The 112,292-nt window shown below is 72.5% G+C and carries 105 protein-coding genes and 4 tRNA genes (1 of these 109 cut by a window edge); 66 read left to right on the forward strand and 43 right to left on the reverse strand.

Translation table 11 applies throughout. The annotated features are described in order from the left end of the window. The first annotated feature begins 207 nt into the window (after positions 1-207). A complete protein-coding gene (locus CXR44_RS21640) occupies positions 208-1,305 on the forward strand; it encodes a branched-chain amino acid aminotransferase (RefSeq protein ID WP_101787907.1) in 1,098 nt (365 codons plus the stop codon). Between the two features lie 22 nt (positions 1,306-1,327). Here the strand turns inward: CXR44_RS21640 and CXR44_RS21645 are convergent, their stop codons facing one another. Together CXR44_RS21645 and CXR44_RS21650 are read right to left on the reverse strand one after the other, a co-directional pair. Continuing rightward, positions 1,328-1,918, reverse strand: a complete 591-nt coding sequence (locus CXR44_RS21645) for a Uma2 family endonuclease (protein ID WP_101787908.1) — start codon at positions 1,916-1,918, stop codon at positions 1,328-1,330. Between the two features lie 103 nt (positions 1,919-2,021). Then, positions 2,022-2,666: an O-methyltransferase gene (locus CXR44_RS21650; protein WP_101787909.1), complete on the reverse strand. Its 645-nt coding sequence runs from the start codon at positions 2,664-2,666 to the stop codon at positions 2,022-2,024. Positions 2,667-2,778: 112 nt separating this feature from the next. Between CXR44_RS21650 and CXR44_RS21655 the strand changes: the two genes are divergently transcribed. Beyond that, a complete protein-coding gene (locus CXR44_RS21655; RefSeq protein ID WP_101787910.1) occupies positions 2,779-3,426 on the forward strand; it encodes a DsbA family protein in 648 nt (215 codons plus the stop codon). A gap of 209 nt (positions 3,427-3,635) precedes the next feature. Then, entirely contained in the window at positions 3,636-5,213 is a 1,578-nt protein-coding gene (gene cimA, locus CXR44_RS21660) for a citramalate synthase (protein ID WP_101787911.1), read from the forward strand. A 4-nt stretch (positions 5,214-5,217) separates the two neighbouring features. Here the strand turns inward: cimA and CXR44_RS21665 are convergent, their stop codons facing one another. Further along, a complete protein-coding gene (locus CXR44_RS21665) occupies positions 5,218-6,900 on the reverse strand; it encodes a heparinase II/III family protein (RefSeq protein ID WP_245899307.1) in 1,683 nt (560 codons plus the stop codon). 180 nt (positions 6,901-7,080) lie between these two features. On the opposite strand from CXR44_RS21665, the gene CXR44_RS21670 reads away from it, so the two are divergent. After that, positions 7,081-8,469 carry a hypothetical protein gene (locus CXR44_RS21670; RefSeq protein WP_144070042.1) on the forward strand — a complete coding sequence of 463 codons (1,389 nt, stop codon included), beginning with the start codon at positions 7,081-7,083 and terminating at the stop codon, positions 8,467-8,469. A gap of 73 nt (positions 8,470-8,542) precedes the next feature. Beyond that, positions 8,543-9,142 carry an HD domain-containing protein gene (locus tag CXR44_RS21675; RefSeq protein WP_101787913.1) on the forward strand — a complete coding sequence of 200 codons (600 nt, stop codon included), beginning with the start codon at positions 8,543-8,545 and terminating at the stop codon, positions 9,140-9,142. A 22-nt stretch (positions 9,143-9,164) separates the two neighbouring features. Here the strand turns inward: CXR44_RS21675 and CXR44_RS21680 are convergent, their stop codons facing one another. After that, positions 9,165-9,533, reverse strand: coding sequence for an antibiotic biosynthesis monooxygenase family protein (locus CXR44_RS21680; protein WP_101787914.1), 369 nt, complete (start codon positions 9,531-9,533; stop codon positions 9,165-9,167). Positions 9,534-9,651: 118 nt separating this feature from the next. Between CXR44_RS21680 and CXR44_RS21685 the strand changes: the two genes are divergently transcribed. Beyond that, positions 9,652-10,428, forward strand: a complete 777-nt coding sequence (locus CXR44_RS21685; protein ID WP_101787915.1) for a fumarylacetoacetate hydrolase family protein — start codon at positions 9,652-9,654, stop codon at positions 10,426-10,428. Then, positions 10,421-11,794, forward strand: a complete 1,374-nt coding sequence (gene gltX, locus CXR44_RS21690; RefSeq protein WP_101787916.1) for a glutamate--tRNA ligase — start codon at positions 10,421-10,423, stop codon at positions 11,792-11,794. The genes CXR44_RS21685 and gltX overlap by 8 nt, the downstream gene beginning before the upstream one ends. Here the strand turns inward: gltX and CXR44_RS21695 are convergent. Next, complete coding sequence (locus tag CXR44_RS21695) at positions 11,688-12,953, reverse strand: MATE family efflux transporter (protein WP_101787917.1); 1,266 nt, start codon at positions 12,951-12,953, stop codon at positions 11,688-11,690. The genes gltX and CXR44_RS21695 overlap by 107 nt on opposite strands. Before the next feature lie 54 nt (positions 12,954-13,007). Here CXR44_RS21695 and CXR44_RS21700 point away from each other — a divergent pair, with 54 nt between their 5' ends. Beyond that, complete coding sequence (locus CXR44_RS21700; protein ID WP_101787918.1) at positions 13,008-13,580, forward strand: PadR family transcriptional regulator; 573 nt, start codon at positions 13,008-13,010, stop codon at positions 13,578-13,580. A gap of 27 nt (positions 13,581-13,607) precedes the next feature. On the opposite strand, the gene CXR44_RS21705 is transcribed toward CXR44_RS21700, so the two are convergent. Continuing rightward, entirely contained in the window at positions 13,608-15,575 is a 1,968-nt protein-coding gene (locus tag CXR44_RS21705; RefSeq protein ID WP_101787919.1) for a M3 family metallopeptidase, read from the reverse strand. 151 nt (positions 15,576-15,726) lie between these two features. Between CXR44_RS21705 and CXR44_RS21710 the strand changes: the two genes are divergently transcribed. The 4 genes from CXR44_RS21710 to CXR44_RS39575 all read left to right on the forward strand — a co-directional run bounded on the left by CXR44_RS21710 (position 15,727) and on the right by CXR44_RS39575 (position 16,738). Continuing rightward, a tRNA-Gln gene (locus tag CXR44_RS21710) sits at positions 15,727-15,798 on the forward strand. A 311-nt stretch (positions 15,799-16,109) separates the two neighbouring features. Beyond that, a tRNA-Glu gene (locus tag CXR44_RS21715) sits at positions 16,110-16,185 on the forward strand. Positions 16,186-16,208: 23 nt separating this feature from the next. After that, a tRNA-Glu gene (locus CXR44_RS21720) sits at positions 16,209-16,281 on the forward strand. Positions 16,282-16,420: 139 nt separating this feature from the next. Then, positions 16,421-16,738, forward strand: a complete 318-nt coding sequence (locus tag CXR44_RS39575) for an RpnC/YadD family protein (protein WP_219601942.1) — start codon at positions 16,421-16,423, stop codon at positions 16,736-16,738. Between the two features lie 101 nt (positions 16,739-16,839). On the opposite strand, the gene CXR44_RS21725 is transcribed toward CXR44_RS39575, so the two are convergent. After that, positions 16,840-18,582 carry a hypothetical protein gene (locus tag CXR44_RS21725; protein WP_101787920.1) on the reverse strand — a complete coding sequence of 581 codons (1,743 nt, stop codon included), beginning with the start codon at positions 18,580-18,582 and terminating at the stop codon, positions 16,840-16,842. Between the two features lie 58 nt (positions 18,583-18,640). Beyond that, a complete protein-coding gene (locus CXR44_RS21730) occupies positions 18,641-19,357 on the reverse strand; it encodes an IclR family transcriptional regulator (protein WP_101787921.1) in 717 nt (238 codons plus the stop codon). 86 nt (positions 19,358-19,443) lie between these two features. Here CXR44_RS21730 and leuC point away from each other — a divergent pair, with 86 nt between their 5' ends. The 4 genes from leuC to CXR44_RS21750 all read left to right on the forward strand — a co-directional run bounded on the left by leuC (position 19,444) and on the right by CXR44_RS21750 (position 22,124). Continuing rightward, entirely contained in the window at positions 19,444-20,829 is a 1,386-nt protein-coding gene (gene leuC / locus CXR44_RS21735) for a 3-isopropylmalate dehydratase large subunit (protein WP_101787922.1), read from the forward strand. A gap of 76 nt (positions 20,830-20,905) precedes the next feature. After that, the gene (leuD, locus tag CXR44_RS21740; protein ID WP_101787923.1) at positions 20,906-21,493 is read left to right on the forward strand and encodes a 3-isopropylmalate dehydratase small subunit; all 588 of its coding nucleotides are present in this window, start codon (positions 20,906-20,908) and stop codon (positions 21,491-21,493) included. Continuing rightward, positions 21,472-21,723 (forward strand): SCO5555 family protein, encoded by a 252-nt coding sequence (locus CXR44_RS21745; protein ID WP_101787924.1) that lies wholly within the window; start codon positions 21,472-21,474, stop codon positions 21,721-21,723. Before leuD ends, CXR44_RS21745 begins: the two co-directional genes overlap by 22 nt. A 101-nt stretch (positions 21,724-21,824) precedes the next feature. Then, a complete protein-coding gene (locus CXR44_RS21750) occupies positions 21,825-22,124 on the forward strand; it encodes an HU family DNA-binding protein (protein WP_101787925.1) in 300 nt (99 codons plus the stop codon). 126 nt (positions 22,125-22,250) lie between these two features. Here CXR44_RS21750 and CXR44_RS40220 read toward each other — a convergent pair whose 3' ends face one another. Then, positions 22,251-22,481 carry a hypothetical protein gene (locus tag CXR44_RS40220; protein WP_245899308.1) on the reverse strand — a complete coding sequence of 77 codons (231 nt, stop codon included), beginning with the start codon at positions 22,479-22,481 and terminating at the stop codon, positions 22,251-22,253. Continuing rightward, positions 22,478-23,113 carry a 2-phospho-L-lactate guanylyltransferase gene (gene cofC / locus CXR44_RS21760; RefSeq protein WP_101787926.1) on the reverse strand — a complete coding sequence of 212 codons (636 nt, stop codon included), beginning with the start codon at positions 23,111-23,113 and terminating at the stop codon, positions 22,478-22,480. Before cofC ends, CXR44_RS40220 begins: the two co-directional genes overlap by 4 nt. A gap of 80 nt (positions 23,114-23,193) precedes the next feature. Between cofC and CXR44_RS21765 the strand changes: the two genes are divergently transcribed. The 3 genes from CXR44_RS21765 to CXR44_RS21775 all read left to right on the forward strand — a co-directional run bounded on the left by CXR44_RS21765 (position 23,194) and on the right by CXR44_RS21775 (position 26,109). After that, positions 23,194-23,904, forward strand: a complete 711-nt coding sequence (locus CXR44_RS21765) for a lysophospholipid acyltransferase family protein (RefSeq protein WP_101787927.1) — start codon at positions 23,194-23,196, stop codon at positions 23,902-23,904. Positions 23,905-23,908: 4 nt separating this feature from the next. Then, a complete protein-coding gene (locus CXR44_RS21770) occupies positions 23,909-24,919 on the forward strand; it encodes an NAD(P)H-dependent glycerol-3-phosphate dehydrogenase (protein ID WP_101787928.1) in 1,011 nt (336 codons plus the stop codon). A gap of 95 nt (positions 24,920-25,014) precedes the next feature. Further along, positions 25,015-26,109 carry a D-alanine--D-alanine ligase family protein gene (locus tag CXR44_RS21775; protein ID WP_101787929.1) on the forward strand — a complete coding sequence of 365 codons (1,095 nt, stop codon included), beginning with the start codon at positions 25,015-25,017 and terminating at the stop codon, positions 26,107-26,109. Here CXR44_RS21775 and CXR44_RS21780 read toward each other — a convergent pair. Beyond that, positions 26,092-26,520, reverse strand: coding sequence for a DUF3515 family protein (locus CXR44_RS21780; protein ID WP_101787930.1), 429 nt, complete (start codon positions 26,518-26,520; stop codon positions 26,092-26,094). The two genes, CXR44_RS21775 and CXR44_RS21780, sit on opposite strands and share 18 nt — an antisense overlap. Positions 26,521-26,534: 14 nt before the next feature. Next, a complete protein-coding gene (locus CXR44_RS21785; protein ID WP_101787931.1) occupies positions 26,535-26,768 on the reverse strand; it encodes an Lrp/AsnC family transcriptional regulator in 234 nt (77 codons plus the stop codon). 68 nt (positions 26,769-26,836) lie between these two features. On the opposite strand from CXR44_RS21785, the gene CXR44_RS21790 reads away from it, so the two are divergent. The 3 genes from CXR44_RS21790 to thiD all read left to right on the forward strand — a co-directional run bounded on the left by CXR44_RS21790 (position 26,837) and on the right by thiD (position 30,619). Next, positions 26,837-27,799 carry a thiamine-phosphate kinase gene (locus CXR44_RS21790; RefSeq protein WP_101788060.1) on the forward strand — a complete coding sequence of 321 codons (963 nt, stop codon included), beginning with the start codon at positions 26,837-26,839 and terminating at the stop codon, positions 27,797-27,799. A gap of 126 nt (positions 27,800-27,925) precedes the next feature. Next, positions 27,926-29,794, forward strand: a complete 1,869-nt coding sequence (locus CXR44_RS21795; RefSeq protein ID WP_101787932.1) for a hypothetical protein — start codon at positions 27,926-27,928, stop codon at positions 29,792-29,794. Between the two features lie 30 nt (positions 29,795-29,824). Further along, the gene (gene thiD / locus CXR44_RS21800; RefSeq protein WP_101787933.1) at positions 29,825-30,619 is read left to right on the forward strand and encodes a bifunctional hydroxymethylpyrimidine kinase/phosphomethylpyrimidine kinase; all 795 of its coding nucleotides are present in this window, start codon (positions 29,825-29,827) and stop codon (positions 30,617-30,619) included. 379 nt (positions 30,620-30,998) lie between these two features. Here the strand turns inward: thiD and rpmB are convergent, their stop codons facing one another. Then, positions 30,999-31,184 carry a 50S ribosomal protein L28 gene (rpmB, locus tag CXR44_RS21805; RefSeq protein ID WP_101787934.1) on the reverse strand — a complete coding sequence of 62 codons (186 nt, stop codon included), beginning with the start codon at positions 31,182-31,184 and terminating at the stop codon, positions 30,999-31,001. 197 nt (positions 31,185-31,381) lie between these two features. Here rpmB and CXR44_RS21810 point away from each other — a divergent pair, with 197 nt between their 5' ends. The 8 genes from CXR44_RS21810 (at position 31,382) to mutM (ending at position 39,314) form a co-directional block, all read left to right on the forward strand. Then, positions 31,382-32,926 carry a DAK2 domain-containing protein gene (locus tag CXR44_RS21810; RefSeq protein ID WP_101787935.1) on the forward strand — a complete coding sequence of 515 codons (1,545 nt, stop codon included), beginning with the start codon at positions 31,382-31,384 and terminating at the stop codon, positions 32,924-32,926. Between the two features lie 174 nt (positions 32,927-33,100). Further along, positions 33,101-35,290, forward strand: coding sequence for an ATP-dependent DNA helicase RecG (recG, locus tag CXR44_RS21815; RefSeq protein ID WP_101787936.1), 2,190 nt, complete (start codon positions 33,101-33,103; stop codon positions 35,288-35,290). Between the two features lie 304 nt (positions 35,291-35,594). Beyond that, on the forward strand, positions 35,595-36,230 hold the full coding sequence (locus CXR44_RS21820; protein WP_101788061.1) for an RsmD family RNA methyltransferase: 636 nt from the start codon (positions 35,595-35,597) through the stop codon (positions 36,228-36,230). Positions 36,231-36,256: 26 nt separating this feature from the next. Next, the gene (coaD, locus tag CXR44_RS21825) at positions 36,257-36,733 is read left to right on the forward strand and encodes a pantetheine-phosphate adenylyltransferase (protein ID WP_101787937.1); all 477 of its coding nucleotides are present in this window, start codon (positions 36,257-36,259) and stop codon (positions 36,731-36,733) included. 53 nt (positions 36,734-36,786) lie between these two features. Beyond that, complete coding sequence (locus tag CXR44_RS21830; protein ID WP_101788062.1) at positions 36,787-37,356, forward strand: YceD family protein; 570 nt, start codon at positions 36,787-36,789, stop codon at positions 37,354-37,356. 1 nt (position 37,357) lies between these two features. Next, complete coding sequence (gene rpmF, locus CXR44_RS21835; RefSeq protein ID WP_082535183.1) at positions 37,358-37,537, forward strand: 50S ribosomal protein L32; 180 nt, start codon at positions 37,358-37,360, stop codon at positions 37,535-37,537. Between the two features lie 210 nt (positions 37,538-37,747). Next, a complete protein-coding gene (rnc, locus tag CXR44_RS21840; protein WP_101788063.1) occupies positions 37,748-38,467 on the forward strand; it encodes a ribonuclease III in 720 nt (239 codons plus the stop codon). Between the two features lies 1 nt (position 38,468). After that, complete coding sequence (gene mutM / locus CXR44_RS21845) at positions 38,469-39,314, forward strand: bifunctional DNA-formamidopyrimidine glycosylase/DNA-(apurinic or apyrimidinic site) lyase (protein WP_101787938.1); 846 nt, start codon at positions 38,469-38,471, stop codon at positions 39,312-39,314. Here mutM and CXR44_RS21850 read toward each other — a convergent pair. Further along, a complete protein-coding gene (locus CXR44_RS21850; protein WP_101787939.1) occupies positions 39,262-40,455 on the reverse strand; it encodes an MFS transporter in 1,194 nt (397 codons plus the stop codon). The two genes, mutM and CXR44_RS21850, sit on opposite strands and share 53 nt — an antisense overlap. A 79-nt stretch (positions 40,456-40,534) precedes the next feature. On the opposite strand from CXR44_RS21850, the gene CXR44_RS21855 reads away from it, so the two are divergent. The 6 genes from CXR44_RS21855 (at position 40,535) to CXR44_RS21880 (ending at position 49,323) form a co-directional block, all read left to right on the forward strand. After that, positions 40,535-41,434, forward strand: coding sequence for a LysR family transcriptional regulator (locus CXR44_RS21855; protein ID WP_101787940.1), 900 nt, complete (start codon positions 40,535-40,537; stop codon positions 41,432-41,434). A 77-nt stretch (positions 41,435-41,511) separates the two neighbouring features. Beyond that, entirely contained in the window at positions 41,512-41,787 is a 276-nt protein-coding gene (locus CXR44_RS21860; protein ID WP_101787941.1) for an acylphosphatase, read from the forward strand. Positions 41,788-41,978: 191 nt separating this feature from the next. After that, on the forward strand, positions 41,979-42,173 hold the full coding sequence (locus tag CXR44_RS21865; protein WP_101787942.1) for a hypothetical protein: 195 nt from the start codon (positions 41,979-41,981) through the stop codon (positions 42,171-42,173). 212 nt (positions 42,174-42,385) lie between these two features. Beyond that, positions 42,386-46,072 (forward strand): chromosome segregation protein SMC, encoded by a 3,687-nt coding sequence (smc, locus tag CXR44_RS21870; RefSeq protein WP_101787943.1) that lies wholly within the window; start codon positions 42,386-42,388, stop codon positions 46,070-46,072. A gap of 73 nt (positions 46,073-46,145) precedes the next feature. Then, complete coding sequence (ftsY, locus tag CXR44_RS21875; protein WP_101787944.1) at positions 46,146-47,327, forward strand: signal recognition particle-docking protein FtsY; 1,182 nt, start codon at positions 46,146-46,148, stop codon at positions 47,325-47,327. A 325-nt stretch (positions 47,328-47,652) separates the two neighbouring features. After that, positions 47,653-49,323 (forward strand): tetratricopeptide repeat protein, encoded by a 1,671-nt coding sequence (locus CXR44_RS21880; protein WP_101787945.1) that lies wholly within the window; start codon positions 47,653-47,655, stop codon positions 49,321-49,323. Between the two features lie 45 nt (positions 49,324-49,368). Here CXR44_RS21880 and CXR44_RS21885 read toward each other — a convergent pair whose 3' ends face one another. The 3 genes from CXR44_RS21885 to CXR44_RS21895 are packed head-to-tail and all read right to left on the reverse strand — an operon-like array spanning position 49,369 to position 52,231. Continuing rightward, positions 49,369-50,157 carry an ABC transporter ATP-binding protein gene (locus CXR44_RS21885; RefSeq protein WP_101787946.1) on the reverse strand — a complete coding sequence of 263 codons (789 nt, stop codon included), beginning with the start codon at positions 50,155-50,157 and terminating at the stop codon, positions 49,369-49,371. Continuing rightward, complete coding sequence (locus tag CXR44_RS21890; RefSeq protein WP_101787947.1) at positions 50,154-51,197, reverse strand: FecCD family ABC transporter permease; 1,044 nt, start codon at positions 51,195-51,197, stop codon at positions 50,154-50,156. Before CXR44_RS21890 ends, CXR44_RS21885 begins: the two co-directional genes overlap by 4 nt. After that, positions 51,197-52,231, reverse strand: a complete 1,035-nt coding sequence (locus CXR44_RS21895; protein ID WP_101787948.1) for a FecCD family ABC transporter permease — start codon at positions 52,229-52,231, stop codon at positions 51,197-51,199. The genes CXR44_RS21890 and CXR44_RS21895 overlap by 1 nt, the downstream gene beginning before the upstream one ends. Positions 52,232-52,336: 105 nt before the next feature. Here CXR44_RS21895 and CXR44_RS21900 point away from each other — a divergent pair, with 105 nt between their 5' ends. After that, a complete protein-coding gene (locus CXR44_RS21900; protein WP_101787949.1) occupies positions 52,337-53,329 on the forward strand; it encodes an ABC transporter substrate-binding protein in 993 nt (330 codons plus the stop codon). Positions 53,330-53,369: 40 nt separating this feature from the next. Here CXR44_RS21900 and CXR44_RS21905 read toward each other — a convergent pair whose 3' ends face one another. Further along, positions 53,370-54,443 (reverse strand): PLP-dependent cysteine synthase family protein, encoded by a 1,074-nt coding sequence (locus CXR44_RS21905; RefSeq protein WP_101788064.1) that lies wholly within the window; start codon positions 54,441-54,443, stop codon positions 53,370-53,372. 247 nt (positions 54,444-54,690) lie between these two features. Between CXR44_RS21905 and CXR44_RS21910 the strand changes: the two genes are divergently transcribed. Beyond that, entirely contained in the window at positions 54,691-55,275 is a 585-nt protein-coding gene (locus tag CXR44_RS21910; RefSeq protein WP_101787950.1) for a sigma-70 family RNA polymerase sigma factor, read from the forward strand. A 10-nt stretch (positions 55,276-55,285) separates the two neighbouring features. Here the strand turns inward: CXR44_RS21910 and CXR44_RS21915 are convergent, their stop codons facing one another. Then, the gene (locus CXR44_RS21915) at positions 55,286-56,233 is read right to left on the reverse strand and encodes a sensor histidine kinase (RefSeq protein WP_101787951.1); all 948 of its coding nucleotides are present in this window, start codon (positions 56,231-56,233) and stop codon (positions 55,286-55,288) included. Between the two features lie 27 nt (positions 56,234-56,260). Further along, complete coding sequence (locus tag CXR44_RS21920; protein WP_101787952.1) at positions 56,261-57,094, reverse strand: DMT family transporter; 834 nt, start codon at positions 57,092-57,094, stop codon at positions 56,261-56,263. Positions 57,095-57,185: 91 nt separating this feature from the next. Here CXR44_RS21920 and CXR44_RS21925 point away from each other — a divergent pair, with 91 nt between their 5' ends. Genes CXR44_RS21925 through CXR44_RS21935 form a run of 3 tightly spaced genes read left to right on the forward strand, consistent with a single transcriptional unit; the run spans position 57,186 to position 60,056 of the window. Beyond that, positions 57,186-57,761: a helix-turn-helix domain-containing protein gene (locus CXR44_RS21925; protein ID WP_101787953.1), complete on the forward strand. Its 576-nt coding sequence runs from the start codon at positions 57,186-57,188 to the stop codon at positions 57,759-57,761. 55 nt (positions 57,762-57,816) lie between these two features. Then, positions 57,817-58,467, forward strand: coding sequence for a DUF2461 domain-containing protein (locus CXR44_RS21930; protein ID WP_101787954.1), 651 nt, complete (start codon positions 57,817-57,819; stop codon positions 58,465-58,467). 44 nt (positions 58,468-58,511) lie between these two features. Then, positions 58,512-60,056 (forward strand): DUF2079 domain-containing protein, encoded by a 1,545-nt coding sequence (locus tag CXR44_RS21935; RefSeq protein ID WP_245899310.1) that lies wholly within the window; start codon positions 58,512-58,514, stop codon positions 60,054-60,056. Here CXR44_RS21935 and CXR44_RS21940 read toward each other — a convergent pair. Next, positions 60,019-62,553, reverse strand: a complete 2,535-nt coding sequence (locus CXR44_RS21940; protein ID WP_101787955.1) for a hypothetical protein — start codon at positions 62,551-62,553, stop codon at positions 60,019-60,021. The genes CXR44_RS21935 and CXR44_RS21940 overlap by 38 nt on opposite strands. 69 nt (positions 62,554-62,622) lie before the next feature. Then, on the reverse strand, positions 62,623-63,633 hold the full coding sequence (locus CXR44_RS21945; protein WP_101788066.1) for a hypothetical protein: 1,011 nt from the start codon (positions 63,631-63,633) through the stop codon (positions 62,623-62,625). A 126-nt stretch (positions 63,634-63,759) separates the two neighbouring features. On the opposite strand from CXR44_RS21945, the gene CXR44_RS21950 reads away from it, so the two are divergent. Then, complete coding sequence (locus CXR44_RS21950; RefSeq protein ID WP_245899326.1) at positions 63,760-64,887, forward strand: sensor histidine kinase; 1,128 nt, start codon at positions 63,760-63,762, stop codon at positions 64,885-64,887. Beyond that, complete coding sequence (locus CXR44_RS21955; RefSeq protein ID WP_101787957.1) at positions 64,803-65,432, forward strand: response regulator; 630 nt, start codon at positions 64,803-64,805, stop codon at positions 65,430-65,432. Before CXR44_RS21950 ends, CXR44_RS21955 begins: the two co-directional genes overlap by 85 nt. A 92-nt stretch (positions 65,433-65,524) precedes the next feature. Here the strand turns inward: CXR44_RS21955 and typA are convergent, their stop codons facing one another. Further along, the gene (gene typA / locus CXR44_RS21960) at positions 65,525-67,375 is read right to left on the reverse strand and encodes a translational GTPase TypA (protein ID WP_101787958.1); all 1,851 of its coding nucleotides are present in this window, start codon (positions 67,373-67,375) and stop codon (positions 65,525-65,527) included. A gap of 232 nt (positions 67,376-67,607) precedes the next feature. Here typA and CXR44_RS21965 point away from each other — a divergent pair, with 232 nt between their 5' ends. From CXR44_RS21965 to CXR44_RS21980, 4 genes are all read left to right on the forward strand, one after another. Further along, on the forward strand, positions 67,608-68,348 hold the full coding sequence (locus tag CXR44_RS21965; protein ID WP_180903631.1) for an AMP-binding protein: 741 nt from the start codon (positions 67,608-67,610) through the stop codon (positions 68,346-68,348). A gap of 52 nt (positions 68,349-68,400) precedes the next feature. After that, on the forward strand, positions 68,401-70,989 hold the full coding sequence (locus CXR44_RS21970; protein WP_101787960.1) for a helix-turn-helix transcriptional regulator: 2,589 nt from the start codon (positions 68,401-68,403) through the stop codon (positions 70,987-70,989). 55 nt (positions 70,990-71,044) lie between these two features. Next, positions 71,045-71,416: an AMP-binding protein gene (locus tag CXR44_RS21975; protein WP_180903632.1), complete on the forward strand. Its 372-nt coding sequence runs from the start codon at positions 71,045-71,047 to the stop codon at positions 71,414-71,416. Between the two features lie 65 nt (positions 71,417-71,481). Further along, positions 71,482-72,261, forward strand: coding sequence for an alpha/beta hydrolase (locus tag CXR44_RS21980; RefSeq protein WP_245899311.1), 780 nt, complete (start codon positions 71,482-71,484; stop codon positions 72,259-72,261). Positions 72,262-72,518: 257 nt separating this feature from the next. Here CXR44_RS21980 and CXR44_RS21985 read toward each other — a convergent pair whose 3' ends face one another. Both CXR44_RS21985 and CXR44_RS21990 read right to left on the reverse strand, forming a co-directional pair. After that, entirely contained in the window at positions 72,519-73,952 is a 1,434-nt protein-coding gene (locus CXR44_RS21985; RefSeq protein ID WP_101787963.1) for an aldehyde dehydrogenase, read from the reverse strand. 147 nt (positions 73,953-74,099) lie between these two features. Next, positions 74,100-77,126, reverse strand: coding sequence for a M14 family metallopeptidase (locus CXR44_RS21990; RefSeq protein ID WP_101787964.1), 3,027 nt, complete (start codon positions 77,124-77,126; stop codon positions 74,100-74,102). A gap of 198 nt (positions 77,127-77,324) precedes the next feature. Between CXR44_RS21990 and CXR44_RS21995 the strand changes: the two genes are divergently transcribed. After that, positions 77,325-78,221, forward strand: a complete 897-nt coding sequence (locus CXR44_RS21995; protein WP_101787965.1) for a coiled-coil domain-containing protein — start codon at positions 77,325-77,327, stop codon at positions 78,219-78,221. 62 nt (positions 78,222-78,283) lie between these two features. Here CXR44_RS21995 and CXR44_RS22000 read toward each other — a convergent pair whose 3' ends face one another. Beyond that, positions 78,284-79,597: a GH1 family beta-glucosidase gene (locus tag CXR44_RS22000; protein WP_101787966.1), complete on the reverse strand. Its 1,314-nt coding sequence runs from the start codon at positions 79,595-79,597 to the stop codon at positions 78,284-78,286. Between the two features lie 90 nt (positions 79,598-79,687). Here CXR44_RS22000 and CXR44_RS22005 point away from each other — a divergent pair, with 90 nt between their 5' ends. Continuing rightward, a complete protein-coding gene (locus CXR44_RS22005) occupies positions 79,688-80,326 on the forward strand; it encodes a TetR/AcrR family transcriptional regulator (protein ID WP_101787967.1) in 639 nt (212 codons plus the stop codon). Between the two features lie 9 nt (positions 80,327-80,335). Here the strand turns inward: CXR44_RS22005 and CXR44_RS22010 are convergent, their stop codons facing one another. Beyond that, positions 80,336-81,259, reverse strand: a complete 924-nt coding sequence (locus CXR44_RS22010; RefSeq protein WP_101787968.1) for an aldo/keto reductase — start codon at positions 81,257-81,259, stop codon at positions 80,336-80,338. A gap of 70 nt (positions 81,260-81,329) precedes the next feature. On the opposite strand from CXR44_RS22010, the gene CXR44_RS22015 reads away from it, so the two are divergent. Together CXR44_RS22015 and CXR44_RS22020 are read left to right on the forward strand one after the other, a co-directional pair. Next, entirely contained in the window at positions 81,330-81,701 is a 372-nt protein-coding gene (locus CXR44_RS22015) for a MerR family transcriptional regulator (protein WP_101787969.1), read from the forward strand. 59 nt (positions 81,702-81,760) lie between these two features. After that, positions 81,761-83,146: a penicillin-binding transpeptidase domain-containing protein gene (locus CXR44_RS22020; protein WP_245899312.1), complete on the forward strand. Its 1,386-nt coding sequence runs from the start codon at positions 81,761-81,763 to the stop codon at positions 83,144-83,146. A gap of 210 nt (positions 83,147-83,356) precedes the next feature. On the opposite strand, the gene CXR44_RS22025 is transcribed toward CXR44_RS22020, so the two are convergent. After that, positions 83,357-85,219, reverse strand: a complete 1,863-nt coding sequence (locus CXR44_RS22025; RefSeq protein ID WP_101787971.1) for an ABC transporter ATP-binding protein — start codon at positions 85,217-85,219, stop codon at positions 83,357-83,359. Positions 85,220-85,407: 188 nt separating this feature from the next. Here CXR44_RS22025 and CXR44_RS22030 point away from each other — a divergent pair, with 188 nt between their 5' ends. The 3 genes from CXR44_RS22030 to CXR44_RS22040 are packed head-to-tail and all read left to right on the forward strand — an operon-like array spanning position 85,408 to position 88,489. Beyond that, positions 85,408-86,700, forward strand: a complete 1,293-nt coding sequence (locus tag CXR44_RS22030) for an ABC transporter substrate-binding protein (protein ID WP_101788067.1) — start codon at positions 85,408-85,410, stop codon at positions 86,698-86,700. Positions 86,701-86,756: 56 nt separating this feature from the next. After that, the gene (locus CXR44_RS22035; protein WP_425437447.1) at positions 86,757-87,638 is read left to right on the forward strand and encodes a carbohydrate ABC transporter permease; all 882 of its coding nucleotides are present in this window, start codon (positions 86,757-86,759) and stop codon (positions 87,636-87,638) included. After that, positions 87,635-88,489 (forward strand): carbohydrate ABC transporter permease, encoded by an 855-nt coding sequence (locus tag CXR44_RS22040; RefSeq protein ID WP_101787973.1) that lies wholly within the window; start codon positions 87,635-87,637, stop codon positions 88,487-88,489. Before CXR44_RS22035 ends, CXR44_RS22040 begins: the two co-directional genes overlap by 4 nt. A 17-nt stretch (positions 88,490-88,506) precedes the next feature. On the opposite strand, the gene CXR44_RS22045 is transcribed toward CXR44_RS22040, so the two are convergent. The 9 genes from CXR44_RS22045 to CXR44_RS22085 all read right to left on the reverse strand — a co-directional run bounded on the left by CXR44_RS22045 (position 88,507) and on the right by CXR44_RS22085 (position 98,597). After that, positions 88,507-89,526 (reverse strand): 2-hydroxyacid dehydrogenase, encoded by a 1,020-nt coding sequence (locus tag CXR44_RS22045; RefSeq protein ID WP_180903633.1) that lies wholly within the window; start codon positions 89,524-89,526, stop codon positions 88,507-88,509. After that, entirely contained in the window at positions 89,523-90,137 is a 615-nt protein-coding gene (locus tag CXR44_RS22050; RefSeq protein WP_101787975.1) for a histidine phosphatase family protein, read from the reverse strand. The genes CXR44_RS22045 and CXR44_RS22050 overlap by 4 nt, the downstream gene beginning before the upstream one ends. Then, positions 90,134-91,666 carry an FGGY-family carbohydrate kinase gene (locus CXR44_RS22055; protein ID WP_101787976.1) on the reverse strand — a complete coding sequence of 511 codons (1,533 nt, stop codon included), beginning with the start codon at positions 91,664-91,666 and terminating at the stop codon, positions 90,134-90,136. Before CXR44_RS22055 ends, CXR44_RS22050 begins: the two co-directional genes overlap by 4 nt. Beyond that, complete coding sequence (locus CXR44_RS22060) at positions 91,663-93,147, reverse strand: FGGY-family carbohydrate kinase (RefSeq protein ID WP_101787977.1); 1,485 nt, start codon at positions 93,145-93,147, stop codon at positions 91,663-91,665. Before CXR44_RS22060 ends, CXR44_RS22055 begins: the two co-directional genes overlap by 4 nt. Next, positions 93,147-94,373, reverse strand: coding sequence for a sugar ABC transporter permease (locus tag CXR44_RS22065; protein WP_101788068.1), 1,227 nt, complete (start codon positions 94,371-94,373; stop codon positions 93,147-93,149). The genes CXR44_RS22060 and CXR44_RS22065 overlap by 1 nt, the downstream gene beginning before the upstream one ends. Before the next feature lie 5 nt (positions 94,374-94,378). Beyond that, the gene (locus CXR44_RS22070) at positions 94,379-95,209 is read right to left on the reverse strand and encodes an ATP-binding cassette domain-containing protein (protein ID WP_101787978.1); all 831 of its coding nucleotides are present in this window, start codon (positions 95,207-95,209) and stop codon (positions 94,379-94,381) included. Between the two features lie 15 nt (positions 95,210-95,224). Further along, on the reverse strand, positions 95,225-96,319 hold the full coding sequence (locus CXR44_RS22075) for an ABC transporter substrate-binding protein (RefSeq protein WP_101787979.1): 1,095 nt from the start codon (positions 96,317-96,319) through the stop codon (positions 95,225-95,227). A 203-nt stretch (positions 96,320-96,522) separates the two neighbouring features. Beyond that, positions 96,523-97,485 (reverse strand): sugar-binding transcriptional regulator, encoded by a 963-nt coding sequence (locus CXR44_RS22080; protein WP_101788069.1) that lies wholly within the window; start codon positions 97,483-97,485, stop codon positions 96,523-96,525. 107 nt (positions 97,486-97,592) lie between these two features. After that, entirely contained in the window at positions 97,593-98,597 is a 1,005-nt protein-coding gene (locus CXR44_RS22085; protein ID WP_101787980.1) for an ArsR/SmtB family transcription factor, read from the reverse strand. Positions 98,598-98,686: 89 nt separating this feature from the next. Here CXR44_RS22085 and CXR44_RS22090 point away from each other — a divergent pair, with 89 nt between their 5' ends. Further along, complete coding sequence (locus CXR44_RS22090; protein ID WP_245899313.1) at positions 98,687-99,937, forward strand: MFS transporter; 1,251 nt, start codon at positions 98,687-98,689, stop codon at positions 99,935-99,937. Here CXR44_RS22090 and CXR44_RS22095 read toward each other — a convergent pair. Then, entirely contained in the window at positions 99,903-100,883 is a 981-nt protein-coding gene (locus CXR44_RS22095) for a LacI family DNA-binding transcriptional regulator (protein ID WP_245899314.1), read from the reverse strand. The genes CXR44_RS22090 and CXR44_RS22095 overlap by 35 nt on opposite strands. A gap of 183 nt (positions 100,884-101,066) precedes the next feature. Here CXR44_RS22095 and CXR44_RS22100 point away from each other — a divergent pair, with 183 nt between their 5' ends. The 3 genes from CXR44_RS22100 (at position 101,067) to CXR44_RS22110 (ending at position 103,452) form a co-directional block, all read left to right on the forward strand. Beyond that, on the forward strand, positions 101,067-102,170 hold the full coding sequence (locus CXR44_RS22100; protein WP_101787982.1) for an FAD-dependent monooxygenase: 1,104 nt from the start codon (positions 101,067-101,069) through the stop codon (positions 102,168-102,170). Positions 102,171-102,237: 67 nt separating this feature from the next. Further along, positions 102,238-102,714, forward strand: coding sequence for a DUF6640 family protein (locus CXR44_RS22105; RefSeq protein ID WP_219601943.1), 477 nt, complete (start codon positions 102,238-102,240; stop codon positions 102,712-102,714). A gap of 78 nt (positions 102,715-102,792) precedes the next feature. Next, a complete protein-coding gene (locus CXR44_RS22110) occupies positions 102,793-103,452 on the forward strand; it encodes a (2Fe-2S)-binding protein (protein ID WP_101787983.1) in 660 nt (219 codons plus the stop codon). Here CXR44_RS22110 and CXR44_RS22115 read toward each other — a convergent pair. Both CXR44_RS22115 and CXR44_RS22120 read right to left on the reverse strand, forming a co-directional pair. After that, positions 103,430-104,029 (reverse strand): cysteine dioxygenase, encoded by a 600-nt coding sequence (locus CXR44_RS22115; protein WP_245899315.1) that lies wholly within the window; start codon positions 104,027-104,029, stop codon positions 103,430-103,432. The genes CXR44_RS22110 and CXR44_RS22115 overlap by 23 nt on opposite strands. Next, entirely contained in the window at positions 104,026-104,892 is an 867-nt protein-coding gene (locus tag CXR44_RS22120; protein ID WP_101788072.1) for an amidohydrolase family protein, read from the reverse strand. Before CXR44_RS22120 ends, CXR44_RS22115 begins: the two co-directional genes overlap by 4 nt. Before the next feature lie 217 nt (positions 104,893-105,109). Between CXR44_RS22120 and CXR44_RS22125 the strand changes: the two genes are divergently transcribed. Then, positions 105,110-106,075, forward strand: a complete 966-nt coding sequence (locus tag CXR44_RS22125) for a LacI family DNA-binding transcriptional regulator (RefSeq protein ID WP_245899316.1) — start codon at positions 105,110-105,112, stop codon at positions 106,073-106,075. A gap of 13 nt (positions 106,076-106,088) precedes the next feature. On the opposite strand, the gene CXR44_RS22130 is transcribed toward CXR44_RS22125, so the two are convergent. Beyond that, complete coding sequence (locus tag CXR44_RS22130) at positions 106,089-106,469, reverse strand: phage holin family protein (RefSeq protein WP_101787985.1); 381 nt, start codon at positions 106,467-106,469, stop codon at positions 106,089-106,091. Positions 106,470-106,610: 141 nt separating this feature from the next. On the opposite strand from CXR44_RS22130, the gene CXR44_RS22135 reads away from it, so the two are divergent. Continuing rightward, positions 106,611-106,886 (forward strand): hypothetical protein, encoded by a 276-nt coding sequence (locus tag CXR44_RS22135; protein ID WP_101787986.1) that lies wholly within the window; start codon positions 106,611-106,613, stop codon positions 106,884-106,886. 14 nt (positions 106,887-106,900) lie between these two features. Here CXR44_RS22135 and CXR44_RS22140 read toward each other — a convergent pair whose 3' ends face one another. Then, on the reverse strand, positions 106,901-107,674 hold the full coding sequence (locus CXR44_RS22140) for an FAD:protein FMN transferase (RefSeq protein ID WP_101787987.1): 774 nt from the start codon (positions 107,672-107,674) through the stop codon (positions 106,901-106,903). 122 nt (positions 107,675-107,796) lie between these two features. On the opposite strand from CXR44_RS22140, the gene CXR44_RS22145 reads away from it, so the two are divergent. The 4 genes from CXR44_RS22145 (at position 107,797) to CXR44_RS22160 (ending at position 110,377) form a co-directional block, all read left to right on the forward strand. Then, positions 107,797-108,189: an OsmC family protein gene (locus tag CXR44_RS22145; RefSeq protein ID WP_101787988.1), complete on the forward strand. Its 393-nt coding sequence runs from the start codon at positions 107,797-107,799 to the stop codon at positions 108,187-108,189. A 260-nt stretch (positions 108,190-108,449) separates the two neighbouring features. Then, positions 108,450-109,376, forward strand: a complete 927-nt coding sequence (locus CXR44_RS22150) for a nucleoside hydrolase (protein ID WP_101788073.1) — start codon at positions 108,450-108,452, stop codon at positions 109,374-109,376. 46 nt (positions 109,377-109,422) lie between these two features. Continuing rightward, positions 109,423-109,496: transfer RNA gene (locus CXR44_RS22155), tRNA-Lys, on the forward strand. Positions 109,497-109,657: 161 nt separating this feature from the next. Next, a complete protein-coding gene (locus tag CXR44_RS22160; RefSeq protein WP_101787989.1) occupies positions 109,658-110,377 on the forward strand; it encodes a Crp/Fnr family transcriptional regulator in 720 nt (239 codons plus the stop codon). Here CXR44_RS22160 and CXR44_RS22165 read toward each other — a convergent pair. After that, on the reverse strand, positions 110,367-110,828 hold the full coding sequence (locus CXR44_RS22165; RefSeq protein ID WP_101787990.1) for a Pycsar system effector family protein: 462 nt from the start codon (positions 110,826-110,828) through the stop codon (positions 110,367-110,369). The two genes, CXR44_RS22160 and CXR44_RS22165, sit on opposite strands and share 11 nt — an antisense overlap. 269 nt (positions 110,829-111,097) lie before the next feature. On the opposite strand from CXR44_RS22165, the gene CXR44_RS22170 reads away from it, so the two are divergent. Continuing rightward, positions 111,098-111,859: a hypothetical protein gene (locus CXR44_RS22170; protein ID WP_101787991.1), complete on the forward strand. Its 762-nt coding sequence runs from the start codon at positions 111,098-111,100 to the stop codon at positions 111,857-111,859. Further along, positions 111,856-112,292, forward strand: partial view of a hypothetical protein gene (locus CXR44_RS22175; protein WP_101787992.1) — the start only. Its footprint extends 1,627 nt past the window's final position; the window shows 437 of its 2,064 coding nt (coding positions 1-437); the start codon lies at positions 111,856-111,858; its stop codon lies beyond the right edge, outside the window. Before CXR44_RS22170 ends, CXR44_RS22175 begins: the two co-directional genes overlap by 4 nt.

A 112,292-nucleotide genomic window follows, 5' to 3' on the forward strand; every position in this document is an offset into this window, starting at 1 on the left:
CCGCGCGAGTATCGAGCTAGGGCCGCCTCAGCTCGACCAAGCGCCTGGCGGTCCGCACCGGACCTGCCAGGCGCTTTTCGCATGCCAGGGGCACAAAACGCACCCGTCACCCCTTGCCATCCCAAATGGCGAGACAATAGGAAGTACTGACCGCCGCCGAGCAGTCCAGGCCGGCACCGCGCCACAGCAGAGAGAAGGACGTCCGTCATGACCATCGCTCAGAAGCTCAGCTTCGACGTGCAGCTATCCGACCACGCTCGCACCGCGGCCGAGCGGGAGCAGGTGCTGGCGAGCCCCGGCTTCGGACAGACCTTCACCGACCACATGGTCGTCATCGACTACACCGACGGCCGCGGCTGGCACGACGCCAGGCTCGTGCCGTACGGACCGCTCAGCCTGGACCCGGCGACGTCGGTCCTGCACTACGCGCAGGAGCTGTTCGAGGGTCTCAAGGCCTACCGGCAGGTCAACGGCTCCATCGTGGCCTTCCGCCCGTACGCCAACGCGGCCCGGCTCAACCGCTCGGCCGCCCGCATGGCGATGCCCGAACTGCCGGAGGAGACGTTCGTCGAGTCGCTCGAACTGCTCGTCCAGACCGACCGGGAGTGGGTGCCGACCACCGAGGGGCACAGCCTCTACCTGCGGCCCTTCATCATCGCCACGCAGGTGGGCCTCGGCGTGAACTACCCCTCGCGCACCTACTCCTACCTCGTCATCGCCTCTCCTGCCGCCTCCTACTTCAGCGGCGGCGTCAAGCCGGTCTCGGTCTGGCTGTCGACCGAGTACACCCGCGCGGCCCCCGGCGGCACCGGCTTCGCCAAGTGCGGCGGCAACTACGCCGCCGCCTTCGTCGCCCAGCGCCAGGCCGTCGAGAACGGCTGCGACCAGGTCGTGTGGCTGGACGCCCAGGCGCACGAGTACGTCGAGGAGATGGGCGGGATGAACCTGTTCTTCGTCATCGGCGACAAGCTCGTCACCCCCTCGCTCACCGGGACGCTGCTGCCCGGCATCACCCGCGACTCGATCCTCACCCTCGCCGCCGACCTGGGCCTGGAGACGGAGGAGCGCCTCGTCTCGGTGGAGGAGTGGCAGGCCGGCTGTGAGTCGGGCGAGCTGAGCGAGGTCTTCGCCTGCGGCACGGCCGCGGTGGTCACGCCGGTGGGCTCCGTCAAGGGCGCGAACCGCGCCTGGACGATCGGCGACGGCACGCCCGGCCCGGTGACCATGCGCGTGCGCGAGGAACTGGTCGGCATCCAGTACGGCTCGCGCCCCGACCCGCACGGCTGGGTGCACAAGATCTGCTAGTCGCCGGCCTCGGCCGTGGGGCTCACTCGTCGACGAGCTTGCCGGTGTCGAGAGTGAGCTTCCACGGCTCCGGGAGATCCAGCGGCTCGCCTACGGCCACCTCGGTGTGGTGGAGGTAGGTTCCCCTGTCGTCGCAGGGGTGACTCATCAGACTCACCAGGTTCTTCAGCGGGTCCACCCGAAGGAAGAGCGGCACGCCCGCCAATGCGTAGGCGCCTGGCTTGAAGGTGTAGTCGTCGTGGACGCTGCTGGGAGAGACGACCTCCACGACGAGCAGGGTGTTGTCGCCGTGCACGGCGTCGTTGCCCCACATGCGGCGTTTGCGGGGGACGATGACGAGGTCGGGGACCAGCAGACCCTGCTGGGCCCCCAGGAAGAGCTTGATGTTGGTCCATGGGCGCCAGTCGTTGTCCATGAGGACCCGGGTGATCTGGAAGAGCAGGAGTGCGATGACGTCGTTGTGGGCTCCGGTGGGCACTTCTCTCACCACGATCCGCTCGTCGATGAGCTCCACACGGCGATCAGGCAGAACTTCGCAGACGGCCCGATACTGCTCCTCCGGTGTCGGAGCGCAGGTGGATTCGACGGTGGGACGTTCCAGAACCTTGGCCATGCTTTCATCATCCCCTCCTGGGCGATAAGCGCAACGTGCTTCGTGAGATACTCACGGTAACGATGCGCGTCAACGTTCGCCCAAGCTTTCGCAAACCCGTTCGCTAATTCTTGCGGATCATGGTCAACCCGTCGGCCAGCGGCAGCAGCACTGTCGTGACCCGGGGGTCGGCCGTCACCAGGTCGTTGAACTCGCGGATCGTCACCGTCGTCGCCGCCTCGTCCGCCGGGTCGGCGACGCGGCCCGACCACAGCGTGTTGTCGACCATGAGCAGCCCGCCCGGCCGCAGCCGCTCGACGAGCAGCTCGTAGTAGGCCGGGTAGCCCGGCTTGTCGGCGTCGAGGAAGGCGAGGTCGACGGGCTGGTCGAAGGCGGCGAGCGTGTCGGCGGCCGGCCCGAGGGTGAGCGTGATCCGGTCGGTGAGCCCGGCGCGCTCCCAGTAGCTCCGGGCGATCGCCGTCCACTCCTCGCTCACGTCGAAGCAGTGCAGCCGCCCGCCGGACAGCCCGCGGGCGATGCATACGGACGAGTAGCCGGTGAACGTCCCCACCTCCACCGCCACCTCGGGCGCCACCAACTGGGTGATCATGGTGAGGAAGCGGCCCTGGTCGGGGGAGATCTGCATCCCCGCGCTGTCACCGGTCGCGGCGAGCGTCTCGGCGGTGAGCTCCTCCAGCAGCGGGTCGGGCCGGGTGCAGTGGTCGAGGAGGTAGCGGGCGACGTCGGGGTGGAGTACGGAGGCCTTCATGGGGCCATTGTGCCGGGCGGCCACGACATTCGCGGTGACCGAGCCGCCCAGCCGACCCTTTGCACCCGGTTTCGGGTAGTGTCTCGGCCGATCAACGAGGTGAGGTCGGGGAATGAAGACGAGGTTGGCGGTGGCCGTGGTGGCCGCCTGCGCGGCGCTGGCCGTGATCGCCGCACTGGGGCTCACCGAGCCCGCGGGGTCGTCCCAGGGCGTCCGGCTGGTACGGCAGAGCGACGGCAGCATGGTGCTGGCCGACACCGGCGGCACGGCCCCCGTGCTCGACCTCTACGAGGACTACGACTGCCCGGTCTGCAAGGAGCTGCACGCACAGGTGGACGCGACGATCCAGCGCCTGGCCAGGGAGGGCAAGGTCAAGGTCGTCTTCCACCCGGTCACGATCTTCCGCGACGAGCCGATGCGCTCCAACTCCGTCCGGGCGGCCGCCGCCGCCCGCTGCGTGCCGGAGGCCAACTGGCTGGCCTTCCGCGACGAGCTGTACGGCATGCAGCCCGCCCCGCACGGCGTGGCCTCGGGCTTCACGGTGGAGGAGCTGGTCGCCGCCGCGAGGAAGGCGGGCGCGGCGGTCGACGACTGCGTGGCCTCGCAGACGTACGCCGAGGCCCACCTGCAGGAGAGCTCCAGGGTCCGCATCGACGGCACCCCCACGCTGGTGCTCGACGGGCGGGTGCTGGGCGGCGAGGCGTTCGATCCGAAGGCCCTGGAAGCGGCCATCGTCGGGGAGCCGGGCGTCACGGTGTGAGCCGGCCCGCGTCGATCCTTCGTCCCAGAGGATGAGACCGATGTGCCAGATCGTGGGTGGGTGTGGCAGACTGCCAGGCACCATGTTCTACGGTCTGCTCATTATCGGCAGGCGCGCTGGCTGACACAGGGACACCGCCAGCGCGCAGACCTCTCACGTCCGTGAGGGGTCTTTTTGTTTTCCAGGGCCTTGCAGGGAGAGACGACACCATGGCCGACGACCGCTTCCACGTCTACGACACGACGCTGCGTGACGGCGCACAGCAGGAGGGGCTCAACCTCACCGTCGCCGACAAGCTCGCCGTCGCGCGCCACCTGGACGGGCTGGGCGTCGGCTTCATCGAAGGGGGCTGGCCCGGCGCCAACCCCAAGGACACAGAGTTCTTCAGGCGCGCCCGAACAGAGCTCGACCTGAAGAATGCGCAGCTTGCCGCGTTCGGCGCAACCCGCCGGGCGGGCGTGAAGGCCGCCGACGACCCCTTGGTGGCCGCACTGCGCGAATCCGGCGCGCCGGTCGTGACTCTTGTCGCCAAGAGCCACGACCGGCACGTGGAGCTGGCCCTCCGCACGAGTCTCCAGGAAAACCTGGCGATGATCCGCGACACGGTTTCCCACCTTCGTGCGGAGGGACAGCGAGTCTTCCTCGACGCCGAGCACTTCTTCGACGGCTACCGGTCCAACCCAGCGTACGCGCTGGAGGTGCTCCGGACGGCGGCCGAGGCGGGCGCCGACGTCGTCGCCCTGTGCGACACCAACGGCGGCATGCTGCCGGACGAGCTGGCCGAGGTGGTGCACGCCGCCGCGCAGACCGGCACCCGGCTGGGCATCCACTGCCACGACGACACCGGCTGCGCCGTCGCCAACACGCTGGCCGCGGTCAAGGCGGGCGCCACGCACGTGCAGGGCTGCGCCAACGGCTACGGCGAGCGCTCCGGCAACGCCAACCTCTTCACCGTGGTCGCCAATCTGCAGCTCAAGCGCGGCTTCGACCTGGTCCCCCCGCAGGCCCTCGCCGACATGACCCGCATCGCCCATGCGATCACCGAGGTCACCAACGTCACCCCCAACTCCCACGCCCCCTACGTGGGCACCTCCGCCTTCGCGCACAAGGCCGGCCTGCACGCCAGCGCCATCAAGGTGGACCCCAACCTCTACCAGCACATCGACCCGGCCCAGGTCGGCAACGACATGCGCATGCTGGTCTCCGACATGGCCGGCCGGGCCTCGGTCGAGCTGAAGGGCCGCGAGCTGGGCTACGAGCTCACCCCGGAGAGCACGAAGACGCTGGTCGAGCGGGTCAAGGACCTGGAGTCCCGCGGCTTCACGTTCGAGGCCGCCGACGCCTCGTTCGAGCTGCTGCTGCGCGACACCGTGCACGGCGAGCGGCGCCGCCACTTCGAGGTCGAGTCGTGGCGCGTGATCGTCGAGCGGACGAAGGGCGGCGAGCTGGTCAGCGAGGCCACGGTCAAGCTGCACGCCAAGGGCGAGCGGATCGTCGCCACCGGCGAGGGCAACGGCCCGGTCAACGCCCTGGACCGCGCGGTGCGGCTGGCGCTGGAGAAGCTCTACCCCGAGCTGGCCCGGCTGGAGCTCGTCGACTACAAGGTGCGCATCCTGGAGGGCACCCACGGCACGGGCGCCATCACCCGCGTCCTCATCACCTCCAGCGACGACACGGCCGAGTGGGCCACGGTGGGCGTCGCCGAGAACATCATCGACGCCTCCTGGCAGGCGCTGGAGCAGGCGGTCACGTACGGCCTGCTGCGCGCGGGCCGCGAGACGTCCTGAGGCGCTAGAGCAGCCGGGCCGGGAAGGTGACGCCCTGGACCGTGACCTTCCCGCCCGAGCACGACACCTTCGGCTCGTCGGTGTCCGGCACGATCACCGTCAGCAGCGACTCGGCCGCCGGCGACACGACGACGCCGGTGGGCTCCTTCGACAGGTAGGTCGGCGACACCCAGCCGAGCCTGCCGCCGCGCTCCACCTGCTGCCCGCCCACCGGCTTGCAGTCGGGGGAGAGCTGGAGCAGCGTCACCTTGAGCTTGCCGTCGCTCAGCACGACCCGGCCGCCGCCGTTCGAGACGACCTTGTACGACGGCGCGAACCGCCACACGCTGCGCACCTTCCTGCCGCCCGAGGCGGTGTCGTGCACGGCCATCAGGTCCTCGCCGTGGTTGACCAGCACCGACCGGGTGCGGCTGACCCCGTAGGCCTTGTCGGTGAGGCGGAAGGCCTGCCGGCCGTCGCCGTGGGCGGTCTTGGTGAGCCTGCTGGAGGTGCGCGGCCGGAACCGCTGCCCGACGACGGTGGGCACGTTGTGCGCCTCGGGCGACATCGTCCAGTAGCGGTAGGCGCTCTTCTCGTAGGAGTGGAAGCCGGTGTCGACGAGGATGTCGCGGCCGTGCGCGTAGTAGGTGACGCCGAGGTGGTCCTCGTGGCCGTGGAACTTGGTCCCGGGGCCGAACCTGATCGAGTAGTACGCCGACTCGGGCTTGCCCCAGGCGGTGCGGCCGTAGACGTACCCGGCCCGGTAGACCTTGACCTCCTGCTTCGGCGTGCCGGTGTCCATCTTCGGCTCGGTCTCGGCGCTGCCGTCGCCGATGGGCACCATGTAGCCGTTGGGCTGTGTGGAGTGGGCGACGAACTCCTTGAGCGCCTCGGCGCGCCGGGAGATGTCGCCGGGCACCTTCCGCCCGCAGTCCTTCATGTTGGTCATCGCGACCTGGAGCCGGCCGTGGACGTAGACGGCGTAGCGCGGCGCCTGCTCCATGAGCGCGCCCTGCGCGTCGACGTCGAGCTTGACCGTGCCGGTGAGCCGTTTGACGGCCAGGCCCGTCCAGTCGCCGCGGCCGTAGCGGCAGCCGATGCTCATCAGCGCGATGTCCTGGTCGATGCCGTGGTTGTGGCCCTTCTTGTAGAGCCTCGGGTCGGCGAGCAGCCGCGCGTGCTCGGCCAGGCTGGCCTTCAGCCAGCCGTCCTTGACGTGCATGCTCAGGCAGACGAGCGCCTGCGAGCGCAGGGAGACGGGGTGGTCCTTCCACACGTACGCCGGGGTGCCGGGGGCGCCGCGCCGGTTGGCGGTCACCCAGTCCTCGGTGATCTCCTTGGCGCGGTCGAGGTAACGCTCCTCGCCGGTGTTCTCGTAGGCGACGACGAGCGTGCCCATCCAGCGCAGCGAGTGGAAGACGAACTCCCACGACCGGTTCCTGTACGGGCTCGCGTGCCAGTCGATCTTCTTGCCCAGCTTGAACGGCGGCAGCCCGACGAGGGAGATCTCCCCCTTCATGACGTCGTCCACGGTCGGTGTGCCGGGGATCCAGTCGCCCTGGCACTGGCTGGTCCGCTTGGGCGCCGCGGTGGTCAGCCGGGTGGACTGCGCCGTGGCCTGCGAGGCGGCCTGCGAGGCGGCCTGTACGGGGGTCCCCGGCATGCCGGTGGCGAGCATGAGGGCAAGGGGGATCGCGAGGCGGCGCACGCCGGTTCCTTCCGGATCAAGAAGCCAGATCAAAAAGATGGGGGCGGAACATGCTGTCCGAATCTGGATCAACCGGTCAAGTTGGCTGCCGGATCGTTAGCCGCCTGATGTGACACGTGGACATTTGTATCCTGGTTTGCCCGTATCGGGGCTGAGTCTGAGGGGTCGGGGAGGCCGACGGTGTCCACAGTGCGCGCACACGGGGTCTTCCTGCTGGCCCTGCTGGCCGGGGTGGCCCTTCGCGCCCTCGCCGTGCTCGGCTACCGCCCGGCGATCTGGTTCTGGGCCGACTCCTTCGCCTATCTCAACGCGGGTCTGGACCCGCGCCCGCTGGAGACGCGCACGTCGGGCTACTCGCTGTTCCTGTGGGCGCTGCGGCCGCTGTCCGGCATCGAGCCGGTCGTGATCGTGCAGCACCTGCTCGGCCTGGCCGTCGGCGTGCTGGTGTACGCCCTGCTGCGCCGCCGCCTGCCCGGCTGGGCGGCCACGCTGTTCGCGCTGCCGGTGCTGCTGGACGCCTTCCAGATCCAGCTCGAACACCTGATCATGGCGGACCTGCTGTTCGTCTTCCTCGTCATGGCGGCGGTCGCGCTGCTCATGTGGCGGCCGCCCACCCCCTGGACGGCCGCGGCGGCGGGCCTGCTGCTGGCCGCGGCCACCGTCACGAGGAGCATCGGCCTGCCGCTCATCGCCGTGGTGCTGGTCGCGCTGCTGCTGCGCCGCGCCCCGTGGCGGTCCCTCGTCGCGCTGGCCGTGGCGGGCGCGATCCCGCTCGCCGGCTACGCGGCGTGGTTCCACTCCGAGCACGGCACGTACGGGCTGAGCCGCGGCGGCACGTTCCTCTGGGCGCGGACGATGACGTTCGCCGACTGCCCGAGGATCGACCCCGACACGCCCGCGCTGTGCCCGGCCGAGCCGCTCGGGCGGCGCAAGGCCCCGCCGGAGTACATCTGGTCGGCCGACTCGCCGATCACCTCCGTCGAGGGCGGCTCGGCCCGGCGCGACGAGGTGGCCGGCGCCTTCGCCCGGCAGGCCATCCTGGCCCAGCCGCTCGACTTCCTGGCCGCCGGGCTGACCGACCTCGCGCACGTCTTCTCCTGGGAGCGCCGGGTCTACCCGGTCAAGGGGCCGCAGAGCGCCTACGTCTTCCCGGAGCGGCCGGCCCCGTTCAAGGACTCGATCGCCTCCGGCGGCCGCACCGCCGAGGAGATCACCACCGCCTACCAGGGCCGCTCCGGCGAGACGGTCATGGTGGAGCCGTACGCGGGCCTGATCCGCGGCTACCAGGAGTTCGGCTTCCTGCGCGGCCCGTTCCTCGCGGCGCTGCTGCTGCTCGGGCTGGCCGGGGTGGCGCTGCGGTGGCGCGAGCTGGGCGGCGAGGCGCTGCTGCCTTGGGCGGGCTCGATGACGCTGCTCGTGCTGCCGGTGCTCATCGCCGCCTTCGACCACCGCTACGTGCTGCCGGCCGTGCCGCTCGCGTGCCTGGCCGCCGGGCTGGCCGTCGCCCGCCGTACGGCCGGCACGCCCACGCGGCCGGCGCCCGAGCAGGTGGCCCAGCCCGTCCGCTAGGTTGGCCGGATCTTTTCGATAGGTGACCGCACGGCCGCTCCCGTGCGTAGGCGGTTGCCGACATGATGACGGTATGAAGCTGAACGACCTCGTGCTCCCCGACACCGCCGCCTGCCGCGCCGCCTACGAGGTGGCGGCCCGCTACCACTCGCCGTCCCTGCTCAACCACTCCATCAGGGCCTACGTGTGGGCCGCGGCCCACGCCCGGCTGCACGACATCGGCTTCGACGCGGAACTGCTGTACGTCTCGGCCATGCTGCACGACATCGGGCTGACCGCCGAGTTCGACAGCCACACCGCGCCCTTCGAGGAGGCCGGCGGGCACGTGGCCTGGGCCTTCTGCGCCGGCGCGGGCTGGTCGCCCGAGCGCAGGCAGCGCGCGTACGAGGTGATCGTCCGTCACATGTGGGCGGAGGTGCCGGTCGAGGAGGACCCCGAGGGGCACCTGCTGGAGCTGTCGACCGGCATGGACATCTCCGGCCGGCGCACCGACGAGATCCCCGCCGACCTGCGCGCGGAGGTGCTGGACCGGCACCCCCGGCTGGACATCGCCAAGGAGTTCGCCGCGTGCGTCGCCGAGCAGGGGGAGCGCAAGCCGTCGAGCCTGGCCGGCGACTTCGTCCGGTCGGGCATCGCCGAGCGGATCGCCGCCAACCCGCTCGACCGCCCCTAGCCCGCCGAGGCCCGCGCGCTTCTCACTGCTGCTTGGGGCCCGCGCTCTGGACGACCTCGAACGACCAGATCTCCGAGCCGGTGGCGGCCGGGCCGCGCCCGTGGCCGTGCCCCTGGCCCTCGCCCTGCGCCCCGCCGCGCCCGGCGTCGCCGGCGGCCTGGGCGTGGCCGCGTGCGAACGACTGCCCCTGCTGCCAGGCCTGGAAGTCCTCCTCGCTGCGCCAGCGCGTGTAGACGAGATAGCGGTCGGTGCCCTCGACCGGCTTGAGCAGCTCGAACCACTCGAACCCGTCGGACGACTCCACCATCCCGGCCCGGCCGGCGAACCGGCGCTCCAGCTCCTCCCGCATCTCGGCGGGCACCGTCAGCACATTGATCTTCACGACGGACAACGCGACCCCTCTCGCCACGGCCTCACCGCACCCCCTTGCGCGAACCGGTGCGAGCTCCAGGCTATCGCCGGGTACGCCGCCGGACCTCGCGGCCCGGCGGCGGCGATAGCCTTGTCAGGTGCGTATAGCGAGGTTCTCCACAGGCGAAGGCGTGTCGTTCGGCGTGGTCGAGGGCGGCCCGGGCGAGGAGTTCGTCTCCGCGATCTCCGGCCACCCGTTCGGGCAGGTGCAGTTCACCGGTGAACGCCACCCGCTGAGCCAGGTGAAGCTGCTCGCCCCGATGCTGCCCAGCAAGGTCGTGGCCATCGGGCGCAACTACGCCGAGCACGCCCGCGAGCTGGGCAACGACGTCCCCGACGAGCCGCTCATCTTCATGAAGCCGTCCACCAGCGTCATCGGCCACGGCGAGTCCATCGCCTACCCCACCACGCTGTCCCACCGGGTCGACTTCGAGGGCGAGCTGGCCGTGGTGATCGGCCGGCTGTGCCGCGAGGTGCCGGTCGAGCGGGTCAAGGACGTCGTCTTCGGCTACACGTGCGCCAACGACGTGACGGCGCGCGACCTGCAGAAGCGCGACGTGCAGTTCACCCGGGCCAAGGGCTTCGACACCTTCTGCCCGCTCGGCCCGTGGATCCGGACCGACCTCGACCCGGGCGACCTGGCCCTCACCACGACCGTCAACGGCGAGGTGCGCCAGAGCGGCCGCACCAGCCAGCTCGTCCACGACATCCCGGCCCTCGTGGCCTACGTCAGCGCGGTCATGACGCTGATCCCCGGTGACGTTATCCTGACCGGCACCCCGGCCGGCGTCGGCCCGATCGAGATCGGCGACGAGGTCAGCGTCGGCATCGAAGGCATCGGCACTCTCACGAACAAGGTGGTCGCTCGTGACTGAACTACGGGTGCGTTTCGCCCCGTCCCCCACCGGCATGTTCCACGTCGGCGGCGCCCGCACGGCGCTGTTCAACTGGGCGCTGGCCGAGCAGGCGGGCGGCAGGTTCGTGCTGCGCATCGAGGACACCGACGCCACCCGCAACCGGCCGGAGTGGACCGAGGGCATCATCTCGGCGCTCGACTGGATCGGCGTCAACGGGTCCAACCCGGCGTTCGAGGGCCCCTACTTCCAGTCGGCGTACGAGCCGCAGCACCGCGAGGCGGTCGCCAAGCTGCTCGCCGACGGCAAGGCCTACTACTGCGACTGCACCCGCGAGGCCCTGCAGGCCCGCACCGGTTCCGAGCACAAGGGCTACGACGGCCACTGCCGCGGCCGGGGCCTGACCGAGGGCGCGGTGCGCTTCCGCACCCCCGACGAGGGCGCGACCGTGGTCGACGACGTGATCCGGGGCCGGGTCGAGTTCCCCAACGACGCCCAGGAGGACTTCGTCATCGCCCGCACCGACGGCTCGCCGCTCTACGTGCTGGCCAACGCGGTCGACGACATCACCCAGGGCATCACCCACGTGGTGCGCGGCGAGGAGCACCTGGGCAACGCCGCCAAGCAGCAGCTGCTGTGGCCGGCGCTCGGCGCGACCCCGCCGGTCTGGGCCCATCTGCCGGTCATCGTCAACGAGCAGCGCAAGAAGCTGTCCAAGCGGCGTGACAAGGTGGCCCTGGAGGACTACCGCGCCGAGGGCTACCTCGCCGAGGCCATGGTCAACTACCTGATGCTGCTCGGCTGGGGGCCCGGCGACGACCGCGAGATCATGCCGTGGGCGGAGATGATGCCGCTTTTCCGGCTGGAGGACGTCAACAGCTCCAGCGCGTACTTCGACGAGAAGAAGCTGCGCGCGTTCAACGGCGAGTACATCCGGGCCCTGCCCGTCGACACCTTCGAGGAGCGCTGCGCGCCCTACCTGGAGGCCGACTGGGACCGCGAGACGTTCAGCAAGGTCGCCGGGCTGGCGCAGACGCGCATCGCGCTGCTGTCGGAGATCCGGCAGAACGTCGACTTCCTGTTCCTCGACGAGCCGGTGTTCGACCAGGCGTCCTGGGACAAGGCGATGAAGAACTCCCCGGTGGAGATCCTCACCGGCTTCCTTGAGCGGCTCGACACCGTGAGCTGGGACCCCGAGTCGCTGAAGGAGGCGCTGGAGGAGGTGGGCGCCGCCCACGGGCTCAAGCTGGGTAAGGCGCAGGCCCCGGTGCGGGTCGCGGTCACCGGCCGGACGGTGGGCCTGCCGCTGTTCGAGTCGATCGAGGTGCTCGGCCGCGAGCGGTCCCAGGACCGGATCCGCGCGGCGCTAGCGCGCCTGCGAGGCTGACGCACGCGCCGGCCGCCATCGACAGCCACACCCCGGTCACGCCGAGCGGGCCGCTCAGCACGTACGCCAGGGGAAGCTGCACGGCGAAGCCGGCCAGCGTGGCGGCGAGCAGGCGGCCGCCACGCCCGCTCGCCTGCAGCACCCCGCCCACGGCGATCAGCCCGCCGAACGGCACCAGATAGAGCGTCATCCAGCGCAGGAAGCCGACGGCCGGCGCCGGGTCGGCCGCGAAGAGCGCCGTGACGGGCCACGCCACGGCGTTCAGCGCGGCCGCCACCACCGCTCCGGCGCCCAGGCCCAGCCACAGCGGCGACCCGGTGGCCTCGCCCCGCGCGGTGCTGATCAGCGCCGCCTGCCGCAGGGCGTAGAAGACCATGACCCCGGCCAGCATGACCTTCTGCCCGATGCCGTAGCCGGCCAGCTCCGCCGTCCCGAACCCGGCCACGACGTCCACCATCGCCAGGCCCACGGCCGAGCGGGCCAGGAAGTCCCCCGACATGGGCAGCCCGGTCCGCACCATCTCCCCGGCCACACCGGCGCCCCCCGGTGCCCGCGGCTCGTCCCGCCGCAGGGCACGGGCCAGCGCGGCCACCGAGATCGCCAGCGTGACCGCGCGCGCCGCCACGGTGGCCAGCGCCGCTCCCTGGACGCCCAGGCCGAGCCCGTAGATGAACAGCGGGTCAAGCGCCACCACGAGCGCGTTGCAGACGAGCGCGTGCCGCATGGGCCGACGTGTGTCGCCCAGGCCCTTCAGCACGCCGTCCACCACGGTCTGCGCGAAGAAGACCGGCAGGCCGCCCAGCGAGATCAGGAAGAACTCGGCCGTGAGCCGCCACTCCTCGGTGAGCAGCGCGGCCAGCGGCTCGCGCAGCAGCACCGCCGGCACGGTGATCGCCACCGACAGGACGGCCCAGAGCAGCAGGCCGGCCCGCACCACGGGACGCAGCGGCTCGCGGCCGTCGCGGCGGCCCACCAGCACCGTGATCCCGGTCGGCACGGCCAGGAACAGTCCGTAGGCCAGGTATTCGGCGGTGGTGGCCACGGTCACCGCCGCGATGGCGGCCTCGCCGAGGCCGGACACCCACAGCAGGTCGATCAGGCCGACCGCGACCACCGCCGTGACCAGCTCCACGTAGACGGGCAGGGCCAGCCGGATCATGGCATACCTCGATTCGTAGTATCTCGATTAGAGGTATAACGGTACGATGCGCCCATGGCAAGCGGCGGTGACCTCGCCCTCACGATCCTGGGGTTCCTCAACGAGCGGCCGATGCACGGCTACGAGCTCAAGGCCCGCCTGGCGGGGCTGTCCGGCCACCTGCGCCCCGTCAGCGACGGCGCCCTCTACCCCGCCATCTCCCGGCTCGAGGCCGCCGGGCTGGTCCGGCGGCACGAGGAGACCGGCGCCGCCGCGGCCCGCAGACAGGTGCTGACCCTCACCTCCGAGGGCCGCGAGGAGCTGTTGCGGCGGCTGCGCGAGCCCGCCGACCTGCAGATCAGCGACCAGAGCAGGTTCTTCGTGCTCCTCGCGTTCCTGTCGGCGCTGTCCGACCCGGCCGACCGGGCACGGGTGCTGCGCCGCCGGCTCGCCTTCCTGGAGGCTCCGGCCGGCTTCTTCTACGAGGGCGGCAGGCCGGTCAGGGCGCGCGACGAGCCCGACCCGTACCGGCGCGGCATGCTGGTGATCGCCCGGGCGGCCAGCCAGGCCGAGCGCGCCTGGCTGGCCGAACGGATCGCCGAGCTGGAGCGTCCGCCACCGCCCCAGCCGCCGGATGACCGGAGATGACGGCCTTCCGGGCCCGGACGGGCCGGGCTAGACCAGGCCGCGCCGCTCCAGCAGCGGCTGGATCGACGGCTCGCGCCCGCGGAAGTCGCGGAAGGCCGCCAGCGGGTCGAGGCTGCCGCCCCGTGACAGCAGGGTCCGCCGGAAGTGGTCGCCGTTCTCGCGCTTCAGCCCGCCGTTCTCCTTGAACCACTCGACGCTCTCGGCGTCGAGCACCTCGCTCCAGATGTAGGAGTAGTAGCCGGCGCTGTAGCCGCCCGAGAAGATGTGGGCGAAGTAGTTGGTCCGGTAACGCGGCCGGACGACCGGGAAGGCGATCTGAGCGGCTTCCAGGGCCTTCTGCTCGAACGCCTCGGCGTCGTCCACCTCCTCGCCCGGGGCGAGCTTGTGCCAGGCCCAGTCGAGCAGCGTCGCGGCCAGATACTCGACGGTCATGAAGCCCTGGTTGAACTTCTCCGCCGCCTGCATCTTCTCGACCAGCTCGGCCGGCATCGGCTCGCCCGTCTCGTGGTGCCTGGCGTAGTTGGCCAGCACCTCGGGCCAGGTCGCCCACATCTCGTTGACCTGCGACGGGTACTCGACGAAGTCACGCGGCACGCTGGTGCCCGACACGCGAGGGAAGCGCACCTCGGAGAACAGGCCGTGCAGCGCGTGCCCGAACTCGTGGAAGGCCGTGGTCACCTCGTCGTAGGTGAGCAGCGTCGGGCCCGCGGCCGGCTTGGTGATGTTGAGGTTGTTCAGCACCACCGGCTTCTCGCCGAACAGCAACGACTGGTCCACCAGGTTGTTCATCCACGCGCCGCCGCGCTTGCCCGGCCGGGCGTACGGGTCGAGCGCGAACAGGCCGAGCGCGCTCCCGTCCTCGTTGAACACCTCGAAGACCCGCACGTCCTCGTGGTAGCCGCGCAGGTCCGGCCGCTCGGTGAACGTGATGCCGTACAGCCTGGTCGCGGCGTGGAAGATGCCGTCGCGGAAGACGCGGTCGAGCTCGAAGTACGGGCGCATCGCCGAGGCGTCGAAGTCGTAGCGCGCCTGACGCACCTTCTCGGCGTAGAACGACCAGTCCCACGGCTCGATCTCGAACCCGGCCTGCTCCGCCAGGGCCTCGGCCTCCTTGCGGGCGTTGCGCACCGCCGGGCCGACGAGCTGGCCCAGCATCTCCTCGACCGCCTCGACGGTCTTGGCCGTCTGGTCGGCGACCCGGTAGGCGGCGTGGTTGGGGAAGCCGAGCAGGCTCGCCCGCTCGGCCCGCAGCCCGGCCATCCGCACGGCCAGCCCGAAGTTCTGCGGCGCGCGCTCCACGCTCAGCGTGTAGAGCCTGCGGCGCACGTCACGGTCGGTGAGCTGGGCCAGACCGGGCTGGTTGGTGAAGTTCAGCAACGGCAGGACGTAGCGGCCGTCACGCTCCAGCGAGGCGATCCGGGCCTCGTCGAACCCGTCGAGCGCCTTGGCGTCCTCCACCACCAGGGCCGAGTCGTTCGCGGCCTTGAGCAGGTTCTGGGCGAACTCGGTGGACAGCCGCGACAGCTCCTCGTTCAGCTCCCGCAGCCGCGCCTGCTCCTCCTCCGACAGGTCGGCGCCCGCCCGGACGAAGTCGTCGCGGTACTTCTCCAGCAGCCACGCCTCTTCGGGGTCCTCGGTGGTCACCCGCCTGATGCGCTCCCACAGTGCCCGGTTCAGCCGGATGGCGTCGCTGTGGCGGGTCAGCTCGGGGGAGATCCGCTTCTCGATCTCCATGACGCCGTCCGTCGAGTCGGACGCCACGACGCTGAAGAACGCCGTGGCCGTGCGCTGCAGGAGGCGCCCGGACCGCTCCAGGGCGGCGATCGTGTTGTCGAAGGTGGGCGGCTCGGCATTCCCCGTGATCGCATCCACCTCGGCCAGCTGCTCGGCCATGCCCCGCTCGAAGGCGGGCAGGTAGTGCTCCTCGCGGATGTCCGCGAAGGGCGGCAGTTGGTAGGGCAGGCTGCTGGGGGCGAACAACGGGTTCTCGGCCAACGCTCGGGCTCCTCCACGTGGTGTTTTGTCCCCCACAGCTTGGCACGACCGGACCCGTGCCGGACGCTCCCGGCAATCGTTTTGGCCTTGGAGCCCAAGCTGGGCTATTCTTTCGGACGTCGCCGAACGCGCCCCCCGGGGCTCGGACCGGTGGGGTATGGTGTAATTGGCAGCACGACTGATTCTGGTTCAGTTAGTCTAGGTTCGAGTCCTGGTACCCCAGCAAGTAGCGGATGTCTCACAGAGGCGTCCGCTTTTCTGTTTCTCCACGAATTCCGGACCCGGCGGCCCTCCCCGCCCGCCGTGGAGACTCCCGCCGCGTACGGCAGCCGGCCCGCGCACCCGTACGGCTGTCAGCCCGCCCCGCCCGTACGGAGCCCGCGCGACCGTCATGGGGGCCGCGGCGTCCGCGCGCCCGTGGGATCGCCACCGGCGGGATCCGCTCGGCCGGCGACGGTTTGGTTGTGCTCCTCAGGGTGCGGTAGAGTTACACGCGTCGCCGGGGAGGCCCGGCGACGATCGCTTGTGGGACATGGTCCCGTCGTCTAGTGGCCCAGGACGCCGCCCTCTCAAGGCGGTAGCGCCGGTTCGAATCCGGTCGGGACTACCACAGTCACCACAAGCCATCGCGAAGGTCCCGTCGTCTAGTGGCCCAGGACGCCGCCCTCTCAAGGCGGTAGCGCCGGTTCGAATCCGGTCGGGACTACACAGCCTTCCTCCAACGCCCCGAGCGCCCAGCGCCGGGGCGTTTTCCGTATGCGGGATCCCCTGGGAAGTTCTGCGGAACGCCCACCACTATCTGTACACGAGTGCTAACGTCATGTGAGCGACCCGGCCCTGGCGCGATGCGATGGCGCGCGATCGCCGAACGGTTCCTGGAGGAGATCATGTCGTCCACTGCGTGGCCGGTCTACAGCCCCTTCGCTCGCGAGCACTTCGGCAAAGGGAAAGCCGAAGGGAAGGCCGAAGGGAAGGCCGAAGGGAAGGCCGAAGGGAAGGCCGAAGGTGAGGTCGAGGCGCTGCTCACCGTGCTGGACGTGCGGGGGCTGGCCGTGAGCGAGGAGGCCAGGGCTCGTATCACGGCCTGCACCGATCTGGCGCAGGTCCAGGAGTGGATCCGCCGGGCGGTCACCGCCGCGTCCCTTGACGACCTCTTCGACTGAGTCGCGACGGAGCGGGCGGGGGGCGTCGCCGTGCGGCGAAGGGCGCCAGGGCGGCGACGAGCTCGGCCGTCGACCGCCTGGCGCCCCGCCGCCTTCGTGTCTCAGGCCTGCGAACGAGCCTTGAAGAGAGCACGGCGGGCCGCCTTGGCGACCTGCTTGTCCGGGTGGACCTGCGAGATCAGGTCGAGCAGCTCCTCCACGTGCGCGTGCGGGATCTTCCAGATCACCTCGAGAAGCTCGTTGAGCAGCTCCGGCCCGATGTCGCGCAGGCTGCTCACGAACTCCGCCCGCCCCAGGCCGGCCGAGATGGTCCACATGTCGAGGATGAGCCAGTGCGTGTCGTCCTGGGTCGGCTCGGGCGCGCCCTCCACGCCGAGCTGGCTCAGATGGGTGGCCGCGTACGGCCGGAGCGACGACTGCTTGAGCGCCTCCTGCCAGGCCGGGACGGCCGCCTCGCCGAGCGTGCCCACCACGCTGGCCGCCTGCACCCGGATGAGGGCGTCGCTCTCGTCCTCGGCCGCCGCCTCCAGCAGCTCCTCGGCGGCCCGGCCCGGCTCGCGCAGCCGCATCCAGGCGGCGAACTCGGCGTCCGCCTCCTCCTCCGGCAGCTCCGCGCTGAGAGCCAGCAGCTCGTGTGCGCTCATCGATTCGATGGCGGGCCGGGCGTCCACCTCGATGTCGGCGTCGTCGACCAGGTGGACGACGCCTTCGGTGCCGAGCGGCGTCAGGGCGAGCGTGCCGCCGGTCGCCACGCCGTCGACGACCGTCGCGCCGTCGACGGTGATCATCCCGTAGCCGACGAGCCAGTCGATGACCGGTGTCAGCGGGTCGCCCGCGGCCTCCCAGGCGTCGGTGCCCAGCTCGTCGATGTCGGCGGCGGCCTCGGCCAGCTCCCGGCGCAGCCCGTCGAGCTCGCGCGTGCCGCCGGCCAGCAGCAGCCGGACCAGCAGTGCCCGGGTGAGCCCGGCCAGCGCCATGGTGAGGTCGTCGTCGGCCAGCTCCGGGTCGCCGTAGTCGACCGAGTGGAGGCCGAGCATCCAGGCTTCGAGCACGTCCTCGTCGTCGTCGAACGGCCACTCGGACGTGTCGTCCTGCACCGCCACCGTGTCGCCCTCGCCGGGCTCCAGGAACTCCAGGTCGACGGCGAGGTTCCAGATGTTCCACAGCATGGGGACGGCCTCGGCGAGCGGGCCGTCGGTCTGCGGCACCGGCAGCCCGATGGCCGTCAGCGCCTCCTCGACCTCCGCGTCGGACAGCAGCGTGTCCTCGCCCACCCGGCGCCCCGAGCCGACCCACAGGGCCAGGTCGCGGGCCTTGGCGATCAGCGGCACCTCGCGGGCGGCCGCGGCCAGCTCGACGTCGGGACGCAGCCGGATCGTCGGCAGGTCGGCCAGCTCGTCGGCGAACGGCTCGAAGTCTCCCAGATCGCCGGTCTCGTCCTCCTCGTCGTCGCCTTCGGCGTCGTCGAGGAGGTCCTCCATCAGCTCGACGAACTCGTCCTCGACGTCGTCGAGCTCGGCCTGCAGCTCGGCGAGCGAGTCGGAGCCCTTGGCCAGCCTGCCCGTCTGCGAGAGGAAGGTCAGGTAGGCGTCCACGGCCGGGAGCATGCCGTCAGCGGCGGAGTCGGGGTCCTCCACCACCTTGGGCATGCGGTCGAGCAGCAGGTTTCGCAGGTCGGCGCGCTTCCACGTGCCGAGATCCTGGGAGTAGGCGAGACGGTGCCACAGAGCTGCCGGCCCCACGAGCTCGGGGTCACTGTCGGGCGCGTTGGCGCGCGCCCACAAGATGAACTCTTCGAGCAGGGGTCGCAGCTCAGTGGCGGCTACCTCGATGCGATCTGTCACGCACTCAGGCTAGTGCGCCCGCGAGGCAGTCGGCTCCCCAAATACGCCGTTTGGCTGATCATGACGTGCGGCGCATCGATTCGGTGATGCGCTCGGCGGCCGCCATGACGGGCACCGCGTGGAGCCGGCCGGGCGCCCTGGTGAGCCGTTCGATGGGGCCCGACACCGACACGGCGGCGATCACCTTGCCGCCGGTGCCGCGGATCGGCGCCGACACGCTCGCCACGCCCTGCTCGCGCTCTCCCACGCTGTGCGCCCATCCCCGGCGTCGTACGGAGGCCAGGGTCGCCGCGGTGAACTTGGCCCCGCGCAAGCCCCGGTGCAGCCGGTCGGGCTCCTCCCAGGCCAGCAGGATCTGCGCCGCCGAACCCGCCGTCATGGGCAGCGCCGATCCCACCGGCACGGTGTCACGCAGTCCGCTGGCGCGTTCGGCCGCGGCCACGCAGACCCGCTCGTCACCCTGCCGGCGGTAAAGTTGCGCGCTCTCGCCGGTCAGGTCACGCAACTGCATCAGCACCGGCGCGGCGACGGCGAGCAGGCGGTCCTCGCCGGCGGCCGTGGACAACTCCGAAAGGCGGGGGCCGAGGACGAATCTGCCCTGTGTGTCACGGCTCACAATGCGGTGGTGCTCAAGGGCGACGGCCAGCCGATGCGCGGTGGGGCGGGCCAATCCGGTGGCCTGAACGAGTTGTGCCAGCGACGCCGGGCCGGCTTCGAGGGCGTTGAGCACCAGAACGGCCTTGTCGAGTACTCCGACTCCGCTAGAGTTGTCCATACACCGATACTGCCGTCTCGACATATGAGAAGGCAAGTCGGAGGCGTCACTGCGACAGCGGTGCATCGCACCAACAGGAGGAGATCATGGGCCGCACACTGGCGGAGAAGGTCTGGGAGCAGCACGTCGTGCGCCGCGCCGACGGCGAGCCCGACCTGCTCTATATCGACCTGCACCTCATCCACGAGGTGACCAGTCCGCAGGCGTTCGACGGGCTCCGGCTCGCCGGCCGCAAGGTGCGCAGGCCCGATCTCACCATCGCGACCGAGGACCACAACGTGCCGACCGTGCTCGGCCCCATCGCCGACCCGGTGTCCAAGACCCAGGTCGAGACGCTGCGCAAGAACGCCGCCGAGTTCGGCATCCGGCTGCACCCGATGGGCGACGCCGGGCAGGGCGTGGTGCACATCATCGGACCGCAGTTCGGTCTCACCCAGCCCGGCATGACCATCGTGTGCGGCGACTCCCACACCTCCACGCACGGCGCGTTCGGCGGCATCGCGTTCGGCATCGGCACCTCCGAGGTCGAGCACGTGCTGGCCACGCAGACGCTGCCGGCCTACCGGCCGAAGACGATGGCCATCGAGGTGTCGGGCGAGCTGCCCGTGGGCGTCACGGCCAAGGACCTGATCCTGGCCATCATCGCCAAGATCGGCACCGGTGGCGGCCAGGGCTACATCGTCGAGTACCGCGGCGAGGCCATCCGCAAGCTCTCCATGGAGGGCCGGATGACGGTGTGCAACATGTCGATCGAGGCGGGCGCCCGGGCCGGCATGATCGCCCCCGACGAGACCACGTTCGCCTATCTCCAGGGCCGGGCGCACGCGCCGTCCGGCGAGCTGTGGGACCAGGCCGTCGCCTACTGGAAGACGCTGCGCACCGACGACGACGCCGTCTTCGACAAGGTCGTCGAGATCGACGCCTCGACGCTCACCCCGTACGTCACCTGGGGCACCAACCCGGGCCAGGGCCTGCCGCTGGACGCGGCCGTGCCGGAGCCGGAGAGCTTCAGCGACCCGATCGAGCGCTCCGCCGCCGAGCGGGCCCTCGAGTACATGGGCCTGACCGCGGGCACGCCGCTGCGCGAGATCGAGGTCGACACGGTGTTCGTCGGCTCGTGCACCAACGGCCGCATCGAGGACCTGCGCTCGGCGGCCGAGATCCTGCGCGGCCGCAAGGTCAGGACCCGCACGCTCATCGTGCCGGGCTCGATGCTGGTCAAGCTGCAGGCCGAGCAGGAGGGGCTGCACGAGGTGTTCAAGGCGGCCGGAGCCGAGTGGCGGGAGGCCGGGTGCTCGATGTGCCTCGGCATGAACCCCGACACCCTGCAGCCGGGCGAGCGCAGCGCCTCCACCTCCAACCGCAACTTCGAGGGCCGCCAGGGCAAGGGTGGCCGCACCCACCTGGTGTCGCCGCAGGTCGCCGCCGCGACCGCCGTCACCGGCCGCCTCACCGCCCCCGCGGACCTCTAGCGCGGCCGGGTGCGGCGGCCCGGCCGCCGCCTCACCTGACGCGCTCTCGCATGCAGACCTCTAGGAGATCCCGACCATGGACGCTTTCACCACCCACACCGGTACGGCGGTGCCGCTGCGCCGCAGCAACGTGGACACCGACCAGATCATCCCGGCCGTCTGGCTCAAGCAGGTCAGCCGCACCGGCTTCGAGCGCGGCCTGTTCGCCGCCTGGCGCGAGGACCCCACGTTCGTGCTGAACGACCCGGCCTACCAGGGCGCCTCCATCCTCGTCTCCGGCCCCGACTTCGGCACCGGCTCCTCGCGCGAGCACGCGGTCTGGGCGCTGCAGCAGTACGGCTTCCGCGTGGTCGTCGCCGCGCGGTTCGGCGACATCTTCCGCAACAACTCCACCAAGATGGGCCTGCTGCCGGTCGTGCTGCCGGGCGAGAAGGTGGAGGCGCTGCAGGCCGCCGTCGAGGCCGACCCGTCGCTCCAGGTGACCGTCGACCTGGTCGGGCGCGAGGTCCGCTGGGCGGACGAGGCCGTCGGCTTCGAGATCGACGACTACACCCGCTGGCGCCTGATGGAGGGCCTCGACGACATCGGGCTGACCCTGCGTCACGCCGACGAGGTGGCGGCGTACGAGAATGGTCGGCAGCCATGGCTGCCGACCACCGTCTAGAAGACGCCTTCGAGGACGACGAGCTGGCGCGGCGGTTGCGTGAGGCGCACCGCCGCGTTCGCGCGCTGCCCAGCGCCGACAAAGCGCGATATGCCCGTAGATATCTGGCAATCTGCGACCTCGCGAAGCGCGATCCCGAGCGGGCCGCGGCCCGGCTGGAGGCATTCCTGGCCGGGCTGGACGGCGATCCCGACACGCCACGCGCAGCCGAAAGCACGCCGGGTGATTGAGTTCGCCCGCAATCAGGCTTAGTTTCGGGAGAGTAAGGGGTTTCTACGTCTTAGCTTCGTGAGCTGGAACCCCGAGCCGTAACGGGGGGAGCACAACGTATATGAACAAGCGAGAGCTCGTTGACGCCATCGTAGAGCGGATCGGCGACCGGCGCACGGCCACCGAAGCCGTCAACGCGATCATCGATGTCGTCCAGAAGACGGTAGCGAGCGGGGACAAGGTCTCGATCACGGGCTTCGGCGCGTTCGAGATGGTTCACAAGCCGGCTCGCTCGGCCAGGAACCCGTCGACAGGGGCGGAGATCAAGGTTCAGGAAAGCTGGGGGCCCAAGTTCCGTCCGGGCTCCGACTTCAAGGAACTGGTCAACGCCGGCGGCAAGAAGGCCGCGAAGAAGAAGTAACGCCAGCCCGTACGCCCGGCTCCGCACATCTGGGGAGCCGGGCGTCTGGCGTACCGGGGGTGATCGCTCCGGCCACCCCTCACCGTAGAGACCGTCACCCGCGCAGGCCGTCACCCGCGCAGGCCGTCACTCCGACGGCACGGGGAACGTCGAGAGCGTGACGTAGGTGATCTCATCGCCGCGCGTGACGAGGCGCACGCGCTGCCCCTGACGCAACAGCCGCAGCGGCCCCGCGTCGAAGGCGGGCGCGCCGAAGGCCAGCACCGTCCCGTCGTCGAGGAAGACCGTGCCGGAACGGGTGGTCTCGTCGAAGCTGCGCACCGTGGCCTGCACGCACACCAGCGTAGACCGTCTCACGGCTCCGGCCACAGCTCCTCCACCACGGCCGCGGTGTGCCGGCCCAGCCCGAGCGCCCGGGCGGCGCGCAGGTCGCCGGGGGTGTCCACGTCGCGCCGGACCGACTCGATGCCGGCCGGGCACACCTCCTTCGCGCCGCCGGCCAGGTGCTTGGCCCGCGACTCCCCGCCGAACCTCGGCGTGAAGGGCACGCCCGGCCGTACCCCGTAGAACGTCGTGCCGACGTCGAGCGCGTCGGGCACGAACGCCTGGTCGAAGTCGGCCGCCGCCGCCAGCGCGACCGCCAGCTCGGCCGGGCGCAGCGCGGGCAGGTCGGCCTGCAGCGCGCCCACCGGGGCGTCCGGCGCGAGCCGGACCGCGTGCGCGGCGCCCGTGCGCAGCGCGGTGTTGAGACCCCGGTCCGGGTCGGGCACCACGTCGGCGCCCAGCGCCGCGAGCGGCCCAGCGGCGGCCGGATCGGCCGTCACCACGATTACCCGTTCCACCAGGGGGCAGGAGAGCGCCGCCGAGACGGTGTCGCAGGCGACCGCCACGGCCAGCCGCGTGCGGTGCGGGCCCGTCGCGGCGGCCAGCCGGGTCTTCGCGGCGACCAGCGTCTTCACCGGGATGACCAGTGACCAGCGGTTGCTCATAGGGTTAAGCATCGCGCCTCGACATCCCCGGTGACCAACCGGGAGACTTGGGGCGCACACCGTTCGGCTTGGAGGAGAGCATGAGGCGCCTCACGCGACCATCGCGTTTCTGGGAGAGCCTGGCCGTGGTGATCGTGAAGCCGTTGTCGCTGCTCCTCGTCAAGAGGGACTGGCGGCACGGGGAGCGGATCCCCCGCGAGGGCGGCATCATCATCGTCGCCAACCACCTGTCGTGGACCGATCCGGTGCTGCTCGCGCACTTCCTGTACAACAACGGCCGCTGGCCGGTCGTGCTGGCCAAGTCGGCGCTGTTCAAGGTGCCCCTGCTGGGCCACGCGGTGCGCTCGCTGTGCGCCATCCCGGTCTACCGCGGCAGCGCCGACGCGGCCAGGTCGCTGCACGAGTCGGCGCAGCGGCTCAAGGACGGCGGGGCGATCCTCTTCTACCCCGAGGGCACCTGCACCCGCGACCCCGCCCTGTGGCCGATGGTCGGCAAGACCGGCGCGGCCAGGCTCGCGCTGGAGAGCGGCGCCCCGGTGATCCCGGTGGCCCACTGGGGGGCGCACGAACTGCTGCCGTACGGGGAGAAGCGGCCGCGGCTGTTCCCGCGCAAGACGTTCCGCGTGTCGGTGGGACCGCCGGTCGACCTGTCGGCGTACGCCGGCCGGCCGCCGCACGCGAGCGTGCTGCGCGAGGCGACCGGCGACATCATCGCGGCCATCACCGCGCAGCTCGCCGAGCTGCGCGGCGAGCAGGCGCCCGAGTCCCCCTACGACCCGGCCGGGCGGTGACCTGATGACCAAGGCCGCCGTGTTCGGCACCGGCTCGTGGGGCACCACGTTCGCCATGATCCTCGCGGAGGCGGGCACCCGCACCACGCTGTGGGGGCGCCGGCCGGAGCTGGTGGAGGCGATCGACCGCACCCACACCAACCTCGACTACCTGCCGGGCGTGGCGCTGCCCACGTCCCTGCGGGCCACGACCGATCCGGCCGAGGCGCTGGAGGGGGCCGACTTCGTCGTGCTGGCCGTGCCCTCGCAGTCGCTGCGGGCCAACCTGGCCGCCTGGCGCGAGCACATCCCGCGCGACGCGGTGCTGGTCAGCCTGATGAAGGGCATCGAGCTCGGCACCACCAAGCGGATGAGCGAGGTCATCCGCGAGGTGGCCGGCGTGCCCGAGGACCGGGTCGCGGTGGTCTCCGGGCCCAACCTCGCCAAGGAGATCGCCCAGCGCCAGCCTGCGGCGACGGTCGTGGCCTGCGTGGACGAGAGCGTGGCCGCCCGGCTGCAGGAGGCGTGCCACCTGCCGCCCTGGTTCCGGCCCTACACCAACCCCGACGTCGTGGGGGTCGAGCTGGGCGGCGCGGTCAAGAACGTCATCGCGCTGGCCGTCGGCGTCTCCGTGGGCATGGGCATGGGCGACAACGTCTCCGCCATGCTCATGACCAGAGGGCTGGCCGAGATCTCCCGGCTGGGTGCGGCACTCGGCGCCGATCCGCACACCTTCGCCGGGCTGGCCGGCATGGGGGACCTGGTGGCCACCTGCACCTCGCCGCTGTCGCGCAACCGTACGTTCGGCGAGCGCCTCGGCAGGGGCATGACGCTGACCGAGGTGATCGCCGCCACCCGGCAGACCGCCGAGGGCGTCAAGTCCTGCGAGTCCGTGCTGGAGCTGGCCAGGAAACACGACGTGGAGATGCCGATCACCGAGGTGGTCGTGGGCGTCGTGCACGACGGCATGTCGCCGGCGGAGGCGGGGATGCTGCTCATGTCGCGGTCGCCCAAACCCGAGCGCTACGGCGTGTGAGGGAAGGCGGCCGGACATGACAGACCTGACCCTTGCGGACACCACGCCCGGGCTTGACTCGCTGTAGAAGGGACACGCCGGTAGATTCGGACCTCATGAGCAAGCCACGCGTCGCCGTCGTTTTCGGTGGTCGCAACTCCGAGCACGCCGTGTCCCTGATGGGCGCGGGAAGCGTGCTGGAGGCGATCGACAAGAGCAAGTACGAGGTGATCCCCATCGGGATCGCCCAGGACGGCAGGTGGGTGCTCGCGGCGTCCGGCCAGCGCTTCGCCATCGAGGAGGGCGAGCTGCCCGAGGTCGACACGTCCGGCGCGGCGCTCGCGCTGCCCTCGGGCGAGGGCACGCTGGTCGCCTACGACGCGGGCAGCATCCCGGTCGAGCTGGGCTCGGTGGACGTGGTGTTCCCCGTCATGCACGGGCCGTTCGCCGAGGACGGCACCATCCAGGGACTCCTGGAGATGGCCGGGGTGCGCTACGTCGGCTCCGGCGTGCTGGCCAGCGCGGTCGGCATGGACAAGGCGTACATGAAGACCGTCATGGCGGCGGCCGGGCTGCCCGTCGGACGGCACGTGGTGGTACGCGACCGCGACTGGCGGCTGGACCGCGAACGGGTGCTCAAGGAGGCCGAGGGGCTGGGCTGGCCGGTGTTCGTCAAGCCGGCCCGCGCGGGGTCGTCACAGGGCATCTCCAAGGCGCACGACCGCGCGGCGCTGGAGGAGGCGGTCGAGGTCGCCCGCCGGCACGACCCCAAGGTGCTCATCGAGGCGGCGATCGCCGGGCGGGAGATCGAGTGCGCGGTGCTGGAGTCGTTCGACGACGAGCCGCCCGGCGCGTCGATGCCCGGCGAGGTGAAGATCGAGGGCGGGCAGGAGTTCTTCGACTTCGAGGCCAAGTACTTCCCCGACCAGATGTCGCTCACCGTCCCCGCCGACCTGCCGGCGGAGGTCGCGGAGCAGGTGCGGGCGATGGCGGTGCGGGCGTTCGAGGCGCTGGAGTGCGAGGGGCTGGCCCGGGTCGACTTCTTCTACACGCCCGAGGGGACGCTGGTCCTCAACGAGATCAACACGATGCCGGGGTTCACCTCGCTGTCGGTGGCGCCGCAGCTGTGGGCGGCGTCCGGGCTGTCCTACCCCGACCTGGTCGACCGGCTCGTCCAGCTCGCGTTGCGCCGGTCACCGGGGCTGCGCTGACACCTGGGCGATCGGGTCCGAGAGGTCGGCGAGCACCGCGCCGGCGGTGTGCGTGCCCGCGATGGTCACCTCCACGTAGAGGGGAGCCTGGATCGCGGTGTAGAGGGCCGGCTTGTCGGGGTCGGCGAACCAGCCCACCCCGTTGATCTCGTCCAACCGGTCGGTGGGCGCCATCCGGGGCGGCCGGGGCACGCCGCAGCGCAGCGCGATCTCCGCCTCGCCCCACACGGCGACGTACGGCGACTCGGGCGTGGACCTGGTGCGGTCCGCGCCGTCGAGCGTCCGCGGCAGCCGGGGCGCGAGCCGGTCACAGGCCGCAGCCGCCTCGCCCTGGGGGGCGGGCGGCTCCACATGAACGGCACCGCACCCGGCGAGCACGAGCAGGAGCAGCGGGACGGCAGCGGCACGCATGGGAAAGGGCTACCTTAAATGTGGACGATCGGGCACGTCAGGGTACGTGTGATCCCTTCGACGGCCTGAATCTGGGCGACGACGAGCTTGCCCAGCTCGTCGACGTTGTGGGCCTCAGCGCGGACGATGACGTCATAGGGTCCCGTGACGTCCTCCGCCTGTGTGACCCCCTGGATTCCGGAGATCTCGTGGGCCACGCTCGCGGCCTTGCCCACCTCGGTCTGAATAAGGATGTAGGCCTGCACCATTACGTCCTCCCGGGCGATTGGATCACGCCGAAGGGCCACCGTACCCTGAGAGCGTCAGGAGGTGTGTCATCAGAGTAGGAGATCTAGGCGAATTCGGAGCGGTGGGTCGGATTTCCGGACGTCTGCCCCAGGGAGCGGCTGTCCTGCTTGGCCCCGGCGACGACGCCGCCATGATCGACGCGCCCGACGGGCGTGTCGTGGTGTCAACGGACCTCTTGATTGAGGGTAGGCACTTTCGCCGCGATTGGTCCAGCGGCTACGACGTCGGACGCAAGGCGGCGGCCCAGAACCTCGCCGACGTGGCGGCCATGGGCGCCGTGCCGACCTGTCTCGTGGTCGGGCTGGGAATGCCCGCCGACCTGCCGGTCACCTGGCTCGACGCGTTGACCGACGGGTTCCGCGACGAGTGCGCCGAGGTGGGGGCGAGCGTGGCCGGAGGCGACGTCACCGGGTGCGACCTGGTGGTCCTCGGGGTGACCGCGCTGGGTGACCTGGGCGGCGGCGCGCCGGTGACCCGGTCGGGCGCCCGGCCTGGTCAGGTGGTGGCCGTGGCGGGGCGGCTGGGACACGCCGCCGCGGGGCTCGCGCTGCTGCAGGCGGGGCGGCAGGAGGACGTGCCGGCCTGGGAGGGCACGGCGCTGGCGGAGGCCGTGGCGGCGCACCGGCGCCCGCGTCCGCCGTACCCGTGCGGCCCGGAGGCGGCGCGGCTGGGCGCGGGCGCGATGCTGGACGTGAGTGACGGACTGCTCCAGGACCTCGGCCACGTCGCCAAGGCCAGCGGGGTGCGGATCGAACTGGACCCGGCGGCCTTCGCCGTGGGCGAGCCGGTGGCCGCCGCCGCGAAGGAACTCGGCGCCGATCCGCTCGACTGGGTGCTCACGGGCGGTGAGGATCACGCACTGGCCGCGACGTTCCCGCCGGACGTGGTGCTGCCGCCGTCGTGGCAGGTCGTGGGGCGGGTCGTGGCCGGAGAAGGGGTGCACGTACCGGGTCGGTCGCCGGTTCGAGGCGGTTGGGATCACTTTAAGTAGCACCTTGTCACGAAATGCGTGAAATTTTCCGGATATGAGGTTTGACTCATGGGATTGCTGTGACAAAGGCGTAGCGAAGGTGTTATGAAGATTGGCGGCCATCGGTAACCGGCAGAAAGGGCAGCCATGGGCCGCCACACAGGTGGAGCCGACGACGCGAACGAACGGGGGAACGGCAGATCCGACGACTCTCCGGAGGGGGACCTCGGGATCGACGCCGACCGCGCCGCGCAGTGGGCCGCCGTGCCGGACCCGTCCGCCAAGAGCTCCTTCTGGGACCGGGTGGACGAGCCGCGGGCCGACGCGCCCGGCTGGCCGGAGCTGCCCGACCGGGTGGAGGTGACCGGGCAGTGGGCGCCCATGCCCCAGCGTGACCCCGGTGAGGCGATCCGCCGGTCGCAGTCCGACCCGTTCGAGACGACCGGGGCCTTCGCGCCGCCGCCACGCGCGGACGGCGGCTCCGTGCCGCCGGCCGACCAGCCGTTCGAGACGACGGGCGCCTTCGCGCGGCCGCCGGAGTGGGACGCGCCCGCGCCGGGCGAGGCCCCCGACAGCACCCAGACCTTCGGCCCGCCCGTCTTCGACGCTCCCCGCCAAGCCGATCCCTTCGGCGGCGGCTCCGGCCCGTTCGCGGCCGCCGGACGGCCCGCCGCGCCCGAGCCGTCCGACACGCACGTCTTCGGGCCCTCCACGTCCGCGCAGGGCAGCGGCGCGCTCGGCGACGCCGGGCCGCAGGGTGGGGGCGTGTTCGGTGACGCCTCGCAGCAGGGGGGCGGCGCCTTCGGTGACGCCTCGCAGCGGGATGGCGGCGCGTTCGGCGACGGCGGAGCGCGGTCCGCGTTCGGCGACACCCGGCCGCAGGGGGCCGGGCCCGCCGGTGACGCCACGCAGGCGTTCGGCGCGCCCGGCGACCGCCAGGACCCCTCCGACGGGGGCGAGCGCACGCAGGCGCTCCAGGCCCCCGGCGGCCCGCCCGAGCCGGGCGACGTCAAGGTGTACGGCAGCCCCACGATGGTCGACGCCACGGCCCCCGAATGGTCCGAGCGCGACAACGGCTTCCTCGGCTCCGGCTGGTCGTCCGACGGGCCGGCGGAGGAGGAGCCGGCCGGACGCCGGCGCGGCCGACGCAAGCCGCCTCCCGGCGGTGACGACCTCGACAGGACGGACGTCTCGGGCGGCGGACGCAGAGGACGGCTCGCGCTGCTCTCCGTCGCCGCCGTGGTCGTCGTGCTCGGCGGCACCGTCGCCGGGGTGAAGCTGATGAGCGGCTCCGGCGGGGCCGAACAGTGCCAGGGCGCCACCTGCGCCGCCGTGCAGGGCACCAGCCAGCCCGGGCCGACGGCCGCCTCACCCGTCGACGAGGCCGAAGAACCGGTGGAGGAAGAGGCGGCCGAGGAGGACACCGAGGAGCCCACCGAGAACGCCAAGCCCTCCGACACCCCGACGCCGCGGGCCACGGCCACCGCTCCGGCGCCCCGGCGTACCAGCTCGCCCGAGCCGAAGCCGACCCGGACGAAGAAGGAGCAGGTCCGGCCGTCGGACGAGCCGTCGCCGCCGACCTTCGAGGAGACCAGCCCGAGCGAGACGCCGACCGACGAGGTCACGACGATCATCGATCCCGGCGGCAAGCCGACCGACGGCACGACCGCGGCCCCGCTGCCGACCGGCACCGTCACCCCGCCCCAGGGCGGCGGGCAGACGGTCAACGTCGACTTCGACGTCGTCCGCCAGCGCGTGACCGGCTACACGGCCCGGGTGGCCGTCGTCAACGCGTCCGCGCAGCCGCTGCGGTCGCCGACCCTGTCCCTGCCGGTCGAGGGGCGTGTGCTCGGCGTGAAGGGCGCCGAGTGGTCCCAGGACGGCGACCTGCTGATCATCGACGTGACCGGCTCGCTGGAGGCGGGCGGCTCGGCCGCGATCACCTTCACCGCGACGGGCAAGGGCGCCCAGCCTCCCAACTGCGGGCTGATCGGTGGGGAGTGCGCCGTCAGCTGAGCCGTCCGGCGGGCGTGGTTGGATGAGACCATGACCGCTGTGACCCCTCCCCGCGTGCTCACCGTCGCCGGCTCCGACTCCGGCGGCGGGGCGGGCATCCAGGCCGACCTCAAGACCATGCTCGCGCTCGGCGTGCACGGCATGAGCGTCATCGCCGCGGTGACGGCCCAGAACTCCCTGGGCGTCCAGGGCTACTGGGAGCTGCCGCCCGATGCGGTGCGCGCCCAGCTCGACTCCGTGCTGGGCGACATCGGCGCGCAGGCCGTCAAGACCGGCATGCTGGCCTCGCCCCAGCTCGTCGAGGTCGTGGCCGCCGTCCTGGGCGCGTACGAGGCGCCGGTGGTGGTCGACCCCGTGGGCGTGTCCAAGCACGGTGACCCGCTCCTCGCCCCGGAGGCCGTCGAGACGGTCAAGACGCGGCTGCTGCCCATCGCCACGGTCGTCACCCCCAACCTGTGGGAGGTCGAGCAGCTCACCGGCGTGAAGGTCGAGGACGAGTACGGCCTGCGCCGCGCCGCGGACGCCGTGCTGAAGCTGGGGCCGACGTGGGCACTGATCAAGGGCGGCCACCTGCCGGGTGAGCCGGTCGACCTGCTGACGGACGGCACGAGCGAGCACCGGTTCGCCGCCGAGCGGCTCGACAACCGCCACACCCACGGCACCGGCTGCACGCTCGCCTCGGCCGTCGCGTCGTACCTGGCGCTCGGCGAGGACGTGCCGGCCGCCGTGGGCAGGGCCAAGGAGTACGTGACGGGCGCGATCAGGCGAGGCTTCCCGCTGGGCGAGGGCATCGGCCCGGTGGACCACGCCTGGCGCTGGCGCTGAACCCGCCGGCCCGCCTGCCCCGCCGCACGCGGTGCGCGGCCGTACGGCGGCGCCTGGCCCGCCGCCGCGTCCGGCCGTCGACGCGGCACACCGGCGGTCACCCGTGTGGTGGCTGCCCCTCCGTCACGGTGTTGCCGCTCTGCCGGTCACACAAGTGTGGCGGGCCCTCGCCGGTCACGGGTGTTGCCGCTCTGCCGGTCAAGCAGGTGAGGTGCCTCGCCGGACGCACGCGTGGAGCCTCGCCTGTCACGAGTGCGGTGCCCTGCCGTCACGGTGGTGCGCTTCGCCCGGTCAGGGGCGCGCGAGGGGCGGAGGGCCGAGGCACGGCGAAGGCCCGCCGCCCGTGGGTCACGGGTGGCGGGCCTTCGCGGAAGTCGAACTAGCGGGTGACCTTACCCGCCTTGATGCACGAGGTGCAGACGTTGAGCTTCTTCGGCGTGCCGCCGACGACCGCGCGAACCGTCTGAATGTTGGGGTTCCAACGACGGCGGGTGCGGCGGTGGGAGTGGGACACGTTGTTGCCGAAGATCGGCCCCTTGCGGCAGACATCGCAGACGGCAGCCACGGTATCGCTCCTTTTTACAGTCGATGTAGCCCAGTCCGCTTGATGCTGTCGGGCGGAGGGCATGCCGGGACAACCGGCTAGCCAGACGAGGATATCCGATCCGCACCACCGGGGCGAACTCGAGCACTGGACTCGGACGGATGCGGAGATATTCTCCTGGTCTAAGGTAGCGCACCCGGGAGGTTCGAACGTCGCTCATGGAGGTCCTCGACCCGCCCGGAGTACGCCGCTGGATACGTCTGGCCGCCGACGCGCTGGGGCGGGCCCGCGCCGAGATCGACGCGCTCAACGTCTTCCCCGTCGCCGACGGCGACACCGGCACCAACCTCCATCTCACCCTGCTGTCCGCCGCCGAGGCCGTCGAGGCGCTGCCCGACGACGTGGAGGCGCGGGTGGTGTGGCAGACGCTCTCGTACGGCGCGCTGGTCGGCGCCCGGGGCAACTCCGGGGTCATCGTCAGCCAGGCGCTGCGCGGGCTCGCCGACGTCCTGAAGGACGGCCCCGACCTGCGCGCCGGGCTGGCCAGGGCGGCGTCGCTGGCCAGGGAGGCGGTGGCCCGGCCGGTCGAGGGCACGGTGCTGAGCGTGCTCGGCGCGGTGGCGCGGGCCGTGCAGGACTGTGACGGCGGGCTGGCGGAGGTCGCCCGGCGGGCGGCGGGCGCGGCGCGCTCGGCGTTGCGGCGCACCCCCGAGCAGCTCGACGTGCTGGCGCGCAGCGGCGTCGTGGACGCGGGCGGCGCCGGGCTCGCCATCATCCTGGAGTCCCTGGTGGCCGTGGTCACCGGCGCCACCAGCGAACGCTTCGAGGTGCCGGCGCCGACCGGCCGCGTGACGCCGATGAGCGAGTCGGGCGCCGGGTACGAGGTGATGTACCTGCTCGACGCCGACGACGCGGCCGTGGCGCGGCTGCGCCGGGAACTGGACGCGATGGGCGACTCGCTGGTCGTGGTGGGCGGCGACGGGCTGTGGAACGTGCACGTCCACGTGGACGAGGCCGGTCCGGCCGTCGAGGCGGCCCTGCGGGCGGGCCGCCCGCACCGCATCCGCATCACGTACCTGGCCGAACGGACCCATCGCGGCGGCGAGGGCAGGGGAGTGGTGGCGGTCGCGGCGGGCGACGGCATCGCGGCGCTGTTCGAGGAGTGCGGCGCGGTCGTCGTGCGGCGGGCGCCCGGCACCCGCCCCTCCCTGCCCGACATGCTGGCCGCGATCAGGAAGGCGGGCGGCGAGGTCGCCGTGCTCCCCAACGACGAGGGCGCCAGGGCGGTCGCGGTCGCGGCGGCGGAGATCGCCCGCGAGGACGGGGCCGTGGTCAGCGTGCTGCCGACCAGGGCCACCGTGCAGGGGCTCGCGGCGCTGGCCGTCCACGACCCGCTGCGCCGCTTCGACGACGACGTGGTCGCGATGACCGACGCGGCCGGGCACACCCGGCACGGGCACGTCGTGGTGGCCGACAGGGACGGCGTCACGAGCGCCGGGCCGTGCCGTCCCGGCGACGTGCTGGGGTTGATCGACGGCGACGTCGCGGTGATCGGCGGGCGGGTCGACGAGGTGACCGAGACGGTGGTCGACCGGATGCTGGCGGGCGGCGGAGAGCTGGTGACGCTGGTGACGGGGGTGGACGCGCCGGCGGAGCTGGCCGTACGGCTCGAACGCCACCTGGGCGGGACGCGGCCGGACGCCGACCTCGTGGTGTACGACGGCGAGCAGGGCGGCTACCCGGTGCTCATCGGCGTCGAGTGAGGCGAGACGCGCGGCGGGGGGACAGGGCGGTGCGCTCCGGCGTGAGCCGGGCGGTGCGCTCAGGCGGGGGGACGGTGCGGTGCGCTCAGGCGGGGGGACGGTGCGGTGCGCTCCGGTGTGAGCCGGGGCGGCGCGCGTGGTTCCTGTCGGTCACAGGCGGTAGAACATAGAGCCGTGAGCCGTTTCGACGAGCCGCTGACCAAGGCGCTCGACCCGAAGACCGCCAAGCTGCTGCACAGTGTGCTCGGCCTGGAGACGGTCGGCGACCTGCTGCGCCACTACCCACGCCGCTACGCCGAGCGCGGCGAGCTGACCTCGCTCGACGCCCTTGAGGTGGACGAGCACGTCACCGTGGTGGGCGAGGTCAGCAGGCTCATGCGCAAGCCCATGCGCAACCGCGGCGGCACCTGGCTGGAGGTCGAGGTCGTCGACGGCGCCCGCAACAAGATCTATCTGTCCTTCTTCGGCAAGGGCTCCCACGTGGCCGAGTCGCGGCTGAAGACCGGGCGGCGCGGCATGTTCGCCGGCAAGGTGGGCCTGTTCGGCTCGCGTTCCCACCCCCGCTGGCAGCTGTCGCATCCCGAGTTCGAGCTGTTCGAGGAGAGCGAGGCCAGCGCCGAGGAGTTCTCGGCCGCGCCGGTGCCGATCTATCCCGCGGGCAAGGACCTCACGCCGTGGGTGATCCGGCGGGCGGTCGGCGTGGTGCTCGACACGCTCGGGCCGCTGCACGACCCTCTCCCCGACGACCTGCGCAGGCGCCACGGCCTTCAGGACCTCGGCGAGGCGCTGGTCGCGATCCACCGGCCGAAGGACTTCGCCGACGTGCACCGCGCCAGGCAGCGGCTGAAGTTCGACGAGGCGTTCGTGCTCCAGGCCGTGCTGCTGCAGCGCAGGCAGGCGGCGGTCGCCTGGCCCGCCAAGGCGCGCCCGCGCCGCGCCGACGGGCTGCTGGCCGACTTCGACGCCCGCCTGCCGTTCGCGCTCACCGAGGGGCAGGCGCTCGTCGGCGAGGAGATCGCCGCCGACCTCGGCCGCGAGCACCCCATGCACCGGCTGCTGCAGGGCGAGGTGGGCGCGGGCAAGACCGTGGTCGCGCTGCGGGCGATGCTGCAGGTGGTCGACGCCGGCGGTCAGGCCGTGCTGCTGGCTCCCACCGAGGTGCTCGCCCAGCAGCACCACCGCTCGATCACCGCCATGCTGGGCGACCTGGCGCAGGGCGGCATGTTCGGCGGCACCGCCGTCACGCTGCTCACCGGCTCGATGGGGGCCGCCGCCCGCCGCGCCGCCCTGCTCGACGCGGCCTCCGGCACGGCCGGCATCGTGGTGGGCACCCACGCCCTGCTGCAGGAGCACGTCCAGTTCGCCGACCTGGGCCTCGTCGTGGTCGACGAGCAGCACCGCTTCGGCGTCGAGCAGCGCGACGCCCTGCGCGAGAAGGCCGGGGGCGGCCGGCCCCACGTGCTCGTCATGACCGCCACGCCGATCCCGCGCACGGTCGCCATGACCGTCTTCGGCGACCTGGAGGTCTCCACCCTGTCGCAACTCCCTTCCGGCCGTGCTCCGATCACCACCCACGTGGTTCCCGCCGCGGACAAGCCCCACTACCTGGAGCGCACGTGGGAGCGGGTGCGCGAGGAGGTGGGGCTCGGCCGGCAGGCCTACGTCGTCTGCCCCCGCATCGGCGACCTGGAGGGCGACGAGGGCGACCTGGGAGCGTCCGCCGACCAGCCGCCCGGTGACGACGAGCGCCGGCCGCCGCTGGCCGTCCTCGACGTCGCCGAGCTGCTGGGCGAGGGTCCGCTGCACGGCCTGCGTCTCGGCGTGCTGCACGGCAAGCTGCCGCCGGAGGAGAAGGACGCGGTCATGCGCGCGTTCACCAAGGGCGAGCTCGACGTGCTGGTGGCGACGACCGTGATCGAGGTCGGCGTCGACGTCCCCAACTCCTCCGTCATGGTCATCATGGACGCCGACCGGTTCGGCGTCTCCCAGCTCCACCAGCTTCGCGGCCGGGTCGGCCGGGGCGGGCTGCCCGGGCTGTGCCTGCTGGTGTCCGACTTCCCCGAGGGCACCCCGGCGCGGGCCCGCCTCGACGCGGTGGCCTCGACGCTCGACGGGTTCGAGCTGTCCCGGGTCGACCTGGAGCAGCGGCGCGAGGGCGACGTGCTCGGCGCCGCCCAGTCGGGCAAGCGGTCGTCGCTCAAGCTGCTGCAGCTGCTGCGTGACGAGGACGTGATCGAGGCCGCCCGGGAGGAGGCGGCGCGGCTGCTGGCCGACGATCCGGAGCTGGTGGCGTACGAGGGGCTGCGCGCCGAGATCGACCGGCTGCTGGCGGACGAGCGGGCCGAATACCTGGAGAAGACCTGACGCAGGTGGGCCGGGCGTGGCGGGGGTCGGCCTGTGGCCGGTGTGAAAAGGCGTTGGGCCCAGCCTTGGGGACGGCCTCCCCCCGAATGCCGTCCCCGGCTGGGCCCACCCCCCCGGGTCAGGTGCCGAGGGAACCGGCGTGCGGAAGGGCTCACGACCACGCCGGTCGGCCTTCTTATGGGTCACCTCGAAGGCCGCAGACTCATCATGCGTGGCAGGCCGGGCGTTGTGAATCACCCTTGCGCTGTCGAGGCCGACACTTGTCCACTCTTGACCTGCGTCGACATGCGGGACAATGGCCCTCATGACTCGGATCATCGCGGGCGTCGCGGGTGGACGCCGCCTGGTCGTGCCGCCGGGCCGCGGCACCAGGCCGACCAGTGACAGGGCGCGAGAAGGGATCTTCTTGACGCTCGACTCCCTGTACGGGCTGGCGGGCGCGCGGGTGATGGACCTGTACGCGGGTTCGGGGGCGGTCGGGCTGGAGGCGCTGTCGCGGGGGGCCGCCCATGCGCTGCTCGTCGAGTCGGATCCCAAGGCGGTCCGCACGATCAGGGCGAACGCCCGCTCGCTGGGGCTGGAGGGGGCCCAGGTGGTGGCGGACAAGGTGGAGCGCCTGCTGGCCAGGGGCCCCGGTGGCGACCGGCCCCACTCCCCGCCCGGTGCCGAGGGCATGGCGGACGAGGGCCGGAGCGGCGGGGACGGGGGGCCGTACGACATCGTGTTCGCCGATCCGCCCTATGCCGTCCCGGAGGAGGAGGTCGTCCGGGTGCTGGAGTCGCTGCGGGACCACGGGTGGCTGGTAGATGGCGGTTTGGTGGCGTTCGAACGGGAGACGCGGGGAAAGGCCCTGATGTGGCCTGAGGGCTACGTTGAGGAGAGGGTCCGTCGTTATGGCGAAGCGTCCGTTTGGTACGGTCGCGCCGCCGGGAACCCGTAGACCTGCCCGAAGAACTGGGAGGCGTCTTGCGCCGCGTTGTCTGCCCGGGGTCGTTCGACCCCATCACGAACGGTCACCTCGACATCATCGGCCGGGCCGCCCGGCTGTACGACGAGGTCACCGTGGCCGTGCTCATCAACCTGGAGAAGAGCAGCCTGTTCACGGTCGACGAGAGGATCGACATCCTGCACACCGTGACCAAGGAGTTCGCGAACGTCAAGGTGCGCAAGTTCCACGGCCTGCTGGTCGACTTCTGCAAGCAGAACGACATCCCGGCCATCGTCAAGGGCATCAGGGTCGTCAGCGACTTCGACTACGAGCTGCAGATGGCCCAGCTCAACTACCGCCTCTCGGGCGTGGAGACGCTGTTCATGCCGACGAACCCGGAATACTCGTTCCTGTCGTCCAGCCGGGTCAAGGAGATCGCGAAGTACGGCGGCGACGTGTCGGGCCTGGTGCCGGACCTCGTGCACAAGCTCCTCGCCGAGCGGCTCAGGGGCTGAGCGGCACCTGCTATCCTTTCATTTCGGCCTTGTACGACGGCGACTATTCCGCCATGCCTAGCGAGAGCAGGATGACTCAGCACCTCGACCCCCGCTCCCCTTGGGTGATCTCCACTCACGACCTGGGAAAGCGGCCGGGCACGATGCGGCGGTTGACCCTGACCCTCCCGGCCCCGGCGGATCTCGGCGTCGACATGATCGGCGTTCCCAAGGACGCCGAAGTCGAGCTGGACCTCCGGCTCGAAGCAGTGATGGAAGGCGTGCTCGTCTCGGGCACGGCGCAGGCCCCGCTCGCCGGGGAGTGCGCGCGGTGCCTCGATCCGGTGTCCTCGGACATCGAGGTCGATCTCCAGGAGCTGTTCTTCTACTCCGACGAGGACGCCTCGGAGGACGACTCGCTGCTCGACGGGGAGCTGCTCGACCTCGAGCCGACGTTCCGCGACGCGGTGGTGCTCGCACTGCCGTTGAGCCCCGTCTGCCGTGACGACTGCGAGGGGCTCTGCGTGGAGTGCGGGATCAAGCTGGCCGAGGCCGGCGCCGATCACCGGCACGAGAAGATCGACGCTCGATGGGCGTCGTTGCAAGGTCTGGTTACCGAGAACGATAACGATCAGGAGAAGTGACGTGGCCGTCCCGAAGCGAAAGATGTCGCGGAGCAACACCCGCGCCCGTCGCTCCCAGTGGAAGACGACTGCTGTCGCCCTGGTGAGCTGCCCGCAGTGCCGTTCGCCCAAGCAGCCGCACATCGCGTGCCCCACCTGCGGCACCTACAACCGCCGTCAGGTCGTCGAGCCGTCTGCCTGATCCCGCGTAGTTGACGTGTTGCCGACCGGGTGCCATTGTGCCCCGGTCGGCGTTAACGTCTAGATGCGTGCGGAAGCGGTTCGCCCGCGGTCGTGGTGGACGCCGGGGCTCAGTCCCCCCGACGCCCACCACGTTTTCGGGCATCTCCGCGGCCGTCGCGCCCTGTGAAGATGTCCGAGGAGGAAAGCCGTGGGCGCAGGTCCCAAGCCGGTGGCCGTGGAGGTCGCCAGGGAAGAGCTCGATCGGGTGCTGTCGGTCAGTCTCGACCCCGACATCCTGGAGCGGGCGCTCACGCACCGCTCGTACGCGTACGAGAACGGCGGCCTGCCGACCAACGAGCGCCTGGAGTTCCTGGGCGACTCGGTGCTGGGCCTGGTGGTCACCGACACTCTCTACCGCAACCACCCTGACCTGCCCGAGGGCCAGCTGGCCAAGCTGCGGGCCGCGGTGGTCAACATGCGGGCCCTGGCCGATGTGGCCAGGGGCCTCGGGCTGGGCCGCTTCCTGCGGCTGGGCCGGGGCGAGGAGGGCACCGGCGGTCGCGACAAGTCGTCGATCCTGGCCGACACGCTGGAGGCGCTGATCGGCGCCGTCTACGTCGACAAGGGCCTCGACGAGGCGTTCCGCGTGGTGCACCTGCTGTTCGACCCGCTGATCGTCCGCTCGGCCTCGCTCGGCGCCGGGCTCGACTGGAAGACCTCGCTGCAGGAGCTCACCGCCTCCGAGGCGCTCGGCGTGCCCGAATACCACGTCGAGGAGAGCGGCCCCGACCACGCCAAGTCGTTCACCGCCGAGGTGCGGGTGGGCGGCGAGCCCTACGGCTCGGGCAGCGGCCGCAGCAAGAAGGAGGCCGAGCAGCAGGCGGCCGAGGCGGCCTGGACCCGCATCCGGGCCCGCCGCGAGCAGCGCGAGAGCCAGCCGGCGGGCTGAGGTGCCTGAGCTGCCTGAGGTCGAGGTCGTCCGGCGGGGGTTGGCGCAGTGGGTGGCCGGCCGGGAGATCGTCTCGGCCGAGGTGCTGCACCCGCGGGCGGTGCGCCGTCATCTCGCGGGGGCCGACGACTTCGTCGCCCGGGTCAAGGGCCGGATCGTGATCTCCGCCGAACGTCGCGGCAAATACCTGTGGCTCCCGCTTTCGGGCGCCGAGGAGGCGCTGCTCGCCCATCTGGGGATGAGCGGCCAGCTGCTCGTGGTGGAGCCGGGCTCGCCCCCGGACAAGCACCTGCGCGTCCGGCTGGGCTTCGGCGACGGAGGTTCCGAGCTGCGGTTCGTCGACCAGCGGACGTTCGGCCATGTCATGCTCAGCCCGCTGCTCGACGGCGTTCCCTCGCCGATCGCGCACATCGCCCCCGACCCGTTCGAGGCGTCCTTCGACGACGACCGCTTCGCCGCCGCGCTGCGCCGCAGGCGGACCGAGGTCAAGCGGGCCCTCCTGGACCAGTCGCTGATCAGCGGCGTCGGCAACATCTACGCCGACGAGGCGCTCTGGCTGGCCAGGCTGCACTGGGCCCGCCCGACCCAGACGCTCACCCGGCCCAAGATCGCCGAGCTGCTGGCGGCCGTCCGCGAGGTGATGACCGCGGCCCTGCACCAGGGCGGCACGTCGTTCGACAGCCTCTACGTGAACGTCAACGGCGAGAGCGGCTACTTCGAGCGCTCCCTGGAGGTCTACGGCCGGCGCGACCGCCCCTGCTCGCGCTGCGGCACACCGATCATGCGCGAGGCGTTCATGAACCGCTCGTCGTTCTCCTGCCCGCGATGCCAGCGACGCCCGCGCTGACCAGGGCGAGACCCGCGCCGAGCCACAGCGCGGCGGAGACCGAGACGCCGTCCACCGCCAGCCCGCCGGTCAGCGCGCCGAACGCGATGGCCGCGTTGAAGACTGCGGTCAACATGGCCGTGCCGGCCTCGCCGCCGCCCGCCCTGACGAGCCAGATCTGCAGCGTCACCGACACGCCGCCGTAGGCGACGCCCCACAGCAGGAGCAGCGCGGCCGCCGCGCCGGGGCCCGCAGCACCCACCGGCGGCAGGGCGGCGGTGGCCGCGCCGATCAGCACGGCGAGGGTGACGAGCACGGCCGCGGGCCGTCGCGCCGCGCGGGCGCCGGCGGCGAAGTTGCCGAGGACGCCGGCCAGGCCGTACCCGAGCAGGATCGCGCCGACTCCCGCCGCGCCCGTGCCCGCCACCTGCTCCAGGAACGGCCGGACGTAGGTGTAGGCCGCGAAGTGGCCGGTCACCACGAGCGCCGTGACGATCAGGACGGTCCGGAGCGGGCCGGACCGCCACACCCGCCACAGGTCGGACACGCGGCCGGCCCGCTCGGCGGGCAGGGGCGGCAGCAGCCGGGCCAGCGCCACGCACGTGACCGCCGCCAGCAGCGCGACGGCGACGAACGCCGCCCGCCACCCGGCGGACGTGGAGACGAGCGTTCCGGCGGGCACGCCCAGCACGGACGCCACCGCGATCCCCGACGCGATCACCGCCGTCGCCCTGCCGACGAGGGGACCGGGCACCAGCCGTGCCGCCATGGCGAGCGCGAACGCCCAGAAGCCGCCGATGCTCACCCCGGTCAGCACCCGGGCCCCCAGCAGCACCGGGTGGACGGGTGCCACCGCGGCCAGCAGGTTGGCCGCCGCGAGCAGCGCCATCAGCCCGCACAGCACGGTCCGCCGGTCGAGGCGCCGCGCGCCGACCGTCAGCAGCGGCGCGGAGACGGCGGCGACCAGGCCGGGAGCGGTCATCGTGAGCCCGGCGACGCCCTCCGACACCTTCAGCTCGGTCCCGATCGAGGTGAGCAGCCCGACCGGCAGCATCTCGCTGGTGACGACGGTGAACGTGCCCACCGCGACCGTGGTCACGGCGAGCCAGGCGGCCCGGACGCCCTGGGGCGTGGTGCTGGTGGTGGTCCTGGTGATGGTCATGCTCATCAGCGTCGGGCTGTGGCGCGGAGGGAACAATGACGGGACGCTCAGGTTTGGTTTAGTGAGGCTAAGGGGTGACATGGAGTTCAGAGAGCTGGAGTGCTTCGTCGTCCTGAGCGAGGAGCTCCACTTCGCGCGGGCCGCCGAGCGGCTGTACCTGTCGCCGGGCCGGGTCAGCCAGCTCGTACGGGCCCTGGAGACGCGGATCGGGGCGCGGCTGTTCGAGCGGACGAGTAGGCGGGTGCGGCTCACGCCGCTGGGGGAGCGCTTCCTGGCCGACCTGAGGCCGGCCTACGACGGGCTGGCGCGTGCGGTGGACGGGGCCCGGTCGGCGGCTCGCGAGGTGACGGGAGTGCTGCGCGCCGGGTTCCTCGGGACGCCGACCGGCCTGGTCACCGGCGTCGTACGGGCGTTCGAGCGGCTGTATCCCTCGTGCGAGGTACGCCTGGCGGAGGTGCCGCTCGGCGACCCCTTCGGCAAGGTCCGTGCGGGCCTGGTGGACGTGGCCTTCACCCTGCTGCCGGTGGACGAGCCCGACCTGCGCACGAGCCCCGGGCTGAACGAGGTGCCGGTGCGGCTGGGGCTGTCCGCCCGGCATCCGCTGGCCCGCCGTTCGGCCGTCGGCGCCGAGGAACTGGCCGACCTGCCGCTGATCGGGCTGGACGGGCCGGCGCCGCGCCGCTGGCGTGAGCTGGTCGCCCCGTCCAGCACCCCGGCGGGCCGGCCCGTCTCCCTGGCAGGTACGGTCGCGACCAGCCAGGAGGGCATCACGCTGGTGGCCCTCGGCCGGGGCGGGATGCTGATGTGCACCCCGACGGCGGCCTACCACGAGCGGGACGACGTGACCTTCGTCCCCGTCACGGGGCTGCCCCCCTCGGTGCTCGGGCTGGTGTGGCTGCGCGCGGCCGAGACCGCCGCGGTGCGGGCCTTCGCCGAGGTGGCTGTGGCGCAGTCGGCGGGGGGTTCGCGGGCGGCGTGACAGGTGCTCGGGGACCGCGTGACAGGCGTCGGCGGGCCCCGGGCAGGCCGCGTGACAGGCGTGAGGAGAGGTGGAGCGTGGAGGACGTACGGCTGACCGCGTGGGTCAGGGGACACGTGCAAGGTGTCGGGTTCCGCTGGTGGACCAGGTCCAGGGCGCTGGAGCTGGGCCTGGAGGGCTGGGCGCGCAACATGGACGACGGCCGCGTCGAGGTGGTGGCCCAGGGGCCGCGTCAAGCGTGCGTCAAGCTGCTGGAGCAGCTGAGGGGTTGCGACACGCCGGGCAAAGTTGATGGAGTAGTGGAAAGGTGGAGCGAAGTCCGAGGTAGTTTGGGCGGTTTCAGGGAGCGGTAGCCGCTTTCGCTAAACCGCCCAAATGGGGTATAGTTGTGTGCCGGGAGTGCCCCCCGTGGGGCGCGGTGGTCCGCTCGACTTGACCGCCCACACTGCCGGTGCGACTCTTGTTAAGTACCACGCGCACCCCTCCCGCGGAAATAAGAAGTGCGCGAACCAGTCTGGTCACTCAGCGTGGAGGACCCTTTACCATGGCGAAGGCTCTATACGGCCACGTCGGTGGTCCTGACCCTCGGATGGTCTCCGAGATGCGTCGCTTGCAGCAGCGCATCCGTGACCTGGAGGCAGAACTCATCCGGCTTCAGGCCCAGAATGACGCTCTTGCGGCGCAGACCCGCGACGACGCACTCAGTCGCATGCAGGAGCGCGAGCCGGCACTCACCTGAGAGTGATCGGAACGCAAGATCAGGGACGTCTCGACGAGGCGTCCCTTGTTATTTGCCCTCTTCCCTCAGTCCTTTCCCGGCGTTTTGCCTGGCCGGCCGCCGAGGATGCCGCGGCGGCCAGCGCCCGGCGGTGATGACCAGTAGGCTTTTCCGGGTCCCGTCCGGGGACGCCGGGCACGTCACGAGTCGTCCAGGGAGAAGGGGGCCGGCGCTTGTATCTGAAGACCCTCACCCTGCGCGGCTTCAAGTCCTTCGCCTCGGCGACCGCCCTGCGTTTCGAGCCGGGCATCACCTGCGTCGTCGGCCCCAACGGCTCCGGCAAGTCCAACGTCGTCGACGCCCTCGCCTGGGTCATGGGCGAGCACAGCGCCAAGTCGCTGCGCGGCGGCAAGATGGAGGACGTCATCTTCGCCGGCACCTCGTCCAGGCCGCCGCTCGGCCGGGCCGAGGTGACGCTGACCATCGACAACACCGACGGCGCGCTGCCGATCGACTACACCGAGGTCACGATCAGCCGCCTGATGTTCAGGTCGGGCCAGAGCGAGTACGCCATCAACGGCGACACCTGCCGCCTGCTGGACATCCAGGAGCTGCTGTCCGACTCCGGCATCGGCCGTGAGATGCACGTCATCGTCGGCCAGGGACAGCTCGACGCCGTGCTGCACGCCGGCCCCGAGGACCGGCGGGCGTTCATCGAGGAGGCCGCCGGCGTCCTGAAGCATCGCAAGCGCAAGGAGAAGGCGCTGCGCAAGCTCGACGCGATGCAGGCCAACCTCGCCCGCGTCCAGGACCTCGCCACCGAGCTGCGCCGCCAGCTCAAGCCGCTCGGCCGCCAGGCCGAGATCGCCCGCAAGGCCGCCGTGATCCAGGCCGACCTGCGCGACGCCCGGCTGCGCCTGCTCGCCGACGACGTGTGCATCCTGCGCGACGTCCTCGAACGGGAGGCGGCCGACGAGGCGGCGATCCTGGCCCGGCGCAGCCAGGTGGAGACCGAGCTGGCCGAGGCCCAGCAGCGCGAGACCGCCCTGGAGAGCGCCGAGGCGGAGGCCCAGCCGCGGCTGAGCGCCGCCCAGGAGACCTACTTCCGGCTGTCCTCCCTGCGCGAACGCATCACCGGCCTGGAGCAGCTCGCCGCCGAACGCCATCGCCACGCCCTCGACGCCGCCGCCGTCGAACGCCGCGGACGCGACCCCGAGGACCTCGAACGCGAGGCCGCCGAGGTGCGCGAGCAGGAGCTCATCCGCAGGGCCGAGCTGGAGCAGGCCCAGGAGCTGCTGGAGGACGCCGTGCGGCGGCGTGCCGAGGAGGAGGAGGCGCTGGGCGCCGAGGAGCGGCGGCTGGCGCTGGCCGCGCGCGCCGCCGCCGACCGGCGCGAGGGCCTGGCCCGGCTGCGCGGCCAGGTCGACTCCGTACGCAGCAGGGCGCGTGCCGCCGAGGAGGAGATCGGCCGGCTCAGCCGGGCCGTCGCCGACGCGGCCGAACGCGAGCGGCGCGCCCTCGACGAGCTGGAGGCGCAGCGGCAGGAGGAGCCCGCCGCCGACCCGGCCCTGGCCGAGGAACTGGCCACGGCGCAGGAGCTGGTCGAGCAGGCCAAGGCCGTCGCCGACGAGGCCCGCGCCGCCGTCGAGGAGGCCAAGGCCGGTCTCGCGGCGCCCCGCGCGGCCCTCCAGGCGGCCTCGGCGGCCGTCGGCGCCGCCCGATCCGACGACCAGGAGGCCCAGCGGGCCGTGGCCGCTCTCAGGGCGCGTGCGGAGGCCCTGGAGCTGGGCCTGGCCCGCGGCGGCGACGGCGGGGCCAGCCTGCTGGAGGCCGGCCTCGACGGGGTGCTGGGGCCGCTCGCAGCCTCACTGCAGGTCACGCCGGGCGCCGAGCCGGCTGTCGCGGCGGTGCTCGGGCCGGTCGCCGAGGCGGTGGCCGTGGCCTCGCTCGGCGCAGCGGTCCAGGCCCTCGACCTGCTGCGGGCCAAGGAGGGAGGCCGGGCCACCCTCCTGGTCGCGGACGCGCCCGGCGCCGACGGCACGGGGGAGCGCGGGCCGGCACCCGAGGGCGGGGAGTGGGCCGCCGAGCTGGTGACCGTGCCCGGCCATCTGCGGGAGGCCGTCCGCCACGTGCTGGCCGGCGTCGTCGTCGTGGACGACCTCGACGCGGCACGCCGGGTGGCCGAGCGGCATCCCGGGCTGCGGGCCGTCACCCGGCAGGGTGACCTCGTCGGCCCCCACCTGGCCAGCGGCGGCTCCACGGGCGGCACCTCCGTGCTCCAGGTGCGGGCGGCGCTCGACGAGGCGATCGCCGACCTCGAGGAGGCCGAGGCCAGGGCCGTGCGCACCGCCCTGGCCCTGGAGGAGGCGTCGGCGGCCGAGCACGAGGCGCGCGCCGCGCTGGAGGCGGCCCAGGCGCGGGTGAGCGAGACGCAGACCGCCGCCGGCACCGCCCAGGCCGGGGTGAGCGCCGCGCAGAGCGGACTCGACCAGGTCAGGGCCCGGCAGCGGGAGGCCGACCAGCGGCACGCCGCCGTCGCCAGGCGGCTCGCCCAGTTCGAGGCCGCCGCCAAGGCCGCGCACGACGAGGCCGAACGCCTGGCCCGGAGCGTCGCCGCCGCAGAGGAGGCGCGGGCCGAGGGCCTGGAGGAGCTGGGGGAGCTGGAGGTCCGGCTGGCCGAGGCCGAGTACGCCCAGGAGCTGGAGACCGAGCCCACCACCGACGCCCGCGACGAGCTGGCCGCCGCCTGCCAGAGCGCACGGCAGCGCGAGGTGGAGGCCCGCCTGCAGGTGCGCACCGCCGAGGAGCGCGTCAAGGGCATCGAGGGCCGGGCCGACGGGCTGATCCGCGCCGCCCAGCGCGAACGCCAGGAGCGGGCCCAGGCCGCCGCCCAGCGTGCCCGGCGCCGGCGGCAGGCCGCCGTGGCCGAGGCCGTGAGCAACGGCGCCAAGCAGGTCCTCGCCACGCTCGCCGAGTCGGTGCGGCTCGCCGCGCGCGAGCGTGACGACGCCGACCTGGCCAGGGTGGCCGTCGACGCCGAGCTCAAGCAGGTCCGGGTCCGCGTGCGCGAGCTGGGGCAGGAGCTCGACAAGCTGGTCAACCGGGTGCACGGCAGCGAGATGGCCCGCACCGAGCAGCGGATGCGCCTGGAGCAGATGGAGCAGCGCGCGCTGGAGGAGTTCGGCGTGGCGGCCGAGACGCTGATCGCCGAGTACGGACCGCAGGCGCCCGTGCCGGGCGAGCCGCCCACGCCGTACGTGCGCGAGGAGCAGGAGAAGCGCGCCCGGGCCGCCGAGCGGCAGATGCAGCAGCTCGGCAAGGTCAACCCGCTGGCGCTGGAGGAGTTCGCGGCCCTGGAGGAGCGGCACGCGTTCCTCAACTCACAGCTGGAGGACCTGAAGAAGACCCGGCGCGACCTGCTGACGGTGGTCAAGGAGGTCGACGACCGGGTGGAGCAGATGTTCGCCTCCGCCTACGAGGACGTGGCGCGCGAGTTCGAGCAGATCTTCACCAGGGTGTTCCCCGGCGGTGAGGGACGGCTGGTGCTCACCGCTCCCGAGGACATGCTGACCACCGGCATCGAGGTGGAGGCCAGGCCGCCCGGCAAGAAGGTCAAGCGGCTGTCGCTGCTGTCGGGCGGCGAGCGGTCGCTGACCGCGGTGGCGTTCCTGGTCTCCATCTTCAAGGCGCGGCCCTCGCCGTTCTACGTCATGGACGAGGTCGAGGCGGCGCTCGACGACACCAACACGCAGCGGCTGCTGACGCTGTTCGAGGAGCTGCGGCAGAGCTCGCAGCTGATCGTCATCACGCACAACAAGCGGACGATGGAGATCGCCGACGCGCTGTACGGCGTGTCGATGCGCGGCGACGGCGTCACGCAGGTGGTCAGCCAGCGGCTGCGCGAGCGCGAACCCGCCTGATCAGCCACAAGAGCGCCCGTTCGGCGTGGCCCTGGGCCTGACCATGCCGGTTGATCTGGAAAACTGACATGTTGTGGATGGTTACCTCGGTGTCATCGTGATCGTGGCACTCGTCGCCCTGCTGGCGGCGGGTGGCCTCTTCCTGCTGTTGCGACCGGGCGGCAAGACCGCGCCGCCGCCGGTCAAGCCGCCCGAGACGGTGCCGCTTCCCGAGGAGAAGGAGAAGCGGCCGGCACCGGCGGGCGAGGAGGGCGAGGGCGCGACGACCACGGTCCCGCCGCCGGTCAAGCCGGCCGAGCCGGTCGTCGTCAAGCCCGAGCTGGAGGTGCCGCCGCCGTCCGCGGGCCGGATGGTGCGGCTGCGCTCGCGGCTGGCCCGCTCGCAGAGCTCACTCGGCCGCGGGCTGCTCGACCTGCTCTCGCGTGACCGGCTCGACGACGAGGTGTGGGACGAGATCGAGGAGCTGCTGCTCACGGCCGACGTCGGGGTCGCACCGACCCAGGCGATCGTGGAGGAGCTGCGCACCAGGGTCAAGGTGCTCGGCAGCCGCACGCCCGAGGAGGTGCGCGCCCTGCTCCGCGAGCAGCTGCTCGTGCAGATCAACCCCGGTCTCGACCGCACGCTCAACGTGGCCAGGCACGGCGAGCGGGCGGCGGTGGTGCTCGTCGTCGGCGTCAACGGCACCGGCAAGACGACGACCACCGGCAAGCTGGCCCGGGTGCTCGTCGGCGACGGCAAGAAGGTCGTGCTCGGCGCGGCCGACACCTTCCGCGCCGCCGCAGCCGACCAGCTCCAGACGTGGGGCGACCGCGTCGGCGCGGAGGTCGTGCGCGGGCCCGAGGGCGCCGACCCGGCGTCGGTGGCCTTCGACGCGACGGCCAAGGGCATCGAGGCCAAGGCCGACGTCGTCATCGTCGACACCGCCGGCCGGCTGCACACCAAGACCGGTCTGATGGACGAACTGGGCAAGGTCAAGCGCGTCATCGAGAAGCGGGCCACCGTCGACGAGGTGCTCCTCGTGCTCGACGCCACGACGGGGCAGAACGGCATGCGCCAGGCCCAGGTGTTCGCCGAGGTGGTCAACATCACCGGCATCGCGCTGACCAAGCTCGACGGCACGGCCAAGGGCGGCATCGTCATCTCGGTCCAGCGCGAGCTGGGGGTGCCGGTCAAGCTGGCCGGTCTCGGCGAGGGGCCCGATGATCTCGCGCCGTTCGACCCCGAGGTCTTCGTGGACGCCATCCTGGGCGACTAGATCCCGATTTCGGGCGTTGGAGCGCCCGTTTATCGGCCCTCTTCGTCAGGTGATGGGAAATACCTCTTACCGGGACAAGCCTTGATCGCCGGTATGGCGTGTGTTGACATGAACCGGTCATCTCCGAGATCGCTTTCGCGGCGGTCTCGTCATGCTTGAAGGTGAGAGGGTCCCGATGAAGAAGATCGTCGTTCACAAGCCCGGAACCGTGAAGCCCTCCGGGAGCGCCGCCCCGAGGCACGGCGTCTGACACGGCTCCGCACCGGCGTCCCGCACCGGGACGCCGGCGCGGCCGCGCAGGACACGGACCACGGGAGAAGGACGCATGGACACGATCGTTCTGGACGCCGACCGCAGGATCCACGGCCCGTACACGCTCGGGGCGGCGCTGCTGGGCCGGCTGGTTCCCGAGGCTCTGCGGCACCGGCCCGATCTGGTGGCGGCGCACGACATCGAGATCCGCGCCGCCGCGCCCGCGCTGGGCGTGCCGGCCCGCAGGCGGACGCTGGCCGACAGCCTGCCGAGAGCGCAGCGTATCCTCATCCCCGGCGCCCGCCGGACGCTCCGGATCGCCAACGGGCTGGCCGAGTTCGTCCGCGACCACCTCCAGCGCACCGGCCCGCTCACCGTCACGGCCGACAACCTCGACGAGGCGGACCCCACCGACACCGAACTCGTCGAGGTGCTGCGGCGGCGGCTCGACCCCGGGCTGCTGCGGATCGTCCCCGGCCGGGCCGCGCCGCGCACCGGCCCGCCGCGCGCCGACTTCGACCGCTTCCGCGACGAGGGGTTCCACCACGCCATGGCCGAGGCCGGCCTGGAGGCGCTGCGCGGGACGACGTACGCGGCGGCGCCCGAGCGGCGGCGGCTGCTCGTCCAGCGGGTGGCGGCGGCGCTGGAGGCCATCGAGCGCGAGGACGAGGCCCGCGCCCTGTACGACCGCGCCCGCCGTGACAGCACCGACCCGAAGCACCGCGCGACCGTCGCCTACGGCACCGCCATGATCCTGGTGCGCCACCACGACCACGCCCGACGTGACCCCGAGGAGGCGCTCGCCTGGATCAACGAGGCCGTCGCGCTCACCTCGCTGCTGCCCGACCGCCGCGAGCGCGCCTTCCACCTGGGCTTCGACCTCAACGGCAAGGCCCTCGTCGAGGTGCGCAGAGGGCGTATGGACGCGGCGCTCGCCCTGGTCGAGGAGGCTGTGGAGCTGGCCGAGCGCGATCTGCCCGGCGAGCACCCGATCCACCGGCTCGTGCTGTACGCCAACCGCGCCCAGCTCCTGGCCCAGGCCGGCCGCGTCGAGGAGGCGCTGGCCGACTACGCCGCCGCCATCGGCGCCGACCCCGGCTACCCCGACTACTACCTCGACCGCGGCGGCCTGCTGCACCGGCTGGGCAGGCACGCCGACGCGCTGGCCGACTTCGAGGCCGCCATCCGGCTCAGCCCGCCCTTCCCCGAGGCGTACTACGACCGGGCGGAGGTGCGCTACGCCACCGGGGATCTCGACGGCGCCCTCGCCGACCTCGGCCGCACCCTGGAGCTGGACCCGGGCTTCGTCCCCGCGTACGCGAACAGGTCGGGCCTGCTGGCGGCCGCCGGTGACCATGACGGCGCGCGGCGCGACGCCGAGCGCGGGCTGGCGCTCGCCCCCCGCGATCCGCATCTGAGGTGCGTGCTCGGCCAGGTGGAGGCCGCCGCCGGCCGGCGGGCGGAGGCGACGGCCGCCTTCGATTTGGCGCTGGAGCTCGACCCCGACCTGGTGGCGGCCTGGGCGAGCCGGGGGGCGCTGGCGTTCGACGCGGGCGACCTCGACGCCGCCCTCGGCGACCTGACACGGGCGCTCAAGCTCGACGAGTCGGCCGAGCTGCTGTTCAACCGGGCCCTGGTGCACCGGGCCGCCGGTCGCGCCCACGAGGCGAGGCAGGACCTGCTCAGGGCCGTCGAGCTGGCGCCCGACGACCCGGACGTCGCGCGGGCGCTGGCCGGGGGATAGGCGCCTCGGCACGGGGCCCCGTGCGGGCCGGTGCCGGTCAGGCGCTCACGGGCGGGAGCGGGGGCCGATCGGGACGACCAGCGGAGTCCCCGCCACCGGGTCGGGGATGACCTTGGCGTCCAGGTCGAACACCTCGCGCAGCAGGTCCTCCGTCAGCACGTCGTGCGGGTCGCCGGCGGCCACCACCTGGCCTTCCCGCATGGCCACCAGCCGGTCGGCGTAGCGGGCCGCGAGGTTGAGGTCGTGGAGCACCATGACGATGGTCCGGCTCGCCTCCCGGTGCAGTTGCCGCACCAGCTCCAGCACCTCCACCTGGTGCGCCAGGTCGAGGAACGTGGTCGGCTCGTCGAGCAGCAGCAGGTCGGTGCCCTGCGCCAGCGCCATCGAGATCCAGGCCCGCTGCCGCTGCCCGCCCGACAGCTCGTCCAGCGGCCGCTCGGCCAGGTCGGCCAGGCCGGTCATGTCCAGCGCCCGGCCCACGGCCGCCTCGTCGTCCGACGACCACTGCCGGTACCAGGTCTGGTGCGGGTGGCGGCCCCGGGCGACCAGGTCGGCGACCGTCAGCCCCTCGGGGGCGGTCGGGGCCTGGGGGAGCACGCCGAGCACCTTGGCCACCTCGCGGGTCGGCATCCGGTCGATGCGCTTGCCGTCGAGCAGCACCTCGCCGCCCTGCGGCTTGAGCAGCCGGCCGAGGGCGCGCAGCAGCGTGGACTTGCCGCAGCCGTTGGGGCCGATGATCGTGGTCACCGTGCCGGAGTGGACGCCGAGGTCGAGGTTCTCGACGACGGTCCGTTCGCCGTACCCGAGCGTGACGCCGGCCGCCTGAAGCCTCATTTTCTGGCCCTCCAGATCAGGTGAATCAGGTACGGGGCGCCGAGCACCGCGGTGACGATGCCCACGGGCAGTTCGAGGGGGGAGAACGCCGTGCGGGCGATCAGGTCGGCGCCGGCCGTCAGGACCGCGCCGATGACGGCCGACGACAGCAGCGGCGGCTGCGGACAGCGGGCCAGCCGCAGGGCGATCTGCGGCGCCGCCAGGGCGACGAACGCGATCGGGCCGGCCGAGGCGGTGGCCACGGCGGCCAGCAGGACCGCGGCGAAGATCATCAGAGCGCGGGAGAGGTTCATCCGCACGCCCAGCGCGGTGACCGTGTCGTCGCCGAACCGCAGCGCCGCCAGCGACCGGGTGCCGAGCAGCGTCAGCGGCACCAGCACGGCCAGGGCCAGGGCCACCGGCACGACGTGCTCCCAGCCGCGGCCGTTCAGCGAACCGCTGATCCACACCATCGCCCGGCCCGTGTCGTTGACGTCGCCGACGGTCAGCAGCCAGTACTTCACGTTGGTGAACACCGCGGCCACGCCGATGCCGACCAGGACCAGCCGGTAGCCGTCGAGGCCGCGCCGCCAGGCCAGCGCGTAGACGGTCACCGCGCCCACCAGGCCGCCGAGCAGGGCCAGCGCCGGGATGCCCACGGCCGAGAACAGGCCGCTGGCGCCGCCGTACGCGCTGCCGCTGAGCACGACGCCGGCCACGACCGCGACCGAGGCGCCGGTCGTGACGCCGAGGATCTCCGGGCTGGCCAGCGGGTTGCGCGCGATGGACTGGATGATCGCGCCGGACAGCGCGAGGGCGCCCCCGACCAGCGCCCCGGTCAGCGCGCGCGGCAGGCGGAGCTCCATGACCACGAAGTGGCCGGCGTCCGCCGGGTCGAACGTGGCCCGCACGACCTCCGCGAGGCTCATGTCGATGTCGCCGAGGCGCATGTTCAGGGCCATGAGCAGGCCGAGCAGCAGCAGCCCGGCCAGCGTGAGCACGGTGCCGCGCAGCCGTACCTGCCAGGACAGGCCGCCCACGCGCAGCGGGAAGGCGGTCATCACAGCCTCACCGGCTTCCGGCGGCGCACCAGCGCGACGAAGAAGGGCGCGCCGATCAGGGCCAGCACCACTCCGACCTCCAGTTCCCCCGGCGGGGCGACGACCCGGCCGATCACGTCGGCGAGCAGCAGCAGCGCGGCGCCGGCGAGCCCGGAGTAGGGCACCAGCCAGCGGTGGTCGGTGCCGGACAGCGGCCGCGTCAGGTGCGGCACGAGCAGCCCGACGAACGCCAGCGCCCCGCAGGCGGCCACCGAGGCGCCGGTGAGCAGCGTGACGGCGGTGACGCCGACGGCGCGGGTCAGCGCGATGTTCTGGCCCAGGCCGCGGGCCACGTCCTCGCCGAGCGACAGCGCGTTCAGGCCCGGCGTGTTGGCCATGGCCAGCACCAGCCCGGCCACGATGAACGGCAGCACCTGCCAGACCACGTCGGCCCCGCGGGCGGCGATCGAGCCGGCCTGCCAGAACCTGAAGACGTCCATGGCCTGCTCGTCCAGCAGCACGATGGCGGAGGTCAGCCCGTACAGGAAGGCGCTGACGGCGGTGCCGGCGAGCGCCAGCGTCACCGGAGTGGGACCGCCCCGGCCGCCGACCATGCCGAGCGCGAAGACTCCGACGCTGGCGAGCAGGGCGCCGGCCAGGCCGAACCAGATGTAGGCGAACAGGCTCTGCGCGCCGAGCAGGATGATCGAGGACACCATCGCGAAGGCCGCGCCCTGGGTGACGCCCAGCAGGCCCGGGTCGGCGAGGGGGTTGCGGGTGTGACCCTGCATGAGCGCGCCGGCCACGCCCAGCGCGAGGCCGGCCAGCACGCCGAGCGCCGTCCTCGGCAGGCGAAGGGAGCGGATGACGATGTCGTTCTCGGTGCCGGTCGGGTCCGTGAGCGCCCGCCAGGCGTCGGGGAGCGGGACGGACTTGGCGCCGATCGTGATGCTGAGCACCACCGCCAGCCCCAGGGCGGCGAGGAGGCCGGTGAGCACGAGGAACCGCCGGCGGCGGAGGTCGTGGAGGCGCGGCGCGACGGCTGTTGCGGTCACGTGTGTTCCTCCCAGCGTTTGCCCGATCCCCGTGAAGTATGTCAGCTTAGGCAGGGCTAACCTAAATAAGGGTCGCCTAAACTTTTACGAGGGAGAGGGATTCCGATGAGAGCGTTGCGCGCGTTCGCAGGCGCCGTGGCCCTGGTCGCGGGGCTGGCGGCCTGCGGCTCGACAGACTCCGCGGCCCCGGCGGCCACCGGTCAGGCCAGCCAGGGCGGAGCGCCGTTCCGCACCATCAAGCACGCCATGGGCGAGACGGTGATCCCGACCCAGCCCAAGCGCGTCGTGGCCCTCGACCAGAGCTTCGTCGACGCGGTCCTCACCCTCGAGACGCCGGTGGTCGGCTACACGACCTACCGGTCGATCGAGGACAAGCTCCCCGACTACCTGGGCACGGTCGCCGCCGAGCACGGCAAGGAGGCCACCCCGGTCGGCACCCTGGAGGAGCCGAGCCTGGAGAAGATCGCGGCACTCAAGCCCGACCTGATCGTCTCCGCCAAGGTCCGGCACGAGGCCCTCTACGACAAGCTCGCCAAGATCGCTCCGACGGTCTTCAGCGAGACGACCGGCGCCATCTGGAAGGAGAACCTCCGCCTCGTCGGCCAGGCGCTCGGCAAGGAGGACCTCGCCGACACCAGGCTCAAGGAGTTCGAGGAGCGCGCCGGCAAGATCGGCACGGCGATCAAGGAGAAGAAGGACGGCAAGCTGCCCACCATCTCCATCGTCCGGTTCGCCGGCGAGCCCACGGTCCGGCTGTACGTGGAGAAGTCGTACTCGGGCCTGGTCATGAAGGACGTCGGGTTCCCCCGGCCGGAGGGCCAGCCCACCGTCGCGGACTCGATCGTGGTGGACGTCAGCCAGGAGCGCATCGCCGACCTCGACGCCGACCACATCTTCGTCGCGACCTACCCCGACCCCACCAGCGAGGGGCCCAAGGCGAAGTTCGTCGGCAACCCGCTGTGGAACAAGCTCAAGGGCGAGAAGCACGAGGTGAACGACCAGACGTGGATGACCGCGGTCGGCATCCAGGGCGCCCACGCGATGCTCGACGACGTGGCCAAGATCTTCGAGGTGGACCCGGCGAAGGCCACCTCGTAGTCCTCCCCGAGACCGGCCTCCGAGCGGGCCTCGACGGGCGTCACCCGGGCAGGAAGGCACGCAGGTCGGCCAGGTGCGGGTGGACGTCGAGGCCCTGGGCGGCGAGCCAGGCCGGGTCGCAGTAGGTGCCCCGGTATCTCTCGCCGCCGTCGCAGATGAGGGTGACGACGCTGCCGCGCTCCCCGGCCTCGCGCATCTCCTTGATCAGCTCGACGCAGGCGGCGACGTTGGTGCCGGTGGACCCGCCGACGTCGCGGCCGGTCACCTCGCGCACCCAGTGCATGGCGGCGATGGACCGGGCGTCGGGCACGGCCACCATCCGGTCGATCACGGTCGGCTGGAACGACGGCTCCACCCGGGGGCGGCCGATGCCCTCGATGCGCGAGCCGCGGGCGGTGACCGAGGGGTCGCCGGAGACCCAGCTCGGGTAGAAGGCCGAACCCTCCGGATCGGCGACGGCCAGGCGCGTGGGGTGGCGGCGGTAGCGGAGGTAGCGGCCGATCGTGGAGGACGTGCCGCCGGTGCCGGCGCCGACGACGATCCAGGTGGGCACCGGATGCGGCTCCAGCGCCATCTGCGAGAAGATCGACTCGGCGATGTTGTTGTTGCCCCGCCAGTCCGTCGCCCGCTCGGCGTAGGTGAACTGGTCCATGAAGTGGCCGCCCGTCTCGGCGGCGAGCCGGTGCGACTCCTCGTAGATCGTGGTGGGGTCGTCGACCAGATGACACTTGCCGCCGTAGAACTCGATCAGGTGACACTTCTCCGGCGAGGTGGAGGCGGGCATCACCGCGATGAACGGCAGGCCGAGCAGCCTCGCGAAGTACGCCTCGCTCACCGCCGTCGACCCGCTGGACGCCTCGACGATCGTGGTGGTGGGACCGATCCAGCCGTTGGCCAGGCCGTACAGGAACAGGGAGCGGGCCAGCCGGTGCTTGAGTGAACCGGTGGGGTGCACCGACTCGTCTTTCAAGTAGAGGTTTACCCCCCACTGCGGGGGCAGCGGAAAGACATGCAGGTGCGTGTCACAGCTCCGGTTGGCGTCGGCCTCCACCTTGCGGATGGCCTCCGCCACCCAGTGACGCGTGCCGGTGTCATGACGATCGACAAAATCCATGGTCATACGCTATCTCATGTGACTCTTGCCACTTTTTCTGGCAAATCGGAAGGGCAGTGTTATGGTAATGAGACAAGTCCAGCCGTGGACGTGATAACGCACGCCGCGAGCCAGATGGACTCTTCACCTCTCTGACCAGGCGTAACCGCTAACGCCGCCCTTACGGGCGCGTTGCCATCATGGATCTACTATCGGCGGCCTGTGCCGGGATGGGGATACAGCGCTAGGGGGATATGACTTGATCACTATGACCGACGAGCAGCGTCAGGACTGGTTCGAGCGCGACGTCGTGCCCGTGACGTCGCAGCTTTTCGCCTCCGCGATGCGCCTGACCCGCAACACGGCCGACGCGGAGGATCTCGTCCAGGAGACGGTCGCCAAGGCCTACACCTCCTACCACCAGTTCCGCGAGGGCACCAACCTCAAGGCCTGGCTGCACCGTATCCTCACCAACAACTTCATCAACGACTACCGCAAGCGGCAGCGTTCTCCCAAACTGTCCGCCGCCGAGGACGTCGAGGACTGGCAGCTGCACGCGGCCGAGTCGCACTCCTCCACCGGCCTGAAGTCGGCCGAGATGGAGGCGCTCGACCGGCTGCCGGACAGTGTCGTGATGAACGCCCTCCGCTCGCTCCCCGAGGACTTCCGCGTCGCCGTCTACCTGGCGGACGTCGAGGGCTTCCCCTACAAGGAGATCGCCGAGCGCATGGGCACCCCGATCGGCACGGTGATGTCCCGTCTGCACCGTGGCCGCCGCCAGCTTCGCGGGATGCTCGAGTCGTACGCCCGCGAGGAGGGCGCCATCCGCGTCCCCGCGCAGAGCGCGGCCTGAGCCGCCGGTCTCATCCGGCGCTCAGGCGCATGTGCAGGCGGACGCGCAGCGTCCCCCGGTCGGCGCGCAACTCGACGTGGTCGCAGAGCTGCCTGCTGATCCAGAGCCCGTACCCCCGTGAGGCCTCGGGCTCCGGCGGCAGGTAGCCGGGCAGCGGGTCGTCCAGCGCGCCACCCGTGTCGGCGATCTCGCAGACCAGCTCCCTTCCGTTGACCCACATCCTGATCGTCCCGTGCCCGGCGCCGTGCTCGACGCTGTTGGCGGCGATCTCCGAGACTCCCAGCACCAGCGACGCGACCAGGTCGCGGTCCATCCCGGCCGCTCTGGCGTAGTCGCCGACCGCGTGCCTGAGCGCCTTCAGCTCGGGGGCGGTGAAGCGCAGCGACTCCACCCGCCCGCCCGGGTCCGGCAGCGGCGCGTGGTCGCCGTCGAGCACCAGCTCGTGCGGCCGGACGTACGCCCCGCTCGCCGCCTCGCCGTGCGGGCCGAGCACGAGGGGGTGGGTGCGCTCCACGTGCGCGAGCACCTCAGGGGGCACCCGGTGGCGGTCGTAGGGACACAGCAGCCACGCCGCCGTGTCGCGCAGTGCCACGTTGAGCACCGACTCGTAGCGGATCCACGCCCGCGTCTCCCGCTCGCCGCGGCCCGTCCAGATGGGCTCGCCCACGATGAGGGCCCGCCCCTCCGTCGCGTACTCGTGGTACGCGGCCAGCGTCCGCTGCGGATGGGTGTACCAGGAGGCCGCGATCCTGCCGTCGATCCGGCCCGCGTCGCGGCCGAGTGCCTCGGTCAGCAGGGCGAGCTTGGCCGTGCAGGTGACGACGAGCACCCGCCTGCCGTCGTCGAGGGCCTCGCGCACGCCCGGCAGCACCAGGGCGGTGAACCGCTCGTCGGAGTCGTACGGCAACGCGACATGCCGCGACGACTCGCCCTCGGGTGGGGGCCGGCCTGGGCGCACGGGCGAAAGGTAGCAAGCGCTTGCGTGTTATGCAACGGCTATGAGGGCCACCGCCCCGAGTGCGCAGGCCACGCCGGTGATCTGGATCGGGTGCAGCCGTTCGCCGAGCACCTGCCGGGCCAGCAGCAGCGTGCTGGCCGGGTAGAGGGAGACCAGCACGGCCACCAGGCTCAGCATGCCCTGGCGCTGGGCGAGCAGGTAGAGGACGTTGGCCGCCATGTCGAGCACGCCCGCCGCGATGATCACCCGCAGTGCCCCGCGACCGGGCCGCAGCGCCCGGCCGGTGGCGACGGCGACCAGCGCCACCAGCGTCACGGACGACAGCCGCGCGCCCACCAGCGGCCACAGGCCGGAGCCGTCCGGGGCCATGGCGAGCAGCACGAAGAAGCCGCCGAAGCCGGCCCCGGCCGCCAGCGCGACGAGCACCGAGCCGACCGAGCCACCCCTGGCGGCCGACCGGTCCTGGCTGACGAGCAGCACCGCGCCGAGCGCGAGCGCCACCCCGGCGAGCGCCGCCGGCTCCGGGCGGTCACCGGTCGCCAGCCCGAACAGCACGGGGAGCGCCGCCGAGGTCACCGCCGCGACGGGGGCGACCACCGACATGACGCCCGTGGCGAGCGCCCGGTAGAACAGCACCAGCCCGCCGGCCCCGGCCAGGCCCGCGCCGAGCCCCCACAGCAGCGCCTCGCCGGTGAGCGCGCCGGGCAGCAGCGGCAGCAGGGCGAGGACCAGCACCAGGCCGGCGACCTGCGACAGCGCCACGACCGGCAGCACCCGCGAGCGCCGGGTGGCCAGCCCGCCGAGGAAGTCGGCCGTTCCGTACACCAGCGCGCACGCCGTCGCCAGGACCACCGCAGTCACGTCGCCATCCGTTCGTAGTTCACTCGGTTGCACTCCTAGTACAACACATTAAGTTCAACTCAGTGCACACCGAGGTCACTACACTGTCCTCATGGAGGACCCGGAGACCATCACGCAGGCCATCGCCAACAACGTGCGGGCCCAGCGCTCGCACCGCGGGCTGACGCTCGACGCGCTGGCCGCCCGCTCCGGCGTCAGCCGCGGCATGCTGGTGCAGGTCGAGCAGGGCAGGACCAACCCGAGCGTCTCCACGCTCACCCGCATCGCCTCCGCCCTCGGCGTGACCGTCGCCAGGCTGGTCGAGGTGTCCGACGTCCCGGTGGTCAGGGTGGTCGAGCCGTCCGACGTGGTCACCTTCGAGCAGGGCGACGTGCAGGCGCGGCTGCTCGTCGGCGCCGAGTCGCCGATGATCCTGGAGCTGTGGGACTGGCGGATCCCGCCTGGCGAGCACCACGACGGCGACGCCCACCCGCCGGGCACCCGCGAGATGCTCACCGTGCTCACCGGCGAGCTGACCCTGACCGTGTACGGCCGCAGCCACCTGGTCACGGCCGGCGCGGCCGTGCTCTTCGCCGCCGACCGGCCGCACCGCTACGCCAACGCGGGCGAGGAGGACCTGCGGCTCATCATGGCCGTCGCCGAGCCGCGGGAGGCGCTCGACGCATGAGCCTCCGGCCGCCCGCGAGCGGTGACCGCCGGCACGGCGTGGGAGGCTTGGACCCATGGGTTTCAGCGGCTTCCCCGACGAGGCTTTCCTGTTCTACGAGGGCCTCGAGGCGGACAACTCCAAGACCTACTTCACCCGCCACAGGCACCTCTACGAGGAGGCCGTGCGCGCGCCCATGCTCGCCCTGGCGGAGGAGCTCGCCGGGGAGTTCGGGCCGGCCCACCTGTTCCGGCCGCACCGCGACGTCCGCTACGCCAAGGACAAGTCGCCGTACAAGACCCACCAGGGGGCCTTCGTCGAAGGGCAGCCCGGCATCGGGCTCTACGTCCAGATCGACGTCGACGGCCTCTGGGTCGCGGGCGGCCTCTACAGTCAGGCGCCCGACCAGATCGCCCGCTACCGCGCCGCCGTGGACGAGGACCTCACCGGCGAGCCCCTGGAGGCCGTGGTGACCGCGCTGAGGTCGGCGGGCTACGCCGTCGAGGGCGACCGGCTCAAGACCAGGCCGCGCGGCTTCGCCGACGACCACCCGCGCATCGAGCTGCTGCGCCACAGGTCCCTGTACGCCGGTCGCCGCTACGAGCCGGCGCCGTGGGTGCACACCGCGGAGGTGGCGCAGCGGGTGCGGGAGTGCTGGCACGCCTTCGAGCCGCTGGTCGGCTGGCTGTGCGCGCACGTACGGGGCAGCGAGCTGCCGCGCCGCTGACGCGGGGGAGGTTCCGACCGGCGGCGGAAGGGCGTGGAGGGGTCGTGACGGCGAGCGGGGAGCACACTGGCACCCGTGACGGCGTGGTCCGGCGGAGCGCCGGCGAGGCGCGGCGCGCGGACGCCCGGCCGTGGTGGCGGCGGGACCGGGCGGTGGTGGCCGTGATCACCGGCGTGGCGGCCGTCGGATACGCCGTGCTCTCGCTCGCCAAGCTCGCCGGCTTCCGGGCCGGCGCCTACGACCTGGTCATCTTCGACCAGGCGGTCCGGTCCTACGCGCGGTTCGGGCTGCCCGTGGCGATCGTCAAGGGCGTCCACAACGACTTCGGCCCGCACTTCTCCGTGCTGGGCGACCACTGGTCGCCGATCCTGGCCGTGCTCGCCCCCCTCTACTGGATCCACGACGGGCCCGAGACGCTGCTCGTCGCCCAGGCGGTGCTGCTGGCGGGGGCGGCGGTGCCGCTGTGGGTGTTCGCCCGGCGGGCGCTCGGCGGCTCGGCGGCGGCCCATCTGGTTGCGGTGGCGTACGTGCTGTCGTGGCCTGTCGTGGAGACGGCGGCGTTCGACTTCCACGAGGCCGCGTTCGCGCCGCTGCTGACCGCCTTGCTGCTCGAACGCCGGCAGGCGGGCCGGCGCGCGCACGTGGCGCTGGCCGCGCTGGCGCTGCTCTGCGTCAAGGAGGACATGGGACTGCTGGTGGCCGGGTTCGGCGTGGTGCTGGTGGGGCAGCGCGGCTGGCGGTCGCTGGGAGCGTCGTTCCTGGTGGGCGGGCTGGGGTTCACCTGGCTGGCGTCCCAGGTGCTGATCCCGCTGTTCGGCGGGCGGGCCGACTACTACTGGGCGTACGGCGCGCTGGGGGCCGACGCGCCGGCCGTCGTCCGCACCGCGCTGACCGACCCGCTCGCCGTGCTCGCCCAGCTCGGCACCCCGCCCGTGAAGCTGCTCACACTGGCGCTGCTGCTGGGCACCACGCTGCTGGCCGCGCTGCTCTCGCCGCTCATGCTCGCGGCGGTGCCGCTGCTGGCGGAGCGCATGCTGGCCAGCTCGTTCCCCAACTGGTGGGTTCCCGAGTACCACTACAACGCGTTCGTGATCGTCGTCGTCCTCGCGGCCGGGGTGGACGGGGTGCGGCGGCTGCGGGAGCGGCGGACACGTGAGCGGGGCGGGCCGGCAGCGGCCGGGCGGACGGTCACCGCGTGGGCGGCCGGGGCTGCGGCGTTCGCGGTCGTGACCGTGCCGTTCTTCTCGCTGTCCGACCTCGCCGACCCCGCGACCTACCGCCACGACGCCCGGCAGCGCGCCGCGGCCGAGGCCGTCGCCGTGGTGCCCGACCGCGCGCTCGTCGAGGCGGCCAACAACCTGGCGCCCGCGCTGTCCGGGCGCGGCACCGTGCTGCTGTGGGACCGCACGCCACGCTGGGCGCCGTGGGTGGTGGCCGACGTGGGACGCAGGACGTTCCCGTTCCGGGACGTGGCCGAGCAGCGGGCGCGCGTCCGGATGCTCGTCGAGCGCGGCTACCAGGTGAGATTCGAGCGCGAGGGGTACGTCGTGCTCACCGCGGGGCGCTCGTCAGATGGTCGTCGCCCCTGAGGATCCGCTCGACCGTCTGGCCGGCCGCCGAGGTGGCGGCCGTGGTGACGACCGCGATGACGATCGCCAGGAGCGGCGTGGCCAGGCTGCGCAGGCTGCGGATGTTGCGCACCCGCCCCCACGGCTCGCCCGCCAGGTACATCAGGCGCCACTCCCACGTCAGCCCCAGCCCGATGCACACCAGCGCCCCCTGGCCCCCGACGATGGCCACCGCCTGCACCTTGTCCATGACGCCGATGTCGGGTTCGACGAGCGTCGAGACGTACCCGGACAGCTCGGTGAGCAGCGCGGCGGCCATGAGGTGCAGCGCCTTGGTCATCGGCTGGGTGCCGCGCACCCGCGGGTAGAAGTAGCCGAACAGGAACCCGAAGGCCGGCAGCGTGAGCAGGTAGCGGGTGTCGAAGACGAAACTGCTCAGGTCCACGCCCGACGGCCAGCCGTACAGGAACGCGAACGGCAGGCTCAGCAGCAGCCCGACCACGAACCCGTACACGCCGTTGACCCACGGCGGGCAGCCGGCGGCCGTGGCGAAGGCCGTCTCGGGGTCGCGCCCGTGCAGCCGCAGCGCCTCCTCCAGGTCGTGGCGGCGGCTGTCGAACTCCGCCATCGACATCTCGCCCGCGCCGATCCGGCCCCGGCCGATGCGGTAGAGCTCCTGCTCCGAGACGAGCAGCAGCCGCTTGTGCAGGGCTTTCCTGACCAGTTCGCGATGCTCGTCGGCCGAGGAGGGCTCGACGATCGCCGGGTGCGGGGTCACGAGCAGCCACCGGACCGCGATCCAGGCGACGATCGAGGTGATTGACAGCAGCGGCAGCGGCACGTTGCTGCCGGCGATCGTGATGCTGCCCCGCGGCGTGAGGTACAGCACCATCAGGCAGACGATCATGGTGGCCTCGGCCGAGGAGTTGGTGATCGCCGAGACCGTGTCGCCGAGGCGCCGCAGCCGCAGCACCAGCAGTGCGAACCCGAGCAGCAGCAGCCCGATCAGCCCCCGCGTCAGCGGGTCCAGCACCAGGATGCCGATCTTCGGCGGCTCCGCCACGGACAGCGGCGGCAGGCTCCACGATCCGGCGTCCAGCCACTCCGTCGGCCAGCCCTGCACCATGAGGCTCGCCGCCACGGCGGCCAGCAGCCCTCCGTGCGTCCACTGCCGGGTGGCCACGGCCACGGCGGAGAACGGGATCAGCGCCCACGCCAGCGCCAGCACCAGCCGGACGCTGTCGGGCGGGTAGGCCCCGGTCAGTAGCGCCTTGGCCCACAGCGCCACCGCGAGCAGGGTCACCCCGGCCCCGGCCGCCAGGACGGCGAGCCGGACGATCACGGCGCGGACGCCCAGGTCGGCGCTGAACGCCACCGCCGCGCCGGCCGCCGAAAGCGCCGCCACCAGCGCGCCGACGACCAGGGTCCGGCCGGGCAGCTGCCCGTGCACCCACGACCAGGACAGCATCCCCACCGCCAGCAGGACGCCCAGCGCGGTCGCCCCCAGCAGCTCGCGCACCGTCCACGGGGGGCTCGTCGGCAGCGACCGCCCCGCGTGTCGTACGGCCAGCAGCGGCACCGCGACGAACAGGATCACGTACGCGACCGGTTTCCACTCCGTCGCCACGATCGTGACCAGGGTCGCCGGAGCGGCGAGCGCCAGGCCGACGGCGAGCTCGCGGTTCGGCACCCGCTCCCACCACGACAGGCCGAGCGCGCGCAGCAGCAGCGCCACCATCACCACGGCGGTCAGCACGCCGAGCGCGGTCTCCCACGAGAAGTCGTCCTCCCGCTGCACGTCGGGGAACCCGTGCCGCTCGTGGGCCAGCGTCACGTTCGCCGAGTGCGCGCCCGCCCGGAACTCCAGGCGGTCCGGCTCCTCGCGCGACGGCAGGATGCCCCAGGTGCGCAGCACGGTCCACTCGCCGGGAAGCAGCGTCACCATCCGCTCGCCGACGAGCGGCGGGCTGGTGGCGGGCGCCCCGAACGACAGCTCCAGCAGGCCGCCCGGCTCCAGCTGCCGCAGCAGCATCGCCCGGAACTCGACCGTGGTGCGCCCGTCGTCGGTGGTCAGCACGGGCGCCCGCCGCGTCGTCGGCGCGAGCACGGTCCCGCCCACCTTGAGCGGCCCGAACCCGTCGTCGGTGAACCGCTGGATGCCCGCGGGGAACCCGCTGCCCCGCCGCAGGGTCGCGGCCAGCGGGTCGTCGGCGTCCATCAGCAGCCGGTGGGTGATCGACACCTTCACCTGCCGCCGCCGCTCGTCCAGCCGCCCGTCGGGCACGCGGGCCAGGTCGGACTCCATGGCCCCGGTGACGGTCACCACGGTGGTGGCCTCCCGTTGGGGCGGCGCCTCGGGCCCTGAGGGGTTCGTGACCGGTTCCCACGGCTCGGGCGGCGCGACGACCGCCGGCCGCCGAGGTTCGCCCACGGGCCGTGCCGTCGCCGTGCACCACACGACGGCCCCCACCGAGAGCAGTGCCAGCCCGAACGCCAGGACGATCCGGAGGTACCCCACAGTGTGGATGATCCCTGCGAGGGCGCCGAGGTTCGCACTCGACCGGTAACAGTGTTGTCACGACGCCTGTCAAGATGTCCGCACTGGACGGGGTTTGGGTGGGTACGGGGATGCGCTGTCGTCCGTGCGGCGGCGATGGTAGGCGACCGTGGCGGTGGCCAGCGCGGCCCCCCAGATCGGCCAGAAGCATTCCGGCAGCCACGCCCCCCATTCGGCCATCACGAACCGGCCCGCGACGGTCCAGCGGATGTAGGTGAGCCCGGCCACCGTGACGATGATCGAGACTGCCCCGGCCGGGATGACCGCCAGCAGCGGCGGCACGCGCCTGCCGCGCAGCCCGAACATCCAGCGCGGGAACACCTCGCCCCACCGCTGGGTCAGCCCGAGGGTGAGCACGCCGCCGAACGCGCCGAAGGTCGCCAGATAGGCGCCGGCCAGCCAGAGGCCGTCCTCGCCCTCGGCCAGGAACTCCTCGCTCACGCCGAGCGGGATGCCCAGCGCCCACGCCCACCGGGTGGCGCAGTACACCAGAGGCACCGCGACCGCCACGTACACCGCGATACGCCCGCGCTCCGGCGTGAACCAGCTCCGGCGCTGCCGGTGGCGTGTGCGGGCCAGCGCGGCGGCGGCCAGCAGCAGGCCGCCCAGCACGCACACGAGCTGGTTCAGCACCGGCCACGGCCAGGCGTCGGCGAAGGTGGCGCCGCCCAGGCCCCAGCCGAAGACGGGGGCGACCAGCAACAGCGGCGTATAGGCGACACCCATCATCAGGCGGGAGTCGGGGATCACCAGGACCAGCAGCGCGGCGATCGGCCAAGCCAGGAACACGGGCGCGCGGTGGCTGCCGCTGCGCGTCAGCGCCAGCGCCGTCACAGCGGTGAGCAGCGAGAAGGCGGCGATCCACCAGCCGAAGCGCGGTGTCGTGCCGGCCAGGACGGACAACGCCCCATCGGGGTCGGGATCGGCGGCGCCCCAGGGGTAGCCGGGCGCCCCCAGCGCCCACGCGACGCCGAGCACGCCGTAGCCCAGCGCCCACAACGCCGCGGCATGGCCGTACCGGCCGGAAATGACGGTTCTCATGACCACCACGGTTCCGGGCGGCGGGTCTCCGGCCCAGATGCCGTTCGGCACCCCTTCCCGCCGGCGAACGTGCCGTTCGGCACCTGGGGGCGGACCTCACCCGGACGTATCGTTGCTCCGGTGAGCATGATCTGGTGGGTCGTCGCCCTGGTGTCGGTGTCGCTCCCCGTAGCGGCGGCGGTGACCGCCCTGGCCCGGCCGCGGCTCAGGCCGCGACTGCCCGCGCCGGCGTACGCGGCGGCGGCCGTGTCCGCGGCCGTCACCCTGGCCTTCGCCACCGGCACGGCGCGGCCCGTCCCGGGGGCCGAAGCGCTCGCGATGGCCGAGAGCGTCGCTCTGATGGCCCTGGCCGGCCTGGTGGTCCGCCACGTGCCGGCACGGCGGGCCGCGCCGGCGGCGCTGGCGGCGGGCCTGGCCTCGGCCGTCTGGCTGCTGCGCTTCTTCGTGCCCGCATCACCGCTCGAAGGAGTGGGAGCGGCCGCGTTCTGGGGGCTGGGCGCCCTGCTGGCCGCCGCGGTGGGCGCCCACCTGCGCGTTCTGGAGTCGCGGCAGGACCGCGCCCTGGCCGGCCTGCGCACCGACCTGCGGCTGCGGCTGGCCGCGGACCTGCACGACTTCGTCGCGCACGACATCAGCGAGATGGTGGCGCACGCCCAGGCGGGCAGAGCCGGGGGAGACCCGTCGCAGGCGCTCGAACGCGTCGAGGCCGCGGGCCAGCGGGCCCTGGCGATGCTCGACCGCACCCTGGACACGCTGCGCCACGACGGGTCCCGCACACCTCCCGGCGACCTGGACGGCATCCGCGAGGCGGCCGAGCGTTTCTCGGCCGCCGGCCCGGCCCGGGTCCACCTGCGCATGGAGCCGGGCGTGACGGCCACGGCGGACACCGCCGCACTCGCCTACCGCGTCGTGATCGAGGGACTCACCAACGTCCGGCGGCACGCCGGCGGAGCGCGGCGCGTCGAGCTGGACGTCGGAGCGGAGTCAGGGGCACTGCTGATCGCGCTGACCAACGACGGCGTGCGCCGCGCGCGCGGCGGCAGGCGCGGCGGGTCGGGATTGCCCGCCCTGACCGAGCTCGTCCGGGCGCAGGGCGGCGAACTGGCCGCGCGGCCCCTGCCCGGCGGGTGGCGGCTGACGGCCCGCCTGCCGCTGGCACAATCGCTGGAGTGGCCACCCGCATCCTCATCGCCGACGACCAGGAAGGCATCCGCAGTGCCTTCCGCATCATCCTCGACGCCCAGCCCGACATGACCGTCGTCGCCGAGGCCGCCGACGGCCGCACCGCCATCGACACCGCCACGGCGATCCGGCCCGACGTGGTGCTCGCCGACATCCGCATGCCGGGAGCCGACGGCATCGAGGTGGCCCGCGCCCTGGCCGGCACCGGCATCCACGTGGTGATCGTCACCACGTTCGGGCTCGACGAGTACGTGCACACCGCCCTGCGCCACGGCGCCTCCGGGTTCGTGCTGAAGCGGTCCGGCCCCGCCCTGCTCGTCGAGGCGGTCCGGGCCGCCATGAACGGCGACATGCTCATCAGCCCGCAACTGACCGTCCGGCTGCTGCGCGAGCGGGGCCTGCCGCGGCAGACGTCCGACGTCGTCCTGACCGAGCGCGAGGACGAGATCGTGCGGCTGCTCGCGGGAGGCAGGACCAACGCCGAGATCGCGGCCGAGCTCTTCCTCTCCCCGGGCACGGTCAAGAACCACGTCGCGGCCGTCCAGCGCAAGACCGGGGCGCGCAACCGGGTCGCCGTCGCGGCCTGGGCCTGGGCCACCGGCAGAGCCGAACCGTGACCGGGTGAACCGGTCCGGAAACGCCGGAAGCCGCCCCGGCCGTGCTGACGGCTCGGGGCGGCTCCGGCGGGTGCGCGGACCGGCGGCTCGGGTCAGGAGCGCTTGGCGCGGGCGGCCGTGCGGCCGCGGGTGGCGGCGTCGAGGACGACCTTGCGGATGCGCACCGCCTCGGGCGTGATCTCCACGCACTCGTCCTCGCGGATGAACTCCAGTGCCTGCTCCAGCGACAGGACGCGCGGCGGGATCACCTTCTCGGTCTCCTCGCTGGTGGAGGAGCGCATGTTGGTGAGCTTCTTCTCCTTGGTGATGTTGACGTCCATGTCGTCGGACCGGGAGTTCTCGCCGATGATCATGCCCTCGTACACCTCGGTGCCGGGGGAGACGAACAGGGTGCCGCGCTCCTGGAGGTTGAGCATGGCGAACGCGGTGACCGGGCCGGACCGGTCGGCCACCAGCGAGCCGTTGTTGCGGGTGCGCAGCTCGCCGAACCACGGCTCGTAGGAGTCGAAGACGTGGTGCACCAGGCCGGTGCCGCGCGTCTCGGTGAGGAACTCGGTGCGGAAGCCGATCAGGCCGCGCGCCGGCACCACGAACTCCATCCGGATCCAGCCCGTGCCGTGGTTGGTCATGTGCTCCATGCGGCCCTTGCGGACGGCGAGGAGCTGGGTGACCGCGCCCAGGTATTCCTCCGGGCAGTCGACCGTGAGGCGCTCGACCGGCTCGTGCACCTTGCCGTCGACCGTCTTGGTGACCACCTGCGGCTTGCCGACGGTCAGCTCGTAGCCCTCACGCCGCATCTGCTCGACCAGGATGGCCAGCGCCAGCTCGCCACGGCCCTGCACCTCCCACGCGTCGGGCCGGTCGGTGGGCAGCACGCGCAGCGAGACGTTGCCGACGAGCTCCTTGTCGAGACGGTCCTTGACCATGCGGGCGGTGACCTTGGAGCCCTTGACCTTGCCGACCAGCGGCGAGGTGTTGGTGCCGATGGTCATCGAGATGGCCGGCTCGTCGACGGTGATCAGCGGCAGCGGGCGCGGGTCGTCGGGGTCGGCCAGCGTCTCACCGATCATGATGTCGGGGATGCCGGCGATGGCGATGATGTCGCCGGGGCCGGCCTCCTCGGCGGGCTTGCGCTCCAGCGCCTCGGTCATGAGCAGCTCGGTGATCTTCACGCGCTGGATCGTGCCGTCGGTGCGGCACCAGCCCACCTGCTGCCCCTTGCGCAGCACACCCTGGTGGATGCGGCACAGCGCGATGCGGCCGAGGTAGGAGGAGGCGTCGAGGTTGGTGACGTGGGCCTGCAACGGCGCGGTGGGGTCGTAGGTCGGAGCCGGGATCGTCGACTTGATGATCTCGAACAGGGGCTCCAGGTCCTCCGCGTCGGGCATGCCGCCGTCCTCGGGCCGGTTGAGGGAGGCGCGGCCGGCCTTGGCCGAGGCGTAGACGATCGGGAAGTCGATCTGCTCCTCGGTGGCGTCGAGGTCCATGAACAGCTCGTAGACCTCGTCGACGACCTCCTTGATGCGGGCGTCGGGCCGGTCCACCTTGTTGATGCACAGGATCACCGGCATCTTCGCGGCCAGCGCCTTGCGCAGCACGAACCGGGTCTGCGGCAGCGGCCCCTCGGAGGCGTCGACCAGCAGCACGACGCCGTCGACCATCGACAGGCCGCGCTCGACCTCGCCGCCGAAGTCGGCGTGGCCGGGGGTGTCGATGATGTTGATGGTCATGCCGCCGTGCTGGACGGCGGTGTTCTTGGCGAGAATGGTGATGCCCTTCTCGCGCTCCAGGTCGTTGGAGTCCATGACCCGGTCGTCCACGTCCTGGTTGGCGCGGAAGGCCCCGGACTGCCAGAGCATGGCGTCGACCAGCGTGGTCTTGCCATGGTCGACGTGCGCGATGATCGCGATGTTCCGCAGGTCGTCGCGGCTGTTCAAAGGCATGATGACGTCTCGCTCTGTGTCGTGGGGGCCGCCGCGCGATGTCGCGGCGCCATCAAGTCTAGTTGATCCCTTCTGATGCCCTCGGCGTCCACCCGTTCCGGCGGCGCGGACGACCTCCGGGGGCCCGCGGAGGTCCCCGGAGGCCTGCGGAGGTCCGTGGGCGTCGCACGTACATATGCGGTTGCACATTTGTGCGCATGCCCGCGCGGCTCGGGGTCCCTACCTTGGCGACATGACCTGGACAGAGCTGGTGATGGGGGCGGCCCCGACGCGCGGCGACCAGCCCGCGGTGACCGACGTGCGCACCGGCGAGGTCCTCTCCCATGCGGCCTTCGCCCGGCGGGTCAGCCGGGCGGCCGCCGGGCTGCGCCGGCACGGTCTGCGCTACGGCGACCGGGTGCTCGTCGACGTGCCGCTCGGTGCCGGGTTCGCCGTGGCGGTGCACGCGGTGGCCTGGTCGGGCGGGGTGGCCGTGCTGGGCTCGCGGGGCGCCGCCCGCATGATGATCGTCCACCGCCGCCTCGCGCCCGCCGCCGAGGTGGAGCGGGTGTTCTCCCTGGAGCCGGTCCCGGGCGCGACGCCGTTCGCGGAGCTGGTGGGGGAGCAGACCGTGGAGTTCGGGCCGCTGGCCGGGCCCGCGCTCGGCGTGGACGGCGGGCGGGTCCTGCACCACGACGAGCTGGCTGACGACCTGCGCGCACTGTCCGCCCGCGTCGTCCTCGACAAGGACGACGTGGTGCTCACTGCGGTGAGCGACATCGTCAAGGGGTTGCGCGTGCTCGACCTGACCCTGATGTCGGGCGCGCACGCGGTGGTCGCCCAGGAGCCGACGCTGACGGGCTGCCGCGTGCTGGCCCACGAGCACGCCGCGACCGTCGCCGTCGCCCCGTTCGAGCTGGCGAGGCGGCTGGCCGGCGATCCGTCGCTGCGTGTCGTCGACGAAAGGGCGCTGGCCGGTTCGCTGGCCCTGTGAAAAGTGCGAGACTGTGGGAGAGTGTGATCCTTCCGCGACGCAGGGTGACCACATGCCGCAGCCCCCCAGGCACAACCTTCCGGCCGAGCCCAACCGCTTCGTCGGGCGGGACAGAGATCTCGACGAGCTGTGCGAGCTGCTCGCCGACACGCGCGTGGTGACACTGTGCGGAGTCGGCGGCATCGGCAAGACCCGCCTCGCCCTGCGCGTGGCCGCCCGGCTCGTGCCCGCTTATCCGGCGGGCGTCTGGCTGGTGGAGCTGGCCAGGATCGGCCACGCCGAGCAGATCGAGCGGGAGCTGGCCAGAGTCCTCGGCGTGCGCGAGGAGAGCGGCCGGCCGCTGCTCGACACCGTGGCCGCGCGGCTCGGTGACGCGCGCTGCCTGCTCGTCCTCGACAACTGCGAGCACCTGGTCGACCGGTGCGCCGAGGTGAGCGCCCGGCTGGTGGCGGCCTGCCGGCGGCTCGGCATCCTGGCCACCAGCAGGGAGCCGTTGCGCATCGCCGGCGAGCTGGTCTGGCGGGTGCCACCGCTCGACCTGCCCGAGCCCGGCCCGCCCCGTCCCGGCGCGCCGCTCGCGGAGGCGGTGCGGCTGTTCCTCGACCGGGCCGCCGCCGTCGGCACCCGGCTGGGGGAGGAGAGCCTCGCCGACACCGTGCGCCTCTGCCGGGCCCTCGACGGGCTGCCGCTCGCGCTGGAGCTTGCCGCGGCGCGCACGAGCATGCTCAGCCCCGGCCAGATCGCCGACCGCCTCGACGACCGTTTCTCCCTGCTGACCACGGGCGGCCGGACGGCGCCCGCCAGGCAGCGCACGCTGCTCGCGGCCGTCGAGTGGAGCCACGACCTGCTGCCGGCCCGCGAGCAGGTGCTGCTGCGCCGGCTGTCGGTGTTCGCCGGGGCGTTCGACCTCGACCTGGCCGAGCGGGTCTGCGCCGGCCCGCCCCTGGCCCCGGCGGAGATCGTCGAGCTGCTGGGCGGCCTCGTCGACAAGTCGCTGGTGCAGTGCGACGAGGACCGCAGGCGCTACCGGCTGCTGGAGACCATCAAACGGTTCGCGGCGGGGCGGCTGGCGGATGCGGGTGAGCTCGACGAGGTCCGCGACCGCCACCTGGGCGCCCTGTGCGAGCTGCAGCGCGGCCACTTCACCACCGAGCTGGTCGAGCCGCGCGTGCCGTGGCCGCGCCGGCTGGCCGCGCTGAGCGCCGGCCGCGCGCTGGTCGACGACCTGCGGGTGGCGCTCGACTGGGCGGTCGAGTCCCGCAACGTGCCGCTCGGGCTCCAGCTGTGCTTCCACAGCACGGGCCTGCTGCCGGTCGGCGGCCTGACGGAGATCGTGGGCTGGGCCGAGCGGCTGCTCGCGCTCGACCTGTCCGGCGTGCCCGGCTGGCAGGTCGCCCAGGCCAAGGCCTACCTCGCCTACGGGCTGGAGGCGCGCGACGAGCTCGAACGCGCGCTGCGGCTGGCCCGGGAGGCCATTGACGGGCTCGACGGCGCCGGCCCGTACGCGATGGGCGTGATGCACAGCCTGTTCGTGATGGTCCTGCTGCGCCTCGGGCGGCCGGAGGAGGCGCTGCTCCACGCCCAGCAGGGCCTGGAGCTGGCCGACGCCGGCGACGACCCGTGGAACCAGGCCTCCGGGCTGGCCGGGCTGTCGGCCGTGGCGCTCGTCCGGGGGCGGTTGCGCGAGGCCCAGCGGCACGGCGAGGAGGCCCTGCGGCGGGCCGGCGAGCACGGCCATCGGTGGATCATGGCGAGGGCGGCGACGCAGCTCGGCGCGGTGGCCGAGGCGCGCGGCGACCTCATGACCGCGATGTCCCACTACGAGACGGCCGTGCCGTGGCTGTGCGAGCTCGGCAGCGGCGTGGAGCTGGCCCGCTGCCTCGCGCGCGGCGGCAGGGTGGCGGCGATGCTGCACGAGTTCCCGGCGGCCAGGGAGCGCCTCGGCCGCAGCCTCGCGCTCAGCCGGTGCACCGGGCAGCGGCAGGGCGTGGCCCGGTGCCTGGTCGGGCTGTCGGTGCTGGCCGAGGCCGAGGGTGATCTCGAAGGCGCCGTGCTGACCGCCGCGGCGGCCGCGGGACTGCGGGAGGAGATCCGCCAGCACAGCGTGAGCAGCCGCACCGAGGGGCTGCTCGCCCGGGCCCGGGGCAAGCTCGGTGACGCCCGTACCGTCGCGCTCTGGGCGCGGGGCAGGGCGATGGCCCCCGACGAAGCCGCCCGCCACGTCCTCGACGGTGCCGTCACGGCCGGCCGGGAGGGTGCGGCGCCCGCCGGTGACGCCACGGTCCTGCCCGGCGCCGTCCCGCCCGCCCCGCAGGTGACGGGGGCCGCGGACGAGGTCCTGTCCCCGAGGGCCGCCCGATCGCCCTCCGGGGTGTCGGCGGTGGGGACGGTCGCCGCCGGGATGGTCGGCGCGGTCACGGCTCTCTCCGCCGCCGGTGCCGGTTCGCCGTTGACGGCTCGCGAGCAGGAGATCGCCGCGTTGCTGACCCGGGGGCTGTCCAACCGGGCCATCGCCGAGGAGCTCGTGATCAGTCCGGCGACGGTGGCGCGGCACATCGCCAACATCATGGACAAGCTGGGCCACACCTCCCGGGCACAGATCGCGGTGTGGGCGGCCGAGTACCTGAGGGTGTCTGCATAGGCATCTGCATATTCCGCCCCATGTCGGGATGAGACGTCCTGCCTACCGTGGGTGTATGGGTGAGCGCATCGTCATGGTCGACTCGGGCACGGGGCTGGGTCTCACCGAAGGGCAGCTCGACGCGCGGTCGGCCGCCGCGTCCCTGCAGTTGCGGCGCCGCGGGGTGCGGGCGGGCGATTCGGTGCTCGTCTGCCTGCCGGTGGGGCCCGACCTGCTGGTGGCGACCGACGCGGTGATCGCGGCGGGCGGCGTCGTCTGGCCGGTGCCGCCCGAGCTGGACGCTCCGGCCCTGCGCCGGCGCATCCTGGCCAGCCGCGCGCGGCTGATGATCTCCGATCTGCCGCACGCCGTGGACGCGGCCGACGGGTCGCGTGTCCGGATGGTGGTGGGCGTGGCCGACCTGGACGCCCCACACCCCGACGCGTGAGCGCACGTGGCGGCGTGGCCCGGCGTCCTGCCGGCGTGGCCCATGGCCGACCGTAGGCTCGGGGTATGCCGTTCGCGTCCAGTTTTCCCGTCATGCTCCGTACCGACGACGGCGTGCGCATCGACGCCGCGCACACCCCGCCTGCGCATCCCGGCCCTGACGGTGGTCCCGGCGCCGGCGGCACGGGGATCGTGGTGGCGCACGGGTTCACGGGATCGTGGCGCGAACGGACGGCGCGGCGGATCGTGCACGTGCTGAGCCGTTACGGCGGGGTGGTGGCGTTCGACTTCCGGGGGCACGGCCGGTCGGGCGGCGAGTCCACCGTGGGCGACCTGGAGATCCTCGACGTGGCCGCGGCCGTCAGGCACGCGCGGGTGGTCGGCTACTCCAGGATCGCGCTGGTCGGGTTCTCGATGGGCGCGGCGGTCGTCGTGCGGCACGCGGCGCTGCACCGGGGCGTCGACGCGGTCGTGGCGGTGAGCGGCCCGGCCCGCTGGTACTACCGGGGCACCAAGCCGATGCGCCAGGTGCACTGGGCCATCGAGCAGCCGGTCGGGCGGCTGGCGGCCCGGATGGCCAAGCGCACCCGGATCGCCCGCGGCCGGTGGGACCCGGTCCCGATGCCGCCGCGCGAAGCCGCCGGGCTCGTCTCGCCGGCGCCGTTGCTCGTCGTGCACGGCGACCGTGACGCCTTCTTCCCGCTGGAGCACGCGCACCAGCTCTACGCGGGCGCCCGCGAGCCCAAGGAGCTGTGGGTCGAGCCCGGGTACGGTCACGCGGAGACCGCGGCCACCCCCGACCTCATCCACCGCATCGGAAAGTGGATCACATCGAACCTTTCCTGAGTGAAATGCGTCTACCTAGGGCGGATGGAAGAAATCCGCCGGGAGAAGTCCTTGGGGAAGGGAACCGCCGCAGGTGGTTGCCGTAGGACATACTTCTCGTAGCGGAATCGTCGCTCACAGTGGCCCTCCTGCGGGAGGGTCGCTGGGGTGGCACCTAGCGTTGCGGGGGCGCGCTGGGTGCCATCCGCGGCGGGCGGGCTCCGGCGGCGTCGCCGGAGCCCCGCCCAGGCGGACCCGCCCGACTCGGTCCGGTCCGGTCAGCCCAGCCGGGCGATCGACTTGTACTCCAGGTAGCCGTTGAGCCCCTCGGGCCCGAGCTCGCGCCCGATGCCGCTGGCCTTGTAGCCGCCGAACGGCGCGTTGGACTCCAGCATGAAGCAGTTGACCCCGTAGGTGCCGGCGCGCACCTGCCGGGCCACCTCCATGCCGTGGTCGGCGTCGGCCGTCCAGACGGTGCCGGCCAGGCCGTAGTCGCTGTCGTTGGCGATGCGGACGGCGTCGGCCTCGTCGTCGTACGGGATCACGGCGAGCACCGGCCCGAAGATCTCCTCGCGGGCGATGCGCATGTCGTTGGAGACCCCGGCGAAGACGGTGGGGGCGACGTACCAGCCCTGCTCGTACGGCCGGTCGAGTCCGCCCACGACGACCTTGGCGCCCTCCTCCATGCCGATCCTGATGTAGCCCTCGACGCGCTCCTGCTGCCGCCGGGCGACCAGCGGGCCGATGCCGGTCCCGGGGTCGGCCGGGTCGCCGACGGGCTGGGAGGTGACCATGGCGGCGACGGCCTCCACCACCTCGTCGTAGCGGTTGCGGGAGGCGAGGATGCGGGTCTGCGCGACGCAGGCCTGGCCGTTGTTCATGAGGGAGGCGAGGGCCAGCATGCCCATGCTGGAGGCCAGGTCGGCGTCGTCGAGGACGATGGCCGCGGACTTGCCGCCCAGCTCCAGGCTGACCCGCTTGAGCTGCTCGCCGCAGATGGCGGCGATGCGCCGGCCGGCGGCGGTCGAGCCGGTGAAGGCCACCTTGTCCACGCCCGGGTGGGACACCAGATGCTCGCCCGCCTCGCGGCCCGCGGGCACGATGTTGAGCACGCCGGCCGGGATGCCGGCCTCCTGCGCCATCTCGGCCAGCAGGTACGCGTCGAGCGGTGTCTCGGGGGCGGGCTTGAGCACGATCGCGCAGCCGGCCAGCAGCGCGGGTGCGATCTTGGTCATCGCGACGAACTGGGGGACGTTCCACGGCACGATGGCCGCCACGACGCCGACCGGCTCGCGGCGCACGGTCGTCGGCCCGAACAGGCCGGGCCGCTGCTCCTCCTGCTGGAACGTCTTGCCCAGCTCGGCGTAGTACTGCAGCATGCCGAGCGGCTGCGGCGCCTGGGCGAGCTGGGAGAAGGTGATGGGGGAGCCCATCTCCTCGGTGATGAGCGCGGCCATCTCCTCCTGCCGGGCCGCGTAGAGTTCGGCCAGCCGGCCGATCACCGCCGCGCGTTCGGCGAACGTCATGCGCGGCCAGGGCCCGCGGTCGAACGCCTCGCGCGCCGCGGCCACGGCCCGGTCCATGTCGGCGGCCGTGCCGTCGGGCACGCGGCCCACGACCTGCTCGGTGTGCGGGGAGACGACGTCGATGGTTCCGGTGCCGGCCGGGGCCACCCATTCGCCCCCGATGTACAGCGTGTCGTGCTGGCGCATGTCGTGAGCCTCCTGCTTGACCGAATGCTTGCTTGCTTCCGTACAGCCTCAAGGCGACCGAACCATGTTCTGTGCACGCGCGCAAGAGGGGCACGGCGGGTGCCGTGCCCCTCCGCACCGCCCGATCGGGAGAGCGGGATCAGAAGGTCAGCGCGGGTCTCCGATCAGGTGGCGCATCGAGCGCAGCACCACGTCGGTCCGCATGGCCTGCGTGGTCAGGCTCTCCACGCCGAAGCCCAGGTAGACGGTGTCCTCGGTGGTGACGCCGCCGCCCTCCTCGAAGACCTGGTCCGTGCGGGACCAGTTGTTGATCGAAGGAGAGGTGCCCTCGGGCGGGCCCGAGACCGTCCAGCCACCGAGGTCGGACTCGAACGACGTCTGCTCGGCCGTGGCGCCGTCCAGCGTGAGCGTGAAGTCGTCGAGGAAGACGCCCGCGCCCTGGGTGCTCCAGTCGCTGATGTACGAGATCGACAGCTCGACCCGCTTGCCCGCGTACGGGGTCAGGTCGATCTTCCACTGCTGCCAGCCGGCGGAGTTGCCCGAGGCGGCGTGCCAAGCGCCGGAGGTGCCGGTGGGCTCGCAGGCCGGCCCCTGGTAGCGCTGGGTGAACGGGTGGATGACCCGCCAGCCCGCCCCGCCGCTCGGCGGGCCGCAACTGCTCCCGGTCTCCTGCGAGGTGTGACCGTTGGCGTCGGGGAGCATGGTCCAGTCGTCCTGGCCGGCCGTGCGGGCTTCCACGGCGAGGAAGTCCCACTCGGCCTCGGTGTCGTACGAGGTCCAGAACGACAGGTCGCCGCCGCTCCTGCCCGTCAGGTCGACGGTCTTGGTCAGCCGCTTCCACGAGACGTCGGCGATGCCGCTGTAGACGTCCCAGGCACCGGTGTGCGGGTCGAACGGGCCGCCCGGCCGTACCCACTTGACCGGAGCCGAGGCGGCGAACCGCGGGAACCGCTGCGGGGGCAGGATCGCCGAGGTGGCCACGAACGAGTTGGTGTGCGAGGGCGCGAGCGTGCCGGCGAAGCCGTCGAAGCGGCCGCCCACGCCCTTCAGCGCGAACGGCTGCCCGGTGCCGTGGTCGGTGCCCGCGTCGTCGAAGTGGACGTAGGCGCCCAGGTAGTACTGCTGGAAGTCGTTGAACACCGGGATGCACGGCGGGTCGGCAGGCTCGGTGCACTCCGGCCGCGCGGGCTGGTCGGGCTGGTAGTAGTACGCCCCGTTGGCGTTCTGCGCGAAGGAGGCGTACTTGCCGGCGTGCAGCAGCTTGCCGCCCTCGTTGAGGTAGTCGCGCACGGCCAGCTCGGTGTCGACGCCGGCCTTGGCCACGGTGCCGCCCACCTGGCCGGTGCTCCTCGGGATGATGTCGTCGCCCGTCTCCCAGACCACGGCCTTGTAGTGGCTGAGGACGCCGAGCGGGTGCGGTGCCTTACGTCCCATCTTGTCCATGTCGTACACGTCTGAGGTGTAGCCGGTCTCGCCGAGCGCCCTGACGTACTCGGCCGCGTACTTGGCCTCGGTGCCGCCCTGGACCGGGCTGATGCCGGTCACGTCCTCGGCGGCCAGCACGAGCACCTTGCCGCCGATGTCGTCGGCGACCTTGTAGGTGAAATCGGCGCTGCGCCTGCCCGATGCGGTGAACCACACCTTGACGCTGTCACCCGGTCCGGTGCCGGTGATCGTGCCGCGCATCCAGTGGTAGTAGCGGTTGTAGCCCTTGCCGTAACGCTCGCCGCCCTTCCACTCGCCGGTCCGCGCGACCTTGGTACGGCCGCCGTTGACCTGGTAGTGGAGCAGCACGGGGCCGAGCTTGCGCTTGGCGTTGACCTGCACCACCTGGTCCCTGCCGTGGCTGACCTCGAACGGGTCGAGCACGAAGTCCGGCGTCCTGTTGCCCAGGTGGCTGACCGGCTCGACCGGGTCGGCCGCGGACCGGGCGACGTCGAGGGCGAACGGGAGGTTCTTCTCGAACTCGGCCTGCACCAAGGCCTCGTCATCGGGGAAGACGAAGCCGCAGCCGTCGCAGCCCTCGTTCAGCTCCGGCGTCCACGACAGCGTGCCGTAGGCGTAGTGCGCCTGGTCGTTGGTGTCGCCGTTGGTCGTGTACAGCTCGGCGCCGAGGTCGGGGTCGAAGCCGGGCACGGCGGGCCGGTCGTCGGTGCCGGAGAGAGCCTCGTAGATCGGGTTGTCGGCGGTCTCCGTGGCGATCTGCACGCCGACCGGGTAGAGCAGCAGCGGCCCGTAGGAGTGGTAGTTCAGCTGCATCTCGAACCCGACGCGCCGGAGCAGCCCGTCCATGGCCCTGGTCTCCGGCTCGCTGGCCGGGCCGGTGCCGCGGTAGGTCTCGCTGCTGGGGATGGAGGAGGAGCCCTCCTCGTCGTAGTGGAAGTTCGTGGGGAAGTTGCGGTTGGGGTCCACGCCGTCGCCGGTGGTGATCTTCCCGTCGCCGTTGTTGTCGCGCAGGTTCTTGCGCCACAGGCGGTTGCCCTCGGTGAAGGTGAAGTCGTAGCCGTCGGGGTTGGCCACCGGCACGAACCACAGCTCGGTCCTGGTGAGCAGGTCCCGCAGCGACGCCTTGTTGGCCACCACATGCTTCAGCAGCCGCATGTCCACCTCGGTGGCGATCCACTCGCGGGCGTGCTGGGTGGCCGAGAAGAGCGTGGCCGGCTTGATGCCGTCGGGCAGTGCCCTGGCCAGCGTGCTGACCTTGACGGCCAGGATGTCCTGGCCCTTCAGCGACTTGCCGATGGACTGGAGCTTGACGACGTCCTTGTTCGCGGCGGCGATGGCCTTGAGCTGGTCGGCGATGCCGCCGGGCTCGGAGTAGGACTTCCAGACGGTGTAGCCGCCGGCGGCCTGCGTCCGGGCGGCCTCCAGCTGGGTCTGGCCGCGGGTGTTGCGTACGGGCTCGGGCCTGAGCCCGAGCTTGCGCAGTCCTTCCAGCTCGGCCCCGACCGCGGTCAGCTCGACGTGCTCCTTGCCGGATCTGACCTCCTGCTGGACGACGTCGTACCCCTTCTCCCTGAGAGTGTGGGCGGTGCCCGGCGAGGCGTCGAGCTCGTAGAGCTCGATCCGGTCGGCCGGCGCCGGCGGGTCGGTCACCGCCTGGGCTTCCACGGCTACGAGGGACGTGCCCAGGCCGAGGACGACGGCGAGGGCGAGGGCTGAGGTTCGCGACACGGTCTGCCCCTTCGCAGAGACGAGTTCGTCGCCATCTCAAACCGGCGCTCCGGCCGTGGCAAGGCCCAATCTTTATCTGGACCTTATGTCGCGAGAAATCGTGATATTGGTCGCAGGACGTACGGGTTGCCCTGTTCGGATGACAGCTATCAAGATCATCTTCTATAGTTGCGGACCGTCTATGAGGGGAGGGCGGACGTGAAAACGGGTCGTTTCGCCCTTTTTGTCGTCCTCCTTGTCGGGCTGTTCGTGCTCCCGTCGCCGCCGGCGGCCTCCGCCGACCCCAGCCCCGCCCAGCTGCGCAAGCTCACCCGGGACGCGGCCCGGCTCAACGAGCTCTACCGCGGCCAGATCCAGAGCCTGGAGGAGCTGCGCATCCAGGCCAAGCGCGCCCTGGACAACTCCGACGGCCTGCAGAAGCGGCTCGACGCCGCCAAGGCCGAGGTCCGCACCATCGCGCAGACCACCTACATCGCCGGCCCGATCGACGGCATGCAGCTCTTCTCCCTCAAGGTCGAGCCGCACGCGCTGCTGGGCCAGGCGGCGAACCTCGGCCACATGGCCGAGGAGCGCGTCCACAAGGTCAAGCGCGTCGAGAAGATGATCCAGGACGCCAGGCAGGCCAAGCTCGCCGCCAACGACAAGATCAAGAAGATGGAGCAGGAGGTCAGGACCCTCCAGGGCAAGCGCCGCGAGATGGAGCGGCTGCTCGCCAAGTACGGCTTCCAGCAGCCCGGCGGCGCCGAGGGCCTCACCCAGCGCATGATCTCGGTCCGCGCCGCGGTCATGCAGAACTTCCCCATGCCCCACGGCGTCGGCTGCCTGCGCCGCGGCGACCCCGGCGAGCACGGCAAGGGCCGCGCCTGCGACTTCATGATCTCCAGCGGCGGCACGGTGGCCGGTGGCGCCGACGCCGCGCGGGGCGACGCGCTGGCGGCGTGGCTGATCCAGAACGGGTCACGGCTCGGCGTGATGTACATCATCTGGAAGCAGCGCTACTACGACATCCGCTCCGGTGGCGGGTGGGACCCCATGTCCGACCGCGGAGGCCCCACCGCCAACCACTACGACCACGTCCACGTGTCGGTGTTCTAGGCTCCGGCCCGTCAGGCTCGTGCATGTGCGGGTCGTCCGTGCGCGTGCGAGGTGCGGGGCGCTCAGCGTGCGGCCAGGAAGTCCCTGAACCAGTGGTAGGACGCCTTCGGCGTGCGCCGCTGGGTGGCGAAGTCCACGTGGACGAGCCCGAAGCGCTGGTGGTAGCCCTCGGCCCACTCGAAGTTGTCCAGCAGCGACCAGACGAAGTAGCCGCGCACGTCCACGCCCTCGGCGCGGGCCCGGTCCACGGCGGCGATGTGGTCGCGCAGGAACGCGATCCGCTCCTGGTCGTCCACCACCCCCTCCGGGGTGAGCTCGTCCGGCTGGGAACAGCCGTTCTCGGTGACGTAGATCGGCGGGAGGGCCGCGCCGTAGCGGTCACGCAGGCCGGTGAGCAGCTCGCGCAGGCCGTCGGGGACGACCGGCCAGCCGAAGGCGGTGGTGGGGTGACCGGTGATGCCGACGTCGGCGAAGGGCAGGCCGGGTTCGGCGGGCGCGGCGATGCGCGTCGGGTTGTAGTAGTTGACGCCGAGGCCGTCCAGCGGGGCGGAGATCACGGCCAGGTCGCCGTCGCGGACGCCCAGCGCGTCGTCCGGCGCGTCGATGCCGTAGGCCGACAGGTCGGGATAGCGGCCGAGGAGCACCGGGTCGGCGAACAGCCTGTTGTGCAGGACGTCGTAGGCGTCGGCGGCGGCCACGTCCCGCGGGGCGTCGGAGGCGGGTCGGACGGGCGTGCAGTTGTTGGTGAGCAGGACTTCTGCGGCCCCCGCCGCGCGCAGCGCCCGCACGGCCAGGCCGTGGCCGAGGAGCTGGTGGTGGGCCACCGGCAGCGCGTCGAGCAGCAGCGCCTGTCCCGGCGCGTGGACGCCCATGCCGTACCCGAAGGCCATGTGGACGAACGGCTCGTTCAGCGTGATCCACATGCGCACCCGGTCGGCGAGCCGCTCGGCGACGACCGCCGCGTAGTCGGCGAACCAGCCGGCGACGTCGCGGTTCAGCCAGCCGCCGCGGTCCTGCAGCGCCTGCGGCAGGTCCCAGTGGAACAGCGTGGGCACCGGCGTGACGCCCGCGGCCAGCAGCCCGTCCACCAGCCGGTCGTAGAAGTCGAGCCCCTTGGGGTTCGGCGCGCCGGCGCCCTCGGGCAGGACGCGCGGCCAGGAGATCGAGAACCGGTAGGCGCCGGCGCCCAGGCCGGCCAGGAGCGCGACGTCCTCGCGCCACCGGTGGTAGTGGTCGCACGCCACGTCGCCGGTGTGCCCGTCGCGGACGCGGCCGGGTTCGTGCGCGAAGGTGTCCCAGACGGACGGCCCCCGGCCGTCCTCGCCGGCGGCGCCCTCGATCTGGTAGGCGGCCGTGGCCGTGCCCCACAGGAACATCGCATCTCCTCACTGACTATGAGTAGTGCTCATGTTATCTGACGGGATCGGAGCGGTCTTTACGCATCGGTAATAGGCCAGGATGGTGACATGACCAGTACCTTGCGGCGCCGCCCGGCTCAACGCCGCAGCGTCGAACGCGTCGAGCGGATGCTCGACGAGTGCGCCCGGCTTCTCGACGAGGTCGGGTACGAGGCGCTGACCACGAAGGAGGTGGCGCGCCGGGCGGAGGTGCCGATCGGCACCTTCTACCAGTTCTTCTCCGACAAGCAGGGGCTGGTGCGCGCCCTGGCGCTGCGCAACCTCGACGCGTTCCTGCAGCGGGTGACCGAGCGGATCGCCGCGGCCGACCCGGGCCACTGGACCGACCTCGTCGAGCTGGCCGTCGACGAGTTCGTCGCGATGAAGCGCAGCGTCCCCGGCTTCGCGGTGGTCGACTTCGGCGAGGTGCTGCCCACGCCCGGCGGGCCCGCGCTCGAAGGCACCAACCGGATGCTCGACGCCGCCCTGGAGAACAACGCGGTCGTGGCCGACCGGCTGCGGGCGCTCACGCTGGGCCTGCTGGACGCCCCCGCGGGCCCGGGCCTCGACCGGGCGCTGCTGGTGGCGGTGGAGGCCACCGACGCGGTGCTGAAGCTGGCCTTCCGCACGGACCCCGAGGGCGACCCGGCCATGATCGCCGAGTGCAAGCTCCTGGTCCGCCGCTACCTCGCCGGCCACCTGCCGTGACCCCCGGCCTCAGCAGGCCGCGTCGAGCCGCGCGCGCAGCTCGTCGTCCAGCTTGACCTCCGTCGCCGCGATGGCCTCGTCGAGCTGCTCCAGGCTCGACACGCCGACGATCGGCACGTGCCCGTCGGCCAGGATCCAGGCCAGCACCACCTGGTTCGCCGTCACCCCCAGCTCCGCCGCCACCTCCCGCAGCACGGCCAGCCGCCGCGTCGTGCCCGGGTGCTCGTAGGACTCCGGCAGCGGACGGTCCGCGCGCGTGTAACGGCCCGCCATCAGCGTGTTGTACGCCCACAGCGTCACGTCCGGCTCGCTGCGGACGTAGTCGAGCATCTCGTCCGAGGCGATCACGTGCCCCGACTCGGCGAGCCGGGTGAACGGGCGCGGGCGCAGGTAGCTGTGCCGGAGCTGGACGTGGGTGTAGGGCGCCCAGCCGCGCGCGGCGGAGACGGCGCGGGCGCGCTCCAGCCGCCAGGTGGGCACGTTGCTGGCGCCCACGCTCCTGACCTTGCCCTCCCGGACGAGCGCGTCGAAGGCGCCCAGGGTCTCCTCCAGGGGCACGGAACGGTCCTCGACGTGCGCCCAGTACACGTCGATCCGGTCGGTGCGCAGCCGCCGCAGGCTGTCCTCGGCGGCGCGGGCGACGGCGGCGGCGGACAGCCCCTCGGCCGATCCGAGTGTCCTGTCGCCGGGGACCGTGGGCCGGGCGCCCGTCTTCGTGCCGACCACCATGGCGTCGCGGTGGCCACGCGCGGCCAGCCAGGCGCCGATGGTCAGCTCGCTCTCGTCGCCGGAGCAGCCCTCGATCCAGAACGGGTAGTTGTTGGAGGTGTCCAGCATCGTGCCGCCCGCCTCGTGGAAGCGGTCGAGGATCGCGAAGGAGTCCCGCTCGCTGACGGTGGTGCCGAAGGGAATGGTGCCGAGTGCGATGTTCATGGAGGACCACTGTGGTCGCTGGAGTGAACTCCAGGTCAAGAGGGTTGACCTGGAGCCCGCTCCAGGTGGGATGCTCGGACCCGTGAGCGTGTACACACCCGCCGAGGTCGTCGAGGAGACCGGCTTCACCCTCGACACCCTGCGTTACTACGAGAAGATCGGCCTGCTGGAGCCCGTCGAGCGCAACGCCGCCGGGCAGCGCAGGTTCAGCGACAGCGACCTGAGCTGGCTGGGGCTGGTCCGCTGCCTCCGCGACACCGGCATGCCGATCGCCCAGATGCTCCGCTTCGCCGAGCTGGTGCGCGCGGGCGACCACACGATCCCCGACCGCATCAGGCTGCTGGAGGAGCACGACCGCCGCGTCCAGAGCCAGATCGCCAACCTCACGGCACGGCAGCGCGGGATCCACAACAAGATCTCCTACTACCGCAGCGTCCTGTAGCCCCGCCTTGGGGGTTCGGTTGTTAGTCAGGACGCATGGCCGGGCCCGGGACGAGACGGATGAACATCCCGCTGCGCCGCGTCTCCGTGACGTGCGCGGTGCTGCTGTTCGCGCTGCTGGCCCACCTCACCCACCTGCAGGCGTTCGGCCGGCGTGACCTGGTCGCCGACCACCGCAACGAGCGCGCCCTGCTCGCCAGGTACGCCCATCCGCGCGGCGACATCCTCACCTACGACGGCCGGGTCCTCGCCACCAGCGCCGAGACGGGCACGGGGCCGTACCGGCACCGCCGCGTCTACACCGGCGGCCGGACGTACGCGCCCGTGACGGGGCACTTCTCGCTGCGCCGGGCCACCGGCGTCGAGCGGGCCGCGCAGGCCGTGCTGTCCGGCACCGACCCGAAGATCAGGATGCGGGCGCTGGTCGGGGACGGCCCGCCCGCGGGCGCCGACGTGCGGCTCACCATCAGGCACCGCGTCCAGTGGGCCGCCTACCAGGGCCTCGCCCGCGCCGGCCGGCCGGGCGCCGCGGTGGCGATCGACCCGGCGACGGGCGCGATCCTCGCCCTGGCCAGCTACCCGTCCTACGATCCGGCCGGCTACACCGCGCAGGACGCGGCCGCCGTGGAGGCGGCCGACCGGGCGTTGCGCGGCGATCCGGCGCGTCCCCTGCTCAACCGGGCACTGCACGGCACCTACCCGCCGGGCCCGGCGTTCGAGGTCGTCACGACCGCCGCCGCGCTCGCCTCCGGGGAGTACACGATCGCCTCGCCGATCTCCGCCGGCGCGGGGCAGGTGGCGCCGCCGCCGAGCCGCCCGGACGGATCACCGGCCGGACCGGGCGAGCGGCCCTGCGGGAACGGCCGCCCCACGCTGGCGCACGCCTTCCGGCTGTCCTGCGGCGCCGCCTTCGCCGCCCTCGGGGCGCAGCTCGGCCAGGACCTGCTGCGCGACCAGGCGGAGGCGTTCGGGTTCAACGCGACCGACCTGGCCGTGCCGCTGCGCGTGGCGGCCAGCACCTTCCCGGCCGGGCTCGACCGGACGGGCACCGCCCTGTCGGCCGCCGGGCTGCACGACCGGGCCACCCCTTTGATGATCGCCATGCTCTCGGCGGCCGTGGCCAACGGGGGTGTGGCGATGCGGCCGTACCTCGTGCAGGAGGTGCGCCTGCCGGACGGGTCGATCATCGACCGCGCCGGTCCCGCGCCCTATCGGACCGCCGTGCCGCCCGCGCTGGCCGGGCAGCTCACCGTGCTCATGGCCACCGCCACCCGCCCCGGCCTCGCCCTGGAGGGGGTGGAGGTGGCCGCCAAGTCGAGCCCGACCGTCGTGACCGCCTTCGCCCCGGCGACGGCGCCGGAGGTGGCGGTGGGGGTCGTGCTCGAACAGGGTCCCGCCCGGGCCGCCCCCATCGCCCGCGCCATCCTCCAGGCCGCCCTGTCGTGAACCCGGCGCCGGGACGGCGGGCGCGCAAGCGGGTCCCCGTACGGAGACGGGTCCCCGTACGGGGGTGGGTCGCCTCACGGAGGCGGGTTCCGTACGGGGGTGGGTCCCCGTACGGGGGTGGGTCCCCTTACGGAGGCGAGTTCCGTACGGGGACGGGTTCCGTACGGGGGTGGGTTCCCGTACGGGGTGGGTCGCTCGTACGGGGGCGGGTCAGCGGTAGGCGGAGGACTGGAGGGTGTAGAGCTCGGCGTAGAGGCCGTTGAGGGACATCAGGGTGGCGTGGTCGCCCTCCTCGATGATCTTGCCGTGGTCGAGCACGTAGATGCGGTCGGCATAGCGGACGCTGGCCAGGCGGTGGGTGATGAGCAACACCGTGCGCCCGTCGGAGTGGCCGCGGATGCGTTCGAAGAGGGCGTGCTCGGCCCGCGCGTCGAGGGCGGCCGTGGGCTCGTCGCAGATCAGCAGGTCGGCGTCGCGGTGGAAGCCGCGGGCCACGGCGATGCGCTGCCACTGGCCGCCCGACAGCTCGTGGCCGTCCTTGAAGCGGCGGTCGAGCAGGGTGCGGTAGCCGTGCGGCAGCTCGGCGATCACCTCGTGCGCCCCGGCGACGGACGCCGCCGCGTGCAGGGCAGGCTCGCCCTTGCCGGTGCCCATCGTGATGTTGTAGCGGGCGGTGAGCGGCCAGCGGGTGTGGTCCTGGGCGATGACGGCGGTGCGCTCGCGGATCGCCTCGGGGGAGACCTCGCGCAGGTCGACGTCGTCCCACAGGACGCTGCCGCTGTCGGGCTCGTAGAGGCCGGCCAGGATCTTGGCGAGGGTGGTCTTGCCCGAGCCGTTCTCGCCGACGAAGGCGATCACCTCGCCGCGCTTGATCTCCATGGACACGCCGCGCAGCGCGGGCCCGTCGGCGCCGGGGTAGGTGAAGGCGGCGTCGACCACGCTGATCCGCTCGAAGCGCTCGGGCGGGGAGGCGGGGCGCGGGGCGGCCAGGCGGCGTTCGGCGTCGGAGCAGAAGTCGAGGAAGTCGGTGAAGTAGAGGCCGTCCTCGTAGAGGCGGTTGGTGGAGTGCAGCAGGTTGGCCAGCGACGACTGGCCGGACCGGATGGCGAGCACGGCGGTGCCCGCGACGGCGAGCGGGATCGCGCCGATCGCGAGCAGGATGCCGAGCGCCACGTAGACGACGGCGCTGCCGAGCCCGCCCAGCGCCTCGCCGACGAGCCGGGCGACCGTCTGACGCCTGGCCAGCCGGAGCATGACGTCCTGTTCGGCCCGCGCCACCGCGTCGTACATGCGCAGCAGGAAGCCGCGCATGGTGAAGGCGCGCACCTCCGCCGCCGGATCGCGGTCGGCCAGGAGGTCGGCGATGATCCACTTGCGGCGCATGGCCGGGATGAGGGAGTTCAGCGTGCCGTAGCGCATCCGTGCGCTGCGCACGGCGGCCCAGGCGTCGGGCAGCACGGCGAGCAGGAGCAGCGGCAGCAGGGCGGGGTGGAGCACGCCGAGCACCCCGGCCACGGCCGCGATGCCGACGAGGGCGGTCACCACGTCGACGGCGGAGCTGACCACGGAGTCGGCCATGGAGACGCCTCGGATCCGGGCCCGCTGGAGCGAGTCGTGGAACTCGGGGTCGTCGTAGGCGACCAGATCGACCCGGCTCGTCAGACCGTAGAGGCGCTCCTCGGCCTGGCGGGTGATCTGGGGCTCCAGGCGGGACTGCGCCCACCCGGCTCCGGCCTGCACGGCGGTGCCGAGCGCCGCCGCGGCGGCGACCAGGACGAGACTCGGCAGGGCCGCCCGCACCCGGTCGGGGGTCGGCCCGTCCTGGAACAGCGCTGTCAGGACGCCTGTGGTGGCCAGCAGCCCGAACGCCGTGAAGACGCCGCCCAGGAGGTTGAGGACGATGGTCGCCGCCGTGTCGCGCGGGCTGGCCCGCCACGCGAGGGTCAGGGCCTGGCGCACCAGGGAGGGCAGCCGCCGGGCGATGCTCAGGAAGCCCGCCTCGGTCATGGTGCCCATGTGGGCGTGCCAGTCGGACAGGGAGATCTCACCGATTTCGAGGGGCTCGTCGGCCATGCCTTTGAGTGTTCCCGGCCGGGCCGGCGATTCCTCCTCCAGATCAGGTGAGGCTGAGTTTGCGGAGCTGTTATCGCCGCATGCCTTGACGGTGAGGAGTGGCAAGTGGGTTGATGGCCGTACTGACAACGTTGTCAAAATCACCACTTCGGGGGTTCACGAAGGGATGGTGTGCGATGCGGTTGAAGGTGCGATCACGCTGGACGGCCGTCGCGGCGGCCGTGATGGCGGGTGTGCTGGGGCTGTCGGCCTGCGGAGGCGGCGACCGGGCGGCGCAGCCCACCCAGGGCGGCGGTGACGCGAAGAAGCAGGTCGAGGTGTTCTCCTGGTGGACGGGACCGGGTGAGGCCGACGGTCTGCAGGCGATGCGCAAGATCTTCGAGGAGCGCAACCCGTCCTACACGTTCTTCGACGCGGCGGTGGCCGGCGGCTCCGGTGACAAGGCCAAGGCGCTGTTGCAGTCGAAGCTGCAGGCCGGCACCCCGCCCGACACCTTCCAGGGGCACGCCGGCGCCGAGCTGCAGGGCTACATCAAGGCGGGCGACCTGGAGGAGCTCAACTCCCTCTACGACGAGCTGAAGCTCAGGGAGGTCCTCCCGGCCCAGCTCATCGAGCAGATCAGCGTGGAGGGCAAGATCTACTCGGTGCCGGTGAACATCCACCGGTCCAACGTCCTGTGGTTCAACCCCGCGGTGCTGAAGGAGGCCGGGGTCGCGGGCGCCCCGAAGACGCTGGAGGAGTTCGTCGCGGCGCTGGAGAAGGTCAAGGCCAAGGGCAGGATCCCGCTGTCCGTCGGCTCGGAGTGGACCGTCACCCACCTGCTGGAGAGCGTCCTGCTCGGCTCGCTCGGCACCGACGCCTACAACGCGCTGTTCAAGCCGGGCGCCGACTGGAACAGCCCGCAGGTGACCAGGGCGCTGGAGCAGTTCAAGACGATCCTGTCGTACGCGGGCGACCCGCAGGACGACTGGCAGCCGGCGGCCAAGCAGGTCGCCGACGGCGAGGCCGCCTTCAACGTCATGGGCGACTGGGCGTACGGCTACTTCCACAACCCGCCGGAGGGCGGCCTCGGCAAGCAGTCGAAGACCGACTTCGACTGGGCGCCCGCGCCCGGCACCGAGGGCACCTACCTGTGGTTGTCCGACAGCTTCACCCTGCCCAAGGGCGCCAAGAACCGCGACGGCGCGCTCGCCTGGCTCAAGGTCGCGGCGAGCAAGGAGGGCCAGGACGCCTTCAACCCGAAGAAGGGCTCCATCCCGGCCCGCAAGGACGCCGACCGGTCGCTCTACACCGACTACCTGGCCGACGCGCTGAAGGACTGGTCGGGCGACAAGCTCGCCGGCTCCATCCAGCACGGCGTGGCCGTGAACCAGCCGTGGCTGGCGGCCATCAACGAGGCCGTCGGCCTGTTCATCGGCACGAAGGACGTGCCCGCGCTGCAGAAGGCGCTGGCCGACGCCGCGCAGGCCCACGCCCAGTGACCGGGGCGCGGCAGGCGCCCGGCCGCGCCTGCCGCGCCCGCTTGGAGGAAATGCTCGTGAGGCGGGTACGCACCTGGCTGCCCGGCCTGCTCCTCGTCGCCCCGTCGATCGTGGCGATCGGCGTGTTCGTGTACGGCATGCTGGGCTGGAACTTCCGGCTGGCCATGACCGACAAGCACGACGAGGTGTCCGAGGGCAGGTTCGTCGGCCTGGAGAACTTCATCGGCCTCTGGGATCAGCCCAGATGGCACATATCAGTCAACCACGCGATCATGTTCACGATCGTCTTCGTGCTGGGCGCGCTGGTGCTCGGCTGGTTCCTCGCCTTCCTCATGGAGAAGGGGATCAGGGGCGAGGGCACGTTCCGGGCCATCTATCTCTTCCCGATGGCCATCTCGTTCGTCGCGACCGGCATCGTGTGGCGGTGGCTGATGAACTCGGGGATGGAGGAGCGGGCGGTCGGGTTCAACCGGCTGTTCGACGCGATCGGGCTGCCGCAGTGGCAGTGGTTCCGTGACCCGGACTGGGGGATGGCCGCCATGGCCCTCCCCGCCATCTGGCAGATGTCCGGATATGTCATGGCACTTTTCCTGGCGGGCTTCCGGGGGGTGCCCGAGGAGCTGCGTGAGGCCGCGCGGGTGGACGGCTGCACCGAGTGGGGCGTCTACCGGCACGTGGTGCTGCCCCTGCTGCGGCCGGTGACGCTCTCGGCGCTGATCATCCTGGGGCACATCTCGCTGAAGGTGTTCGACCTGATCGTCGCGGTGTCGGGCAAGCAGATCATCACCGACGTGCCCGCGGTGTTCATGTGGGTGGCGGTGTTCGACTCCCACGACCCGGCCAAGGGCGCCACCATCGCCTCGTACATCGTGCTCAGCGTGGCGGTCTTCGTCATCCCGTACCTGATCTGGTCCGTGCGCAAGGAGAGGCGGTCATGACGGCGGTCGCCGCCGGACGCCGCGGGGTGGCCACCGGGGCGCGGATCGGCGTGCTGCTGGTGTTCGTGGTCGTCTTCCTGGTCCCGATCTACGTCCTGCTGGTCACCAGCTTCAAGCCGCTCACCGAGGCCGACCCCGGCCAAGCGTGGAACCTGCCGGGCACCTGGACCGTCGAGGCGTGGCGGGTGGCCTGGGAGAAGCTGGCGCCCGGCCTGTGGAACAGCGTGCTGCTCGCGGTGCCCGGCTCGCTGCTGTCGTGCGCGCTCGGCTCCATGAACGGGTACGTGCTGTCGAAATGGCGCTTCCCGGGCGCCGACGTGATCTTCACGTTGTTCCTGTTCGGCATGTTCATCCCGTACCAGGGCGTGATGATCCCGCTGGTGCAGCTGCTGGTGGGGCTGAACGAGCTGACCGGGCTGCAGTTCTACGGCGCCGTTCCCGGCCTGGTGCTGGCGCACGTGGTCTACGGCATCCCGATCTGCACGCTGATCTTCCGCAACTACTACGTCACCATCCCCGGCGAGCTGATCGAGGCGTCACGGGTGGACGGCGCGGGCATGCTGCGCACCTACTGGTCGGTGGTGCTGCCGATCTCGGGGCCGGCGATCGCCGTGGTGATCATCTGGCAGTTCACGTCGCTGTGGAACGACTTCCTGTTCGCCGTCTTCCTGACCGGCCCGCAGAGCTGGCCCGCCACCGTGATGCTGAACAACATCGCCGGGGCCCAGGCCACGCCCTACAGCCAGCAGATGGCGGCGGCCATCCTGGCGTCGGTCCCGACGATGCTCATCTACGTGCTGCTGGGCCGCTTCTTCATGCGCGGCCTGATGGCGGGCGCGCTGAAGGGGTAGCCGTAGCAGGGTCGGGGTCAGCGGTTGGCCGGAGCGGGGTTGGCGCAGTGGGCGAGCGGCTCGCCGCGCAGGTAGCGGGCCACGTCCGCCGCGACGATCCGCGCCGCCTTGACCGCCGTCTCCTTGCTGGCCCCGGCCAGGTGTGGCGTCATCACCAGGTTCGGCGTCGTCAGCAGGCGCGACCCCGGGGGGATGGGCTCCTCCGGGAAGACGTCCAGCGCGGCGCCGAACAGGTGGCCGGAGTCGAGCGCGTCGCACAGCGCGTCGTAGTCCAGCAGCGCCCCTCTCGCGCAGTTGACCAGGACCGAGCCGCGCGGCATCAGCGCCAGCTGGGCGGCGCCGATCATCCCGGCGGTCTCGGGCGTGGCGCGGGCGTGCAGGGACACGAACCCGGACCGCGACAGCAGCTCGTCCAGCTCGACGGAGCCGGGCGTCTCGACGTACGGGTCGAAGACCAGCACCTCCGCCCCGAACCCCGCCAGCATGCGGGCCACCCGCCGGCCGATCGCGCCGTAGCCGACCAGGCCGACCGTGCCGCCCTCCAGCTCGGGGCCGACCATGTCATACCTGTAGTAGTCGCCGCGCCACACGCCGCCGGCCAGGTCGGCGTGGGTCTGCGGGATGCGGCGGGTGGCGGCGAGCAGCATGGCGACCGTGTGCTCGGCCGTGGCGACCGCGTTGCGGCCGGGGGCGAACGTGACCGCGACCCCGGCGTCGGTGGCGGCCTCCAGGTTGGCGTTGACGGGGCCGCCGCGGCTGACGCAGAAGAGCCGCAGGTCCGGCGACGCCTCCAGGACGCGCCGCGTCAGCGGCGCCATCTGCGTGACGCAGATCTCCACCCCGCGCAGCGCCTCGATCAGCTCGTCCTCCACGTCCGACGCCTCGTTCACCTCGCCGACGGGCCCGAACGGCACCACCGGCCACGGCAGCGTCAGCTCGCGGATGTCCAGCTCGCCCGGCGCCTCCTCGCGCAACGCGTCGATGAGCAGGCGGTTCCGCACGAAGTGATCTCCGGCGGCCAGTACGTGCACGGTCAAGAGACGGCTCCCATCGGGCTGTTGAACTGAAGGACCGCGACCTCGCCGTCGCGCAGGCGCAGCTCGGTGAGGGCGCAGTTGTCCAGGCGCGGGAACAACCGCCGGTACGAGCCCAGCGGCACGCCGATGAGCCGGCACAGGGCGAGCCTGATCGCGGTCGTGTGGGCGACGACGAGCACCCGCTCGCCGGGATGGGCGTCGCGGATGTCGTCCAGGGCGGCCGTGAAACGGGCGGCCGCCTCGTACGGGTCCTCCCCGCCGGGCAGTGGGTGGGCGGCCGGGTCGGCCTCGAAGGCGGCGCGCGCCTCGGGGAAGTGCTCGCGCATCTCGGCGGCGGTGAGCCCGTCGCCCTGGCCGAAGTCCAGCTCGCGCAGGCGCTCGTCCACCCGCAGCGGCACGTCAGCGGCCTTGGCGGCGGCCGCGGCGGTGATCTGGGCCCGGCTCAGCGTGGACGCCCAGACGGCGGACAGCCCGGCGGAGGCGGCCCAGACCGCGAGCTGCCGGGCCTGGGCGTGCCCGGCGGGGGTCAGCTCGATGTCGCTGAGCCCGGCGTAGCGGTTCTCGGCGTGCCAGACGGTCTCGCCGTGGCGGGCGAGCACGAGCCGGGTCATGGGGCGGTCCTTTCGAGGGAGGAGCGGGCGCGGGCGTGGGCGGCGGCGGGTCCGGGCAGCCAGCCACGGTCCTCCAGCTCGCCGACGAAACGCAGGTAGTGCTCGGTCAGGTCGCCGCCGCCGGGCTCGACGACCTCGCGGGTGCGGACCATCCGCGCCGTGATCTCGCGGCTCGCCTCGCGGGTCCGGCCGGGTCCCGCGTCGCGTGCGGCGGCGCCGACCGCCGCGAGCAGCGCCATGCCGAGGGCGGGTTCGGCGTTCTCGCGCAGCGTGACCGGCCGGCCGAGGACGCCGGCGCGCAGCCGGTTCCAGTACGCGCTGCGGGTCGCGCCGCCGGTGAGGATGACCTCGCCGTCCGCGGGCGCGCCGAGCAGGTCGAGGTAGTCGAAGCAGAGCCGCTCGACGTACGCGGCGCCGCGCAGGATCGCGGCGTAGCGGTCCACGTCGTCGTCCACCCCGCCGAGGGTGAAGCCCTCCGCGTCGGGCGCGGCGAACGGGAACCGCTCGCCGCGCGACACCAGCGGGTAGATGGTGGCGGACGGCGCGCGCCCCCCGCCCGGCCGCCCGCCGGACCGCTCGCCGAACCGCTCGGCGGCCAGCCGGCCGAGCGCGTCGAGGTCGCGGCCGGGCAGGTCGCGCGCCAGCACGCCGGCGCCCGTGCTGGACGCGCCGCCCGGCAGCCACGAGCCGTCCGGGGCCTTGTGCGAGTAGACGACGCCGAGGGGGTCGTGGACGAGCGTGCGGGTGACGCCCTTGAGGACGAGAGTCGTGCCCAGGACGGAGTTCCAGCTCCCGGGGGTGAGCGCGCCCGCGCCGAGCTGCGCTGCGCAGCCGTCGGTGGTCCCGGCGACCACGGGGGTGCCCGCCGGGATGCCGGTGGCGGCGGCCGCCTCGGCGCAGACCTCGCCGAGTACGCTGCCCGGCCGCACCACGGCGGGCAGCAGCGCGGCGGGAACGCCGAGCGTGTCGAGCACCTCGTCGGGCCAGCGCTCGTGGATCAGGTCCACGCCGGTCTTGAGCGCGTTGCTCAGGTCGGTCGCCACCTCCCGGCCGACCAGCCGCCGGTTGACGAAGTCGCTCTGGTGGGCGAGCCGCGCCCCCTCCGGCGCGTCCCGCAACAGCCACAGCAGCTTGGGCAGCGCCCAGGTGGCCTGCATCCGCCGGTAGCCGAGCGCCTCCCACACCGCAGCCCCGGCGGCGTTGACCCGCTCGACCTGGTCGGCGGCGCGCCGGTCGTCGTACATCAGGCCCGGTGTGAGCGGGCGCCCGTCGCGGTCGGCGAGCAGGATCGTGCCCGAGGTGGCGTCCACGGCCACCCCGCCGATCCGGCCGGGCGGCACGTCGCGCAGCGCCTCGCGGGTGGCGGCGGCCAGCTCGCGCCACCACTGCTCGGGGTCCTGCTCGTGCCGTGGCCCGTCGCGGCGGCTGGTCAGCGGCCGCCCCGCCGCGCCCAGCACCCGGCCGTCGTCGGCGACGGCCGTCGCCCGGACGCTCTGCGTGCCGAGGTCGACGCCGATCCACACGCTCATGGCCGGCTCCCGGCGCGCTCGCGCATCCCGGCGAGCAGCGGCCAGGTCCGCGCGGTGGTCTCGCGCAGGGCCAGGAAGTCGTCATAGGCCGTCCGGTACGGGCCGGGCTCGGGGTGCACGGCGTCGCGCAGCCGGACGTACTTGCCGGCGGCGGCCGCGAGGTCGGCCGCGGCGCCCGTGGCCACCAGGCCCACCAGGTGGGCGCCCCGCGCGCCCACCTCGGCGTCGGCCGAGCGGAGCACGGGCAGGCCGGTAACGTCGGCGATCATCCGCACCCACAGCTCGCTGGCCGAGCCGCCGCCGCACGCCCGCAGCTCGCGCGGGGGCACGGCGAAGGCGGCCAGGCAGTCCTGGATGACGAGCGTGAGCCCTTCGAGGACGGCGCGGGCGACGTGCTCGCGGCCGTGCTCGAACGACATGCCGAGGAAGGCGCCGCGGGCGAGCGGGTCGGAGAACGGCGCCCGCTCGCCGGCCGGGGAGAAGTACGGCTGGAACGCCAGCCCGGCCGCGCCCGGCGGGGCCGAGGCGGCCAGCTCGCCCAGCGCCTCGGGACCGGCCAGGCCGAGCAGGCGGCAGGCCCACTGGACCACCTCGACGCCGGCGAAGGTGGGGAAGGCCCGCAGGTAGCCGCCGGGCGCCGCGATCGTGATGCCCACCGGGTCGCCGTCGAGGTCCGGCTCGGCGACGAGCGTCTCGGTGCACAGGGTCGTGCCCAGGATGCCGCACGCCTGGCCGGGCCGGACGGCACCGGCGCCGATCGCCGTCGAGACGATGTCGTACGGGGCCAGCACGACCGGGGTGCCGGCCGGCAGGCCGAGCGCGGCGGCGGCGTCCGGGGTGAGCGGGGCGAGGCGGCGGGCGTCGCCGCGCGGCTCCGGCAGCAGCCGCGCCGCCCAGTCGAGGCCGAACAGGGCGAGCAGGTCCGGCGAGTACGCGCGGGCGCGCAGGTCCATGAACGGGGCAGAGGCGTCGGACTCGTCGGCGGCGATCTCGCCGGTGAGCCGGGAGAAGATCCAGCCTCCGCAGGTCAGCGCGGCGGCGGAGCGGTCGAGCCGGCCGGGGTCGTGCTCCTTCAGCCAGGTGAGGATCGCGTGCGGCAGCCCGGACGCGGCGGCCGAGCCGTTGACGCGGAAGGCCTGCTCGGCCAGGCCGGAGCGGTGCCAGGCGTCGACCGTGGCGGCGGCCCGGCCGTCGTTCCACAGGATGGCCGGGCCGGTGGGCTCGCCGGCCCCGTCGACCAGCCAGACGCCGTCGCCCTGGGCGGTGACCGCGACGAAGTCGGCGGGGCCGACCCGGGCGGCGACGTCGCGCACGGTGCGGGCGACCGCGTCCCAGACCGCGGCCATGTCCTGCTCGGCGTGGCCGGGCGCGGGCCTGGACACGCCGGTCTCGTGCCGGGCGAGCGCGATCTCCGCCCCCGTCTCGTCGTAGCCGACCGCCTTGATCATCGTGGTGCCGGCGTCGACGCAGATGGCCGCCATCAGGCCCGCCCGTGGGAGGTGCGCGACTTGCGCGCGACCGAGTCGACGACCACGGCGAGGAGCAGCACCACGCCCGTGACGACGAACCGGATGGAGGAGTCGAGGTTGAGCAGGGTCAGGCCGCTGGAGATGGACTGGATGACGATGATGCCGAGCAGCGCGCTGAACGCCGTGCCGCGCCCGCCGAACAGGCTCGTCCCGCCGATCACCGCGGCCGCGATGGCGTTGAGGTTGACGTCGCCGCCGCCGCTGCTCTGGTTGACCGCGGCCAGCCGGGCGGCGGCCAGGATGCCGCCCACGGCGGCGAAGGTGGAGCAGAGCACGAAGACGGAGGTGTAGACGGCCTTGACGTTGATGCCCGCCCGCCGTGCCGCCTCGACGTTGCCGCCGACGGCGTAGACGGACCGGCCCCACCTGGTGCGCGACAGCAGGTAGTGCATGACCAGCACCAGGCCGACGAACAGCACGAACATCCAGCCCACGCCGCGTGTCCGGCCGAGGTACCAGACCACGAACACCAGCACGGCCAGCAGCGCCGCGCTGCGCACGGCCAGCATGGTCACGCTGTTGGCCGACAGCCCCGCCTTGCGGCGCTCCCGCGCGTGGACGTACCCGCTGGCGAACAGTCCGGCCGCGGCGAGCACCGCGAGCGTGTACGACAGCCACGCCGGCACGAAGGCGAGCTGCGCGAAGTGCACCAGACCGGAGTCGAACGGCAGGTTGATCGAGCCGCGGGTGCGCAGCACGTAGAGCTGCAGTCCCAGGAAGGCGAGCAGCCCGGCGAGCGTGATGACGAAGCTGGGCACGCCGAACCGGTTGAACAGCTGCGCGTACAGCCAGCCGATCACCGCGCCCATGACGACGGCGGCGGTGATGGCCACCCAGATCGGCAGGCCCTGCAGCACGAACAGCACGCCAAGCACCGCCCCGGACAGGCCGCTGACCGACCCCACGGACAGGTCGATCTGCGCGACGAGCAGCACGCACACGATGCCGAGCGCGATGATGCCGACCGCGGCCGACTCCAGGGTGAGGTTCACCAGGTTGGCGCTGGACAGGAAGACCGGGTTGAGCGCCTGCAGCACGCTCCAGATGACGACGAGACCGACCGCGACGGGGATCACGCCGAGGTCGCCGCCGCGGGCGCGCTCGATCACGTCGGTGATCGCGCCGCGCACGCCGACGCGGGACTGCAGCCGCTCGTCCTGACGGTCGGTGGTGACCATGGTGTTCACGAGGAGAGCCCTTCCTTGTCCCGCGCCTGCCGCGCCTGGCTGCGCTCGTTCCGCTGGGACACGGCGTTGTCGGTGGCACCGGTGATCGCGGCGATGATGTCCTCGGTGGACACGTCGGCCACCGGGAACACCCCGTTGTTGCGCCCGAGCCTGAGCACCGCCACGGTGTCGGCCACGGCCTTCACGTCCGCCATGTTGTGGCTGATCATGATGACGCCGAGGCCATGCTCGCGGAGCCGTTCGACCAGGTTGAGCACCTCGGCGGTCTGCGCGACGCCGAGGGCGGCCGTGGGCTCGTCGAGGATGATGACCTTCGGCTCGCCGAGCAGCGACCTGGCGATCGCGACCGTCTGCCGCTGGCCGCCGGACAGCGACGCGACCGGCACCCGCACGCTGGGGATCTTCGCCGAGAGCTGGCGGAGCAGGTCCCACGAGCGGGTCTCCATCTCCACCTCGTTCAGGCGGAGCGGGCGGACCTCCTGGCCCAGGAACAGGTTCTGGATCACGTTGAGGTTCTCGCACAGCGCGAGGTCCTGGAAGACGGTGGCGATGCCGAGCCGGTGGGCCGCCGCCGGGGTCGGGATGGAGACCTCCTTCGCGTCGAAGCAGATCGTGCCCGAGTCCGGCGGATGCACCCCCGACAGGATCTTCACCAACGTCGACTTGCCGGCGCCGTTGTCGCCGACGACCGCCACGACGTGCCCGGCCGGCACGTCCAGGTCCACGTCGGTCAGCGCGGCCACGGCGCCGAAGTGCTTGCTGATGCCGCGCAGGGACAGGACGACGCCGTCCGTCCGCTGCTCGGCCGCTTGCTGGGTGGAGGTCAACGGGACTCCCGGGGTCTACTGGATGCCGAGCTCGGCGCAGCCCTTGGCGTACTCTCCCGTGCACGCCTCGGCGGCCTTCATGATCCCGCTCTCGAACAGCACCTCCTTGATGTTCTCCCTGGTCACGACCGTGGGGACGAACAACTCGGACGGGGTGTTGTAGAGCGTGGTCTTGCCGGCCGGCTTCTTGCCCTGCATGAACTCGTAGGCGATGTTCGCCGACGCCTCGGCCACGATCTTGATCGGCTTGGAGATGGTGTTGTACTGGTCGCCGGCGATGATGCGCTGGGCCGCCGCCAGCTCGGCGTCGTTGCCGGTCACCGGCGGCACCTTCACCCCGGCGGCCTTGAACGCGGCGATGGCGCCGCCGCCGGTGCCGTCGTTGGCCGCCACCACGCCCGCGATCTGGTCGCGGAAGCGGGTGATCTGGCCGCTCACCCAGGTCTGCGCCTTCTCCGGCTGCCAGTCGGGGGTGTCGTACTCGGCGAGCAGCTTGAAGCCGCTCGGGTCGATCGCGCTGTGGATGCCCTTCTTGATCAGACCGGCCGCGGCGTCCGTCGGGGAGCCGTTGACCTCCAGGAGCCCGCCCTCGGCGTTCTGCTCCTTGAGGTGGTCGACCAGCGACTGGGCGATCATCGCGCCGATCTTCTCGTTGTCGAACGAGACGTAGTAGTCGGCGGGCTTGTCCGGGATGGGCCGGTCGTAGGCGATGACCGGCACCTGCTGCGACTGGGCGGTCTGGACGATGGTGGCCGCGGCGGCGGAGTCGACGGGGTCGAGGACGATCGCCTTGACGCCCTGGGCGAGGGCCGAGTTGACCTGCTGCTGCTGCTTGGCGGCGTCGGAGTCGGCGTTCTGGTAGATGACCGTGCAGCTCGGGCAGAGCTGCTTCATCCTGGCCTCGAACAGGGGCTTGTCCTGAAGCTCGTACCTGGTCGAGGCGAGGTCGGGCATGAGGAAGGCCACCTTGGCGTTCTCCACGCCGCCGGCGGCCGGCGAGCCGGTGCCGCCGGCGCCCGAGTCCGTCCCGGAGCCGCATCCGGCCAGGGCCACGCTGGTGGCGACCGCCGCTGCGGCGAACGCCGAGGTCCGCTTCTTCGCACTTTTCACGGGTTGTTCCTCACCTTGCTGGGTCCTTGAGTTCCCCCAAGCGCCGCACCCCGAGCCGTCTCACACCCGGCGGTGCGTTGTGGTGCACTTCACGCTAGCGCGGGGTCGGAACCTTTGTCCAGCAAAAGTGTTCACAGTGTTCGGACATGGGTGACCTGCTGTTCGTCCGGGAAAGGTAGATCGCCGCAGCCGGGACCGGCCGGTCAGGCGACGGCGGCGAGCAGGCTCTCGGCCGTGAGCGCGTCGGTGACGAGCCGCTTGAAGTAGCCGCCCCGGGCGCCCGCGATGATCGAGACGACCTTCTCGGGGCCGACCGCGACCGCGATGGAGCACGGGATGTCGCGCAGCTCGTCCAGACCCGTCGCCACCAGCCGCTCGCTGCCCGGATAGCTCACCGGCCGGCCCTCGCGGTCGTAGAAGCGCGAGCACACGTCGCCCACGGCGCGGCGCAGGCTGTCGGCGTAGCGCGGCACGAAGGCGGGCACGATCTGCCGCATCAGCGGCGGCGACCCCACGCCGACGATCGCGCACTTGGCGTGCGCCCACAGGTCCATCACCTTGCGCACCGACGGCTCGTGCTGCAGGGAGTAGAACAGCTCGGGGCCGGGCAGGGCCGGCGCGTACAGGTAGGCGGGCACGCCGCCGACCCGCTCGGCGAGCAGCCGGGTGGTCTCGTTGGTCTGGAACCAGGGCTGCGGGTCCTCCTGCCCGCCCACGGCCGGCGCGATCGTGACGCCGGGGAAGTGGCCGAGGCTCTCGCGGGCGCACTCGTAGACCGTGCTGCCCGACGACACCAGCACGACGTCGCCCGGGACCAGCCCCACGCCGGCGAGCGCCCTGGCCAGGCCGGGCGCCAGCCACGGCCCCAGCGCCGGACCGCTCACCTTGGGCACCAGGTAGACCCGCTCCAGGCCCAGGGCCTCGGCCACGTCGGCGGCGAGCGGGCCCTCCTCCAGCGTGGAGGGGCGGTGCACCTTGATCTCGACGATGCCGTGCCTGCGCGCCTCGGTGAGCAGGCGGCTCACGGTGGCGCGGCTGACGCCCAGCCGTTTGGCGATGTCGGCCTGTGTGGCGTCCTCCAGGTAGTACTGCGAGGCGGCCGCGTACATCAGCTCCGGAGGGAACCTGGTCCCCTGGGGCTCAGGTGCGACGTCGGCGGGCTTCATGCGCGCGCCCTCTCCCTCATCCGTGAACAGGTGTGCGGAACCGATGCCCACCGACTATACCTCCGTGCCGTCGAGATCCAGGCTAGCGAGGTCCGCGCGCGCCCCCCTCACGGCAGGGCGCCCGCCACGAGGGCGTCGCCCAGCGGCGTGCGGGAGTAGCGGACGCTGCGCCCGGTGCGCGTCCCGGTGACCAGGCCCGCGCCGCGCAACGCCGCGAGGTGGCCGCCCGTGGTGCCGATGCTCTGCCCGAGCAGCGCGGCCAGGTGTGTCGTGGTGGCGGGCACGGCCAGCTCGGCCAGCACGCGCGCCCGGCCGCGGCCCAGCACGGCGGCCAGTGCCGTACCGCGCGGGGCCGGCGGTCCGGCCGCCACACCCCACGCCGGGTAGACCAGCGCGTACGGCCAGGCGTCCTCCAGGTAGGCGCCGACGGTGCCGCTGAACACCGACGGCACGAACAGCAGGCCCCGGCCGCCGAGCCGGCGCCACTCGTCCGGCGCGCCGGGGCGGTCGGTGTCGCCGCGCATGCGGATCGCGATGTGCCCGTCGTCGTGCCAGCTCACCTGCCGGCTCAGGTCCTCCAGGGCCGCGGCCCAGCCGTACGCCGCCAGCCGCCCCGCCCGGCGCGCCACGTCGCGTTCCAGCAGGGCGTGCAGGCGCGGCCACTCGCGGGAGACGATCTCCGTCCACAGCGCCTCCCATGCCTGGGCGAGCAGCCGCACGACGTCCGGGCCCAGCAGCAGCTCCCTGGCCCAGCCCGGGACGGGAGGCCGGCTCGCCAGCACCGAGGCGATCTCCGCGTGCGCCTGCTCCACCGGTGTCGCGCGCATCGTGGCCAGCTCCGTCTCGAACGGCACCCCCACCCCGGACGGCGGGGGCGCGACGAAGTCCACGTTGTCGCCCTTCACCCCGGTGATCGCCGCGGTGGCCCGCAGCGCGGGATGCGCGCGCTCCAGCCGGAGGTACGGTCCTCGCCACCGCTCGGCCCAGGCCCGGTGCGGGCCCGCCTCGATCCGGCCCGCGAGGACCCAGTGCGCGTGCATGGTCTCGATCAGCGGCGAGATGGCGAACCTGCTGGCCGCCACGTCCTGCGGCGTGACCTCAATCCGGAACACCTTTCGGTTATATCCGAAACGTTCGACTGGTTCGCGGGTGCTCCCCGAGCATCGGTCCTGTCCGGCAGACGGGATGGGGAGGGCGTGGCGTGAGCGAGCGAGGGGCCACCTTCGGCGAGGTGTTCGCCGTCCGGGAGTTCAGGGTCCTGTTCGGCAGCTTCGCGCTGATGATCGCCGGCGACTCCGTCAAGATGCTGGCCCTGTCGGTGCTGGTGTACGCGCAGACGGGCTCGCCCGGTCTGTCGGCCGCCGCGTACATGGCGGGCTGGCTGCCCTACATCGCCGGCGGGCTGTTCCTGCTGTCGCTGGCCGACCGGCTGCCGTCGCGGGCGTTGATGGTCGCCGGGGAACTGGTGCGGCTGGTCACCTGCCTGCTGCTGGCCTACGCGGGGCTGCCGGTGTGGGCGATGATCGGCCTGGTCCTGGTCACCGGACTGTTCTCGCCGGTGTTCGGCGCGGCGCGCACCGCGCTGCTGCCGGACGTGCTGCCCGGGGATGCCTTCGTGCTCGGCCGCTCCCTCATGGGCGTCACCTCGGCCGCGGCGCAGGTCGCGGGACTGGCCGTGGGCGGCGCCTTCCTGGCCGCGGTGGGGCCGGGCGGGGCGCTCGCGGTGACGGCCGGCCTGTCGGCGGTGGCCGCCGCGGTGCTCCGCCACGGCCTGCCGCGCCGGCCCGCGCGCGGCGTGGCCGGCGGGGCGGGCGGGCCGAGCGGCGCGCTGCGGGGGACGGTGGGGGAGACGCTGCGGGTCAACGGCCGGCTGCTGGCCGACCGGCGCGTACGCGGGCTGCTGCTGGCCTCCTGGTTGCCCGCCGCGTGCGTGGCCGGCGCCGAGGCGATGGTCGTGCCGTACCTGGGCGGGCAGGGGCAGGCCGGCCTGGTGCTGGCGATGGCGGCCGTGGGGATGGCGGCGGGGGAGTTCGCGGTGGGCAGGTTCGCCTCGCCCGCGTTGCGCGAGCGGCTGTCGCTGCCGCTGGCCGTGCTGCTGGGGCTGCCGTGGCCGGCCTTCGCCGCCGGGCCCGGCGTGGGCTGGGCGGCGGTGATCGCGGGGGTGGCGGCGGCGGGGCTGGCGTACCAGCTCGGGCTGCAGCGGCGGTTCGTGGACGCGGTGCCGGAGGAGGTGCGCGGGCAGGCGTTCGGGCTGCTGTCGGCGGGCCTGATGTCGGGGCAGGCGGCGGGGGCGGCCCTGGTGGGAGTCGTCGGCGAGCTGACCGGACCGGGGCCGGCGATCGCGCTCGCCGGTGGGACGGGCGTGGTGGTGGCCCTCGCCCTCGCCGGGGTGCTCCGCCCGGAGCGCCCGGCGCCGGTCAGGGAGGAAGCTCGCCCGAGCCGCGCCGGATGACGCGGACCGGCAGCCGCAGGTGCTCGGCCGGACCGGTGTCGCCCGACAGCCGGCGGAACAGCAGCTCGGCCGCGAGCCCGCCCATCGAGGTGGGGTCCTGCGCCACCACGGTCACCCCCGGGCGCAGCAGGTCGGCGAGCTCGAAGTCGTCGAACCCGACCAGCGCCATCCGCCTGCCCTCCAGCGCGCGCAGCGCGGTCATCGTGATCCTGCCGTTGCCGGTGAACAGCGCCGTCGGCGGGCTGTCCAGGGCGAGCATCCGGTCGAGGTCGGCGCGCACGTCCCGAGGGACGGGAGCGCGCATCGACACGAGACGCTCGTCGAACAGGCGGCCCAGCGCCGCGCGGTAGCCGTGCAGCCGCCGGGCGGCGGTGTGGATCGACGGCCGGTCGCCGAGGAAGGCGATCCGGCGATGGCCGTGGGCGAGCAGGTGCCGGGTGGCCAGCCGGGCGCCTCCGGCGTTGTCGCAGAGCACGGTGTCGACGTCCACGCCGGGGCCGGGCGGCCGGTCGACGAAGACGGCGGGCGTGCCCGCGTCCAGCTCCGGACGCAGGAAGGAGTGGTCCTCGCCGGCCGGCACGACGATCAGCCCGTCCACCCGGCGCGCGCAGAACGTGCGGATCAGCTCCCGCTCCCGGACCGGGTCCTCGTTGGACGACCCGCTGAGCAGCAGGCAGCCGTGCGCGGTGGTGACGTCCTCGACCGCGCGGCCGAGCACCGAGTAGAAGGGGTCGGCCAGGTCCTCGATGACCAGGCCGACGGTGGACGTCCGGCCCCGGCGCAGCACGCGCGCGCTCTCGTTGCGGCTGTAGCCCAGCCGCTCGATGGCCTCGCGCACCCGTTCGGCCGTGCCGGGGTGGACGCCGGGCTCGCCGTTCACCACTCGTGACACGGTCTTCAGCGCCACGCCGGCGGCCGAGGCGACGTCCTTCATCGTCGGTCTCACGCCTGGATCATGTCCCATGCCGCTCACATGGACAACGTTGTCACCCTTCCTCCCTGAGAGTACAGCTTGACGTCTTAGGGCATCTATGTTTTCTTAATGCCTCTAAGCAAACTTATGGATCGTAGGTGAGCGGGGTTCCTGCCGGGCCCTGGCACGCCGCGACCACGTCAGGGAGGATCTGCAGTGAAAGCGATCATCGTGGGCGGCGGGATCGGCGGGCTGACCGCGGCCGTCGCCCTCCACCAGCGCGGCTGGCAGGTGGAGGTGCTGGAACGCGCCCCCGAGTTCACCGAGGTCGGCGCCGGACTGGCCATCCAGCCCAACGGCCTGCGGGCCCTGGACGCCCTCGGCCTCGGCGACGGCCTGCGCGCCGGCTGCCCGGCCGGCCCGCCCGCGGGCATCCGCCGCACCGACGGCGGCTGGCTGGTCCGCAACGACGTCGACGACCTCCGGCGCCGCTTCGGCCCGTGGGTGACCGTGCACCGGGCCGCGCTCGTCGACCTGCTGCGCCGGGCCGTGCCCGCGCAGGTCCTGCGGCCGGGCACCGACGTGCGCGCCGTACGGCCCGACGGCACGGTCGTCCACAGCGGCGGCACCTCCACCGCGGACCTCGTGGTGGGCGCCGACGGCGTGCACAGCGTGACCCGGCGCTCGCTCTGGCCGCACCTGCCCGGGCCGCGCTACGTCGGATACACCACCTGGCGCCTCATCGCCCCGCCCCGGGCCGTCGAGGGGAGCGTGGAGACGTGGGGGAGAGGCGCCCGGTTCGGGCACGTGCCGATGCCGGACGGGCGCGTCTACTGCTACCTGATGGCCAACGCCCCCGCCGGTTCGCGCATCGGTCTGGACGAGCTGCGCCGGCGCTTCGCGGACTGGCACGACCCCATCCCCGCCCTGCTGGACTCCGCGGAGCGGGAGACGGTGCTGCAACACGACACCCACGAGCTGCCGGACCTGCCCTGCTACGTCTCGGGGAAGGCCGCCGTCCTCGGTGACGCCGCGCATGCCATGACCCCCAACCTGGGGCAGGGCGCCTGCCAGGCGATGGAGGACGCCGTCACGCTCGCCAAGGCCGTGGACACCCTCGGCGTCCCCGAGGGGCTGGCGGCCTACGACGGCGCCCGCAGGCCGCGGACCCAGCTGATCGCCCGCCGCTCCCGCCAGGCCGGCGCCCCGGCGCACTGGACGTCCGCGCTGCTGACCACCCTGCGCGACGCGGCCGTCCCCCTCGTGCCCCGCAAGGTGTTCGAGCGCTCGCTCACCCCCGCCTACACCTGGACGCCCTGACACCTCAGCCGGCCCGGCCGCCGCGCCCGGCGCGACGGCCGAGAGCCCCGACGCAGAAAGGCTTCTCATGCCCCTCCCGCGGACTCTGATCGTCCTGGTCGGAGCGGTCACCGCGAGCAGCGCCGTGCTGGCCGACCTCGTCATCCCCGATCTGGCGGCGCAGCACGCCTTCAACCCCGGCTGGCCGCCCCACGCCAAGTTCCACGACGCCCAGTACATGGTCATGACCGTGCTCCTCGGCCTCATCGGCCTGGCGCTCGCCCTGCGGCGAGGCGGGGGCGCGCGTGGCCGGCTGCTGTGCGCCACGGCGATCCTGGCCACTCCCTGGCTCGGCATGCTCGGCGCGCTGCTGTTCCCGGGCGCCGCCACCCACGACCCGGAGTTCGCCGGCCGGACCGTTTTCGTCCTCGCCTGCACGGGCAGGTCTTCATGGCGGTCGCCCTGCTCCTGGTCCTGCTGGGCGCGGCGGTCGCGGTGGCGCGCGGGCCCGTGGACCCTGGTGTCCGGCTCTGAGCGCATCCGCGCGGCGAATGCCGCTTTGTGACGCATGTTGCGGCGTCCACGGGGAATCCTGCTACCTTAGGTAAGGCTTACCTACGGCAACGGCGAAGGGGCTTCCGGCGTGGTGACCGACGTGCTCGACCGAGTGGCCGCGGAGCGTGGCGGCGTGATCGGGCTGGCGCCCGGGCTGACCGTCTCGCCGGACGACACCTGGACCTCGGCCGCCGACCTGTTGCGCGAGCCGTACGCGCTGCTGGGCGAGCTGGCCGACCAGACGGCCGCGCGCTGGAAGGCCCCGCGCCACGTCGGCGCGGCGCTGTTCTGGAAGACCTACGCCTACTGGCACACGATGCCGATGGCGCTCGGCTGGGCGCTCGACGCGCCGATCCCCCTCATGCCGCTGGACGACACCTACTTCAAGGTCTCCGAGGCCGGCGTGACCATCGCGGCCTCCCGGCTGGAGTGGGGCACCGGCGCCGCGGCCATCTCCCGGGCGCTGGCCGAGTCGCAGGCGCCCCTCGTCCGCGTCCTCGCCTCGCTGGCCAAGGTGGGTGAGCGGACGCTGTGGGGCTCGACCGCCGAGGCGCTGGCCCACCCGCTGACCGGCGTGGTGCCCGGCGACTTCATGGAGCTGCTGCGCCAGGTGGGCAAGCCCGTCGACGGGCTGATCGAGCCGCACGGCGACGGCTACTTCCGCAGGACGTGCTGCCTGTGGGTCACCCTGCCCGGGGCGGACGCCTGCGGAAGCTGCTGCGTGCTCAGGCCACGGCCTCGTCCCTAGCCGGCGGCCCAACCTGCGGAGCCTGCGGCTCCGGGTCGAGCGGGCGCAGCTCGTCCGCGTAGCTCACCGAGACGCGGCGCATCACGCCGGTGCCGTCGATGGAGTACTGGCCGAGCCGCCACAGCGGCGGCGAGTACGCGTGGATCGAGACGCTGCCGTGCACCGCGCCCGTCAGCCGGTGGATGTGGTCCGGCCCGAACGAGAACGACTGTCCCTCCGCCACCACCGTCTCCAGGTGCTCGCCGCCGATGCGCGGGTTGCACTCGAGCAGCGCGCCCCGCACCACGCGCACCGCGCCGGAGGAGACGTCGTGGTCGTGCCAGCCGGTGTCGTCCTCGGGACGCCAGCACAGCAGCCAGACGTCCACGTACGCGTCCCGGTGCAGCGAGGCGTAGTGGCGTCCGCCCTCCTCCGGGAAGGCCACGTGCTCGGCCCACTCCTGCGGGCGGGCGGCGAGATCGTCGACCAGGGCGCGCAGCTCGCGCCGGTCGAGCGTGCGCTCCGGGAGGTCGGCGCACAGGCTCTCGTCCTGGATGGGACGGCTGTGCTCGATGGTCGGCTGGGCGGCCTCGGTCACGTGAGTGTCTCCTTTCTACCGAGTAGACGACGGGGGTTGACGACCCGGATCGCGTGCGAGGCGGCCTCGCCGAGTCCGGGCTCGGGTGCGGTGGCGTAGGGGGCGTCGGAGCCGTTGACGACGACGTCGACGCCGAGCTCGCGGACGACCGCGTCGATCGCGCGCGGGCCGTAGGAGGAGGTCTCCACGTAGCAGTCCGGATCGACCCGGCCGCGGCCGGCGCCGCCTCTGGCGAGCAGCCGTTCGGTGTGCAGGGGCGCCAGCCCCGCGAGCAGCGCGAAGCACACGCGCAGCTTCGGGTGCCTGGGGCGGACGACGGCGTGGAAGTGGTACCAGGCCGCGTGCATCTGCTGCACGTACGGCACGAGGGCGGGCCACCACGGCGGCGCGGCCGGGTGCGCGGGGGCATGCGCCGGGCCGGGGTGGACGAAGAGCGGCAGGTCGCGCGCGGTGAGCACCTCCAGCAGCCGGTCGTCCGGATGGGCCGTCGCCGGGATCTGGAGCCCGGCGAAGCCCCGGTCGAGGTCCGCCGCGAGGCGGCCGGGGTCGGGCTCGCTGTGGCAGGTGGCGGCCCAGGCGCCGAACGGCTCGCCGAGGCCCAGCGCGCCCTCGTGGAAGGCGTCGATGACCGGCCACGCCTCCTCGGGCGGCAGGAACTCCACCCCGAGGGGGCTGGACAGGGACACCAGGGCCAGCTCCAGCCCGGTGGTGTCGCGGGACGCGTGGTCGGCCGGGTCCACCTCGTAGGGAGGTTCGCCGTCGAGCAGCAGCGTCCAGCCGTCCAGGCGGGGTGGCGTCCGCCGGGCACGCAGCGCCTCGACGAAGGCCGGGGTCCACACGTGCTGGTGCACGTCGATGGTCATGCGCGTCACCTCCCTGCATTTCCTACCGACTTTATAGGCAATGCTAGCGGATCTTCGAACCTGCCCTTGTGAAACGGTTCAGTGATGCGGTTCAGTGAACCGCTTCACCTGCCTGCGTGTCAATGCCGGGCCGAGCCGGTACGACGGCTTTCCCGAAAGTGTCGGCGTCACGCAATAGGCTGGGTCGATGCCCCGGAAGAGAGCGACGATCCGGGAAGTGGCCCGCGCTACAGGGCTGTCTCCCGCGGCCGTCTCCTACGCGCTGCGCGGAATGCAGGTCTCGGAGGAGACCATGGAGCGGGTCCGCGCCGCCGCAGCCGAGCTCGGCTACGAGGCCGACCCCATCGCCAGGGCGCTGGCCAGCGGGCGCACCGGCATGATCGGGTTGCTCTGCGGCTCCCTCGAGGACCTCTGGCAGCAGTCGCTCGCCGTCGGCATCAGCCGAGGGCTGAGGGAGAAGGACCGCTACGCCCTCATCCTCGACGCCGTCGGCGACCCGGCCCGCGAGCGCGCCCTCGCCCAGCAGCTACGCGACCAGCGGGTCGACGGCATGATCGTGCAGCCGCTCGACCCCGCCGCGGCGTTCTGGCCGGAGCTGTGCGAGTCGGTGCCCGTGGTCGCGATCGGCGACTCGCTGGCCGGCACCGCGGGCGAGGTCGTCTTCGACAACCGCCGCGGCGTCACGCTCGCGCTGGAGCACCTGCGTGGGCTCGGACACCGGCGCGTCTGCGTGCTCACCCCCACCCGGGCCAGCACCCCCGACCGTCCGGCCGACGTGCTCGTGACGGCCGAGGCCGACCGGCTCGGTCTCGACATCACGGTCGCCACCGCTCCCCACGGGCTCGCCGCCGCCACGAAGGTCGCCCACCACGTGCTGAGCGACGTCCGGCCGAGCGCCGTGTTCTGCTTCGCCGACTCCATCGCCTACGGCGTCTACGCGGCGGCGGCCGAGCTGGGGCTGTCCATCCCCGGCGACGTCTCCGTGATGGGCTACGACGACCACCCCATGTCGGGGCTGCTCACTCCGGGACTCACCACGGTCGACTGGGACATCGACGGCATCGTGCGGGCCGCGGTGCGCCTGGTGTCGGCGGCGGCCGACGGCGCGGTCCGCCGCCGCCGCGTCGTCCAGCAGCCCACCCTGCGCGAACGCGGCTCGGTCGCCGGCCCGCCCGGGGCGTGAGCGGTGCGAGGGCTCAGTCGCCGTCGGGGATGAACAACCCGAGCAGCCAGCTCACCACGCTGATGATGATCGCGCCCCAGAAGGCGGCCGGATAGAAGTCGTCGACGTGGAAGGGGATGTCGAGCTGCCCCGCGATCCAGCTGGTCAGCAGCAGCATGCCCGCGTTGATGACGAGCAGGAACAACCCGAGCGTGAGCACGATGATCGCGCAGCCGAGCGTCTTGACGATCGGCTTCACGATGGCGTTGATCAGGCCGAAGATCAGCGCGACGACGAGCAGCGTGCCCCAGTAGGTGGCGGAGTTCGCCGGTGCGGTGACCTCGATGCCATCGAGGAGCTGGACGGCTACCCACAGCGCGGCCGCGGCCGCGAGGGTTCTGATGATGAATCTCACGCTGGATGATCCTCCCACTGGGGCCTGGCGTTCGGATAGCCCACCCGGCGCGCCGCTCGCGCGTTCCCGGCCGTCCGTGCCGCCGAAGGGGGCGTTATCGGCTGGGCAACGAGGGAAAGAGGGGCCCGGGAGGCAAACGAGATGAGCACCGAGGGACTGGAGTCACTGCCCGCCGGCGAGCTGCACGACCGTGCGGTCCGCTACGCCGTTCGCCACGGGGACGTCGGCTTCCTGTGGAACCTGCTGAAGATCATCCCCGCGGCCGAGGCGGCGTCCGGGCACGAGACCGAGACGACCGCCGACCTCAGCCGGGTGTCGGCCCTGCTGAGCGACGCCCTCGCCGCGGGCGAGGGAGATCTCGGCGACGCCCTGCGGCCCGTCTACATCGACTACCTGTCCAGGCATCCGGACGCCTGACCCCCGGACCGGGCCTACCCGGCCAGGCGGTCCGCCGCCGTGTACACCGCGAAGCCCGGCGTGGCGACCTCCCTGCCGTCACGGCCGATGATCAGCGTCTGGTACGGCTCCGACTCGGCCAGCTCGGCGGCGAACCGCCTGGCCGCGACCGGTCCCATGGCGTACATGGCGGTGGCGTACGCGTCCGCGACCCCGAGGTCGGGCCCGGCCACCGTGACCGAGCCCGGCCAGGACCGGCGCCCGCCCGTCCGCGGGTCCAGCACCGGGGCGCGGCCCGAGGTGGCGAGGGCGAGGTCGTGCGCCGTGACCGTCCTGCGGACCAGCCCCGAGCGCGGATCGCGGACGGCGGTCCGCCACGGCCGGCCCGGCGCGGCCGAGCCGCGCAGCCTGATGTCGCCACCCGCGTCGAGGCGGTGGTCCACGGCGCCGGCGTTGGTCAGCGCACGGGACAGCCGCTCCAGGGCCCACCCCTTGATGTATCCGGACGGGTCGATGACGCCGTTGATCCGCGCCTCGAACCATCCGCCGGTGCGCTCGCTCAGCTCGTCGCAGCGGTGCAGCACCTCGACCAGCTCGGGGATCTGCTCGATGGTGCGCCCGCGGTTGAGCCGGCCGATCTGGCTGTCCTCGTGGACCGGGTTGAACGTCTCGTCCACCCACCGCAGCCAGGCGAAGGCGTCGTCGAGCAGCGGCGCCAGCTCCCGGCGGGGCAGCGCCGTGCGGATGTCCACGCTCACGGGCATGCCGCCGACCGTCTCGGCGCGGATGGTTCCGGGGAAAGTCGTCACCGTGCCTCCTTGTCCGCTGTCCACCGTCGCACAACGGCCGTAATGTCCCGCTAAGCCGCTCACCCGACAACAGGGGGGATGCCCGGCAGCCGCCGTACGGGCGGATGAGTAGGGTCTGGGTCATGGCGAACGTGCGTGTGGAGCGGACCGACGACGGCGGATTCAGGGCGACGAACGACCGGGGCGCCGAGGTGCGCATGGGCGGCGGCGACGAGGACGGCGTGTTCACGCCGGTCGAGCTGCTGCTGGCGGCGGTCGGCGGGTGCAACATCGTGACCGTGGAGCCGCTCACGGCCCAGCGCGGTCACCGGCTGGTGCGCCTGGCGATGACCGTGGCGGCGGACAAGGTCGAGCCCAACCTGCTCGGCCCGGTGACGATCACCTACGATGTCGAGCTGCCGTCGGAGGCGGCCGACCAGGTCTACCGGTCGGTCGCGCAGCGGGTGCATGACAAGTACTGCACGGTCAGTCGCACCCTTACGGAGGGCACGGAGGTCCGTTTGGAGCTTTCGTAGCCCGATTAGGCCGATATTCGACCCCGTTATGACGCGTCCGTTGCATTCGTCTCGGTAATGTCGAGGCAGGTCGGGAGCACAGCGACTGGCCTGCAGAGGCTTTTACCGAGGCGGACGCGGAGGGGGACCGTGGTCCGCAGTGCGGGACCGCCGGCGTTTTGGGGGAATCGCCGGCCTGGACCGCCTTCGATCGGGGCCGGGCAGCTTTGGGGGAACTGCCCGGCCCCGACTCATGTCCGGACCTGCGTAGGGTGCAGTTCGTGACAAAGCTCCTCATCGACTGTGATCCCGGCATCGACGACGCGCTCGCGCTCGCCCTGGCCGGCGGCTCCCCCTCCCTGGAGATCGTCGGGATCACCACCGTCGGCGGGAACGTCGATCTCGACCAGACGACGCGCAACGCCCTGGCGCTCCGGGAGTTCCTGCGGCTCGGCGACGTCCCGGTGTTCCCGGGCAGCGCCGGCGCGCTGCTGCGGCACACGGTCCGCGCCGCCCACGTGCACGGCTCCACCGGCCTCGGCGACGCCGTCCTGCCGCCGCCCACCCGCGTCGCCGGCGACGGCCACGCCGTGGACTTCATCGTCGACACCCTGCGCGCCGCGCCGGGCGAGATCACGCTCGCCGCCACCGGCCCGCTGACCAACATCGCCCTCGCCGTACGCAGGGAGCCGCGCATCGTCGAGTGGGCCCGCGACTTCGTCCTCATGGGCGGCACCTACACGCGCGGCAACCACAACCCGGCCGCCGAGTTCAACATGCTCGCCGACCCGGAGGCGGCCTCCATCGTCTTCGACGCCGGCTGGACCGTGACGATGCTCGGCCTCGACGTGACCCTGACCGCCCTGGTGACCGAAGGAATCCTGGAGCGGATGCGCCCGCTCGGCCGGCTGGCCGCCGACCTCCTGGTCCCGGCCGCCACCTCCTACGGCATGGTCACGGCCGAGGGCGGCCCGGCCGTCCACGACGCCTGCGCCGTCGCGTACGTGCTGGACCCGTCACTGTTCACCTGCGTGCCCGCGGTGGTGCACGTCGAGACGGCCGGTCTGTACACCTCGGGGATGACCGTGACCGACTTCGAACTGCGCGGCCGGCCGGCGAACGCCCTGGTGGCGACGGCCCTCCAGGTGGACCGGTTCTGGGATCTGGTGCTGGAGGCGTACGGGCGGGTGGCCTCCCGGCTCGGCTGAGTGTGCGAGTGGTGCGCGGCGGCTGCTACAGTTACACGTGTTGCAGGCGCCGCTAGCTCAGTTGGTCAGAGCAGCTGACTCTTAATCAGCGGGTCCGGGGTTCGAGTCCCTGGCGGCGCACCGCCCGAAAAACCCCAGGTCTTCGACCTGGGGTTTTTCGTGTCCGCTACCTTGCTCCCGTGCGTTGCGCCCCGCAGTCGGAGTGGCCTCAGGCGGCCTGCGCCCCCCGGGAGGCGGGCTGGGGTCTTTGCCCGGCGTCGCAGCCCCTGCAGGATGGGGGGATGGAGACGCTGTCGCGTTGGCCGCGGGGCACCTTAATGGCGAGCCTGGACGAGGAGGCGCGCGGCCGGCTGCTCGCCATCGGAGAGAGGCGTTACTACGAGCCGGGCGCCATCCTCATCCGGCAGGGCGACGAACGGTGGCAGGAGGTCTTCCTGCTGACGGCGCCGCGCGGGCATGGATCGGCGTGCGCCAAGGTGTCCGCCGCCCTGGAGGACGGCACGGAGGCCGTTCTGGGCATCAGGGTGTGCGGTGACCTGGTCGGAGAGATGGGGCTGGTGCGCCGGGCCGCCCGCTCGGCAACCGTGACGGCCTGCGCGCCGCTGTGGGCCTATCGCATTGGCGAACGATCGCTCCGAGCCTTCCTCCATGAACGCCCGGAGACCTGGGCTGCCATGCTCGGCATGATCGCCGATAGGCTGGAATGGGCGAATCGGCGGCGGCTGGACTTCGCAGGCTTCGAGGTGCCCGTGCGGGTGGCCCGGGTGCTCGTGGAACTGGCCGAACGGCACGGCCTGCTGGCGGAGGGCGGAATTGAACCGGGGGTGCCGCTCTCGCATGACGAACTGGGCCAGATGGTGGGAGCCCGGCAGGACGCGATCGGCAAGGCGCTGCGCGCGCTGAGACAGGCGGGGCTGATCGAGACGCACTACCGGCGCATCGTGATCGTCGATCTCGACGGCCTGCGCCGTTGCACGCAGACCGGCCGGATCAGCCAGTGACGAGCACGCACACGTTCCAGGCGACGGTGGTGGCGAGGGTGGCGCACGTCCACGGAACGGCCCGGCGGATGTGCCGGTGTTTGGCCTCCGCGATCCGCGAGAGCAGCCTGTTCAACTCCCACGCCTCGGCGAACTGGTCCTGGAGGTCGTCCGGGCGAGGGGTGACCACCGTGGCTCCGGAGATCGAGAAGCGGCTGGCTATGAGCGGAGCCGCCGTGGTCGGCCGGATGGCCGCCAGCAGGCGGTAACCCGAGACCATGAGGCCCACGACGTAGAGGCCGAGCAGGCAGGTGGCCAAGACGGGGGTGGGCATGGAGCGTTCGAGCATGGCGCCCGCGGCCGCGCCCTGCGCGGCCATGATGGTGATCCCGCCGATGTGCGCGGCGACGAGGGCGATCGCCTTGGTGTCGGCGTGCTGGACGAAGCCCTGGAACGAGGTCACCGCCGCCATCGCATTCACCACATCCTCTCTTGAGGGTTTTGTGGTGCCTCGTCCATTTAGCCCCCGAAGAATGTTCGGCATCATGGCCCCTTTGCTCGTGGGTGACTAGTCATATGGGATGACATCGCGCCGTTAGCGCGGTAGGTAAAAATACGCTTTAGCACTATTTTTGACTTGTCCCACGTGATGCCGTACTAATACGGGATCTCATCGCATTCTCTGACTCATACTCGTCTCCACTCGCGTAAGCGTGCGGGTGCGAGGACGGTGAGGGGACCATGGTCGACAGCAACACATACGGGCGTGCGCTGCTCGTCTCCAGCGACGTCAAGGGATACGGCAGCGGGACCGACAAGCGGCACGAGGCCGTTCAGCGGACGTTGGTGCAGGTCCAGGAGCAGGCTGCGAGTCAGGCGGGTCTACGGCGGATCGAGTGGGTGATCCAGCCGGGCGGCGACGGGGAGCTCGCCTGCCTGCCCGGCACCGAGCATGAGCCGGCGGTGGCCGGCGATTACGTCATGGCGCTGAATCAGGCGCTCGCCGCCCACAACGCCGGAGTCCCGGAAGAGGAGCGGGTGCGGCTCAGGGTGGCCCTGCATTACGGAGTCGCCTATCCGGCCGCGCACGGACTGGCCGGTCAGGCCGTGGTTGAGGTGAGTCGTTTGGTGAACTGGCCGCCGCTCAAGAGGGTCCTTGAGGTCAAAAACAGGGTGAACCTCGTTCTCATCCTCTCGGACCGCGTTTTCCGCGAAACAGTGCTCCAAGGGCACACGACTCACAAAACCGAACAATTCCTACCAGTACGCGTGCGGGAGAAGGAATTCTCCGGTGATGCATGGGTCTGGGCTCCTGGCGAGGACCTCAGCGACCTGGACTTCCTGCGGGACCCCGAGCCGCCGCGGCACCCCAACCTTCTGACCCCGCCCGGCGCCGCTCTGCCGCCGCGGTTCGACCAGAAGGCGGACGTCATCACTAACCTGAACGCCAACGTGGTGGACGCGCGCGGATCGGTCTTCGGCGTGACGAGGGAGCGGTCATGACCGACGCTGTCGGGCCCGAGCCCGAGCCCGAGCCCGACTCCGAGGACGACGAGACGGAAGACTCCGGCAGGGAGGTGCCCGACCAGGACAGCGAGGAAGAGCCCGACGAAGTCGATGACGGTGCCCTTCACCAGAGCGCGACCGTCATCAACAACTTCCTCGGTCACACCGACGCCTCCGGCTCGATCTTCGGCGTAGGCCGGCGTGCTGCCGTGCATGCGACGACCCGCGCCATCGAGGGGGCTGAGATCGATGCTCTGCTCCGCCGTTACGTCGAGCCCGAGGGCTTCCGCGACGCGCACGACACGTTGCTCCGCGATCACCTCGTCACGCTGGTGGGCCCTGAGGACATCGGCAAGCGGCTCGGCGCGATCGCGCTGCTGTCGCGCACGCCGCTCGCCGACCGGCGCATCACCGTGTTCTCACCCGCCAG

It is taken from the genome of Nonomuraea indica (assembly GCF_002850745.1).
GTDB lineage: Bacteria > Actinomycetota > Actinomycetes > Streptosporangiales > Streptosporangiaceae > Nonomuraea > Nonomuraea indica.

Bases quoted from the DNA above. Each gene is read 5' to 3' on its own strand.
- CXR44_RS21640 (WP_101787907.1), top strand. From the start codon at position 208: ATGACCATCGCTCAGAAGCTCAGCTTCGACGTGCAGCTATCCGACCAC.
- CXR44_RS21645 (WP_101787908.1), bottom strand. From the start codon at position 1,918: ATGGCCAAGGTTCTGGAACGTCCCACCGTCGAATCCACCTGCGCTCCG.
- CXR44_RS21650 (WP_101787909.1), bottom strand. From the start codon at position 2,666: ATGAAGGCCTCCGTACTCCACCCCGACGTCGCCCGCTACCTCCTCGAC.
- CXR44_RS21655 (WP_101787910.1), top strand. From the start codon at position 2,779: ATGAAGACGAGGTTGGCGGTGGCCGTGGTGGCCGCCTGCGCGGCGCTG.
- cimA (WP_101787911.1), top strand. From the start codon at position 3,636: ATGGCCGACGACCGCTTCCACGTCTACGACACGACGCTGCGTGACGGC.
- CXR44_RS21675 (WP_101787913.1), top strand. From the start codon at position 8,543: ATGAAGCTGAACGACCTCGTGCTCCCCGACACCGCCGCCTGCCGCGCC.
- CXR44_RS21695 (WP_101787917.1), bottom strand. From the start codon at position 12,953: ATGATCCGGCTGGCCCTGCCCGTCTACGTGGAGCTGGTCACGGCGGTG.
- CXR44_RS21700 (WP_101787918.1), top strand. From the start codon at position 13,008: ATGGCAAGCGGCGGTGACCTCGCCCTCACGATCCTGGGGTTCCTCAAC.
- CXR44_RS39575 (WP_219601942.1), top strand. From the start codon at position 16,421: ATGCGATGGCGCGCGATCGCCGAACGGTTCCTGGAGGAGATCATGTCG.
- CXR44_RS21730 (WP_101787921.1), bottom strand. From the start codon at position 19,357: ATGGACAACTCTAGCGGAGTCGGAGTACTCGACAAGGCCGTTCTGGTG.
- leuC (WP_101787922.1), top strand. From the start codon at position 19,444: ATGGGCCGCACACTGGCGGAGAAGGTCTGGGAGCAGCACGTCGTGCGC.
- leuD (WP_101787923.1), top strand. From the start codon at position 20,906: ATGGACGCTTTCACCACCCACACCGGTACGGCGGTGCCGCTGCGCCGC.
- CXR44_RS21745 (WP_101787924.1), top strand. From the start codon at position 21,472: ATGGCTGCCGACCACCGTCTAGAAGACGCCTTCGAGGACGACGAGCTG.
- CXR44_RS21750 (WP_101787925.1), top strand. From the start codon at position 21,825: ATGAACAAGCGAGAGCTCGTTGACGCCATCGTAGAGCGGATCGGCGAC.
- cofC (WP_101787926.1), bottom strand. From the start codon at position 23,113: ATGAGCAACCGCTGGTCACTGGTCATCCCGGTGAAGACGCTGGTCGCC.
- CXR44_RS21765 (WP_101787927.1), top strand. From the start codon at position 23,194: ATGAGGCGCCTCACGCGACCATCGCGTTTCTGGGAGAGCCTGGCCGTG.
- CXR44_RS21770 (WP_101787928.1), top strand. From the start codon at position 23,909: ATGACCAAGGCCGCCGTGTTCGGCACCGGCTCGTGGGGCACCACGTTC.
- CXR44_RS21775 (WP_101787929.1), top strand. From the start codon at position 25,015: ATGAGCAAGCCACGCGTCGCCGTCGTTTTCGGTGGTCGCAACTCCGAG.
- CXR44_RS21780 (WP_101787930.1), bottom strand. From the start codon at position 26,520: ATGCGTGCCGCTGCCGTCCCGCTGCTCCTGCTCGTGCTCGCCGGGTGC.
- CXR44_RS21785 (WP_101787931.1), bottom strand. From the start codon at position 26,768: ATGGTGCAGGCCTACATCCTTATTCAGACCGAGGTGGGCAAGGCCGCG.
- CXR44_RS21795 (WP_101787932.1), top strand. From the start codon at position 27,926: ATGGGCCGCCACACAGGTGGAGCCGACGACGCGAACGAACGGGGGAAC.
- thiD (WP_101787933.1), top strand. From the start codon at position 29,825: ATGACCGCTGTGACCCCTCCCCGCGTGCTCACCGTCGCCGGCTCCGAC.
- CXR44_RS21810 (WP_101787935.1), top strand. From the start codon at position 31,382: ATGGAGGTCCTCGACCCGCCCGGAGTACGCCGCTGGATACGTCTGGCC.
- CXR44_RS21820 (WP_101788061.1), top strand. From the start codon at position 35,595: ATGACTCGGATCATCGCGGGCGTCGCGGGTGGACGCCGCCTGGTCGTG.
- CXR44_RS21830 (WP_101788062.1), top strand. From the start codon at position 36,787: ATGCCTAGCGAGAGCAGGATGACTCAGCACCTCGACCCCCGCTCCCCT.
- CXR44_RS21850 (WP_101787939.1), bottom strand. From the start codon at position 40,455: ATGACCATCACCAGGACCACCACCAGCACCACGCCCCAGGGCGTCCGG.
- CXR44_RS21855 (WP_101787940.1), top strand. From the start codon at position 40,535: ATGGAGTTCAGAGAGCTGGAGTGCTTCGTCGTCCTGAGCGAGGAGCTC.
- CXR44_RS21865 (WP_101787942.1), top strand. From the start codon at position 41,979: ATGGCGAAGGCTCTATACGGCCACGTCGGTGGTCCTGACCCTCGGATG.
- CXR44_RS21880 (WP_101787945.1), top strand. From the start codon at position 47,653: ATGGACACGATCGTTCTGGACGCCGACCGCAGGATCCACGGCCCGTAC.
- CXR44_RS21885 (WP_101787946.1), bottom strand. From the start codon at position 50,157: ATGAGGCTTCAGGCGGCCGGCGTCACGCTCGGGTACGGCGAACGGACC.
- CXR44_RS21890 (WP_101787947.1), bottom strand. From the start codon at position 51,197: ATGACCGCCTTCCCGCTGCGCGTGGGCGGCCTGTCCTGGCAGGTACGG.
- CXR44_RS21900 (WP_101787949.1), top strand. From the start codon at position 52,337: ATGAGAGCGTTGCGCGCGTTCGCAGGCGCCGTGGCCCTGGTCGCGGGG.
- CXR44_RS21905 (WP_101788064.1), bottom strand. From the start codon at position 54,443: ATGGATTTTGTCGATCGTCATGACACCGGCACGCGTCACTGGGTGGCG.
- CXR44_RS21910 (WP_101787950.1), top strand. From the start codon at position 54,691: ATGACCGACGAGCAGCGTCAGGACTGGTTCGAGCGCGACGTCGTGCCC.
- CXR44_RS21925 (WP_101787953.1), top strand. From the start codon at position 57,186: ATGGAGGACCCGGAGACCATCACGCAGGCCATCGCCAACAACGTGCGG.
- CXR44_RS21930 (WP_101787954.1), top strand. From the start codon at position 57,817: ATGGGTTTCAGCGGCTTCCCCGACGAGGCTTTCCTGTTCTACGAGGGC.
- CXR44_RS21945 (WP_101788066.1), bottom strand. From the start codon at position 63,633: ATGAGAACCGTCATTTCCGGCCGGTACGGCCATGCCGCGGCGTTGTGG.
- CXR44_RS21950 (WP_245899326.1), top strand. From the start codon at position 63,760: ATGATCTGGTGGGTCGTCGCCCTGGTGTCGGTGTCGCTCCCCGTAGCG.
- typA (WP_101787958.1), bottom strand. From the start codon at position 67,375: ATGCCTTTGAACAGCCGCGACGACCTGCGGAACATCGCGATCATCGCG.
- CXR44_RS21965 (WP_180903631.1), top strand. From the start codon at position 67,608: ATGACCTGGACAGAGCTGGTGATGGGGGCGGCCCCGACGCGCGGCGAC.
- CXR44_RS21970 (WP_101787960.1), top strand. From the start codon at position 68,401: ATGCCGCAGCCCCCCAGGCACAACCTTCCGGCCGAGCCCAACCGCTTC.
- CXR44_RS21975 (WP_180903632.1), top strand. From the start codon at position 71,045: ATGGGTGAGCGCATCGTCATGGTCGACTCGGGCACGGGGCTGGGTCTC.
- CXR44_RS21980 (WP_245899311.1), top strand. From the start codon at position 71,482: ATGCCGTTCGCGTCCAGTTTTCCCGTCATGCTCCGTACCGACGACGGC.
- CXR44_RS21985 (WP_101787963.1), bottom strand. From the start codon at position 73,952: ATGCGCCAGCACGACACGCTGTACATCGGGGGCGAATGGGTGGCCCCG.
- CXR44_RS22000 (WP_101787966.1), bottom strand. From the start codon at position 79,597: ATGTTCCTGTGGGGCACGGCCACGGCCGCCTACCAGATCGAGGGCGCC.
- CXR44_RS22005 (WP_101787967.1), top strand. From the start codon at position 79,688: ATGACCAGTACCTTGCGGCGCCGCCCGGCTCAACGCCGCAGCGTCGAA.
- CXR44_RS22010 (WP_101787968.1), bottom strand. From the start codon at position 81,259: ATGAACATCGCACTCGGCACCATTCCCTTCGGCACCACCGTCAGCGAG.
- CXR44_RS22015 (WP_101787969.1), top strand. From the start codon at position 81,330: ATGCTCGGACCCGTGAGCGTGTACACACCCGCCGAGGTCGTCGAGGAG.
- CXR44_RS22020 (WP_245899312.1), top strand. From the start codon at position 81,761: ATGAACATCCCGCTGCGCCGCGTCTCCGTGACGTGCGCGGTGCTGCTG.
- CXR44_RS22025 (WP_101787971.1), bottom strand. From the start codon at position 85,219: ATGGCCGACGAGCCCCTCGAAATCGGTGAGATCTCCCTGTCCGACTGG.
- CXR44_RS22040 (WP_101787973.1), top strand. From the start codon at position 87,635: ATGACGGCGGTCGCCGCCGGACGCCGCGGGGTGGCCACCGGGGCGCGG.
- CXR44_RS22050 (WP_101787975.1), bottom strand. From the start codon at position 90,137: ATGACCCGGCTCGTGCTCGCCCGCCACGGCGAGACCGTCTGGCACGCC.
- CXR44_RS22055 (WP_101787976.1), bottom strand. From the start codon at position 91,666: ATGAGCGTGTGGATCGGCGTCGACCTCGGCACGCAGAGCGTCCGGGCG.
- CXR44_RS22060 (WP_101787977.1), bottom strand. From the start codon at position 93,147: ATGGCGGCCATCTGCGTCGACGCCGGCACCACGATGATCAAGGCGGTC.
- CXR44_RS22065 (WP_101788068.1), bottom strand. From the start codon at position 94,373: ATGGTCACCACCGACCGTCAGGACGAGCGGCTGCAGTCCCGCGTCGGC.
- CXR44_RS22080 (WP_101788069.1), bottom strand. From the start codon at position 97,485: ATGAAGCCCGCCGACGTCGCACCTGAGCCCCAGGGGACCAGGTTCCCT.
- CXR44_RS22105 (WP_219601943.1), top strand. From the start codon at position 102,238: ATGCCCCTCCCGCGGACTCTGATCGTCCTGGTCGGAGCGGTCACCGCG.
- CXR44_RS22120 (WP_101788072.1), bottom strand. From the start codon at position 104,892: ATGACCATCGACGTGCACCAGCACGTGTGGACCCCGGCCTTCGTCGAG.
- CXR44_RS22135 (WP_101787986.1), top strand. From the start codon at position 106,611: ATGAGCACCGAGGGACTGGAGTCACTGCCCGCCGGCGAGCTGCACGAC.
- CXR44_RS22145 (WP_101787988.1), top strand. From the start codon at position 107,797: ATGGCGAACGTGCGTGTGGAGCGGACCGACGACGGCGGATTCAGGGCG.
- CXR44_RS22160 (WP_101787989.1), top strand. From the start codon at position 109,658: ATGGAGACGCTGTCGCGTTGGCCGCGGGGCACCTTAATGGCGAGCCTG.
- CXR44_RS22165 (WP_101787990.1), bottom strand. From the start codon at position 110,828: ATGGCGGCGGTGACCTCGTTCCAGGGCTTCGTCCAGCACGCCGACACC.
- CXR44_RS22170 (WP_101787991.1), top strand. From the start codon at position 111,098: ATGGTCGACAGCAACACATACGGGCGTGCGCTGCTCGTCTCCAGCGAC.